Source organism: Kitasatospora sp. NPDC057936 (assembly GCF_042887525.1).
Taxonomy (GTDB): Bacteria; Actinomycetota; Actinomycetes; order Streptomycetales; family Streptomycetaceae; genus Kitasatospora.
On the sequence record NZ_JBHVPD010000007.1, the window covers coordinates 1 to 99,182 of the forward strand.

Sequence of the window (99,182 nt, forward strand, 5' to 3'; positions counted from 1 at the left end):
TAATTCTCATTGCTCCTACCTCGTTTTGTCGGTTTGGGGGGTGCGTTTTTTTTTAATTTACCTCCTGCACGGGTGGGCCCCCGGGGGGGGCGACCCACACGCCGGGGGGGGGGGCGGGCCCCACCCGCACCCGTTTCCGCCCGCACGCCCCCACCCCCACGAGGAACCCCCGCCATGCGCACCCGAACGCTCCTCGCCGCCCCCGCGCTCGCCGTGACCGCCCTCGGCCTCGCCGCCCTCCCCGCCTCCGCCCACGGCGACACCGTCCACCTGGAGATCCCCGGCCAGCAGAACGGCCACGTGACCACCGTCGCCACCTTCGAGAACGACCGCGACCCGGTCGTCGACGAGTTCGCCGGCACGCTCGCCGCGACCTCCGGCGACGGCCGCTCGGCCGGCCCCTGGGTGCTCGTCCCCGTCCCGGGCCGCCCCGGGACGTACACCACGCGCGAGACGCTGCCCGCCGGGCACTGGAAGGTCACCGTCGACTGCGCCTTCCCGTCGCTCGGGCACGGCGAGCGCGAACTCGACGTCGAAGCGGCCGCGATCACCGACCCGGCCCCGGCGATGACCGGCCCCGCCCCGGCCGGGCCGTCCCTCCCGCCGTCCGTCTCGCCGGTCGTCCCGCCGTCCGTCTCACCGGTCGTCAGCAGCGCCGGCCCCACGTCCGCCGCCGCCCCCGAGGCCGCCCACGCCGCCGCGCCGCCGGCCCACGAGACCACGTCGGACACGACCACCTGGGCCGCCATCGCCACCGCCACCGCGGCCGTCGTCCTCGTCGCCGTCGGCTACTGGCTCCGCGCCCGCGCCGCCCGCCGCTGACCCTTGCCGCCACGGTACGTGGTGGAACCGTCCGCTCCGCGCCGCCGTCCCTGGTCTCAGGACCGGCCGCCACCCGGCGGCCGGACGGACGAAAGCGAGCGCGGCCTATGAAGAAGGTCCTCATCACCGGCGGGGCGGGTTACATCGGCAGCACGGTCGCGTCCACGCTGCTCGACCGGGGAGTGACCCCGGTCGTGCTGGACGACCTGTCCAGGGGCCGGGCCGAATTCGTCGAGGACAGGATCTTCTACCAGGGCGACATCGCCGACTCCGAGCTCCTCGACCGGGTCTTCGCCGAACACCCCGACATCGACGCCACCCTGCACTGCGCGGCCCGGATCGTCGTCCCGGAATCGGTGGCCAAGCCGCTCTACTACTACCGCGAGAACGTCGCCAAGACCGTCGAACTCCTCGACTCCCTCCAGCGCCACCACTGCACCCGCGTCGTCTTCAGCAGCTCGGCCTCCATCTACGCGCCCACCCCGGACGGCCGCGTCGACGAGACCTGCGCCGTCGACGCCCAGAGCCCGTACGCGCGCACCAAGCAGATGATGGAACGCATCCTCCAGGACTGGACCCGCGGCGAGGACGCCGAGGACCAGCGCGTCATCACCCTGCGGTACTTCAACCCGATCGGCGCCGACCCGCAGCTGCGCACCGGTCTCCAGGACCTCCACCCCTCGCACGCCCTCGGCAAGCTGATCGAGGCCCACGGCGCCGGCACCCCGTTCACCGTCACCGGCACCGACTGGGCGACCCGCGACGGCTCCGGCATCCGCGACTACATCCACGTCCAGGACGTCGCCGACGCCCACGTGGCGGCCCTCCTGCGCTTCGACGAGGTGATCGCCCCGGGCGCCGCCGAGCGTTACCGCGTCGTCAACGTCGGCACCGGCGAGGGCACCACCGTCCGCGAACTGGTCGCCGCCTTCGAAACCGCCGTCGGCGCCCGCCTCGACGTCCGCGAGGCCGGCCCCCGCCCCGGCGACGTCATCGGCTGCTACGCCGCCATCGACACCGCCGAATCCCTCCTCGGCTGGACCCCGCGCCGCACCATCACCGAAGCCGTCACCGACGCCCTGGCCTGGCGCTCCAAGTGGACCACCCAGCTGAGCAGCACGACCCCCTGACGGCCACCCCCTGACGGCCGGGACCTGGCGGACCGGGTCCGGCCGCCCGGGCCCGCCGGGTCACTTCACCGCGTCCGCGGACTTCTGCCAGTTGTCGTGGAGGCGGTCGAGGTAGGACTGCGCCTGCGAGCCCGGTTTGGCGCCGCGGGCGAAGGCGAGCATGTTGGAGGAGCCGGTGTTGTAGCCGAGGGCGAGGAGTTCGTCGCGGGTGTAGGGGCCGGCGGGTTTGGCGGGGAGCTGGTCGGCGAGGTCGCGCAGGTGCCAGGACTCGGCCTGGACGGCCAGGTTGCGGTCGTCGGGGAGCTCTTCCCAGCGGCGGGAGGCGAAGTCGCGGCCCTTCTTGGTGTCGTCGAACGCGGCGCGGTGCATGTTGGCGATGCCGAAGGAGGCGTCGGGCTTGCTGCGCTGCCAGGCGCGTTCGAGGTCGGGGTCGTGCGGCTTGTAGGACTCGTTGTAGAGGATCGCCATCACGAGCTGCGGGTTCACGCCCGCCTGGGCCGCGTACTCGCGGACGGGCTTCGCGTAGTCGGCGGGGTCGTAGTCCCGCAAGGAGGACGGCGCGGGGGGCGAGGAAGGGGCGGACGAGGAGGACTCGGCGGACGAGGAGGAGGCCGGGGGGGCGGAGGGTGAGGCGGACGGTGCACCGGGGTGGTCGCCGCCGCGGATCATGCCCCAGCCGACGGCGACCACGAGGCCGACGGCGATCCAGCGTCCCCAGCGGGGTCCGCCCTGTTCTTCGCTCACCGTTGCCGGCCCCTCCCCGTCCGTCCGGAATTCCGTTCGATATCCGTACTGGTGGACGTGCGTCCGGCGGGTGCTACTCGCCCGGCTTCCGCTCGCCGTCGAGGTTGCGGAGGAAGTCCTTGGCCTTCTCGACACCGGTGTCGATGTGGCCGCTGTACTTGCCGTCCGTCCGGTCGTCGATGGCGTCGCCGACCTTGTCCAGACCCTGCCCGATCACGTCGCTGTGCTCGCGGGCGAGGTCGGTGGCCTTGTCCGCGAGGTTCTTCAGACTCTCAAACATGGTGACGCTCTGCTCCTCTGATGCGTTCCTGTTGATGTGCCGACGTGGCGGGGGGCATGATCGTTCGGATCATGACCATCCTAGCGACGGCCACCCGGTGGTCCGCCGGTGCGGAGCACGGCGGGTGACTTTGCTGAAATGGGTTTGTATGCTCCAGTCCCGCTTCTACAGCGCTGTAGAAGCGGGAACCGCTGCCTGGACGCTCCGCGTCCCGGCACGCAGAGCGGCGCGCTCGCGCCGCGGCAGCCGAAACGATCGAGGGAAGTGCGCATGGCCGGGCAGCGGGCGAGAACGCCGTACCAGGAGGCCGGGCCGCGCCCCGACGACGCCGCAGTCCCCGCGCAGCGGTCGCGTTCGGCGGGCGCGGGCGAGCCGGCCCCGGCGGCCGGCTCGCGGGGCCAGCGCGCGAACGCCGCCGCGCGGCGCAAGCAGCAGGCGCAGAAGCGCGGGAGCCTCGTGGCGGTCGTGCTGGCGATCGGCCTGCCGCTGGCCGGCGCCGTGGCGGACGAGCTGGGCGGCCCGGGCGTCGGCGTCTTCTTCGCCGTCGCCGCCGTCCTCGGCACCGGGCTCGCCGCGCTGCTGTGCAGCCCGGCGGGCCGCTGGTGGGTGGTGACCGGCGCGCCGCTCGTGGTGCTGGTCACGGCCTCCGCCACGGAGTACGTGTTCAACGGTGACCAGTACCAGAACACCAAGCAGCTCGGCACGGGCGCGCTGCGCTGGGTCGTCGGGGCGTTCCCGGTGATGGCGGCGGCGGTGGTGGCGGCGCTCGTGGTGATCGTGGCCAAGGCCGTCGTCGACCGGCGGCGGCCGGAGGGCCGGCAGCCGGAGGCCAGGGCCGGCGGCGGCGGGACATCCGACGGCAACCGGAGGAGTCGACGTGGCTGACCGCAGGACCCCGCGCGGGCGGGCCGCGCGCAGCGGGCCGGCGCCGCTGGCGGTCGCGGCCCGCACCATCGCCTGCGCCGTCTCGGTGGCCGTGCTCGGGGCGAGCGGCTTCACGTGGTACGAGTACCGCAGCCTCGACGACGGCATGACCAAGTCCGGCGCGCTCGGCGAGGCCAAGAAGAACGCCCCGCCGCACCTCGACAAGTCGGTGAACCTGCTGCTGATCGGCCTCGACAGCCGCAAGGACATGGACGGCAACGACCTGCCGAAGCAGTTCGTCGAGGACGAGCTGCACGCCGGGTCGAGCGAGATCGGCGGGTACAACACCAACGCGCTGATCGTCCTGCACATCCCGGCCAACGGCGGCAAGGTCACCGCGCTGTCCGTCCCGCGCGACGACTACGTGCAGACGGTCGGCGCGGACGGCAAGATGCACAAGATCAAGGAGGCGTACGGGATCGCCAAGGAGGCCGCCGAGGCGAAGCTCGCCAACAAGGGGCTCTCCAAGGCGGAGCTGGAGCGGCAGAGCCGCGAGGCGGGGCGCTCGGCCACCATCCAGACGGTGCAGAGCTTCCTGGACGTCCCGATCGACCACTTCGCCGAGGTCAACCTGATCGGCTTCTACGACATCGCCAAGGCGGTCGAGCCGATCCAGGTCTGCCTCAACCACCCGGTCGACGACCCGATCATCGCCCGCACCGCGAGCCACGAGGGCGGCGGCACCGGGCTCAAGCTGCCCGCCGGCATCAGCTCGCTGGACGCCGCCCAGGCGCTCTCCTTCGTCCGCCAGCGCCACCACCTCACCAACGGCGACCTCGACCGCACCCACCGCCAGCAGGCGTTCATCTCCTCGGTCGAGTACAAGCTCAAGCAGCAGGGCATCCTCAACGACTTCGGCCAGATGCAGAAGCTCTTCGGGGTGGTGAAGAAGGACGTCGTCATCGACAACGAGTGGAACATCCTCGACTTCGCCCAGCAGGCGCCCAACCTCACCGGCGGCAACGTCGAGTTCAACACCCTGCCGATCACCGGGTTCAAGACGGTCGGCGGCCAGGAGGTCAACACCGTCAACCCGGACCTGATCAAGAAGATCACCCGGCAGCTCTTCAGCCGCGACCCGGCGCCCGTCCAGGCCGCGCCCGATCCCGGGGACGCCGCCGCCGCGAGCGCCGCGCCCACGACGGCCGCGGCGACGCCCGCCAAGGACAAGGCGACCGTGGACGTGCTCGCGGTGACGGCCGCCGGGCCCGGCGCGGCGGCCAACGAGTCCAAGGCGCTCACCGAACTCGGCTACCCGGCGGGCAAGGTGGGCGACGCGGCGGTCAAGACGAAGACCACCACGGTCACCTACGGCACCGGCGCCAAGGCCGACGCCCAGACGATCGCGGCCCGCTACGGCGTCACCGCGACGGCGGCCTCGGGCGTGCCCGCGGGGCACGTCGTGGTCACGCTGGGCAGCGCCCGTGCCGCCACGCCGAGCGCCGCGCCGTCCGCCGCTCCCTCCGGTGATCAGGGCGACCCGGCGGCCGGCCTCCCGATGCAGGGACCGGCGGTCAAGGCGGGCGGGATCCCCTGCGTCGACTGAGGGCCGGCGGGTTATGAGTGCCCACGGGTTCCGAGGGCCGGCGGGTTCGCGGGGCGGTGGCCGGAGTCCGTGGCCGCCGTCCCGCGGCCTGCCCCGGAACGCCCGCCGGGTTCGATGGCAACCGATACCCTGAGTGACCGGAACGACCGAGGAGGAGAGGCGGCGGACGTGCCGAAGCGCACCACGCACGAGGAGTCGGCCTGCCCGGTCGCCCGTCCGCTCGACGTCGTCGGCGACGGCTGGACGCTGCTGATCGTCCGCGACGCCTTCGACGGGCTGCGGCGCTTCGGGCAGTTCCAGAAGAACCTCGGCCTCGCGAAGAACGTCCTGTCGGCGCGCCTCGCCAGCCTCGTCGCGAACGGCGTCTTCGAGCTCGCGCCCGCCGCCGACGGCGGCCCGTACCAGGAGTACCTGCTCACCGAGAAGGGCCGCGCGCTGTTCCCGGTGGTCACGGCGCTGCGGCAGTGGGGCGACCAGTGGTTCTTCGGGGCCGACGAGCCCCGCGCGCGCCTGGTCGAGCGGGCGTCCAGCGCGCCGGTCGCGCCGGTGGAGGTGCGGGCGGCGGACGGGCGGGTGCTCGGGCCGGACGACACCCGGGTGCTGCTGCCCTGACGCGTGCCGCTGCCACCGGCGGGCCGAACGGCCGGTGGCAGCGGGGGAGTCACGCGATCAGGGGGTCGGGGCCGAGGTCGTTGCGCAGGCCGGCAGCGTGGCCGGGGCGGTGGTCGCGCACGTCGCCGTCGGGGTGTGGACCGTCGGCGTGTGCGTGGGAGTCGTCGACGTCGTGGTGCCGGCGGATGTGGTGCCCGCGGACGTCGTCTTGAGGGACGCGGTCGCCGTGGGCGGGCACGTCGGCAGCGTGCCGGGTGTGCCGGCCGGCCGGCACGTGGCCGTCGACGTCGGCGTGCCGGGGGAGGTGGTGGTCGCCGTCGCCTTCGTTTCGGACGGGCTGCCCGAGGAGGACGACGGCCCGCCCGACGAGGTGGTCGAGCCGGAGGTCGTGGACCCGGAGGTCGTGGAGCCCGACGTGGTCGAGCCGGACGTCGTGGACCCGGACGTCGTGGACCCGGAGGTGGTCGAGCCGGAGGTCGTGGACCCGGACGTCGTGGACCCGGACGTCGTCGAACCCGAGGTCGTGGAGCCCGAGGTCGTCGAACCCGAGGTCGTCGAACCCGACGTCGTGGTCCCCGAGGCCGATGTCGAGGCCGTCCCCGACGGCGTGCCCGGCCGCCACGGCGTGGGCGGCGGGATCCACGGCACCAGCGGCTCCCTCGGCGGCCCCACGGGCCGGTCGATCACTTCGAGCCGTCCGGTCACACGGGAGAACCAGCCGCCCGTCTGGATGTTGACCAGGATGATCTCGGTCACCGGCTGCGGCGCCGGCACGACGATGATCAGCGTGGTCGGCTCGAAGCCCTGCCACGGCCTGCCGATGTACTTGGCGTTGGCCACCAGCACCGGCGCCTTCAGCGGGTTGCCGCACGAGCAGCGCACCCGGGGCACGCCCTGCGCGTCCACCAGGACGGCGGTGCCGGCCTGGAGCGCGGACTGGTACTCCGTCACCACGCCGCTCTTGTAGTTGTGGTTGGTCACCCGGGTGTCCACGCGCAGGTACGCCGAGGTGAGCGAGCGCAGGTAGGACGGGATCGTGCCCTGGTCGATGCCCGCGGCCGACGCCCAGGCCCGGCCGACGTCGCCGGTCGAGACCATCGCGATCAGCCGCTCGGTGTCGCAGCTCGGCTTGGACATCGTCCCGCCGTAGACCCCGCTCGACGTCCCCTGCACGCTGTGTAGGGCGGCCGGCGAGGCGCTGTGGCCGGGTTGCTGCGCGGGGGAGGTCACCGGGGCGGGGGCCGGGGCGCTCACCGGGGTGGTTTCCACCGATTGGGTGAACGGGTCGGGGCCCGAGTCGGCCGGCGCCTGCAGCGCGACCTCGTTGGCGGTCGGCACCATCTCGTTCTTGCTGCCGCCGCTCTGGTTGTTCACGACCAGCACGGTGGCCACCACGGCCGCCGCCAGCACCCCCGCGCCCACCGCGATGCCGCGTCCGGAGCGCCACCACGGACGGCGGGGCCCGCGCCCTGGGCCGCCGGTGGGCGGTCCGGACTGTCCCGGCGGCCCGGAGGGCGGTGGCGGGACGGAGGGCGGGCCGGCCGCGCCGCCGCCCGAGAGCGGGCCGGACGGGGGGCCGACGGGCGGGCCGGAGGGAGGGGGTTGGGAACTCATGGCGGCTCCGTTTCGTAGGCGGCCGGCGCAGAGGGCCGGCGGGGAACGCTTCTGCCGCTGGGTTCCATTTCTCCCCCCGTGCCCCGGATGTCGCAACAGCGGGCACGCGCACCGTCGCCGCGCGTGCCGACGCCGCTTCGGCCAGGCTGGAAGCCGTCCGGCAGACCCGGGACCGTCCGGCGCACCGGAAGTCGTCCGGCACACCCGGACCGTCCGGCAGGCCGGAAGCCGTCCGGCGCACCGGAACCCGTCCGGCACCCGCAGGAACAGCAGGAGGCGACATGCAGCAGGCCGCGACCGCCCCCGCCGGAGCGCCCGGCGCCGTGCGCGGGTGGCTGGACGCGCTCGCCGTCGTCGTGGCCGGGCTCGCCGCGATGGCGGCGGTGGCCGCGCTCGGCCTCTGGCTGGCCGGCGCGAGCGACCTCCCGGACGGCGGGTTCCCGTCGGTGCTCGCCGCCACGGTGGCGCTGGCCGTCGGCGGGTCCGTCCAACTGGACGGCGGGGCCGGTCAGTTCGCCGCCGTGGACGCCGGGATCAGCGCGATGCCGCTGTCCGTCGGGCTGGCCGGCGCGGTGGTGATGGCCGAGGTGTTCCTGCGTCAACTGCGCTTCCGCGCGGTGACCGGCGGCAACGAGTTGCTCGGCCGGATCGTGCGGACGGTGGTGCTCTGGCTGCTCGCCCTGGTCCTGCTCACCCTCGGCGCCTCGCACACCTTCACCGTCCCGCTCGGCGGCGGCATCGAGCAGGCCATCGGCAACGCGCTCGGCCTGACCCCCGAGGTGGGCTTCCACGCGGACGGGCCGACCACGGTCGGGATCGGGCTGGCGTGGCTGCTCGTGGTGCTCGCGGGCACGTTCGCGGTGTCCCGGCGGGCGCCGCTGCCGCGCGCGCTGCTGCCGTACCAACAGGCCGTGCGCCCGGCCGCGTTCGCGCTCTGGACGGTGCTGCTCGGGTACGTCGCGATCGGCGTGGTGGCGGGCGTGCTGACGGCGCTCGCGCACGGCAACGGGCGGCAGACGATGGCCGTCGTGCTGCTCGCCCTGCCGAACCTCGGGTGGCTGGCGTTCGGCGTCGGGCTCGGCGCCGAGTGGCACGGCCGGCTCTCCGGAGCCCTCGGCCTGCCGGTGCCCAAGCCGCTCGCCGACGTGCTGCGCGCACCGGAGGGCCACGAGGCGACGGTGAGCCTCGGCACCCTCGCCGACCAGGACGCGCGCAGCTGGTGGCTGCTGCCGATTGCCGCCGTCCTGCTGCTCGCGGCCGGCTTCCTCGCGGCCTACCGCTCGCCGAGGAGCGTCCCGCTGTGGCAGCACGCCGTCCGGCTGGCGCTGGCCACGGCCGTGGCGGTCGCCCTGATCGGGGCGTGGACCCGGGTGGACGCCGACTACGGGCTGTCCGTGCTCGGCGTCGGCGTGGGGGAGAGCGGGCTCGGCGGCCTCCTGGGCTCCGTCCTCGGTAGTGCGGGCGGCCCCCTGGCCGGGCTCGGCAACGGCAGCCTCACGCTCCACCCGTACTTGTGGACGGCCGTGCCCCTGGCAGCCGGCTGGGGACTGCTGGCCGGTGCTCTCGGCGCGCTGCTCGCGGCGCGCGTCGGACGCCGGGGCGAGGTGCCGGAAGAGGGCTGAAGCGTGTGACCGGTCGGGGCCTCAGAACGCCTCGGCCAGCAGGACCACCACCGGGGGCAGCGCCTGGGCGAGGGCACCGCGCCAGACCTTGGGTTCCGAGACGAACAGGATGACCCCGCCGGCGATCATGAAGGTGCTGACGTAGGTGATCATCGCCCGACCGGCGGTGTCGTGCCGGGTGTGCAGCAGGACCAGCCCCGCGACCAGGCCCAGCGCGAGGAACAGGTTGTAGAAGCCGACGTTGAAGCGCCACACCCGCACCTCCGGGGCGTCCGCCGTGCTGCCGGTGAGCAGGAAGCGCACGCGCGGGTGCCCGTACAGGAAGCTCTCCAGCGGCCACGCGATGATGTGGACGGCGGCGGCGAGCATGGCGAAGACCTGGCTGACGGCGTTCATGGGGCGTACCGCTCCTATCCGCCGCGCGGCGGCGGGTGGACGACCGGCGCGGCCCACGCGGGCGGCTCGGGCACGGAGGAGACCGCGGCGACCGCGGGGACCACCTGGGTCGGCGGTCCGCCGCCCGTCCAGGCGGCGGGCGCGGCGACGGAGGCCACCGCCGCGCGCAGCTCGGCGACGAACTGCAGGCAGGTCGCGTACCGGTCCTCGGGCGCCTTGGCGAGCGCCCGGGCGACCACGGCGTCGACGGCCTCGGGCAGGTCGGGGCGGTGCTCGCGCACGCGGGGCGGCGGGTCGTTGAGGTGCGCCCAGAGCAGCGCGAGGTCGCTCTCGCGGCGGAACGGCGGTGCGCCGGCCAGCATCTCGAACACCACGCAGCCGAGGCCGTACTGGTCGCAGCGCCCGTCCAGCGGGCGGCCGGAGATCTGCTCGGGCGCCGCGTAGTCGAGCGTCCCGACGATCTGGCCGACGCTGGTCAGCCCGCTGAGCGACAGGGACTTCTTGGTGAGCCCGAAGTCGGCGAGGTACAGGTGCTCGGGGTGCTCGCTGTCGGTGCCGGCGGCGACCAGCACGTTGCCGGGCTTGACGTCCCGGTGGACCAGGTCGTGGTCGTGCGCGGCGTCCAGGGCGGAGGCGATCTGCAGGGCCAGCCGGGCGGCCCGGTCGACCGGGAAGGGCCCGCTGCGGCCCATCAGGGCGCGCAGGTCGCCGCCGTCGACGTAGCGCATCGCGATGAACAGGATGCCCTCGTGCTCCCCGGCCTCGAAGATCGGCACGATGTGCGGGTGGTCGATCGCGGCGGCGGCCTCGGACTCGTGCATGAACCGCTGCCGGAACACCTCGTTGCGGGCCAGCTCGGGGGCCAGGAGCTTGACGGCGACGGTCCGGCCGAGCCGCAGGTCCTTCGCGCGGTAGACGACGGCCATGCCGCCGCGCCCGACCTCGCCCTCCAGGCGGTAGCCGGCGACCTCGCGCCCGACCATCCCGGCGGGCAGGCCGGCGGCGTCGGCGGGCCCCATCGGGCTCTCGGGGGGCGGGCCGGTGCCCGGTCCGGACGGGATCACGGTTCGGCCGCCCGGGTGCGGGCGTAGTCGTCGGGCTCCGCGGGGGCAGGGGAGGCGGGTTCTACGGGGGCGGGGGAGGCGGGCTCCGGCTCGACCCGGTCGGTGGCCGCGTACGTCTGGAGCTGGAGCCCGTCGCAGTAGCACCAGCGGTCGTGCACCGGGTCGAACACCCACAGCGCCTCGCCGTCGACGACCAGGCCGACGCGCAGGCCGCGCGTCTGCTCCCGGAAGGACTCCAGGTCCAGGGCGCCGGCCGCCAGCCGCTCCAGCAGCGCCCGGTGGCGGTCCAGGGCGGCCGCCGCGTCGGCGAGGGCCGGGCGCGGGTCGGCGGTGCGGGCGGGCGGACCGCCGGCGACCGGCGGGGCGTCCGGCAGGGTGATCAGCAGGCGGGCGTCGACCCAGGCGGTCCAGCCGTTGGAGCACAGCACGCGGGCCCAGTCGCCCTGCCGGGCGACGAGCCGCACGGGGAGCAGCTCGTCCAGCCGGGCCGACGGCCGGGCCGGGTCGGGGGCCGCCCAGGTGGCCATCCCGCCGGGCGGGGCGATGTGGGTGGGGCGGAACGCGAACTCGTCCATGCGCGGCACATTTCCTCCGCCGCGCGGGCCGGCGCCCGGGGGTCGGGCCCCGGGGCGGGGGCTGCGTGCGGCACTCGCACCACAGGTCGGTTCCCACTCTACCGGCGGCGGGCCGGGGCTTCCCGGCGCGGCGGCGCCGGCTACTTCCGCATGACGGCGGGCTCGTGGCGGCGCAGCAGGGCCAGGACGAGCAGGCCGTACGTCACCGAGAGCGCGGCCAGCGCGGCCATGCCGAGGAGCCAGCCGCGGCGCTCGTGGCGGAAGAGCGGGTCGGCGGTGAGGACGGTCGGGAAGGACAGGTTGCGCAGGTCGACGGTGCGGGCCATGGCGGACAGGCCCCAGCGGGACGGCACGAGCCAGGACGCCTGTTCCAGGCCGGGCACGCCGTGCAGCTTGAGCATCAGGCCGGTGAAGACGATCTGGACCACCGAGACGAGCACGAGCAGCGGCATGGTGGCCTCCTCCTGGGCCACCAGCGCCGAGACCAGCAGCCCGAGCATCATCGCGGAGAACGCGAGCACGGCCACCGCGACGATCAGTTCGGGCAGTTGCGGCATCACGACGCCGGTGGTCACCGCGGGCGGTGCGCCCGGCGGCAGCTTGGGCTCGATCTTCACCCCGGCGATGCCGACCACGGTCAGCAGCGCGGCCTGACCGACCGTGACCGCGCCGAGGACCACGACCTTCGAGACCACGTACGCCGACCGGGACAGTCCGACCACGCGTTCCCGCCGGTAGATCGCGCGCTCCTTGACCAGCTCGCGCACCGAGTTCGCGGACCCGGTCAGCAGGGCGCCGAGGCAGAGCGTGATCAGGCAGTTGATCGCGTTCTCCTGGGAGATCCGGGTGCCCGCGATCGCCCGGCACATGCCGCCGATGACGAAGGGCAGCACGACCATGATGGTGAGGAAGAGCCGGTCGGCGGCCAGCACTGCCGTGTAGCGGCGCACGAGGGTGCCGAGCTGGGCGAACCAGCCCTGGGGCTTCTCCCGGCCGATGGCGGGAGAACCCGGGGCGGCGGGTCCCCTGGGGACGGCCGCGGCGGCCTCGGCGGCGATGTACCGGTGGTACTGCGGCGAGGCGCGGAAGCGCTGCTGCCAGACGCCCCGGTCGTCGCTCTCGAACGCCTCGAACGCCTCCGGCCACTCGTCGAAGCCGAAGAACGCCAGCGCCTCCTGCGGCGGCCCGTAGTAGGCCGTCCGGCCGCCGGGGGCGAGCACCAGCAGGCGGTCGCACACGCTCAGGCTCAGCACGCTGTGCGTCACCACGACCACCGTGCGGCCGTCGTCGGCCAGGCCGCGCAGCATGTGCATCACCGAGCGTTCCATGCCCGGGTCCAGGCCGGAGGTCGGCTCGTCCAGGAAGAGCAGTGAGGGCTTGGTCAGCAGCTCCAGGGCCACGCTGACCCGCTTGCGCTGGCCGCCGGAGAGGCTCGCGATGACCTGGTCGGCCCGCTCGTCCAGGCCGAGCTCGTGGATCACCTCGGTGACCCGCGCCTCGCGCTCGTGCGGGTCGGTGTCGCCGGGGAAGCGCAGCTCGGCGGCGTAGGACAGGGCGCGGCGCACGGTGAGCTGGGTGTGCAGGATGTCGTCCTGCGGCACGAGGCCGATCCGGCGGCGCAGTTCGGCGTAGTCGCGGTAGAGGTCGCGCCCGTCGTACAGGACGGTGCCCTCGTCGGCGGGGCGCAGCCCGGTGAGGGCGTTGAGCAGCGTGGATTTGCCCGCGCCGCTCGGGCCGGCCACCGCGAGCAGCGCCTTCTCGGGGAGCGGGAAGCCGACGCGGTCGAGCAGCACCCGGTGGTCGGGGCCGACGCGGACGACGAGGTCCTGCACGTCGAGGGAGATCTCGCCGGTGTCGGTGTACTCGACGAGGTGGCCGTCGGACAGGCACAGCGCGGAGTGGCCGATGCCGATGATGTCGGCCGGGCCGACGGGCGCGCGCCGGACCGGGCCGCCGTTGAGGTAGGTGCCGTTGTGGCTGTCGAGGTCGACGATCTCGTGTCCGCCGCCGGGCAGTTCGCGCAGTTCGGCGTGGTGGCGGGAGACCACGAGGTCGTCCAGGACGAGGTCGTTGTCCGGCGAGCGGCCGATCCGCACGGCCCGGGCGGGCAGCGGAAGCACGGCGCTGGGGCTGCGGAAGGTGCCGGAGGACTGCGGGGCGACCAGGGACGGGCGTTCGCCGGGCGCGGGCCGGGGGAGGCCGGCGAAGGTCGCGGACGGGCCGTCGGCGGGGTTGCCGAAGCGCACCCGGGTGCCGGGGCCGACGTCCTCGGCGCTGATCCGGCGCCCGTCGTCGTAGGTGCCGTTGGTGCTGCCGACGTCCTCCAGCTCCCAGCGGTCGCCGATGGCGTGCAGGACGGCGTGGTGCCACGAGACGCGGGGGTCGTCCAGGACGATCTCGCTCGTCGGGTCGCGGCCGACGTGGTAGGACCGGCCCGGATCGATCAGCTGCGAGTCGGTGTCGGTGACCACCATCAGGGGCGGTGCCACGGGTGCGGCCAAGCGCTCTCCCATGGTCGGCATTGTATCGCCGGGGGTGTCCGGGGGCGCGTTTTCACCCGGTGATTGGACTGGACCACTGGATCCGCGCGCCACTATCGTTCGGCGTGCCCGCACGCCATCCGCCGACCACCCGGGGACGGAACGCATGAACGCCTGGCCGGAGTTGCGCCGCTCCCGGACCGTGCGAGCGGGCCGCGCGCCCGGCACCGTCCTGCGCTGCGGACTGATGGACACCATGCTGGCCGACCTCGCCGTCTCGGTCGTGCTCTTCTTCGACCGGCCGCTCGACGACGAGCGGCTCGCCGCCGGCCTCGCCCGCGCCCTCGACCGGGTCCCGGTCTTCGCCGGGCGGCTGCGCACCACCGCCGGCGGCGCCCTGGAGGCCGTCTGCGACGACGCCGGCGTGCCCTTCGACGTGCACGCCGTGGACGGCACGCTCGCCGAGGCGATGGGCCGCGTCACCGCCGCCGGCGCCGAACTGGTCGACCCGGTGGACGCCCCGGCCGCGCGCACCGGCGGCGGGCCGCTGTTCACCGTCCGCGTCACCCGTACCGCGGACGGCGGCACCGTGCTCGGCTGCTCCTGGCACCACGCCGTCGGGGACCTGCAGAGCTTCATGCTGCTGATGCGCGCATGGTCGGCGGCGGTCGAGGGCGAGCCGCTGCCGGAGGCCGAACTCGTCGCCGACCAGGACGCGCTGCTCGACGAGGTGCTCCCCGCCGAGGACTGCGGACGGCCCGGCTTCCGGCTGCCCGACCCGGTCGAGGCCGCGTTCCTGGCCCGCGAGGTGGCGGCCGGGCCGCGCGCCAACCGGACCGTCCAGATCTACTTCGGGGACGCCGAGATCGAGCGGATGCGCGCCGACTTCGGCGCGGCGGCCGGACGGCGACTTTCCGCCGGGGACGTCCTCTGCGCCCATGTCGTGTGCACCATACGGGAGTTGGACGGCGACGAAGCCGAGCGAATGCTCACCGTCCCGGTGAACGCCCGCCGCTGGCTCGGCCTCTCGCCCGCCCATGTCGGCAACCTGCTGAGCGACCTGCACCTCGCGCACTCCGCGAAGGACGGGCCCGCGGCGCTCGCCGCCGCCCTGCGCGCGGCCGTCGCCGACTTCCCGGCCGAGCACCTCAACCTGCGGGCCAACCTGCGCTTCCTGGCGGCCGTCGGCCGCGACCGGCTGGGCGACTGCGTCCCGGTCGGCTTCGACCCGGCGGCCCGCCGCTTCAGCTTCTCCAACTGGAGCCGCTTCGGCGCGTACGACGTCCGGTTCCAGGGCGAGCGGCCGGTGTACTTCAGCCCGGCCGCCAACTACCCGCTGCCGTGGGTCTGCTGGACGGTCGAGGGCTTCCGCGGCACCGGCCTCCTGGCCACCGTCGTGCTGCCCGCCCGGCTCGCCGCCCGCGTGCGCGGGGCGGAGGGCCGGGCGGCGCTGCACCGCTTCCGCGACCCGGCCGACGAACTGCCCCCGCCGGCCGCGGCCGTGCCTCGAGTGATCTGATGATCCGTCGGAAAGCTTCGTCAGAAAGCCTTCTCGATGGCCGTCCAGAGCTGCGTCCTGGCCCGCAGGGCGAGCCGGACGGTCTCGGCGCACGCCGCCCACTTCGCGTCGTCCTCGCCGCACAGGTCGATCAGCATCTGCATGGCCATCGGCGTGTGCTGCTCGCCGTCCACCTCGATGTGCCGCACGAGGTAGTCCTTGAAGACGGTGAGCGCGCCGTCCGGGTCGTCGATCCGTACCACCTGGGCGAACATGTCCGGGATCAGGTCCTCCCGGCCGAAGGCGAAGGCGGCGGCCCGGCAGTGCACGGGCGCGTTCTCGACGATCGACCACGTGGTGCCGGTGAAGTCGGCGGCGGCCTGCGGCACCCCGGCCGCCTTCAGTGCCTCCGGGACGGCCGTGCCGGCGCCCAGCAGCTCCAGGAAGGCCTCGACCGGGCCGGTGTCGGCGCCCGCCCGGCGCATCCCGTCGACGTACAGCTCGAAGTGGCTGGTGTAGCCCTCGCCGAGCTCGTCGCTCTCCTCGACCAGCACGATCTCGTTGATCAGCCGCCGGCTCGCGGTCGGACCGGCCGGCACCCACAGGACGTCGACGCAGGTCAGGTCGCGCTGGAGGCTCTTGAGCAGCGACATGAAGTCCCAGACGGCGAAGACGTGGCTCTCCAGGAACGTGCGGACCCGCCCGAGGCCGGTCAGCCCGCCGTAGACGGTGTGGCCGACCACCTCGCGGCGCAGCGGGTCGACGGCCTGCTGGAGGCCGGTGAGGCCGGGGTGCGAACGGTCCCAGTGGTAGCGGTTGGTGGACATGCGGAGTCCTTTCGGGGGAGAGGGAGGGGCTACTTGAGCACCGCGTACAGCGCGCGGCGCAGCTGGTCGCGGCTCGGCTGGAGGGCGCGGTCGAGGACGGGGGCGAACGGCAGGACGGCGCCGTCCGGGCGGGTGACCCGGCGCGGCGGGGCGGTGAGGCGCAGCTCCTCGGCGGCGGTGGCGAGCACCTCGGCGCCGAAGCCGCAGCTGCGGTTGGAGTCGTCGAACACGACCAGCCGGCCGGTGCGTTCGAGCGAGGCGGCGAGCGCGGGCCAGTCGAGCGGATGGAGCGTGCGCGGGTCGAGGACCTCGACGGAGATCTCCTCGGCGACCTCCTCGGCCACCGCGAGCGCGTCGTGGACGAGGTGGCCGACGGCGACGACGGTGACGTCGGTGCCGGAGCGGTGGATCCGGGCCCGGCCGAGCGGGACCGGCGCGAGCTCCCACGTCACCGTCTCCCGGCCGGGCAGGGCGGCGGCGGGTGCGAACAGGACGACCGGGTCCGGGTCGCGGATGGCCGAGCGCAGCAGCCCGTAGGCGTCGGTCGGGGTGGCGGGCACGACCGTCTTCACCCCGGCGTGCGCGAAGAGGCTGTACGGGTGGTCGGAGTGCTGGCCCGCCCAGCCGTCCCGGGAGCCGGAGCCGGGCACGACGCAGGTCAGCGGCACGCCCGCCTGGCCGCCGGTCATCAGGGAGAACTTGTGGGCCTGGTTGACGAGTTGCTCGAAGACCAGGAACAGCAGCGAGGGGATCTGGAACTCCAGTACGGGCCGCCGCCCTTCGAGCGCGGCGCCGATCGCCATCGCGGTGAACGCCTGCTCGGAGAGCGGGGTGTCGACGATCCGCTCCGGGCCGAAGCGCTCCAGCAGCCCGAGCGTGGGGCCGGCCAGGCCGGCGCCGATGTCCTCGCCGAACACGCAGACCGCAGGGTCCGCGGCGAGCTCGTCGGCGAGCGCCCGGTTGAGCGCCTTGGTGTACGACAGGCGGGTCATGCCACCGCTCCTGCTCTGGGGCGCAGCCCGTCGGCGTACAGGTGGTCGGCGGCGCCGGCCGGGTCGGGGTGTGCGGATGCCAGCGCGAAATCCTCGGCACTGGAAAGGAGTTGGGAGACTTCTGTGTCGATCGTGGCGACCGCGGCGGGGTCGAGCAGGGCGGCGGCCCGGGGCAGTGGGTCGCGGGTGCGCCAGGCGTCGACCTCCTCGGGGGTGCGGTAGCGCGGTTTCATCCGGCGTTCCATGGTGTGGTGGCCCTCGAAGCGGTAGGTGCGGCACTCCAGGAAGGCCGGGCCGCCGCCGCTGCGCGCCCGGTCGACGGCGCGGAGGGCGGCGGCGCGGACGGCCTCGGTGTCCATCCCGTCGACCTCCTCGGCGGGGATGCCGAAGGCGGCCGCCCGGCCGGTCGCGCTGCCCGCGACCGCCGCGGCGGCGGGCAGGGTGGTCGCGTAGCCGTTGTCCTCGCACACGAAGACCACCGGCAGCCGCCACATCGCCGCGAGGTTGAACGACTCCAGCACCACGCCCTGGTTGAGCGCGCCGTCGCCGAAGAACGCGACCGCGACCCGGCCGCCGCCGGCCTGCCGGGCCGCCCACGCGGCGCCGACGGCGATCGGCGCGCCCGCGCCGACGATGCCGTTGGCGCCGAGGATGCCGAGCGACAGGTCGGCGGCGTGCATCGAGCCGCCCCGGCCGCGGTTCAACCCGTCCACCCGGCCCGCGAGTTCGGCGAGCAGCCGGTGCGGCGCGGCGCCCCGGGCGAGCACGTGGCCGTGGCCGCGGTGGGTGCTGGTGAGCCGGTCGGTGGGGCCGAGCGCGGAGCAGACGCCGACCGCGACGGCCTCCTGTCCGATGTACGGGTGGATGCCGCCGGGGATCGCGCCGGCCTTCACGAGGGCGAGCGCGAGTTCCTCGAAGCCGCGGATCAGCCGCAGCATCCGGTACCGCTCGGCGGGAGTGCCGAGCGGCGCCGTCGCGGCGGCCGTGCCCGTCACAGCGCCCCTTGCCAGATCGCCGGGCAGAAGTCCGGGTCGGCGTAGTCGGGCCGGCCGTCGGCGGTGCGGCGGACCAGCACGTCGTGGTTGTAGACCACCGGGCCGCCGTCCGGCCGCTCGTGCCGGCGGTAGGCGTTGGCGCCGTCCTGGAGGTGCAGCGAGACGGCCCGGCGGGGGAAGGACGCCAGGTTGGGGCCGCTGCCGTGGTAGGTGCGGCAGTGGTGGAAGCTCATGTGGCCACGCGGGATCGGCATCGGGACCTTCCGCACCTGCTGCCCGTTGTGGGCGGCGTTCGCGGCGAGGATGGCCTCCAGCTCGGAGCCGTCGCGGTCGGCGAAGTGCCGGGTGGAGTCCTCGCCGGAGGCGAGCTCCTGCCAGCGGTGACTGCCGTCGATCATGGTGATCGTGCCGTTCTCGTCGCCGCAGTCGTGGAAGGGGATGAACGCGGTGAGCATCTCCTCCGAGGTGCAGGTCTGCCAGTAGTGCTTGTCGAAGTGCCACGGCACCCGGTTGGTGGGCTCCTCGGGCACCGGCGGCTTGTAGATCAGGGTGGCCTGGAAGATCCGGATCTCCTCGGCCCCGGCGAGCAGCGCGGCGACGGCGCCGACCAGCGGCTTGCGCAGGACCGCGCCGATCGCGTCGCTCTCGTAGTGGACGTAGTCGTTGTGCCGCTGGACCGGGCCGTCCGCCGGCGTCCAGGAGGCCAACCGGGCCGGACGGACGGGGAGTTCGCGGTCGCGGTGGCCCGCGTAGTAGAGCTCGGTGGCGGCCTGGAGGGAGTCCAGCTCGGCGTCGCTGAACAGCCTGTGGGACAGGTACCAGCCGTACGTCCGGTAGTGGTCGACGTCGTCGGGGGTGGGCAGCAGCGCTCGTTCGGCGTCGGTGAGGTGGAACTCTGCGGTGGTCACTGATGTGCCTTTCGAGGGTGGGCCGGGCGTGCCTTTCGAGGCCGGTCGGTCACCGGGCGGCGGCCGAGCTCTGCCGCTCGACGGCCTCGTACAGGGCCCTGATGTTGGCGGTGCCGAAGGTGCCGGCGCCCTGGCGCTCGATGAGCTCCAGGAAGTACGTCCGCCGGGGGTGGGTGGAGCGGGCGAAGATCTGGAAGAGCTGCCCGCCGTGGTCCTGGTCGACCAGGACGTGCAGTTCGCGCAGCGTCCCCACCGGGATGGCGGTCTCGCCGAACCGCTCGGCGAGGGCGTCGAAGTAGGCGTCAGGGGTGCTCAGGAACTCGACCCCGCGGGCCCGGATCGTGCGGACGGCGGTCGCGATGTCGGCGGTGCGGAAGGCGAGGTGCTGGACGCCGGCGCCCTCGTTGGCGGCGAGGAACTCGTCGATCTGGCCGGGGCGCCGGCCGGTGTCCGGCTCGATCAGCGTGAAGGTGACCTCGCCGGAGGCGCTCTGCACGACGCTGGAGTCCATGGCCTGCTCGCCCACCTCGATGTACTCGCCGAAGATCCGGTGGAGGCCGAGCGCCGCCTCGCAGAACCTTACGGCGTCCGCGAGTTGGCCGCCGGGGACGCAGATCGCGACGTGGTCGAGGGCGTCCAGCAGCCCGGGCGCGGCCGCTCCGGCGCCGGGCGGCACGAACCGCAGCGCGACGTCGCCGAAGCCGGCGACCAGTGCGCCGTCGCGGTCGAGCACCCGGGCGCCGTGCCGCTCGGCGCGCTCCACGGCCGCCTGCGGGTCCTCGCAGCCGAGCGCGAGCACGGCGACGCCGTCCCCGTGCCGGGCGACGAACTCGGCGACGGGATGGCCGGGCCGGGCGGCCGAGACGAGGTGCAGGCGGATGTCGCCCTGGTGGACGCGGACGGTGCGCAGGCCGTCGGGCGAGGTCTGCGGGGCGTCGGCGGCGAAGCCGTAGTCGGCGCGCAGCCCGGCGGCCGTCTTGTCGGCGTCCGCGCACGCGAACTCGACATGGGTGATGGTCTGGATGGACAACGGGATCTCCCCCTCGGGAGCGACGAAGAGCGGGTAACGGCCGGTGGCGTCGGGCTACTTGGCGCGCCTGGTGGACGCCGGGCCGAGGATCAGGCTGAGGTTGTGGCCCCCGAAGGCGAAGGCGTTGCTCAGCGCCGCGCGCACCGGCGCGGTCCGGGCCGCGCCCCGGACGTGGTCGAGGTCGCAGGCCGGGTCGGGGTCGGCCAGGTTGCGGGTCGGCGGCAGCGTTCCCCGTGCCACCGCGAGCGCGGTCACCGCGGCCTCCAACGCGCCTGCGGCGCCCAGGAGATGCCCGGTCGCTCCCTTGGTGGAGGAGACGGCCGGCGGCTGCGGCCCGAACACGGCGCGCAGTGCGGCGGTCTCGGCGGCGTCGCCGAGCCTGGTGCCGGTGCCGTGCGCGTTCACGTAGTCGATGTCGCCGGGCGCGAGGCCCGCGTTGGCCAGCGCGGCGCGCATCGCGTCGGCGGCGCCCGCGCCGTCGGGGCGGGGCGTGGTCGGGTGGTGGGCGTCGGTGGAGGCGCCCCAGCCGAGGACGTCCGCGTACCCGGCGGCGTCGCGCGCGTCGGCGTGCCCGGCGCGCTCCAGGACGAGGACGGCGCTGCCCTCGCCGAGCACGAAGCCGTTGCGGCGGGCGTCGAACGGCCGGCTCGCCTCCTCCGGATCGTCCCAACCCTGGGCCAGCGCGCGGGCGTTGGTGAAGGCGGCGGCGATCGTCGGGTGCAGCGAGGACTCCGTCCCGCCGCACACCACCACGTCCGCGTCCCCGGCCCGGATCAGCCGCAGGCCCTCGGCGACCGCCTGGGCACCCGCCGCGCAGGCCGTCACGACGGCCGAGCTGTAGCCGCGGATCCCGTGCTTGATGGCGATCCGGGCGGTCGCCATGTTGGAGAGCATTCCCGGCAGCAGGTACGGGCTGACGCCCGGCCGGCCGCGCTCCAGGCGGCGGTGCGACTGCTGCTCGAAGGTTTCGAGCCCGCCCCCGCCGGTGGCCAGCACGACGGCCGTCCGGTGCGGGTCCACGTCCCGCCCGACGACCAGGCCCGCGTCGGCGAGCGCGTCGTCCGCGGCGGCCAGGGCGAGCAGCACGAATCTGTCCACGCAGCGGGTCTCGGTGGGCGGCAGCACCTCGCGGCCGTCCACCGGGGGCGCGATCCCGGCGACCGGCAGCCAGCCGTGGGCCGGATGTCCCTCGGGCACGGCGCTCAGGCCCGAGCGGCCCGCCGCGAGGGCGTCGAAGACGTCGGCGGGCTTGCGGCCGAGCGGCGAGACGAGCCCGAGGCCGGTGACGACAACGCTCATGCCCGCACCTCCGCCAGGTGGCGCTCCCGCAGCAGGACCTTGCGGACCTTGCCGGTCGGGCCGAGCGGGAGGTCGTCGGCGCGGACCACGAGCACCCGGCGGACGGTCGCCGCGGCGGCCTCGTCCAGGGCGGCGACGACGTCCTTCGTCCGGTCGGCGGCAGGGTCGGCGCCGTCGGAGAGGAGGAGCAGCACGTCGGTGACGACGCGCTCGCCGTCCCGGACGGCGACGACCGTGCAGTCCGTCACGTCCGGGCACGCGGCCAGCACGCGTTCCTCCGACATCGCGGTGAACAGCCGGGAGCCGTCGCCGAGTTCGACGGAGTCGACGGCCCGGTCGACGTGGTAGTAGTAGCCCTCCTCGTCCCGGTACACGAGGTCGCCGGTGAGGAAGCGGCCGCGGATCCTGGTGCGGAAGGTGGTCGCCGAGTCGTTCCAGTAGCCGAGTGCCAGGGTCGGCGAGGCGGTGGCGAGTTCGCCGATCTCGCCGGGGCCGAGCGGTTCGCCGTCCGGGCCGACGACGGCGCAGTCGACGAAGGCGTGCGGGCGCCCGACGCAGCGCCCGTAGCGGTCGGTGCCGGGCCCGTGGGTGATGAAGAAGTGCGAGTGGCCCATCTCGGTGGAGCCGAGCCCGTCGACGAACAGCGAGCCGGGTTCGCGGGTGCGGCCGGCGCGGGTGACGGTCTCCCGGCTGCCGGTGGCGATCAGGCGGCGGATGTGCGTCTCGTGGGCGCAGTCGCCGGTGTTCCACCACAGGGCGACGGACGCGAGGTCGCGCGCCGCCAGGTCGTGGCGGGCGAGGTCGGCCCAGGTGGCGGCGAAGCCGACCACGCCGGACGGCTGCCAGCGCTCGATCGCGTCCAGCACACCAGTGCCGGACTGGCTTGAGAGCAGCGCGAGTCGGGTGTGCGAGCTGAGCGCGAGGTTGACCGCGATCAGGGTCGCCGCGTGCGGCGCGGGCAGCGCGCTGAGCATCCGGTCCTGCCCCTGCGGGCGCGGCAGCCGCAGCCGGTGGCGGATCGCCGCGTACAGGCTCGCGTGCGAGTGGACGACGGCCTTCGGCATCCCGGTCGTGCCCGAGGAGTGGGTGATCGCGACCGGGTCGTCGGACCAGTGCCGGTAGGGCTCCGGTGCGGCGTCCGGGTCGCCGGCGCCGAGGGTGGCGATCTCCGGGAGCAGCCGGGCGCCGGGCTCGTGGCCGGCCAGCGCGGCCAGGTGGGCCGGGTCGGCGAGGACGCCGGCGGCGCCGAGGCGGGCGGTGTAGCGGGCGGCCCGCTCGCCGTCCAGGTGCGGGTTGAGCAGGGCGGGGATCGCGCCGAGGCGGCCCAGAGCGAGGAAGGCGAGCACGTGGTCGGCGGCGTCGCTCGCGTAGACGACGACGGGGTCGCGCCGCCCGATGCCGAGGCCGTGCAGGGCGGCGGCGCGGGCGCGGACGGCGCGGTCGAGCTCGCGCAGACTGAGGGCGTGCCAGGCGGGGTGCTCGTCGACCTGCGTGTCGAAGGTGAGGAGCGGGTCGTCCAGGCCGAGGCCGAGCTCGAGGCGGCTGGTCAGTACGGAGCCGGCGCCGACGTCCGGGTCGTCGGCGAGGAGGCCGCGGACGCGGCTCGTCGTGGCAGGCGTGGTGCGTGCGGTCGTGCGGGGGGTGGTCACGGGGGCGGATCCCTCCCTCGGTGCCGGGGTTGGCCCCGGCGGTGGGCTTGGGGCTGGGCGCTCGGGCCGCGCGTGCGCGCGGCGACGGCGGCGGCTGTCCCGGGTGTCCTGACCCGGGTGTGTGTGCGGGTTCGGGCGGCGGTGCCCGGGTGTGTGGGCCCGGGCGACGGAGGCGGGGGCGCAGGTGTGCCCGGCGTGGCCGGCAACGGCGGCCGGCGGCAGGTCGGTTCAGCTCTCGACGAGGAGGGCGACGGCCCGGTCGCCGTCCTCCTCCTGTTCGGCGGCGAGGACGAGGACCCGGTCGGCGTCGCCGTCGGCGAGGAGCAGCGCGGCCAGGTCGAGCGCGTCCGCGGGGACGGTGCCGGGCGGGGCGGGCTCGGCCGGGCTGATCGCGACGACGGGGCCGGTCAGGCCCCAGCGGGCGGCGATGTGCCCGAGGACGGCGTTGGGGTTGGACTGGAAGAACAGCAGCGGGGCCGTCCGGCGGCCGGGTGCGGCGCCCTCGTCGATGGCCCGCGCGGTGGCGCGGTCGCCGCTCGCGCTGGCGAGCAGCAGCGCCGTGCGCCCGGGCGCGGGTGCGTCTCCGTGGTGGGCGCGCAGGCAGCGTTCGGCGGTGTGGGCGACGAGGGGGTTGAAGGTGGAGGCGGCGAAGCCGGGCAGGGGTGGCAAGGGGTCGTCCGCCCGGTCGGGGTCGGGCCAGTGGGCCTCGGCGAGGATGCGCAGGGGCGGCGGCAGGAGCATGGGCGGGGCGGTCCTGGTGTGGGCGGAGGGAACCGGGGGCGGTCGGCGGTGTGCGTCCGGGCGGTTCCGGGGTGGGCGGGAGCTTGTCGGGCGGGGCTGTACGACGGGCGCGTCGCGGGTGGATGGTTGGTGTGGTCCGCTCGTGCGCGGGTGGAGCCGGGGCGGGGTGCCTGGCGTTCCGGACCCGGCCGGGTGTTCGGAGGGGTCGGCCCGAAGCCTGCCTGCGCACCGACCGGTTGACGGTCGCCGCTCATGCGCGGGCCACGAGGAGGGCGGTGTTGGCGCCCCCGAAGGCGGAGTTGAGGCTGAGGGCGTAGCGCGGTGCGGCGGCGCGCGGTCCGTCCAGGACGAGGTCGAGGCCGACGTCCGGGTCCGGGCCGAGCCAGCCGGCGTTCACCGGGAGCCGTCCGCTGCGCAACGCGCTGATGGTGACGGCGAGTTCGAGCAGCGCGGAGGCCTCCAGGGCGTGGCCGTGGACGGACTTGCTGGAGCTGACCGGCAGGCGGGCGGTGTGCGCGCCGAACACGCGGTGCAGCGCCAGGGCTTCGGCCCGGTCGGCCAGCGTGGAGCCGGTGCCGTTGGCGTTGACGTAGCCGACATCGGCCGGCCCGGCGCCCGCGCGGGCGAGCGCGGCCCCGATGGCGCGGGCCACGCCGGCGCCGTCGGGCTCCGGGCGGCACACGTGGTGGGCGTCCCCGGTGCGGCCCCAGCCGGCCAGCCGGGCGAGCGCGGTGGCGCCGCGCCGCTCGGCGGCCGGGGCGGCCTCGACCAGGACGGCGGCAGCCGCGTCGCCCAGCAGCGTGCCGGTCCGGCCGGTGCTGAACGGGCGCAGCTCGCCGTCGCGGGCGAGGGCGCGGCCCGCGTCGAAGACCGCGAACACGCCCGGTTCGACGAGGTGCCCGGCGGCCACCAGCACCCGCTCGTGCCGCCCGGCGGCGACCAGCGAGGCCGCGTCGGCGACGGCGGTCGCCGCCGCCACGCAGGCACCCGTGTAGACGCGGGTGACGCCGTGGAGTCCCCAGGCGGCGCCGAGTCCGGCCGCGACGGCGTCGGCGGTCGCGCGGGTGCGCAGGTCGCCGTGCAGAGCGAGCAGGACGGGTGTCGCCGCGCCGTCGGCGGCGCCGAGCCCGGCCTGGCGGCAGGCCTGGCCGACGGCGTCCAGCACCGCGTCGGCGAGCGGCACCGGCGCGGGCAGCAGGGCGGCCCGGGTGGTGCGGCACGCGCTCACGTCGAAGCGGGTGACGGTACCGAAGGCGGCCTTGCCGTGGGCGGTGGCCTCGGTGAGTTCGCCGAGGCCGCGCCCGGCCGCGCTGAGCACGCCGACGCCGCTGACCACCGGACGGGCGGCGGCCGGGAGGACGGCGGTCATGGCTGCGCGGCTCCGGGGGAGGTGCTCGCCAGGAGGGCCTCGCGCAGCAGTCCGGTGGCGTCGTCGACGGTCCGCACGGCGGCGAAGCGCTCGTCGTCGAGGTCGACCTCGATGCCGTAGCGCTGCTCGAACTCGGCGATCAGCCAGGTGAGTTCCAGCGATCCGAGCTCGTCGGGCACGGTGTCGGCGGCGCGCTGCCCGAACGCCGCCAGCATGTCCACGACCTCGGCGCGGTCCGGCAGGCCGGCGCGCGTCACGCGGCGCTGCCGGCGGCCGCGCCGGCCGGGTCCTGGGCCCCGGCGGCCGCGATGCGCCGGACGACGTCGGCGGTGAATTCGTCGAGCGTCATCATCGCGGTGGTCTCCATCTCGTCGAGGTCGAACTTGACCCCGAACTCGTCCTCGACCTGGACCGACAGGTCGGCCAGCGCGAGCGATTCGAGGTCCAGCCCGGCCGGGCCGAGGTCGGTGTCGCCGGTGACCCCGGAGACGTCGTACTGCATCTGGGCGAGGGCGGAGAGGACGAAGTCGCGGACGCGGTCCTGCATGGAGGGCTCCTAGGAGAGGAAGGCGCGCTGGTCAGCGGGCGGTGGTGGCCGTGGTGGCGTCGCGCAGGGCGGTCGGGTCGCGCAGCAGCTTTCCGGTCGCGGTGCGCGGGAGTCGGGGGAGGAGGGCGAGCCGGCGGGGCCGCTTGTAGGCGGCCAGGCGGCGGTTGAGCCCGTCCTGGACGGCGGCCGGGTCGGCGCCGGCTTCGAGGGCGAGGTACGCCTCGATGGCGCCGTCCTCGAAGACCACGACGGCCTCGCGGACGGCGGGCAGCGCGGTGAGCGTCTGCTCGACCTCGGTGAGGTCCACCTTGAGGCCGCCGACGGACACTTGGGAGTCCAGCCGGCCGAGGACGGTGACCTCGCCGGTGTCCGGGTCGAGCAGGGCGGCGTCCCGGGTGTGCAGCCAGCCGTCCGACCAGTGAGTCGGGTCGTCCAGCCCTGGGTAGGGCGAGGTGCCCGCCGCGATCCGCAGCTCGCCTCCGACGAGCCGCAGCCGCATGCCGTGGACGGGCCGCTTGGCCGGGTGCAGCCCGCCCGAGAGGTCGGTGGCGATCACCCCGGTCTCGGTCATCCCGTACATCGTGCCGAGCGGGACGCCGTACCGGTCCGTGAACAGCGCGGCCAGGCCCGGACGGACCAGCTCGCCGGCCACCACCATCCGCCGCAGCCGGGGCAGCGGCGGCGGCGCGACCGCGCCGGCCAGCAGTTCGGCGTGGAACGGGACGCCGATGACGGTGACCGGCCGGTCGCCGCGGGCGGCGGCCGAGAGGATGCCCGCGGCCGTCATGCGCTCCGGCACGGTCAGCGCGGCGCGGGCGAACAGGGCGTTGAGCAGTCCGCCGACCAGGCCGAGCACGTGCACCACCGAGGAGAGCAGGACGACCCGCTCGCCCTCGCCGGGGAAATCCACCAGCCTGCGGTAGCAGTCGAGTTCGCGCAGCAGGTCGGCGGCGGTGCGGGCGATCACCTTGGCCGGGCCGGTGGACCCGGAGCTCAGCTGGACCAGCGCGTGCCCGGTCCGGGCCGGCCGTCCGTCCGGCAGCCGGACGGCCACCGGCTCCACGTCGGAGAACCCGCGCAGTGCCGCCGCGGACCGGTGGGCGGAGCCCACCAGCACCTGCGGGGCCAGTCGGGCCACCGCCGCGTCGACCTCGTGGTCGGTCAACCGGTGGTCGAGCAGCGCCACTTGGGCGCCGAGCCGCCATGCTGCCAGCAGCACGGCGACGAACGCCACCGAGGGCGGCAGCCGCAGGGCCGCCGTGCCGCCCGCGCCGAGACCGGCGGCGGCGAGCCGAGCGGTCTGCTCGTCGACGAGGGCGCGCAGGGCAGCCCGGTCGATCGGGCCGCCGAAGTGCAGGCACTCCTCGCCCCCGTCGCCGGCCAGCAGGAGCCGGTCGATCCAGTCGGGCGGGGCATCGGCGTGCGGCTGCGCGGGGAGCATCCGATCCGCGAGCGGAAGTGAAGAGCTTGAAAAGGCGGTCAACACCACTCCACATAGTGAGGGGATTTGACATGGACGCCGTGAACAACCAAAACGGTCAATTCCGTGGCCAGACCTTGGCACAGACGATTGGTCAAATCAAGGTCTATACCAATGTGGTTGTTGCTCCTACGCTGCCGAACCGGGAGCGGTCCGCGCGTGGCCGTCCGGGAATTGGAGCTGCCCGTGGGAGTGACCACGCTGGCCGGGATCGAGCGCGCCGCGCGCGCACATCTCCCCCGCGAGATCTGGGACTTCATCGAAGGCGGCAGCGGCGCGGAACGCACCCTGGCGGCGAACCGGGAGGCGTTCTCCCGCTACGCGTTCCGGCCGCGCACGCTCGTCGACGTCTCGGCCTGCTCGCCCGCGACCACCCTGCTCGGCAGCCCGCTCGCGCTCCCGGTCGGCATCGCCCCGATGGCCTACCACCGGCTGGTCGACCCCGAGGGCGAGACGGCCACCGCGCGGGCGGCCGGCGCGGCCGGAGCCCTGCTCGTCGCCGGCATGTTCGCGAGCCGCACCCTGGAGGACATCACGGCCGCGGCCACCGGCCCGGTCTGGCTCCAGCTGTACTGGCTGCGCGAGCGCGCGGCCCTCGCGGCCCTGGTCGAACGGGCCGAGGCGGCCGGAATCTCGGCCCTCGTGCTGACCGTGGACGCCCCCAGGATCGGCCGCCGCCTGCGCGACCTGCGCAACGGCTTCGCGATCCCGCCCGCCGTCCGCGCCGTCAACCTCGACCCGGCCCTGATGGCGGCCAGCCACCGTGCCGCGAGCGGGAGTTCGGGCATCGCCGACCACGCACGCGAGCAGTTCGACCCCTCGCTGACCTGGGCCGACCTCGGCTGGCTGCGCGAGCGCACCCGGCTGCCGCTGGTCCTCAAGGGCGTCCTCGCCGCCGAGGACGCCCGGCTCGCCGTCGAGCACGGCGTCGACGCCGTCGTGGTGTCCAACCACGGCGGACGGCAACTGGACGGTGCCGTGCCCGCGTTGGCCGCCCTCCCGGAGGTCGCCGACGCCGTGCCGGGCACGCTGCCCGTCCTCCTCGACGGTGGCGTCCGCACCGGCGCGGACATCGCCCTCGCCCTCGCCCTCGGTGCCGCTGCCGTGCTCATCGGCCGCCCGGCGTTCTGGGGCCTCGCGACCGGCGGCGAGGCGGGCGTGCGCCGCGTCCTCGACCTCCTGCACGACGAACTGGAGCACACCCTGGCCCTGCTGGGCCGCCCCCGGCTCGCCGACCTGGACCGCTCGGCCGTCACCCCGTGGCCGCCGCCGCACCGGTGAATGTTCAACGGTCAAGAATCCCGCCGGGGTTCATTACCGGGCGTCCGAATATCGACAATGCCGAATCGGAACCGGGCTCAACCCCGAGACCGTTCGACCCCGACTGGGAGAACTCCCTCATGACGAAGAACGCGGACCGCTTCCCCGGCTGGGACTGGGACGACCCCGAGGGCCTCACCGCCCGCCTCGACGACTTCAGCGCGGACGTCGCCACCTGCGCGAAGCTGGAGGCCGCACCCGGCGGCCTGCCCCGCGACCACGCCGGGTTCCGCGAACTCGGCCTGACCGGGATCGAGTTCGCCGCATTCCGGACCGCGCACCCGCACGGCCTCGGCACCGACCTCGCCACCCTGCGCAGTCCCGGCGCCGCCACCGAGCCCGGCACGCTCTACCGCGTCGACGGCGACCGCTGGTTCACCCAGCTGGACGTCTCCCGGCCGCTGCCCTTCGCCGACGCCAGCGTCGACTGGGTCTACGCCGAGCACCTGATCGAGCACGTCACCCTGCCCGTCGCGGCCGGCTGGCTGCGCGAGGCCCGCCGCGTCCTGCGCCCCGGCGGCGTCCTGCGGATCACCACCCCCGACCTCGCCCGCTACCTGGTCGGCTACGCCACCGGCGACGGCTTCCTCGCTAAGCACCGCCGCCGCCTGACCACCCTCGGCTTCGGCCCGCCGATGCCCGCGCGCCCCGCCTTCCTGGTCAACCAGATCTTCCGGCACTACGGCCACCAGTGGATCTACGACCTCGACGAGCTCCGGCACGTGCTCGGCCTGGCCGGCTTCGAGGACGGGCGGATCCGCCACTGCGCCTACCGCGAGGGCGCCCGCGCCGACGTCGCCGACCTCGACACCGCCTTCCGCACCGACGAGACCATCTACGTCGAGGCCGACCGCTGACCACGGGAGTGTCCCCCATGCCCCTCCACCCCCAAGCCGAAGCCCTGCGCGCCCGCCGCGCGAGCTCCGGCGCGCCGCCCCTCTACACCCTCACCCTCGCCGAGGCCCGCGCCGCCGACCTCGCGGACATCCGCGCGGCGGCGGGCACACCCGAACCGGTCGCCTCCGTCGAGGAGTTCACCGTCCCCGGCCCCGGCGGCGACCTCGCCCTCCGCCTCCACCGGCCGGCCGCCGTCGGCGAACCTCCCGTCCTGCTCTACCTGTTCGGCGGCGGCTGGACCCTCGGCTCGCTCGACACCGGCGACGCGATCTGCCGCCGCCTGACCAACGCCGTCGGCTGCGCCACCGTCTCCGTCGGCTACCGGCTCGCCCCCGAACACCCGTTCCCCGCCGCCCTCCACGACTGCCGCGCCGCCGTCCACTGGCTGGCCGCCCACGCCAAGAGCCTCGGCCTGGACCCCGCCCGCCTCGCCGTCGGCGGCGACAGCGCGGGCGGCAACCTCACCGCCGCGCTCACCCTCCTGCTGCGCGACGAGGGCGGCCCGGCCGTGCGCCACCAGCTGCTCGTCTACCCCAACACCGACCACGGCGCCGACACCCCCTCGTTGCGCGAGCACGACGACCCGCTGCTCTTCAACCGCCGCTCGGCCGCCTGGTACTGGGGCCACTACCTCGCCGACCCGGCCGACGGCGCCGACCCGTACGCCTCCCCGCTGCGCGCCCCGAGCCTGGCCGGCCTGCCGCCCGCGACCGTCATCACCGCCGAGTACGACCCGCTGCGCGACGAGGGCGAGCAGTACGCCGAGGCCCTGCGCGCCGCGGGCGTCCCGGTCGGCGCACGGCGGTACGAGGGCGTGCCGCACGGTTTCTTCGCCATGACGGGCGTCCTGGACGCCGCCGCCGAGGCCCAGCGGTACGCCGCCGAGCGCCTGCGCGAGGCCCTGCGATGACCCTCGACCTGGCGGACCTGCACGCCTCCCTCTCCGACCCGCTGCTCGACGCGATGACCTTCCTCAACGAGGTGACCACCCGCTACCCCGACGCCGTCTCCTTCGCCCCCGGCCGCCCCTACGAGGGCTTCTTCGAGCCCGAGGACGTCCCGGCCCACCTGGACGCCTACCTCGCGCACCTGGCCGCCCGCGGCCTGGACCGGGACGCCGTCCGCACCGCGCTGTTCCAGTACGGCCCCACCAAGGGCATCATCGCCGACCTGGTCGCCCGCACCCTCGCCAACGACGAGGGCCTCACCGTCGCCCCCGAGGCCCTGGTGCTGACCGTCGGCGCCCAGGAGGGCATGCTGCTCGCCCTGCGCGCGCTGTGCGCCACGCCGGACGACGTCCTGCTGGTCAGTTCGCCCTGCTACGTGGGCGTCACCGGTGCCGCCCGGCTGCTCGACCTCACCACCCGCCCCGTCCCCGAGGGGCCGGCCGGCGGGCCCGACCCGGAGGCCGTCCGCGCCGCCGCCCGGGCCGTCCGCGCCGAGGGCCGACGCCCGCGCGCGCTCTACGTCGTCCCCGACTTCGCCAACCCGTCCGGCACCAGCATGCCCGTCGACGCCCGCACCCGGCTGCTGGCCGTCGCGGCGGACGAGGACCTGCTCGTCATCGAGGACAACCCGTACGGCTTCTTCGTCCGCGCGTGCGGCGAACGGCCGACCCTCAAGGCGCTGGACCGCCACCGCCGGGTCGTCTACCTCGGCTCCTTCGCCAAGACCTGCTTCCCCGGCGCCCGCCTCGGCTACGTCGTCGCCGACCAGGAGGTGACCGGCCCGGGCGGCCGGCGCACCCTGCTGGCGGACGAGCTGGCCCGGCTCAAGAGCATGACGACGGTCAACACCCCCGCCCTCAGCCAGGCCGTCATCGGCGGCATGCTGCTGCGCCACGACTGCCGCCTGCGCGCCGCCAACGCCGCCGCCACGGCCCACTACGCGGCCGGGATGGACACGCTGCTGCGCGAGCTGGAACGGCACTTCCCGGCGTCCGCGCGCCGCCGCCTGGGGGTGTCCTGGAACCGGCCCGAGGGCGGCTTCTTCGCCGTCCTCACCGTGCCGTTCACGGCGGACGACGCGGCGATGGAGCGGTGCGCACGGGAGTACGGCGTGCTCTGGACGCCGATGGCGCCGTTCTACCCGGCGGGCGGCGGAGAGCGCCTGCTGCGGCTCTCCATCAGTTCGGTGACGCAGCGTCAGATCATCGACGGAGTGGCCAAGTTGGCCGCCTTCATCACGTCCTGCTGAGCGGAGCGACGAGAAGGGTCCGGCCTGTGCCGGCCGGGCCCTTCTCGTCGTCCCGTCCGTCAGCGCACGCGGGTCGAGAACAGCCGCGCCGACCAGTACACCGACAGGACGGTCATCACGACGACGACCAGCAGCCCCTGCCAGACCACGGCGTCGCCGGCGTGCCCCGAGAACAGCGCCCGCATGCCCTCCACGGCCCAGTAGAAGGGGTTCCAGCGAGCGGCGGAGCGCAGCCAGTCGGGCGCGAGGGTGAGCGGCAGCAGCACGCCCGACAGGAGCGCGATCGGCTGCGCGATGGTGTTCACGACCGGTGCCATCGCCGCGTCCGTCGGCACCATGAGCGCGATGCCGAAGGAGATCGCCGAGGTCATCAGCGCCAGCAGGCCGAGCAGCAGGTAGGCGAGCAGGAGGTTGAGCGGGCTCACCCGCAGCCCGAACGGCAGCGCGATCAGCGTGATGAGGACGGCCTGCACCAGCAGCGCCACCATCTCTCGCAGCGCGCGCCCGAGCAGCAGCGCCAGCCGGCTCACCGGCGTCACCCGGGAGCGCTCGATGATGCCGGCCTTGAGCTCGCCGAGCAGGCTGAAGCCGGTGAACAGGCCGCCGAAGATGCACAGCACCGCCAACAGGCCCGGCACGTAGACCTGGTAGGCGTCGGCGTAGCTGCTCGCGCCCTCGGGGGCGAGCACCTTCTTGAGCAGGGGCGCGAACAGCAGCAGGTAGAACAGGGGCTGGATGATTCCGACGGCGATCCAGACCGGGGTGCGGATCATCAGCAGCAATTGCCGCTGGAAGACCAGCCAGGTGTCACGGGCGAGCTTCACGCGAACTCCTTCCAGGTGGCGGCTCAGGCGGTCTGCTCCAGCGAGCGGCCGGTGCGGGCCAGGAACACGTCGTCCAGGCTGGGCCGTTGGAGCTGGACGGTGCCGGGTGTGACGCCGGCGCCGTCCAGTGCGCGCAGCAGTCGGGGGATCGCGGCCGCGCCGTCGTCGAGGTAGAGCCGCAGCCCGTCCTCCCCCCGCAACTCCAGTCGGTGCAGGTACGGTTGGGCCCGCAGCACCTCGGCGGCGCGTTCGGCGGTGCCCTCGGTGGTGTCGGCCAGGCCGACCAGCACGACGTCCCCGGAGATCTCGCGCTTGAGCGCCTCGGGGGTGCCCTCGGCCACGACCCGGCCGTGGTCGACGATCGCCACCCGGTCGCACAGCGCGTCGGCCTCGTCGAGGTAGTGGGTGGTGACGACGACGGTCATGCCTTCGGAGCGCAGCCGCTTGATCTCCGCCCACACGTGCGCCCGGCTGGCCGGGTCGAGGCCGACGGTGGGTTCGTCGAGGAAGAGCACGCGCGGTTCGTGGATCACTCCGAGTGCGATGTCCACCCGCCGGCGCTGGCCGCCGGAGTACGTCGCGCACGGGCGGTCGCCGAACTCGCCCAGGTCGAAGGCCTTGAGCGCGTCCTCGGCGGCCCGGACGGCACGCGCCTTGGGGGCGCCGTGCATCCGGGCCTGGAGGACGAGCTCCTCGCGCGCGCTGACGCCGTCGGTGGTGCCGCCGCCCTGGGCGACGTAGCCGATCCGGCGCCGCACTTCCGCCGGGTCGGCGAAGAGGTCGGCGCCGGCCACGGTCGCCCGGCCGCCGTCGGGGCGGATCAGGGTGGCGAGCATGCGCAGGGTGGTGGTCTTCCCGGCGCCGTTGGGGCCGAGGAAGCCGTGGATCTCGCCCGCGTCGACGGCGAGGTCGATACCGCGGACGGCGTCGACGGTGGTGTCCTCACCGCTCCTGCGGGAGGTCTTCTTGCGGTAGGACTTGCGCAGTCCCGTGGTCTCGATCAACCGGAACTCCCGTGCGGGGATGGGCGGCCGGCACACCGGTCCAGGTGCGGCCGGGCCGCTGTCGGGCGCCACCCTAGGGCGTCGGCCGGGCGGAGACAATGGCCTAGACCAATGGACGTGCGATCTTCCGGTCTGCTAAAGGGACCCGGCCGCGGGCCCGTTGACCAGTGCCTCCAGCCGGTCGGCCGCCGTACGGGCTCCGCCGCCCGCCAGCAGCCCGGCGCCGACCCGGGCGGCCGCCGCCCGGTACCGCTCGTCGTCGAGGACGCCGCGCACCGCCCGGGCGAGCCCCTCCGGCGAGACCCGCGCGAACGGCACGCGCACCCCCGCTCCCGCGGCCTCGACCTGCGCCGCGACGAACGGCTGGTCGTGCCGGATCGGCGCGGTGACCAGCGGAATCCCGTGCGCGAGCGCCTCGCCGACGGTGTTCATCCCGCCGTGGCAGAGCACCGCGTCCAGGGTGCCGCGCGCCATCATCTCCAGGATCGGCGCGCGGTCCACCGCGACGGCGTGCGGCGGGAGTTCGGGCAGGAACTCGTGCGGCGCCGCGAACACCGGCTGCACGTCCTCCCCGCACAGCTCCAGCGCCCGGACGGCCCGGGCGTGGAAGTCCGCACCGAGCTCGCCGGCCAGCGTGCCCATGGTGACCAGGACGCGCCGGCGCCCGGGCAGCAGCCGCTCCCACGGGAACGACGGGTCGGCCGGCCGCTCGCCGTGCACCGGCCCGACCAGCGCGTACCCCGGTGGGTGTGCGCCGGCGCCGGTGAGGGCCGGCCCGGTGGTCGCGAGCAGCAGTGCGGGGGAGAAGCGCGGGTCGGTGAACTCGTCCGCAGGAAGCCCGGCCCGCTCCCACAGACCCCGGAGGAGCCCGGTCATCCAGGCCTCGACCTGCGGCAACGCCCGGTACGGTCGGCCGAGTTCCATCGCGCCCGGTGCGAAGCTCGCCCAGGGCAGCCCGTGCCGGTGTGCGACGATCGCGCCCGCCGGGGTGTGCTGGTCGACCAGCACGACGTCCGGCCGGTGCTCGCGCACGATCGCGTCCAGCGGCTTCGCGGTGAACCGCGCGTAGGGCACGATGAAGCCCTCCCAGAGCGAGCGCAGCGCGGCGAGCCCGTGCCCGCCCTGCGCGCGGAACGCCCGGGTGCCGGTGCCGAGGACGTGTGCGCCGGGCCCGAGGAGTGGACGCAGGACGGTCTCGGTGCCGGTCCACAGGACGTCGTGGCCGCGCTGCGCGAGCTCGGCGGCGATGCCCGCGGCCGGGTGCACGTGCCCGGTCAACGGGGGCATGACGAGGAGGAACCGGCTCATGCTCCCGCCTCCCCGGAGATCAATCGCTGCACGTCTCCCACGGTGAGCGCCTCCAGCGCGGCGAGGTCCAACCGGGCGCGCAGCGCGGCGAGATCGGCCCTCGCTCCGAACCGTTCGCGCAAACCCGCGGCCAGCGCCGCGAGTTCGGTCTCGTCGAGCAGGAGGTCGCCGTCGAGTCGGGCGTCCGGCGTCACGCGGGACGCCCACCCGAGCGGTGCGGCGGCGGCCTCGACCAGCAGCGCGACGAGGTCGGGGCGGAGGGATGCGGCCCCCGCGTACGCGGGAAGTTCGGGATCGTTCACGGGAAGGCTCCACCTGCTCGACGGCACGGGGCGGGCGCGACCGGCGGCGGTGGCCGGTGCGGAGGAAAAGCGAAGGGAATGCGAGAAACGCGAGGAGAATGCGAAGAGAAGGAGCCCGCGATCACTTGTGCGACCGGTCCGGGCGTGGGAATACTAGCCCGCGTGACCGCACTGGAGGCAGTGGCCGTTCACCTCCCCCCGCACGCCGTGCCCATCGAGGCGGTGGGCGAGCGCATCGGCCTGACCCCACGTCAACTCAAACTCTTCCGCCGCTTCCACGGCCTGGACCAGCTGCGACTGGACCCGGACGGGACGCTGCCCGACCTGCTCGACGCCGCCGTCGACAACCTCACGGAGCTGCGCGGACGCGAACGGCGCGTCCGTTTCGTGATCCACGCCCGCAGCATGCCGGTGGCGGTGCCCTACCCGCTCAACCCCCTGCACGACCTGATCGCCCGGCGCGGCCTCGCCCACGCCAACGCCTTCACGGTGACCCACCACGCCTGCGCGGTGGGCCTGTTGGCGATCGACCTGGCCGGCCGCCTGCTGGCCGGCGACCCGGACCCGGAGGCGCTGGCCCTCGTCGTCGCGGGCGAGAAGACCTTCACCAGGGACGCCCAGGTGGTGCCCGAGACGGGCGTCTTCGCCGAGGGCGCCGCCGCCTGCCTGGTCCGCGCGACCGGCGAGCGGCACCGCGTGCTGTCCTTCGCGGTGCGCCAGCGCCCCGAGTTCGACGGCCGGCTGGCCGAGGACCCGGACCTCCTCGCCCGCTACCAGCGCGAGTACCCGGTCGTGCTGACCGAGGCGATCGAGGCCGCCCTGGACCAGGCAGGTCTGGACCTCTCGGACCTGGCCGCGGTGCTTCCGCACAACGTCAACCAGGCCTCCTGGCGGATGCTGGCGCGCCGGATCGGGCTCCCGGTGGAGAAGGTGGTGCTGGACAACGTGCCGTCCGTGGGGCACAGTTTCGCTGCGGACAGCCTGATCAACCTCCACACCGCCACGACGCGGGGGCTGCTCCGCCGCGGCGACCGCTACCTGATCGCCGCCGCCGGGATCGGAGCCACCTTCTCCGCGATGACGGTCCAGTGCTGACGATCCGTCAGACTCTCTCCCTTCCGGGTATCACCAGTCACTTCAGCCACTTCCCACGTACGACGGGACGGTTCACCCATGTCGGAACCCGTGGTCCAGACCACTGACCCCGAGCTGCGCGAGCGGATCCTGCACGGCATCGGCGAGCTCCTGCCGCGCGTCCTCAAGCGCGAGCTGCCGGAGATCCCCGAGAACGCCTGCCTCTTCGACGACCTCGGCCTCACCTCGGCCGGCACCATCGAGCTGATCCTCGAACTGGAGGAGTCGCTCGACATCCAGGTCGACGTCGAGCAGATCACCGAGGAGGACCTGCGCTCGGTCACCAGCCTCGCCGACTACGTCGCCGGGCACGTCATCCCCGAGGACTGACCGGGTGACCACGCGCGGCCTGCGGATCACCCGGGCCCGGGCCCGGCGCTTCGACGGCCGGTCGGAACTGTCGCTCGACCCGAACCTGCGCGTCTTCGTCACCGACCTCACCCGCCCGTACGGCCTGCCGGTGCGCGAGGACCTGTTGCGCGCGGGCGTCGGCCACTCCTACGAGGAGATGGCGGCGGGCCTGCTGCGCGAGGAGCTGGCCGACGACGAGCCCGTCGACCTGCTGATCCTGGCCTTCGACTCCCCGGACGTCCGTCCGGGCGCGCCGTCCTCGCTGGCGCTGAGCCGCTCCTGTCCGGGGTCGCCGCTCGCGTTCGCGGTCTGCGACCAGGGGCTCGGCGCCGCCTTCACCGCGCTGCGACTGGCCGCCGAGTACCACCGCACCGGATTCTGCCGCCGAGCGGTGGTGGTCGTCGCCGAGCAGACGGCGCTGCACTACGCGCCCGGCGCACCGGTCCGACTGCCCGAGCGGCACGGTGCGGTGGTGCTGGTGTGCGAGGAGGCTCCGGGGGAGTCGATGGACATCCGCCAAATGCCCTGCGCGGACGAGCCGGAGAAGGAGGTCCGCACACTCGCCGAGTCGCTGGAGCCGGGAACGGCGCTCGTGCGCGGCCCCGGCGTGGGCGGTCCGACTGCCCAGCCCTTCACCGGTGTGTGGGCGGAGCTCGCCGAGGGGCTGCCGCAGCGCACCCCCGTCCTCGTCGCGAGCTTCGACCGCCGACTGGGCGTGCTGAACACGCTCGCGCTCCCGTGACCGTCGACGTCTGGCTCATCCCGACCGACCAGCCGGCGTCAGTGGCAAAGGAGTTGTGGAACCTCCTCGACGAGAGCGAGCGCGCCCGGTGTGCCGGGGCGGACCCGGTGGTGCGCCGACGCTTCACCGTCGTGCACGGCGCCGTCCGCCAACTGGTCGGCGCCCGGCTCGGCGTGCGTCCGGCCGACGTCGTGTGGCGGCGCGGCCTGCACGGAAAGCCGCTGCCCGAGCGGTCCGGCGGGCTGGAGGTGAACTACTCCGCCTCCGACTCCCTTGCCGCGCTGGCCCTTTCGGACGGGCGGCCGCTCGGCGTCGACGTCGAGCGGATCCACGACCGGCGGGTGGCCGGGCGGGTGGCGGCGCGCTTCTTCCCGGCCGCCGAGGCGCGGGCCGTCCTGGAATCGCCCGAGCGCTTCACGGAGTTGTGGTGCCGCCGAGAGGCCTGTGCGAAGGCGTACGGTGGCCGGCTGGTGCAGTCCTTCGGCCTGCCCGTCGACGGTCCGTCGCCGCTGCTGCTCGCGGATGCGGGCGCGCTCGGGCCGGGGCCGGTGTGGCTGTCCGACGTCCCGGTCCCGGGGCCGTTCCGTGCCGCCCTCGCCGTTCTCGGCGAGTCACCTTGTCATGTCAACTGCGAAGTATGGCAAGGGAGTTGAGAGCGGAATCCGATGTGCAATGTGGTCTGGTCCAGTCGCGGATACCGCTGGTAGCGTCCGGGACACATTCCCGCCCCCGGTCCGATCCGGGCAGGCCGAGAGGCGCGTGCGACGTGACACGGACCAGCCGACGGATCACCGTCCGGTACGACGGCGCGAGCAGCGGCACGGGCCCGCTCACGCTCGGCCAGGACAACATGCTCCGCTGCATCCGCAACGACGCCCCCGCGGCGATCAACCGGGAGTCCGTCTGGCCGGTGCCGGACGGCGTCACCGTGCCACAAGCCCTTCGCGTCCTGCGTGAACTCGTCGAGCGGCATGAGTCGTTGCGCACGTCCTTCCCCCGGGGGTTGGGGGAAGACGGCTTCCCCGACCGCCAAGTGGTGCACGCGAAAGGCGAGTTCGACGTCACGGTCGTCGACGCCGACGACGTTCCGGCCGCCGGACTCGATCCGCTCGCCGAGGCGCTGGGACGCGCCGACGTGGCCCTGCCGTTCGACGTCGCCGCCGCTCCCCGGCTGCGCTTCATCCTGCTCGCCGACGGTGACCGCGTGCTGCGGCTGATCGCCGTCGTGTGCCACGCGGGTGCCGACGGAGCGGCCACCGCCGTGCTCATCGAGGACTGGCTCGACCTCGCGGCCGGCAAGGAGCTCCCGCCCGTCACCGCCCCCACCCCGCTGCAGGTGGCCGCCGTCGAGCGGAGCCCGCGGGGCCTGCGAAGAACCGACGCCGCCCTGCGGCACTGGGCGCGCCTGCTCGCCACCGGTCCGCTCACGCCCTTCGCGGACGCGCGGATCGCAGGCCCGCCGGACCGCGTCGGGGCCGTGCTGGTCCGGTCCGCCGCCGGGGCCCGCGACCTCGCCGCCGTCTGCCGCCGCACCGGCGCGGGCCCGTCCGTCGTCGTGCTCGCGGCCTTCGCGGCCCTGGCCGCCCAGTGGGCGGGCAGCCACGAGCTGATGATCTCGGCGCTCTCGTCGAACCGGCAGCGCGCTGCGATGGCCGACCACGTCGGCACCCTCGCGCAGGACGCGCTGCTGCTCCTCGACACCGGCGTCGCCGACTTCGACCGGCTGGTCGGCCGTGCCAAGTCGGCCGCGCTGCGGGCGTACTGGCACAGCACGCTCGACGCCGAGCAGGTCTGGCGGCTGGTCGAGGACACCGCGCACCTGCGCGGCGCCCGGTACCCCCGGCGGCTGGTGGTGAACGACGTGAGCCAGGCCGTCCCCGACGCCGTGCTCGACACGCGCCCGGCCCCGGCCGCCGACCCCGAGCTGGTCAGGCTGCCCGACCAGCCGATCGGCGTCCGGCTGATGTTCACGGTCCTGCGGCACGGGGGCGTGCTGGAGTTCGTGCTGTCCGCCTGTCCGCAGGTGCTCGACGCCGCCGAGACCGAGGCCTTCGCCCGCCGCCTGCTCGACCTCCTGGCCGCCGCCGCCCACGGCCCGGTCCCGCTGGCCGCCCGGCCGGCGACCCTGCGGGCGGGGGAGTGGCGGCAGGTCGACGGCTCGTGGATCGACCTGGCCGCCCTCCGTACGGTCCTCGCCGAGGTCCTCGGCGCCGCCGCTACCGTCGACCACGCCGACGGTCGGCTCGTCGCCCGCCTCACCACCGGCGACCCCGCGCTGACCCCGGCCGTCGCCCACCGGGCCGTGGTCGCGGTGCTGCCCTGCCGGGACACGGTGATGGCGCCGCACCACTACGTCGTCCACGGGCCCGGGGGCACGACCGAGGGCGACGGCCGCGACCCCGTGATCACCGCGCGCCTCGCCGGACTCGCCTGAGCGCCGGACCTGGCTGGACCCCGCACCCGCCTGAACCCCGCGCCCGCCCGGACGCCGCGCCCGCCCCGGCTCACCTGAACGGAGGAAGATCGAGCGCCCGTCGCGTCACCCCTGGGTGTCCTCCCACTCCCACGAGCACTCCGCCGTCGCCCCCGAGGTGAGCTCCCACGGGCTCGGCACCTCGTGCGGATCCCCGTCGCCGTCCTGCACGGGGAGCCGGTCGATCACCGCGACCAGCGCGGGCGGCAGCTGCGGCGCCAGCCCGCGGTGGCAGCGGGACAGGATGTCGCGCCGCACGTCGTCCGGCAGCAGCGGCCGGCTCACCCGCAACGGCCTTGGCCCGCGCGTGCGTTCGGCCGCGGCGAGCTGGTCCGACCAGGCGCGCCAGTAGTCCGCGTCGTCGGTCTCGCCGAGCATCAGGTGGTGCAGGTGCAGGCAGTACGCGGCGGTCCCGCTCCCGGACCCGGCGGCGAAGCGCCACCAGAACTCGGCGCCTTCCTCCCGCCCGGTCGCGTACAGCAGCGCGCCGAACACCTCGGCCCCCTCGGGCTGGATGCGGCGCGCGTTCACCAGCAGGTCGAGGCCGCGCGAGGCGTCCGGCGCGCCCAGCACCAGGGCCACCACGAGGCCCAGTTCGAAGGCGGCCTGCTCGTGCTCGGTCGGCAGGTGGGGCGGTCCTGCGGTGAGTCGGGCCTGACGCAGGGCGGCGATGCGTTGGGCGTGGGCGCGTTCGGGGCGGGGCACGTGGAACGGCGCGCGCCCCTGCCCGGCACTCCGCGCCCTGTCGGGCGGGGGAGTACCGGGGCCGTCGACCGGCGGGTGCGGCTCGACCCGGCGCGGCTGAGTCTCGGGCTGCGGCTGCCGCTCCGGCTCGGGTCGTGGCCGGAGCGTCACTGCGCGCCCTCGCTGTCCGGGAGTTCGCCCACCCCGAGCCGCCGCGCCAGCCGCTCCCGGGCGTGCCGCAGGTTGGAGTGCACGGTGGCCACCGGCCGGTCCAAGTAGGCCCCGATCACCTTGACGTGCAGGCCGAGCAGGTAGCGCAGGACGATCACGTCCCGCTGGCGGTCCGGCAGTTCGAGGATCGCCGCGTACAGCCGCACCTCGTCCGCCTCGCTGTGCAGCAGCCCGTTCGCGACCTGCTTGAACGCCCCGATCACGGCCGCGAACGTGACCGCCTCGACCGCCACCGGCTCCTCGCCCGCGACCCAGTCGGCGATGTGCCGGTTCGCCAGCCGCCAGGCGTACGCGGCCGGCTCCTCGAACCGCAGCACCTGGGACCAGCACCGGGCGAGGTCCTCCTTGACCGCTTCCACCACGAGCGTGACGTCGGCGCGGTTGCCTATCCGGGTGAGCGCGAGGGCGTGCCAGGCGGGTTCGTGGGTCTCGCAGAACGCCGAATAGGCCAGCCCCATCCGGACGTTGACGGACTCGCCCGGCACCGCGAGGGCCTCGCGGCCACCCCTGTCGATCGTCATCGAGCCTGCTTTCCGTGGCACCGGCCGGTCGCCGGGCCACCCGAGGGTCGGGCTGTGTGCGCCCATCCTCATTCCATCAGCCCTGTCACTCCAGGCTGCAAAGCGAATACAGATTGTCATCTCATGGGAATGAGTGCCTGGTTGCGTACAAGGCTGAGCGGGACGGGACCGCGGTTGACCTCCGGCCGGCCTGGGCAGCAATCGATCACGTTGCGCAGCAGACGCCGCACAGGGGAGAGCGATGAACCGGTACGACGGGGTGGACCTCCGGCTGAACGTCCCGCACTCGGCCCGGATGTACGACTACTACCTCGGCGGCTTCACCAACTTCGCCGCCGACCGCGAGGCCGCGGGCCAGGCGCTCGCGATCGCGCCCTGGCTGCGCGCCGCCGCCCGCGCCAACCGCGCCTTCGTCCACCGCTCGACCCGCGCCCTCGCGCTGGCCGGCATCGACCAGTTCCTCGACATCGGCACCGGCATCCCCACCTCGCCCAACCTGCACGAGACCGCCCAGGGGGTGAACCCGCGCGCCCGGGTCGTCTACGCGGACAACGACCCGATCGTGCTCTCCCACGCCCAGGCCCTGCTCGCCAGCACCCCCGAGGGCCGCACCGCCTACGTCGAGGCCGACGTCACCGACCCGGCCGGCCTGCTCGCCGCGCCCGGCCTGCGCGAGACCCTCGACCTCGCGCGCCCGGTCGCGCTCTCCCTCAACGCGCTGTTCCACTTCGTCCCGGACGCGCACGGCGCGCGCGAGGTGGTCGAGCACCTCAAGTCGGCGCTCGCCCCCGGCAGCGCGCTGGTGATGACGCACGTCAGCCCGGAGTTCGCCCCGGAGGAGGTCGCCCGGCTGATCCACATCTACGCGGCGGCCGGCACCGCCACCCAACCCCGCACCCGGGCCGAGTTCACCCGCTTCTTCGACGGCTGGACCCTGATCGCCCCGACGATCGTCCCCACCCCCCGCTGGCGCCCGGCCCCCGACGACCCGGCCGTCACCGACACCGAGGCCGCGTGCTACTCGGGCGTGGCCCTGAAACCGTGAGCCGGTCCGGGTGAGCCGGGCGGGTCCTCCGTCGATCACCCTTCTCGACCACGCCCCCGTCCCGTCATGCCCCGCCCCCGTGGACCGTGCGGCCCCGCCCCTCCTGTCACAGACTGGTGGTGGATCGATGCTGCCCCCGAGGCTGGGAGAAGCATGCTGCTCGGACTCTCGACGGCGCTGGTCGCGACCGTCTGCTTCGGCTTCGGGGCGGTGTTCCAGGCGCGCGGGGCCAGGTCGGCGCCGCGCGCGGACCGGGTGCGGGCGGGCCTGCTGGCGGCGCTCGTCCGCTCGTGGCAGTTCGTCCTCGGCACGCTGCTGGACATCCTCGGCTTCGTGCTGAGCATCGTGGCGCTGCGCAGCCTCCCCCTCTTCCTCGTGCAGGCGGTCACCAACGCGAGCCTCGCCGTCACCGCCCTCGCCGCCGTCTGGCTGCTCGGCGCGCGGCTGCGCCGTGGCGACCTGGCGGGGATCGTGGCGGTGGTCCTCGGCCTGACGCTGCTCGGCCTGGGCTCGGGCAAGGAGGGCCGCGAGTACGCGCCGTCCGCGTTCCACTGGGCGCTGCTCGGCACGACCGTCGTCATGGTGCTGCTCACCGTCGTCCTCGTGCGGCGCAACGGGACGGTCGCCGCGGCCGGCCTCGGCCTGCTCGCCGGCGTCGGGTTCGGCGTGACCAGCCTCGCCGTCCGCGTGCTCGACGCGCACCGGCTGACGTCCGTGCTCGCCGACCCCGCCGCGTACGCCCTCGTGCTGGGCGGGCTCGGCGGCTACCTCGCGTACGCCCTCGCGCTGCAGCGCGGCACGGTGACCGCCGCGACGGCCGCCGGGACGGTCGCCGAGACCTTCGGCCCGGCCCTGGTCGGGGTGGTGGCGCTCGGCGACGCCGCCCGGCCGGGCCTCGAATGGTGTGCGCTGGCGGGCTTCGCGGTGGCGGTGGGCGGCACGTTCGTGCTGTCCCGGTTCGGCGAGCTGGAGGGGGAGTCGGCCGAGGCGCTCGCCCCCGAGGCCGGCACGCGGGCGGAGCCGGCGGTGCCGCCCCGCTAGTCCCGCCCCGCCAGTGCCACGGCAGTGTGCCCCGCAAGGCCCTCCCGGTAGCCCGCGCGGCGCCGCCGTGCGAAGGTGGCTTGCCGGACAAAACGGACGGCGTCCACGCAGGACGGTAGAGCGGCAGGTGCGCGATGGCGGACGAAGCCCACCGAGGGTCCCGACACCCGGGGGCGCCCGAACGCCCCGTGGTGCTGATCACCGGCGCGTCCTCCGGCATCGGCCTGGCCACCGCGACCCGCCTGGCCGAGGCCGGCTGGCAGCTGTTGCTCTCCGGCACCGACCGCGCCCGGCTGGACGAGCTCGCCGCCGGCACCGGCGGCGTCGCCCTGCCCGAGGACCTGAGCAAGCCGGACGGCCCGGCCCGCCTCGCCGAGGCCGCGCTGGAGACGGCCGGCCGGGTGGACGTGCTGGTCGCGAGCGCGGGCCTGGGCTGGCGCGGCGCGTTCCAGGACACCCCGTCCGACACCCTCGACCGGATGATCGAGGTGAACTTCGCCGCCCCCCTGCGCCTGGTGCGCCTCCTCCTGCCGGGCATGCTGGAACGCCGGCACGGGCGGATCGTCCTGCTCGGCTCGATGGCCGGCCAGGTCGGCGTGCGCGACGAGTCCGGCTACTCGGCGACCAAAGGCGGCCTCGCGATGTTCGCCGAGAGCCTCTGGTACGAGCTGCGCGGCACCGGGGTCGGCGTGCGGCTGGTGCTGCCCGGTGCCGTCGAGACCCCGTTCTTCGACCGCCGCGGCACCCCGTACCAGCGCGACCGCCCGCGCCCGGTGTCGGCGGAGCGGGTCGCGGACACCGTCGTGGCGACGATCCGCACCGAGCGCGACCGCCTGTTCGTGCCGCACTGGCTGGGCGTCCCGGCCCGCATCCACGGCGCCGCGCCGGGCGTGTTCCGCCGCATGGCGTCCCGCTTCGGGTGACGGCCCGCCACCTCCTCGCGGCCGCGGCCGCCGTCGAGCTCCTCCACCTGGCCCCGGCCGCCGTCCGCCTCCCGGTGCTGCGCCGCACGGTGGCGCGCCGAACCGCCGGGTTCGGCACGGCCCCCGGCCACGTAGCCCTGACCTTCGACGACGGACCGGACCCGCGCAGCACCCCGTACGTCCTCGACGTGCTCGACGAACTCGGTGCCCGCGCCACGTTCTTCCTCCTCGGCGCGATGCTCGACCGCGCCCCCGCCCTCGGCCGCGAACTCGTCGCCCGCGGCCACGAGGTGGCCGTGCACGGCTGGCACCACCGGCAGCAGTGGTACCCGGCCCCGGCGCGCGACCTGCGTGAACTCCGGCGTGCCACCGAGGCGGTGACCGATCTGTGCGGTGCCCGCCCGCTCTGGTACCGGCCGCCGTACGGCGTGCTGACCGCAGGCCCCGCCCTGGCCGCCCGCCGCCTCGGCCTGCGCAGCGTCCTGTGGACGGCGTGGGGCCGCGACTGGACGGCCGAGGCCACCGGTGAGTCCGTCCACGCCACCGCCCGCCCCGGCCTCACCGGCGGCGCGACGCTCCTCCTCCACGACTCCGACTGCACCTCCGCCCCCGGCTCCTGGCGCGCCACCCTCGCCGCCCTCCCCCTCATCGCCGCCCACTGCCGCGCGCACGCCCTCACCCTCGGCCCCCTCCGCGACCACGCGGTGCCCCCGGACCGGCCGCCGTCCTGAGCGGCCGGTAAATCGCTCGGCCAGACGGCTGCGCGCTCGCTACCCTCGGCCCATGGCCCACGCGAAGACCTCGTACGTCTGCCTGCCCTGCCGGGCCACGTACAAGAAGCCCTACGGCGCGCTGGAGCGCATCTGCCCGCGCTGCGCCGCACCGATGTTCCACGCGGGCTCCGCCTTCGCCGCGCCCCGCCGCCGCGACACCGCGGCCTGGCGGACGCTGTCCGTGCTGCTGAACGCGGGGATCGGCTTCCACAAGAGCTGCTGCGGCGGCCCGGGTTACCGCCCGCGCACCCTGCCCGAGGTCAAGGCCCGCCTCGCCCATGCGCGCAGGACGGGCGAGCCGGCCCACAAGGCGCTGGTGCGTCGCGAACTCCCTTGACGCTGCGGCGCCTTACCCTAGCCCCGCCTTACCCCAGCCCACCTCACCCCAGCCCCGCCTTGTCCAGCGCCGCGCCGAACCCGGCGCGCCACGCGTCCGGCGTCGCGCCGACGGACGGCGCGGGCTCCGGGCGGGTCAGCGCGGCCAGGGCGTTGCGGACCACGTCGGCCGGGTGGGCGTTCGTCACGTCGGCGTGGCCGAGCTCCAGTTCGTGCTGCAGGTTGTCCCGTCCGTGCCCCTGGACGACGTCGAGCAGCAGCATCCGCCGCCCCAGCGCCCGGGCCTCGCTGCACGTGTCGCCGGAACTGGTGACGACGAGGTCGGCCGCGGCCATGAGCGCCGGGATCCGCTCGGTGTACCCGAAGGGGTGCAGGCGCGGTTCGCGGGCGGCGGCCCGCCGCAGCCGCCGTTCGAGCTCCGCGTTGCGCCCGGCCACCGCGAGCACGTGCGGCCCGGCGGCCGCGAGGGAGGCGGCGGTCCGGGCGAGCGGACCGAGTCCCCAGGCACCGGACATGAGGAGCACGCACCGGGCGTCCGGCGGCACACCCAGCTCCGCCCGTGCCGCGGCGCGCCCCGGCGGGCGGTAGAACGGCGCGCGCAGCGGGGCGGGCAGCACGGCGATCTCCGCGTCCGGGCGGTAGCGCCGCACCGCGCAGGCGGCGACCTCGGAGGTGACGAGGAAGAGGTCCGTCCCCTCCTGCACCCACAGCCGGTGCGGGGTGACGTCGGTGCAGAACACGAAGTGCCTGAAGTCCCGCCCCGGCAGCCGGTTGACGGCCGAGGTCGCGGTGGCGAACACCGACACCACCAGGTCCGGCCGCTGCCGGGCGGTCAGTTCCCGCAGCGCGGGCACCAGCCGGGAGCGGGCCGCCGCGTCGGCGAGCAGCGCGATGCGGGCGCCGGGCCGCAGCGCGGAGAAGTGGAAGGCGTCGTAGACCCCCGGCAGGTCGAGCAGCCGCCGGAACACCGCCTCCCCGGCAGCGCCGGAGCGCTCGCCGAGCAGCGCCATCGCGTCGACGGTGTCGGTGGTCCAGCCGCGCTCCCGGAGCGTGTCGGCGCAGGCCCGGGCCATCACGTCGTGGCCCTGGCCGAGGGAGCCGGAGATCAGCAGTGCGTGCGGCACGAGCGGCGCCTCAGGAGCCGAGGGAGGCCCGGTACCAGTCCGCGTACCGCCGCACGCCGTCGGCGAAGTTCGTCCGCGGCGACCAGCCGAGGAGCCGCTTGGCCTGCGCCGAGGAGATCCGCCGGCCGGCGTAGTCGGCGGTGCGGGCCTCGATGTGCTCGATCGACACCGGCCCGAGCAGCCCGTCGACGGTGTCGGCGATGTCGCGCACCGAGACGGCGGTCGAGCCCTCCAGGGCGAAGGTCTGGTCCTCGGCGGCGGGGGACAGGGCCCGGACGTGGCCGTCGGCCAGGTCCTCCACGTAGACGAAGTTGCGGCTCTGCCGGCCGTCGCCGGCGATGGTGATCGGCCGCCCGGCGAGGGCCGCCTGCACGAAGCGGGCGACGACCAGTTCGTCGCGCATCCGCGGCCCGTACGGGATGCCGTAGCGCAGGATGGTGAAGTGCAGGCCGTACAGCTCGCGGTAGCTGTGCACGAGCATCTCGGCGGCGAGCTTGGTGGCCACGTACAGGTGCCCGCTGCGCTCCAGATCGATCGGCACGTGCTCGTCCAGCTCCTGCTCGTCGCCGCCCAGCTGGTCCTCGGCGCCGAGTGCGGCGCCGTACACCCACACGGTGCTGGCGAGCACGGTGCGGCTGAGGCCGCTGCGCCGGGCGGCCTCCAGGACGGTCGCCGTGCCGTCGATGTTGACGCGGACGGCGCGCAGGGGGTCGGTGCGGATCTGGTCGACGTCGGCCATCGCGGCCAGGTGGTAGACGACCTCGCTCCCGGCCAGGGCGGCGGTGAGGCCGGGCAGGTCGAGGACGTCGATCCTGGCGTGCTCGGCCTCGGGGTTGAGGTACTTGTCGGCGGTGTCGATCGCGAGGACGTCGTGCCCGGCCGCGACCAGCCGGTCCACGACGTGCGAGCCGATGAATCCGCATCCCCCGGTGACGGCTATCCGCACGGTCTCTCTCCTTGTCGGGCGGTCTTTCGGCTGATCTGTCGAGCGGTCTGAGCGGTCTGTCGAGCGGTCTGTGAGGCGGTCGGTGAGGCGGTCGGTCGGGCGACGGATCGGTGCGGGTGGCCGGCCGGCCGCGGTCAGGCCAGCCGCCGCAGGACCGCCGAGACGGCCTCGACGACCTGCTCGATCTCGTCCTCGGTCATGTCGGAGTGCACCGGCAGGCAGACCTGCCGTGCGCAGACGTCCTCGGCGGCGGGCAGCGGGCCGCGCCGGTAGGGGGCGAGCACCGGCTGGAGGTGGAGCGGCAGGTCGTACACCTCGCCGGAGAGCCGCACGCCGTGCTCCTCGGCGGCGATCCGCTTGAAGTCGGCCCGGTCGACGCCGCGCGGCAGCAGCGCCACGTACTTGTAGTAGTTGCTGCGGCAGCCGACCGGTTCGGCGACCGGCTCCAGCCCGGCCAGTCCGGCCAGCGCCTCGTCGTAGCGGCGGGCGACGGCCCGGCGGGTCTCGATGAACTCCTTGAGCCGGCGCAGGTGGACGGCGCCGACGGCGGCGTTGAGCTCGCTCATCCGCCAGGAGTAGCCGGGCAGGACGTGGTGGTTGGTGCTGAACGAGCCCTTGCCCTGGTCGCGGTAGATGCGGGCCTCGTCGCGCAGTTCCGGCGACTCGGTGAGGATCATGCCGCCCTCGCCGCTCGTGGTGACCTTGGTCGGGTAGAACGAGAACGCCCCGGCGAGGCCGAACGACCCGGCGGAGCGTCCGTTGAGGCTGCTGCCGTGGGCGTGCGCGGCGTCCTCGATCAGCGGGACGCCGTGCCGGTTGCACAGCGCGCGCAGGTCGTCGACGGCCGGGGTGATCAGCCCGCCGATGTGGACGAGTACGACGGCTGCCGTATCCGGGGTGAGGGCCGCCGCGAGGGTCTCGGGGGACAGCGCGAGGGTGGCCGGGTCGACGTCGGCGATCACCGGGCGGCCGCCCGCGTGCAGCACGGCTCCGGCCGTGGCGTAGAAGGTGACGGCGGGCACGACCACGTCGCGGTCCCGCACGCCGACGGTGCGCAGGACGATCTCCAGCGCCGACGTGCCGCTGGACACCGCGACGGCGTGCGAGGCGCCGTGCTCGGCCGCGAAGGCCTGCTCGAAGCGCTCGGTCCAGGGGCCGAGCGTCATCGCACCGGTGGCGAGGATCTCCGCCACCGCCTCGGCGACGGCCGTGCGGTCGCTCTCGTCGAACACGATGCGGGCGGCGGGTACGCCCATGGGGCACCTCCGGCGGCGGGCTGGGGTCAGCACCGATCGGGTGGGGTCGGTCCGGGCGTCCGAAAACGGCCGGGCCAGGCACATCACGCTACTTCGGCCGCCCGCGACCGGCCCGTTGTCGCCCCCGCACGGGTGACGCCCCCGCACGGGTGACGCCCGCCGCTGGGGGCACGCCGGGTACGCCGTCGGAAGCACCCGGGACTGCTTCGAGGGGAGGGCGTGCGCTCCGCCGTCCGGGGAGGTGACCTACTGCGTACGCAGTACGGGAAGTGTCTGCGCAGGGATGACGACGGAGCAGGGGCCGGCGACGAAGGATTGGTCACGCTGCGGAAGGACCGCGCCGACCGGCGCCCGGCCCTCCGCGGCGTGTTCCGCACCAGGTCGAAGACCGCGATCCGAAGGAGGCCGCTCTCCCGTGGCCACGTTGCTCTACCGCCTGGGCCGATGGGCCTTCGTCCGGCGCCGGCTGGTGACCCTCCTGTGGGTCGCCCTGCTGGCCGTCGGCGGGGTCCTCGCGGCCAAGGCACCCGCCGCGCCAGACGACGGCTTCGCGATGCCCGGCACGGAGGCCCACAAGGCCTTCGACCTGATGAACGAGCGTTTCCCCGGCGGCCACGCCGACGGCGCCTCCGCCCGCATGGTGTTCGTCGCCCCCTCCGGGCAGAAGATCACCGCCGGGCCGAACCAGCAGGTCGTCGAGAAGACGGTCGACGAGCTCGCGCACGCCGAGGAGGTCACCGGCGCGGTCAGCCCGTTCAAGGCCGGCACGATCTCCAAGGACGGCACCACCGCGTACGCGACGGTGAACTACTCCGTCAAGGCGGGCAAGCTGTCCGCCGGCGCCACCAGCGCCCTGGAGCAGGCCGCCCAGCACGGCCGGGACGCCGGGCTCAAGGTCGAGATCGGCGGCACCGCCCTGGCGGCCAAGCCCGAGGCGGGCGGCAGCAGCGAGGCCATCGGCATGGCGCTGTCCGCGGTCGTCCTGACGATCACCTTCGGCTCGCTCGTCGCCGCCGGGCTGCCGCTGCTCACCGCCGTCGTCGGCGTCGGCCTCGGCATGGCGCTGATCACCGGGCTCGGCAGCGTACTCGGTCTGTCCAGCACCACCGGCACGCTCGCGATGATGCTCGGCCTCGCGGTCGGCATCGACTACGCCGTGTTCATCGTCTCCCGGTACCGCGCCGAGCTCGCCGAGGGCCGCACCCCGCAGGAGGCGGCCGGCCGGGCCGCCGGCACGGCCGGCTCCGCGGTGGTGTTCGCGGGCCTCACGGTGGTGATCGCCCTCGCCGGGCTCTCGGTGGTCGGCATCCCGCTCCTCGCCAAGATGGGCATGGCCGCGGCCGGCACGGTCGTCATCGCCGTCCTGGTCGCGCTCACGCTGGTGCCCGCCCTGCTGGGCTTCATCGGCAAGCGGGTGCTGCCGCGCAAGGTCCGCAAGAGGGCCGGGAACGCCGACGGGGCCGCCCCGGCCCCCGCGTCCGCGAAGGAGAACGGCGGCGCCCGCTGGGCCCGGTTCGTCCTGCGCCGGCCGGTCGCCGTGCTGCTCGGCGGCGTGATCGGCCTCGGCGTGCTGGCCGCGCCCGCGCTCGACCTGCGGCTCGGCCTGCCGGGCGACGAGGCCAAGCCGACCTCCACCACCCAGCGCCGCGCCTACGACCTGCTCTCCGAGGGCTTCGGTCCCGGGTTCAACGGCCCGCTGACCGTCCTGGTGGACGCCAAGGGCGCGCCCGACCCGAAGGCCGCCGCGAGCGAGGTCGCCAAGACGGTCTCCGCGCTGCCGGGGGTCATCACCGTCACCCCGCCGATGTTCAACAAGGCCGGCGACACCGCCCTGCTCAACGCGATCCCGGCCACCGGCCCGGCCGCCGCCGAGACCAAGGACATCGTCCACGCCATCCGCGGCCACGCGGCCGGCCTCAAGGCCGAGACCGGGGCGAGCGTCCTGGTCAGCGGCACCACGGCGATGAACATCGACGTGTCGCAGAAGCTCACCGACGCGCTCGTGCCCTACCTCGCGATCGTCGTCGGCCTGGCCGTGCTCCTGCTCCTGGTCGTCTTCCGCTCCGTCCTCGTCCCGCTCAAGGCCGCGCTCGGCTTCCTGCTCTCGGTGGCCGCCGCGCTCGGCGCCGTCGTCGCCGTCTTCCAGTGGGGCTGGCTCGCCGACCTGATCGGCGTCCAGCAGACCGGGCCGGTGATGAGCATGATGCCGATCTTCATGATCGGCGTGGTCTTCGGCCTCGCCATGGACTACGAGGTGTTCCTGGTCACCCGCATCCGCGAGGGCTACGTGCACGGCGAGCAGCCCGGCCAGGCCATCGTCACCGGCTTCCGGTACAACGCCCGGGTGGTCACTGCCGCCGCCTTCATCATGATCGCCGTCTTCGCGGGCTTCATCGGCATGAGCGAGCCGATGATCAAGATGATGGGCCTCGGCCTCGCCGCCGCCGTCGCGTTCGACGCCTTCGTGGTCCGCATGACGATCGTCCCGGCCGTCCTCGCCCTGCTCGGCCGCCGCGCCTGGTGGCTGCCGACGTGGCTGGACCGCCTCATACCGGATATCGACGTCGAGGGCAGCAAGCTGCACACCGCCGCCCCCGAGCCGGCCCCGGTCCGGGAGTCCGTCGGCGTCTAGCGCAGTCACCGATTCGAACGGCCGCCGGACCCAGGGTCACGGATTCCACGGCCACCGATTCGAACGCCCACCGATTACCGTTGCAGTCGGGGGCCGCCGCCGAGCGCACCGCCGCTCGCGCCGACGGCCCCCGACCCGCGACCCGGAGAGCACCCATGACCACCACCTGGCAGCGCCTGCGCCAGAACCACCCCCGACTGATGGACGTCGTCGGGGGCGCCGCTCTCGTCACCTCCACCGCCTTCGGGGCGACGCTCGACCAGAGCGGCCACTTCCACGGCCTCAACCCGCTCACCGGCGTCCTGTCGCTGGTCTCCGTCGTCGCCGTCTTCGCCCACCGCCGCCACCCGCTCGCGGTCGTCGCGGTCACGCTCGTCTGCTCCGTCCTGCTGACCCCGACCACCCCCAAGCTCACCCCCGCCCTCGCCACCCCGCTGCTCTGCGCGCTGTACTTCCTCGCCGTCCGCACGGACCGCACCACCGCGCTGCGCGCCTCCATCGTCACGGCCGTCGTGCTCACCGCGACCTCGCTGGCCGTCGACGCCGGCGGCCACTTCGGCGAGCGGCTCGGCGTCCTCGCCTGGGCCCTGCTGCCCGGGGCCCTCGGCGACTCCATCCGCAACCGCCGCGCCCACCTCGCCGCCATCGAGGAGCGCGCCGAACGCGCCGAGCGCACCCGCGAGGAGGAGGCCCGCCGCCGCGTCGCCGACGAGCGCATCCGGATCGCCCGCGACCTCCACGACGTCGTCGCCCACCACATCGCCCTCGCCAACGCCCAGGCCGGCATCGCCGTCCACCTCATGGACCGCCACCCCGCCCAGGCCCGCGAGGTCCTCAGCCACATCACCGACGCCACCGGCTCCGCCCTCCAGGAACTGCGCGCCACCGTGGGCCTGCTGCGCCGTGCCGAGGAGCCGGCCCCGCTCGAACCCACCCCCGGCCTCGACCGCCTCCCCGACCTGATCAACGCCTTCGAGCGGGCCGGCCTGCCGGTGCGGCTCAACGTCCGGGGCGAGGCCAGGCCGCTGTCGCCCGGCGTCGACCTCACCGCCTACCGGATCCTCCAGGAGTCCCTGACCAACGTGGCCAAGCACGCGAGCGGTGCCGGCGCCGAGGTCACCATCGGGTACACCGAGAGCCGGCTCGCCCTGACCGTCGCCAACGGCGGCCCGCCGCCGGTCGCCGCCCGCCGGACTGTGCTGCTGCCCAGCCAGGTCCCCGGCGAGGGCGGCTTCGGCCTCATCGGCATGCGCGAACGGGCCGGCGCCGTCGGCGGACGCCTCGCCGCCGACCCCCGCCCCGGCGGCGGGTTCCTCGTCACCGCCGAACTCCCGCTGCGCACCGGCGCCCGCGACCCGGGCCCGGAGGCCGCCCTCCCTGATGCCTCCCACCCGGAGACCGGCCGCTCCGACGCCGCCCGTCCCGTCGCCGGCTGGTGCGACGCCGTCCGACGGGACTCCGCCCGACCCGACAAGGACCGCCCATGACCATCCGCGTACTGCTCGCCGACGACCAGGCCCTGCTGCGCGGCGCCTTCCGCGTCCTCATCGACGCCGAGGACGACATGGAGGTCGTGGGCGAGGCCGCCGACGGCCGCGAGGCGGTGGAGCTCGCCCGCGCCACCAGGCCGGACATCGTCCTGATGGACATCCGCATGCCCGGTGCCGACGGCCTCGGTGCGACGGCGGCGATCTGCGGCGACGCGGAACTGGCCGGCACCCGGGTGCTCATCCTCACGACCTTCGAGATCGACGAGTACGTGGCCCAGGCGCTGCGCGCGGGCGCGGGCGGCTTCCTCGGCAAGGGCGCCGACCCGAAGGAGCTCCTCGCCGCCGTCCGCACCGTGGCCGCCGGCGACGCCCTGCTCTCGCCCGCCGCCACCCGGGCCGTCATCGACCAGTTCCTCGCCCAGCCCGACCCGGCCGCCGCCGTCACCGCCGAACGCCTCGCCGTCCTCACCGCCCGCGAACGCGAGGTGATGTCGATGGCCGCCACCGGCCTGACCAACGAGGAGATCGCCGAGCGCATGTACGTGAGCCCGTTCACGGTCCGCACCCACGTGCACCGCGCGATGGCCAAGCTCGACGCCCGCGACCGCGCCCAACTCGTCGCGATCGCCTACCAGTCCGGCCTCGTCCCGCCCGGCCGCCCGGCCTGAGTGCCACGGCCGTCGGGGTGTCACTGCCGTCGGGGCGTCGGGGCGGCAGGCCGCCCGGGGCGGGCTACTTCCGGGCCAGCCGGAAGACGGCCACCAGGACGGCGGCGGTGAGGGCCAGCAGGATTCCGGCCTCCACGAGTTGCACGGGGACGAGGTCGGCGGAGGGGTGGTACTTGATCCAGGAGGCGGTGGCCCCGTCACAGGCGTGGCTCCCGAACAGGCACGTGTCGCTGCCGACCCGGGTGCCGTCGGCCATGACGGCACCGCGGTCGATCAGCCACGCGTTGGTCGGCTGCGCCTCGTGCAGCGGTACCACCTTGTCCGTGATCGGGTAGAGGTACCGGCGGGCCCAGCTCATGGCGCCGAATGCGGTTCCGACCGTAGCCGCCGTGACGAACATCGCGGGCAGCGTCCGGCGCAGCAGCTGGCCGAGCAGCGCGCCCACCGCGAGCGCGAACAGGGACCAGGCCACTGGCGCCAGCCCGAGGGCGGGGTAGGTGAAGAACTGGAACGGCGGGTCGAAGGCGATCGGGCCGTGGACGACGTCCGTCCACCAGACCCAGCTCATCAGCGCGGCGACGACGCCGGTGGTGGCCAGCACGGCGAGGCCGGGCACGGCGAGTCGGACCGCGAGCCACCGCAGCGGGTGGACGGACTGCGAGCGGATGAGGCGGATCGTCCCGCGCTCGTGCTCCTGGGCGATCATCGGCGCGCCGACGAAGACGCCGACCAGCAGCGGGATCGCCGTGACGACGGGCTGGAGTACCTGCACGTACCAGAACGTCGGCCGGTTGATGGGGGCGAGCAGGGTCCAGCACTGGGTGCTGTTCCAGCTCGCGGGGCTGTAGCAGCCGGTCCTCCGGAGAATTCCGATGGTGTGCTGGCTGGCGATGTGGATCCAGAGCAGATCGGCGGCCGCCAGGACCAGCAGGGCGCCCATCGTCCGGAGGAGCGCGCGGTTCTGGCGGAGCACCACCCACGTCAGGCCGCGTATCCGCCCGGCGGCCGGCCGCGGGGCCGTGGACGTGGCGGCCCGGTCGGGCAGGACGTTCGTGCTCATGCACCCGCCTCGCTTCGCTCGGCAGGGGCATTCGCCCATGCGCACCTCTTGATGATTCGCTCACTTCGTTCGCTCATGCGCCCGCCTCGCTTCGCTCGGCAGGGGCATTCGCCCATGCGCACCTCTTGATGATTCGCTCACTTCGTTCGCTCATGCGGCGGCCTCGTCATTCAGGGTGGCGGACGGCTGTCCGGCGGCGGGGGAGCGGAGGTAGCCGAGCAGCAGGTCCTCCAGGCTCGGCCGCTCGCCCTCCCACGGTCCGTCCTGCGGCGCGTCGGTGCGCACGAGCGCGGTGGCCCGGCGTCCGCCGACGCGCCGTTCGACCAGGACGTCGGCGGGCGGGGCGGGCGCCTCGGCGGGGCCGGTGAGCAGCCGGTGCCCGTCGAGGATGTCGTCGAGGTCGCCGGCCAGCCGGATGCGGCCGTGCTGGACGAGCAGCAAGTGGTCGATGACGCCGTCGAGTTCGGGGAGGATGTGCGAGGAGAGCACGATGGTGGTGCCGCGGTCGGCGGCCTCGGCCATGAGCGTGCCCATGAGCTGGTGGCGGGCGAGCGGGTCGAGGTCGGCCATCGGCTCGTCGAGCAGCAGCAGGTCGGGCGTCTTGCCGAGGGCGAGCGCCAGCGAGACCCGGGTGCGCTGGCCGCCGGAGAGCGAGCCGATCCGCGCCCGCATCCTCAACTCGCCCTGTTCGACGATCCGGTGGGCCACCTCGTCGTCCCAGGCGGGATTGAGCTCGCGGCCCATCCGTAGCGTCTCGGCCACCGTGAAGCCCGGGTAGAGGGGCTTGTCCTGCGCCACGTACGAGACGCGGGCGCGCAGTTCGGCCGTCGCGCCGGGTTCGCCGAAGACCCGGAGCCCGCCTTCGGTCGGGGCGACCAGACGGGCGGCGAGGCCGAGAAGGGTGCTCTTGCCCGCGCCGTTGGGGCCCACCACCCCGCAGATCCGGCCGGCCGGGACGGTGAAGTCGCAGCCGCGAAGCGCCCATTCCCCCTTGTACTGCTTGCCGAGGCCGGTGGCCTCCAATGCCGCCGGTTCGGCTGCCGCCGCTTCGAGGGGCGTTTCGGCCGGCGGTATGTTCATCGGGTCGTTCACCCGGTCCCCCACAGGTAGTTCTCAGTTCGGCGGTGCCGGGGAGACCCCGGTGCCGAAGCGCTGCTCCAGAACGGATGCCATCAGCGCGGCCATGTCCTCGCGCTCCAGCCCGGCCTCCCGGGCCCGGTCCACCCAGCCGACCAGGTCGGCGCGCAGTGGCCCGTCGGCGGCCGCCTCCGGCCGGGCGAGCGAGCGCCGGACGAAGGTGCCGAGCCCCGGCCGGGGCTCGACCAGGCCCTCGCGTTCGAGTTCGCGGTAGGCCTTCAGCACGGTGTTGGGGTTGATCGCGGTCAGCTCGACCACCTCGCGGGCGGTCGGCAGCTTGTCCCCGGGCTGCAGGAGGCCCAGCCGCAGGGCCTGTTTGGTCTGCTGCACGATCTGCTGGTAGGTGGAGACGCCGCTGCGCCGCTCGATGCGGTACTCGATCACCCCGTTGCGGCCTTTCACTAGTTCAATAGTGGAATGGTGGCCCACTGCGGCGCGCGGGTCAAGCCGGACCCGGGGGTCCGGGAGAGCCTCCGGCCGGACGGCGGCTCGGTTCGATCGGCGCGGCTCCGGCCGGTCAGGGTCGCTTCAGCAGGAGCAGGCCGTTCTGGTCGATCAGTGGCCGGTACCCGCGCTCCCGGTACTCCGTCACCATGTGGAGCGTGGCGGCGATGGCGCACGGCGACTGGACGGTCGGGTCGTGCAGGTCGACGGCGACCCACTCCGGGCCCGGACCGTCCGGCGGCCGGCAGACCAGGGTGACGACCGCCCGGTCGGTGAGCTGTGCCGCCAGCCGGTTGGACGAGGCGACGGTGGCGTCGTCGGGTATCAGGCCGAGCATCGCCCGGGTCTCGGTGAGGCGCGGCGAGGTCCGCCAGGCCTCGGGCATCACGACCTCGTGCAGCGGGTAGAGCGGCAGCGTCACGGCCGTCACCAGGGCGCTGACGGCGAGCGCGCGCCGGATCCGGCGGCGGTCGGCCCGCCGGATGACGTCGATGAGGGCGCCGACCGCGATCGGCATCAGCACCGCGCTGTAGTGGTAACTGACGCCCCAGTAGTTGGGGTTGGCCGACAGCAGGCGCCAGGCCAGGGTGGGCACGCAGAGCAGGGCGAGCGGCGAGCGCAGGCCGAGGAAGCCGGTGGTGGCGGCGAGCAGGAACAGCAGCAGCCACTTGACCGGGGGCCAGACCAGCCGCGCGGCCATGGCTCCGGCCGAGGGGTGTCCGCCGCCGTCCACCTGCTGCCAGTAGTCGAAGCCGCCGGTGGGGTTGAACGACGGCAGGATGACGAGCACGGTGAGGGCGGTCGCGGCGAGGCCGGCCGCCGCGAGGGCCAGGCCGGGCGCCGGGCTGCGGCGGTCCTGCCTGGCCTGCCAGGCGATGAGCGCGCCGACCGCGGCGACGGTCAGGCCGAGGTCCTCCTTGACCAGCAGCAATGGTAGCGACCACAGCGCGGCCGCCAACGGTCGGCGCCGGCCGAGCGCGGTGACGGCGAAGGCGAGCAGCGGGACGGCGAAGGCGATCTCGTGGAAGTCGTCGGCCGCCGCCCGGACGATCCCCCAGGAGGCCCCGGTGACGCAGCCGATGGCGAGGGCCACCCGCGGTCCGGCCGCTTCGTGCGCCCAGCGGGTGAGCGGGACGACGGCCAGGGTCATGAGCAGCGCCTGGGCGACGATCAGCGTGACCGGGGTCGGGAAGGCCCGGTAGAGCGGGGCGAGGGTGGCGATCAGCGGGTGGAAGTGGTCGCCGAGCAGGTGGTAGCCGGGCCCCTTGAGCGGCACGACCGGCGCCCGGCCGTGTGCGTAGGCGCGGATGGCCTGTTCGAAGATGCCCAGGTCGTAGGCCTTGGTGAGGCCGCGGCGGTGCCGGTTGACGCCGACGCACGCGTAGAGGGCGGCGAAGCCGGCGGCCAGTCCCCAGGCGAGGGCGGCGGGGCGGCACAGGACGGCGAGCCGCCGCGTGAGGAGGCCGGGGAACGGCTGGGGGTCGGGGTGGATCGGGCGGGCTGGCGAGAGGACCGCGTGCATCGGGAAAGTACCCTTTCACTATTCGATTAGTGGAAGGGTGGTGGAAGGGGCGGGGGCTCGTCAATCCCGGTCCGGCGGCGCCGATCGGGCCCCCGGCCTGCGCGAAAACACCCTCCGAACGGATGTGCAGCGAGTAGTGTGCCGGTGACTCAGAATGAGGAGGGGCTCGTGGAAGCGAACGAAACGGCGGGCGAGGTGCGGGGTCTCCGGCCGTGGCCGGGGAGTGCGAGGCGCGGATCACGCGCGTTCGAGGAACGTCTGGCCGACCTGCTCCGACTGCTCGACATCGAGGTCGCGCCGGGGGCGGACTTCACGGACGCGGGGCGCTGGGAGGTCCACAAGGCGCTCGCCGGACGGGCCGAACTCCCCGAGGAGTACTTCGAGGCGCTGCTGAACGCCGCGGTCTACGACCCGAACCCGAGCTTCAACCGGCGGTTCGTCGAGCCCGCCCTGACGGGCTTCGGCCGGCGCCGGGTCCGGATGGCGCTGCTCGCCCGGCTGCGGACCGGCACGGACGAGGAGCGCGCGGGCGCGGCGCGGGCCTGGTACTGGACGGCGCTGTCGGCCGGCGACCGCTGGACCGACCCGGACGACGGCGCGAGCGTGCGCAACGCGTGGCACGAGGCCGCGCTGCGGGAGTTCGTCGCCAACGAGGACCAGGACGTCCGCCGCAGCATCCTCCCCGGGCTGCCGCTCGTCCCGCGCGCGTACCCGGCCGAGCTGCACCCGCTCGTGGAACGCGCGGTGGAGATCGCCAGAACGCACCCGGACGAGTACATCCGTGAGCGCGCCGAGACCCAAGTCGCCCTCTGACAAAGGGTGTTGGCCTTCGGCGTGATGCGGGCCGGGTCTCGGCCGCCGCTCAGGCCTCCGGCGGGAGCGGGAGTGGGAGCGGGAACGCGAGCCGGTAGGCGTACTCCTCCGGGCCGCGGCGGAAGACCAGCCGCACCCTGAGCTCCGCGGCCTCCGCTGCGACGGCGGGCTGCCCGGAGACCGTCCCCTCCGTGCGCAGCCCGTCGGCGCTCAGGCCATGGGCGCCGCCCGTGCCGGTGTAGCGGTGGCCGAGGTCGTCGTCGGCTTCCAGGCGGAGGGACAGCCGGGAGGCGACGGGGGAGGGGATGTGCAGGTCGCCGGGCATGGGCGGGGTCACCGAGTACGCGACGGCGAACGTGTCGTCCGCCCGTGCCAGGCCGTGGACGGCCAGCTGGTACCGCCCGTCGAGGATCGTGATCCGCGGGGTGTCCGTGGGGTCGACGACCGGGGCCGTCCGCTCGCCGAGCCCGTTCATGCGTCCACCCCGTTCCGCCGCGCTCACCTCACCACGGTGGCAAAGCGTTGCGCGGGCGGGCAAGGCGGGCGGCATCAGGGTGCCGTATGGATCGGGTCGGGGGAAAGCGGGACCGGCGCTCGGCGAGGGTGCGCGCGGAGCGGGCGCCGCGTGCGCCGGGCGTGATGCATCTGCGCTGCGCCGGGCGTTGTGCGTCTGCGCCGCGCCCGTGCGGGCCCGTGGCACCGTGCCGGTTCGCGCGCCGATCGCCGGGCGGGCGCGGTGATCGGCCGCATGCGCTCCACGCCGGGTTCGGCCTGGTGGCACGGCCTGTGCCAGCATGTGCCGCGTGACCGAACGACAGCCCGCCCCCGCCGAGGTCGAGATCCTGGCGCCCACCGGGATCCGCCTCGTCGAGACCGCCGCCCCCGACCTCACGCCGGAGGAGCGGACGGCGATGGACCGCGCCTGGGCCGAGGCGGTGCGGGCCAACCCGACGTTCTTCGACGGCCCGGTCGCCGTCTGCGCGGGACTGCGGTCGGACGGTCCACAGGACCTCGAACTCGGCTGGGCCCGCACCACCTACCGGCAGTTCGTCCTGCGCCGGGTGCCCGGTGCGACCGGCTGGCTGCCGGCCCTGTTCGTCGCCGTCGTCCAGCCGGCCGACGACGGCCGCGTGCTGGTCGGCCGGATGGCGGGGCCGACCGCCCACCCCGGTCGCTGGGGCCTGCCCGGTGGCAACGTCGAACCGCCGACCGGCGACGACCTCCTCGACGAACCGGCCCTCCAGCGCCACGCCGCCCGTGAACTCCTGGAGGAGACGGGCGGCGACACGGACCCCGGGGCCCTGCGGCGGTGGATCGTCGTCCACACCACCAACGGCAACGTCGGCGTCCTCTACCTGGCCCCGCCGCGCTCGGCCGTCGCGCTGCGCGAGGACTTCGAGGCGATGCTCGCCGACGAGCGCTCGCGCGGCGTCGAGCCGGAGTTCGATGGGATGGCCCTCATCGCCACGCCCGAGGAGGCCGCCGCACTGGCCGGCCCGCAGGTCGACTACCTCCAGCCGGTGCTCCGCCGGTACGCCGAGCACCACCGCGCCACGGCGGCCGGGCGACTCAGGCGGTAGGCGGGGCGGGCATCCGGTCGTCCGACAGGCCCAGGGTCTCCTGCATCCGGGCCTGGCGACGGCGGCCCCAGGTGATGGTGAAGAAGATCAGGCCGCCGAGGAACACCCACGGCATGACGCTGCTCACGGTGACCATGGCCTTGGTCGAGAGCACGTAGGTCAGCGCGATCCGCAGCGCCGACTCCACGACGAACGCGACGCCCCAGATGACCGTCAGCAGCCGCTGGCCCCGCCGGAAGCCCTCGTGCACCCACAGGCCGTTCCAGCGCTCGACGCCCTCGGCGGTGCCGCCGGCGGCGAACTTGCGGCCGAAGTAGAACATCGCCGGGCGCGGCGCGAACAGCGTGGCGAGGAAGCCGAGGCCGATCAGACCGGTCAGCGCGGAGTCCTTGATGAAGATCAGCTCGGTGGTGTTGTACGCGAGCGCGCTGAGCGCCCCGAGGACGAGCGTGACCAGGGTGAAGATCCCGAACTCGTCGAGCCTGCGGTGCAGCAGGAAGTACACGCCGAGGTCGGCGACCGGCCAGGCCGAGGAGATCAGCAGGGCGTTGACGTCCGACGTGCCGTGCCCGCTGAGCGCGTTGAACGTCAGCACCGGCGCGAGGATGTTGAACAGCAGCGTCGGCCCCCAGTCCAGCAGCACCCGGAGGGCGCGTCCGGGCCTGGGGGCGGGGCTTGAGGCGGGCTGGGACATGGGACTTCCTCCTACGGCCTTCGGGCGTGCCGCGCCAGGGTGCGGTTGGCGGCGGACGAGAGTCTGACGGCCCGTGGCGTGCTGTGGGAAGATCGCCGGCGGGCAGCATCCGGCCAGTGGCAGGATCGCGCCAGCGGGGGACATCGGGGGAGGTCAGAGGGTGTACGAGGGCTTGGGCCTCGGGCGGGACGCCGGGGCCGTGTACGGACTGATGCTGGGTGAGGGCGTGACGCACCACGCCGAGATCGCCGCGCGGCTGGGCCTGACGGCCGGGCAGGTCGGGGACGCACTGGGCCGGCTCGTCGCGGCGGGGCTGCTCAGGCCGTCCATCCGGACACGGCCGGAACCGATCGCATGGCCGTCGGCCGATCCGCCGGCCGACCCGCGGGCCGATCCGCCGGCCGCATCGTCCGCAGAGTCGCCCGCCCAGCCACCGAGCGAGCCACTCACCGCGCCGCCCGCCGTCTCGCCGCCCGCGGGCTCCGCGACCGGCCGCGCCGACCCGGCGGAGCCCGGCCCGCTGTGCCTCGCCGACCCCAGCGAGGGCCTGCGCGCGCTGCTGGCCCGCCAGGAGGCCCGACTCCTCGCCCAGCAGGCGGAGTTCGACCGCACCCGGACGACCGTCACCCGGCTCCTCACCGAGTACGCCATGGCCGAACCGGGCATCCGCCACCGCGACACCGAACGGCTGATCGGCCAGGACACCGTCGTCGCCCGGATCGAACAACTCGCCCGCGGGAACCGGTTCGAGACGATCTCGTTCCAGACCCGGACCAGCGGCGCCGTCGCGACCACCAACGCACTGGGGCTCACCCTCGACGGTCTCGCGCGCGGCATCCGGATGCGCTCGGTGTACCCGGACAGCGTGCGCCGGCACGAGCCGAGCCTGGCCTACGCCCGGGTCCTGACCGCGCACGGCGCCGAGATCCGCACCGTCCCGGTCACGCCGCTGCGCCGGATGCTGGTCTTCGACCGGACGGCGGCGATCGTCCCGGCGACGCTGGACCCGGACTGCCTGGACGCCGTCCTGATCACCGCCCCCGGTGTGGTCGCCGCGCTGCGGGCCCTGTTCGAGGCCGTCTGGGAGACGGCCGAGCCGCTGATCGCCCCCGGTGGCGCTGCCGGTGTCGCCGGGGGCGAGGCCGTGCCGGGCCCGCGCAGCGACGAACTCAGCCGTCACGAGCGCGGTCTGCTCGACCTCCTCAGCCAGGGCCTGACCGACGAGGCGGTGGCCAACCGGCTGGCCCTCTCCGTCCGCACCGTCCGCCGCAACACCGCCACCCTGATGGCCCGCCTCGGCGCGCGCAGCCGCTTCGAGGCCGGTCTCCGCGCCAAGGAACGAGGCTGGCTCTGAAGGTCCGTCATCAGCCCTTGACCGCCTGCTGGTCTGGACCAATGTGTGGAACGCGGGGACGGCCGCGGCCCCGGCGTGTGATCGTTTGCCGTATGTCGACCTTCCTCTCGTACACCTCCTACGACGGGTCCCGGATCAGCTGCCAACGTGCGGGCCGGGGCGAGCCGTTGGTCGTCCTGCCCGGCGGGCCCGGAATGGCCCCGGGGTACCTCGGCGACCTCGGAGGCCTCGGCCGGCGGCGCACCCTGGTGCTCGTGCACCCGCGCGCGACCGGGCACTCCGACGTACCGGCGGACCGGGACACCGTGTCCTTCGTCCACCAGGCGCGTGACGTCGAGGCCTTGCGCCGGTACCTCGGCCTGGAACGGATCGACCTGCTCGCCCACTCGGCGGGCTGCCTCACCGCGCAGGAGTACCTGGCCGCCCACCCCGACCGTGTCCGCCGGGCCGTGCTCGCCGCACCCGTCGGCCGGGCGGCGCGCGAGGCCGACGAGGCCGAACTGGCGGCCCTGCGGGCCTCGCGCTCCGGCGAGCCCTGGTACGCGGACGCCGCCGAGGCCGACCGCCTGCTCGCCGAGGGCGGTGCGGGCGCCGCCGGACCGGCGGCGCTGCAGCGCCGCATCCTGCCCTTCTTCTGGCACACCTGGACCGCGGACACCGCCGCCGAGTACCGCCCGGAGCACGCCTGTTCGCTGCCGTGGTACCGCGAGGCCTTCTACGCCGGCTCCGCCGCCCCGGAGGAGCTCCGCGACCGGCTGGCCCGCTTCACCGCCGCCGCGACGCCCGTCCTGGTCCTGGCCGGTGCGTTCGACGGCATGATCGGCACCAACCCGGCCCGCGCCGTGGCCGCCTGCCACCCCCGGGCCCGGCTGGAGGTGCTGGCCCGCTCCGGCCACCGGATGTGGGTGGAGGAGCCGGAGCGGTTCGTCGGCCTGGTCGAGGAGTTCCTCGGCGCCGCCGAGGCTCCCGTCGCCGGGGGACTCCTCAGCCCGTCGCCGCGGTGATGTCGCCGTTGGACGTGGTGAGGTCGAGCCGGTAGCGGCCACCGGGGTCGTCCCCGACCCCGACGCGTATGTTCCCGTGGCTCGTCGACGTGCTCACGTGGTAGGCGGCGGCCGGGACCGTCACCGTGATGGCGCCGTTGGACGTCCTGGCCGTGATGTCCTGCGCGGTGGCCGGGGTGAGCCGGATGTCGCCGTTGCTGGTGCGGGCCTGGATCCGCTCGCCCCGCAGGGTGGTGCCCACGATGCTGCCGCTGGAGGTGTGGACGTCGACCGGCCCGCCGACGTCGTCGAGCGTGATGCCGCCGGCGCTCGTGTGCACGGCGACCTCGCCGACCCGGGAGAGCCGGATCTCCCCGGCCGACGTCCGGCCGCTGATCGGCAGCCCGGCCGGGGCCTCGACCGTGTAGCCGACCGAGCAGTCGTCCCCGCAGCCGCCGAGCACCAGCGTGCCGTTCTCCACCCGCGTGGTGCCGTCGGGCTTGCCGTGCCCGTACTCGACGGACCGGTGGACCGACACCTGAGTGGCCCCCGGCCTGCCCTCCACGGTGACGTTCCCCGCGTCGGTGTCCAGTCGGACGGCGGTGATCCGGTCGGAGACCGTCGCGTCGTCCTGGAAGCTGCTCTTCGTCGGCGAGCAGCCGCCGAGAGCCGCGACGGCCAGTGCGGCCGCCCCGGCGACCACGACCGCCCCGACGTACCGGTGCTGCGACCCCATGCCCAACCTCCCTGTCGTCCGAAATTCCGTACACGAGGGACGGTAGTCGCGCCGCCAAGCCCGGGGCGATAGGGCCAGCCCCCCAATTCCCCTGGAGCAGGCACCACCATCGGACCGGTACCCAGGCCCCCGACAGCACGACCGGGCACCACCGGCCGGCGCAGCCTTCGGACCCCCGAAGTCCCCGAAGTCCCCGGCGCCCCCGGCGCTCCCGAAACCGCCGACGCCGCCGGTACGGGCTCCGCCGCCCGCCCGCGCCGGGGGAGCAGCAACGGGGTCGCGAGCAGGCACAGCCCGGCGAGGCCGAGCGCGGCCCGCGGACCGGTCACCCCGGCGAGCACGCCCCACAGCGCGGTGAGCACGGCCGTCGCGGCCTTGGCGCTCACCGACCACGCGGTGAGCACGCGGGCGGCCCGGTCCGGCGCGACCCGCTCCAGCCGGTGGGTGGAGTACACCGGGTTGAACACCCCGATGCAGAGGATCATCCCGAACTCCACGGCCATCACCAGCAGCATCCCGGGCCCGCCGAGACCGACGAGGACCAGCCCCGGCAGCCAGCACGCCCGCAGCGTCCCGGAGACGAGCAGGACCCGGCGCCGCCCGAACCGGGCGACCAGCGGCCCGGACAACCGGGAGCCGACCAGCCCGCCGAGGCACGGGACGGCGAAGGTGAGGCCGTACTGCCACGGCGCGAACCCGAGCGGCCCGAGCAGCAGGACGGTGAGCACCGGCTCGGTGGCCATGATCAGGGCGTTCACCAGCACGGTGTTGAGGAACAGCGGCCGCAGCCCCGGATCGGCGAGCACGAACCGCCAGCCCTGGAGCAGGTCCCCGGCCCGCAGGCGCGCGGAGCCGCCGCGCGGGGGCCGCGCCTCCCGGCCGCCGATGGCCCGGATGCCGAGGGCCGAGAGCAGGTAGCTGACCGCGTCCGCCGCGACGGTCGCGACCGGGCCGAGCAGCCCGACCGCCGCGCCCCCGAGCGGCGGCCCGAGGACGGTCGTCGTCCACATCGTTGACTCGAAGCGGGCGTTGGCGGCCAGCAGCCCCTCCGGCGGGACGATGCTCTTGAGGTACGCGCCGGAGGCCGCCCCGAAGGTGATGTCCGCCGCCGCGACGGCCACCGACACCGCCAGCAACTGGCCGAAACCGAGCCACCCGAGCGCGTGGGCGGCGGGGATGCTCAGGAGCGCCGCGCAGCGGAGCAGGTCCATCCCGATCATGACCGGCCGCTTGCGCCGGAACTCCACCCACGGCCCGAGCGGCACGGCCACGACCGCGCCGACCGCCGCACCCGCCGCCGCGAGCACGGCGACGGCCGACGCCCCGGCGTGCAGCAGGTGGACGGCGATGAACGGGAACGCCCCGAACGCCAGCCGGGTGCCCATCGCGCTCGTGCCGTACGCGGCCCAGAGCCAGCCGAACGCCCTCCCCGGCGACTGCCTCCCCGGCGGCTTCCCGCTCAAGGACCGCCCGCTCAAGGACTGCCCGCCCAAGGACTTCCTGCCCCACATCCCCCGCGCACCCCTCTCGGACCGGAATCACCGGCGGTACAACCGAATGGCGACCGGGAGCATCAAACCGGCCCGCCCCACCACGGATCAAACAACCGCAGGCCCGGCACCGCACAACCATCCGTTGTGCCCTTAGGCTTCGCGGCATGGACCTCAACGCCGTACGGACCTTCGTGGCCGCAGCCACGGCGGGCAGCTTCCAGGACGCCGCCGCCGAGCTGGCCGTCACCCAGCAGGCCGTCTCGAAGCGCGTCGCCGCGCTGGAGCAGGACCTCGGGGTGCGGCTGTTCCACCGGACCCCACGCGGCGCCGAACTCACCATCGACGGACAGGCGTTCCTGCCCCACGCCCGCGAGCTCCTGCGCGTCGCGGAGCGGGCCGCCGCCTCGGTGCGGCCGGGCAGCCGCGCGCTGCGCGTCGACGTGATCGCCTCCCGGATCGCCCCGTCGGGACTGCTGCGGGACTTCCACCGCGCCCACCCGGACGTCGAGCTCGACGTGGTGCACCTGCACACCGCCGACGACGCCGTCGCCGCGCTCCTGGCCGGGACGATCGACGCCTCCTTCCGCGCCGTCCTCGCTCCCGGCCGGGAGCTGCCCGAGGAGATCGCGACGGCGCACGTCCTCGACGAGCCCCACGACCTGCTCACCGGCCCGGGCCACGCCCTCGCGAACGCCCGCTCGGTGACGCTCACCGGGCTCGCCGGCCACCGCATCTGGATCCCCGGCAGCGCACCCGGCACCGAGTGGGGCGCCTACTACGACGACCTCTGCGCCGCGTTCGGGCTCACGATCGAGGGCACCGGCCCCAACTTCGGCTCCGACGCGCTGCTCGATGTCATCGCCGACACCCCGGGCCTGGCCACCCTGGCCGGCGCCCGCACCCGCCTGGTCTGGCCCGCCGGCCACGACCTGCGCCGCGTCCCGGTGCACGACCCGGTCCCGGTCTACCCGCACTCGCTGATCTGGCACCGCGACAACCCGCACCCCGCCCTGCGGGCGCTCCGCACCCACCTCGCCGCCATCCCGGACGCCCGCCCCGAGGGCCCCACCTGGGCCCCGGACTGGGCCCGGCGGTAGGTGGTCCCGCGCTCAGGACCGGCGGTCGTGAGCGCGGGACCGGTCGCCCGTGCTCCCCGTGTTGCTCCCGCCGCCGACTCCATGCCCGTGCTGTCACCCGCTCGGGTGAGCGAATCGCTCGTCGGGCGTAGCCGGGGCTTCCGGCGGAGGATGGGAGTCCCAGGTCGTCGACGGGAAGGCGGACGGGTCATGGTGATCGGCATGGCGGACATCCGGGAGTGGCGCGGCCAGGCGGTCGTGGACGAGAAGGGCGGCCGGATCGGCTCGCTGGAGTCCGTGTACGTGGAGACGTCCACCGACGAGCCCTTCTTCGCGACCGTGACGGTCGGCGTGATGTCCGGGCGCCGGCTGGTCTTCGTCCCGCTGGACGGGGCCGTGGTCGGACCGGGCTACGTCAAGGTCGCGTTCCCGAAGAGCGTCGTCAAGCAGGCGCCCGCGATCGGCACGGACGACGTCCTGCCCGCCGTCGACGAGCCCGCCGTCTTCGCGCACTACGAACTCCCGTACGCGACCGGTGCCGGCGGCGAGCGGCGCCTGGCGAGGCGCTGAGGGCGGTGGCCGGCCGGGGCCCCGGCCCGGATACCCCACCGGGTACACTGGCCAGTCGACAGCCGACGTGAAAGGTGGCCCGGACATGCAGGTGGACGAGGAGGCGGTCGGCGCGGTCCTGAACCGGCTGCGTCGCGCGCAGGGCCAGCTGGCCGGTGTGATCGCGATGATCGAGGCGGGCCGCGACTGCAAGGACGTCGTGACCCAGCTCGCCGCGGTGTCCCGGGCCCTCGACCGGGCCGGGTTCAAGATCGTCGCCAGCGGTATGCGCCAGTGCATGGCGGCGGCCGACGAGGACGGTGCGCCGATGACCGAGGCGGAGCTGGAGAAGCTGTTCCTGGCCCTGGCCTGAGCCCCGGCCCGAACCCCGGCCCGTCCCCCGGCCTGAACCGTGACCTGACCCCTGGCCCGAGCCCCGGCCCGACCCCTGGCTCGGACGTACGGATGTGTGCGCACTTCGGGGTGCGCGCACATCCGTACGATCTTCTGACGATCACGTTGTCACACGCCCCGACTCCCACCGCGTTACCAAGGTATGGATCAATCATCGAATCCGGACACCCCGGCCGAGCCACACCGGCCGGACTTCCCGGACTTCGTCGCCTCCCGCGCCCGGCACCTCCACCGGACCGCCTTCCTCCTCACCGGCGGTGACGTCCACCTCGCCGAGGACCTCGTGCAGGAGGCGCTCGGCCGGATCTTCGTCAAGTGGCGGAAGATCTCCCGGCTGGACAACCCCAGCGGCTACGCGCAGACCGTCCTGGTCAACACGTTCCTGTCGTACCGCCGCAAGCGCAGCGCCTCCGAGCGCGTCACCGACGAGTTCCCCGAGGTCGGCGTGCAGGACCCGGACCCGGCACTGCGGCTGACGCTGCTGCGCGCCCTCGCCGAACTCCCGGCGTCGGACCGCGCCGTGCTGGTGCTGCGTTTCTGGGAGGACCGCAGCGTCGAGGAGACGGCCGCCGCGCTTCGGCTGAGCGGCACCGTCGTCCGCGCGCGCTGCCGCCGGGCCCTCGCCCGCCTGCGCGGGGTCCTGGGCGACGACATCGACGCCGTCCTCGGCGGATCCACGGACACGGCCGGCACCGGTACGGCGAGAAGTGCGAACGGAACCGGCGGACCCAACCCCTCCTCCGAGAAGGCGGTGCTGCGCCATGCCCACTGACGACATGTTCGAGGACGGTTTCGCCCGCGCCCTGCGCGGTGCCGCCGAGCTGGCCCCCGAGCCGGTGCAGCACACCCTGGCCGCCGTCGCCGAGCAGCGCGGCCGCCGTTGGCGCCGCCGTCGGCGCGCGGTCGCCGCGAGCGCCCTCGCGGTGCTGGTGCTGGCCGGGGTGGGCGGTTTCGCGGCGGTCGACCGGGGGGCGTCCCGCGGCGCGGTCGGGCCCGCCGACCCGGCGCCGGAGCAGCCGATGTCGGCGCACGAACTGGTCTCGCTGGTCGGCGGCCTGCTGCCGAAGGGCACCGTCACGCCGCTCGGAGGCGGCGATCCGACGACGATGCTCCACGGGCACCAGACCGCGGTCACCCTGCTGTTCGACGACGGGGCGGGGGCGAGCATCATCGAGGCCTTCGTGGACCGGACGAACCTGCGGCCCGAAGCGGGAGCGGTCTGCATGGACCCGTTCCAGACGCCGCAGGACTCCTGCCGGCGCACCGTCCGGCCCGACGGAGCCGCGATCGCGATCGACAAGCTGCGCACGACCACCACCCCGGGCGGACGGGAGTGGCGGGCCACCCTGGCGCGCCCGGACGGCAACCGGATCCAGGTCATCGAGTACAACGGGCAGCCCGCCACGGCGAACCGCCCGGACCCGCCGCTGAACGACGCCCAACTGACCGCCCTGGTGTGCTCGATGGAGTGGCTCCGGGTGTTCGCCGCGCTCAGCCCGGTCAAGGACGCGCCGGCACCGGGCGCCGCCCCGGCGCCGACCCCGTCCGCGAGCGCCCCGTCGAACGCGGAGCTGCTCGCGAAGGTGGTCCCGCTGCTGCCCGCCGGCGCGAAGGTCGAGGGCCAGGACCCGGAACACGGCGTGCTGACCGTCACCGTCGACGGCCGCACGAGCATGCTGATGGTCGGCGGGGACGCACCGTCCAAGCGGGGCCAGGACGACCTCAGGTCGATGGACGACAACCTGCCGACCCCGCTGGAGGTCCGGGAGAAGCAGCCCGACGGGACGCTTGTCGTCACGAACCGCTTCGGCAACGGCAAGACCGCGACGAACCCGATCCTGCACTGGACGGCCGCGGTGCACACGCCGGACGGCGGCCAGGTGCGGATCTCGGAGTGGAACGGCGAGAACGCCTACACCTACCGGCCCGGCGACCCCGCGCTCGACCTGGACCACCTGAAGGCGATCGTGACCGCCCCCACCCTGCGGCCCTGACGCCACAACGACGGCCCGGCAGGGGAGTCGATCCCCTGCCGGGCCGCCGCCGTCTCCGGGCTCAGTGCCCGCCGACGGGGTCCGTCGGCCTCGCGTCGTCCGTCGGCCTCGCGTCGTCCGCGGGGGGCACGACCTCCTCGACCGGCCCGATCCCGAACGCGAACTCCGAGGCGTCCGCCGCGGCCGCGTACGGACTCACCATCGCCCGCCGCTCCTCCTGCATCGCCGTCAGCCGCCGCACCACGAGGATCGCCAGCACGGCCGCCGCGGCGCGGACCGTCCCGGCGGCGGAGTCGACCACGAGCAGGGCCTGCGGGTCGACCGTGCCGAAGGAGTGGCCGGCCAGATCGTCGGCGATGCGGGAGAGGAGCAGCGAGACGAGCCACGCCGTCCACCAGGCCGAGACCAGCCCGTGCCCGACCGGCCGGCGCCGGCCGTCCCGGTCCACCGGCGCACTCGCGTCCCAGCTGTCGGCCATGAGCTGCTGCGGGAACCAGAACTGGACGATCGGCGTGATCCAGGCGCCGATCGTCCAACCCGTGCCGCGCCGGTGGCCGAGCGGCAGGAAGAGGCCGGCGTTCCGCCGCACGCGGTAGAACCAGATGATGAACGCGGTCGCGCCCAGGGCGAGGAGCAGGAAGGCGACCCCGTCCAGCCCCTTGGCCAGGCTCTCCAGCGTGTCGAAGTCGCCGAGCGAGACGTCCGAACCCGGGTCCTGCGCAAGGGAGTAGAAGACCAGGGCGGTGACGTCGGCGCCGACGGCGAGGACGGCCAGCAGGATGTTGAAGGCCAGTGCCACGTAGGCGAGGATCGCCGGTACGACGGGCGAGCGGTACGCCCTCGGCCACGTCGGGTCGGCCTCGGCACAGCTCAAGCAGCGCCGGTTCGGGATCGCCGCAGGGCGAGCCCCGCACACCGCACACATCATCAGAATCGGTCCACTCCTGGGGGCCGCCGGGCGCGTACGTCGCGCTCCGGTCGGTCGGGCCGTCGCCCCGAGCGGGGCGGGCGCGCCGAGCCTAGTGGGGCGGCCGGGGCCTCCGCCAGTGGAATACCGCCGGGATCGCCGCAGGTCAGGGGCTGTATCGGGGAAATCCGGGCAGATCCTCCGAAGGTCGCTCGAACACCCGCAAGTCCCGGAGTTCCCGAACCTCCCGATGGTGCGTCACGCGTCGTTCACGTTCCGGTCGCTGGCCTTCGGGTGAATGAGGGCGCCCACAGTTGTACAGCCAACTGTGGCTCCCCCCTCAGCCTCCGTGACCAGCCGCGCGCGGAACCGGCCCCGCCGATCCCGGTGATCCCGACGATCCCCGGCGACTCCGGGCGGGCCCGGCTTCCCCGGCGGCGGACAGGACAACCGTGGCCGCAGGCAGCGCCCTGACCCTCACCGCACCCGTCAACCCGACCGAAGGCGACCGGCTCACCTTCCACTGGACCACCGACGCCCCCGACGCCAAGAACTGGGTCGGCATCTACGACGGCAGCCGCAAGCCCGGCACCGGATCCTCCCTGCTGTGGAAGTACACCCCGGGCGGCTCCGGCGACCTCCAGCTCGACACCTCGGCGCTCACCGGCGGCCCATACACCGCCTACCTGCTGGCCAAGGACGGCTACGGCGTCCTCGCCCAGACCGAGCCGTTCAGCTTCCGCCCCAGGCCCGCCGTCGTGCGCCCGCACGCCGCCGTGGACTCGCTGACCACCGCCCCCGTCGCCCCCGGCGCCGCGGTGTCCGTCAAGCTCGGCGGCCTGTGGTCGCGCCCGGCCGGCAACCCGGCGGGCACCGCGACCTTCCGCAAGGCCGGCGGCGCGGCCTGGGCCTCGGTCAGTGCGGACGGCACCCTCACCGGCACCGCCCCCAAGGCCGGCCAGAACCCGGAGATCGTCGTCGTCGGCGTCAAGGACAGCGCGGGCGCGACCGACACGATCACCGTGCTGGTCCCGGTCGCCGACCCGGCCGGGCCGCTGCGCCTGAAGACCGCGAGCTGGAACCTGCACGACGCCGGCAGCGGCTACACCGACGCGCTGGAGAAGCAGGTGCGCGTGGTGCTCGCCCAGGGCCTCGACGTCGTGGCGCTCCAGGAGACGGCCGGTGCCCAGGCGCAGACCCTCGCCACCGCGCTCGGCTGGTACGCCTACCAGAGCTCCGGCAGCGTCGGCATCCTCAGCCGCCACCCGCTGGCCGACGTCACCCCGGTGACCGCCGACCTGCCCGCCGCCGCGGCGACCGTGCGGCTGCCCGGCGGACGGACCGTCCGCTTCTGGGCCGCGCACCTCGACGAGAGCGACTACGGCCCGTACGGCGTCCAGGACGGCCGCACCGCCGCGCAGGCCGAGGCCGCCGAGAACGCCTCCGTCCGGCTCAAGCAGGCCAAGGCGCTGGCCGTGGCCGTCCGGGCCGACGTCGCCAAGCACACTCCGGTGGTGCTCGCCGGCGCGCTCTCCTCGCCCTCCCACCTGGACTGGACGGCCGCCACCGCCGCCGCGCACGGCAACGTCGGAGCCGTCAACTGGCCCGTCGGCAAGGAGTTCCAGGCCGCCGGGCTGACCGACACCCTGCGCGAGGAGAGCCCGGACCCGGTCAAGGTCCCGGCCGCCACTTGGTCGCCCACCCGCAAGCAACGCAGTGCCAAGCCCGAGCCGCAGGACCGCATCGACTACGTGCAGTACGCGGGCGCGCTCAAGCTCGTCGAGGCGCACACCCTCGTGGCGGACTGGCCGCAGCCCGAGCCGAACACCGCGGCCAACGAGTGGCCCTCCGACACCGCCGCCGCCGTCGCCACCTTCCAGCTCTGAGAGGCCGGTCCGCCATGTCCGAACTTTCCCGTCGCACCTTCGTCGGCGCCACCGCGGCGGCCGGCGCCGTCGCGCTCACCGGCCTCGCGACGACCCCCGCCGACGCCGCCCCCGCGGCCGGGGCCGACGCGCCCACCGGCACCGTCAAGGACGTCCGGCACGTCGTCGTCCTCATGCAGGAGAACCGCAGCTTCGACCACTACTTCGGAACGCTCAACGGCGTCCGCGGCTACGGCGACAAGCAGGCGCTCCAGTTCCCGGACGGCACCGACGTGTTCCGCCAGCCCGACGCCCGCCGCAGCGACGGCGGGGCGATGCTGCCGTACCGGATGGACACCTCCAAGTACAACGCGCAGAACGCCGGCGGCCTCGCCCACGACTGGGCCACCGGCCACCAGGCGATCAACAACGGCGCGATGAACAAGTGGATCGCCGCCAAGGGCGAGCGCACCATGGGCTACTTCACCCGGGACGACATCCCCTACCAGTACGCCCTCGCCGACGCGTTCACCCTCTGCGACGCCTACTTCACCTCCCTCGCCGGGCCGACCGACCCCAACCGCCTCTACCTGTGGACCGGCACCGCCGGCCCCGGCCGCGACGGCACCACCGGCCCCTGGATCGACAACACGCCGGTCACCGACAACCCCGTCGCCGACTGGACCACCTACGCCGAGCGCCTGGAGAAGGCGGGCGTCAGCTGGCGCGTCTACCACAACCCCAGCAAGGACGACCGCACCGGCGACTACGACGACAACGCGCTCTCCTACTTCAAGCAGTTCCACGACTTCCCCGCGGACGACCCGCGGTACGTGAACGCGATGACGAAGTTCGACCCGACGGACTTCGACCGCCACTGCAAGGACGGCACCCTCCCGACGATCTCCTGGCTCGTCGCGCCCTACCTCTTCTCCGAGCACCCGGCGGCCGGCCCGGCCTACGGCGCGCACTGGGTCGACATGGCGCTCCAGTCGCTGATGTCCAACCCGGAGGTGTGGCAGCACACCGTCTTCCTCGTCATGTACGACGAGAACGACGGCTACTTCGACCACATGGTCCCGCCCACCCCCGAGGCCGGCACGCCCGAGGAGTTCACCCAGGGCCGGGCGATCGGCCTCGGCAACCGCGTGCCGCTGTGGGTCGCCTCCCCGTGGTCGCGCGGCGGCTGGGTCAACTCCCAGGTATTCGACCACACTTCGGTGCTGCGCTTCATGGAGGTCGTCACCGGGGTCGCCGAGCCGAACATCTCGGCCTGGCGCCGGGCCGTCTGCGGCGACCTCACGAGCTGCTTCGACTTCGCCGCACCGGACTTCTCGATCCCGAAGCTGCCCGACACCAACGCCCTGATGGCCAGGGCCGACGCGGGCGCCAAGCTGCCCGGCGTCGCCCTGCCGGCCGTCGGCGCCCAGTCGATGCCCGTCCCGGAGCGCGGCGACCGCCCGCACCGCCCGCTGCCCTACCAGCCGTGGGCCGACGCGGAGGTGGACCGCAGGAGCGGCAAGGTCACCTGCACGATGAGCAACGACGGTTCGGTGGCCTTCCCGTACACCGTCTACCCGAACATCGTCCTCCCGTTCGCCGGCACGCCGTTCACCGTCGCCCCCGGCGCCACCGCCACCTACGTGTGGGACGCCGCGGCGACCAACGGCCGCTACGACTTCACGGTGCACGGCCCGGACGGCTTCGTCCGCCGCTTCGCCGGCACCGTCGTCCGCGACGGGCAGGGCGGCCAGAACGACATCGGCGTGCCGATCGTCACCGCCGACCTGCGCGGCGACGTCAAGCTCACGCTCCAGGTGGCCAACGACGGGCTGACCGACGTCGCCTTCACGGCCGCGCCCAACGACTTCGCGGGCACCGCGCAGACGGTGTGGGTCAAGCCCGGCAAGCAGGCCAACATCGCCTGGCCGCTGGACAAGCAGGGCCGCTACGACGTCGTCGTCACCGCCCACACCGGCCAGCGCTTCGTCCGCCGCTTCGCGGGCTGGGTGCACTGACCCGACCCGACCTGACCCGACCTGACCTGACCCGACCTGACCTGACCCGACCTGACCCGACCTGACCTGACCTGACCCGACCCGACCCGAGCCACGGCCGGGGGCGCCGAACCGGTGACCCCCGGCCGTGGCTCGGCCGGACCGTCGGCCCCCGCCGCTAGCGTCGGGTCCATGCAGAAGATCACCACCTTCCTCTGGTTCGACCAGCAGGCCGAAGAGGCCGCCGCCTTCTACACATCGCTCTTCCGCGACTCCCGCATCACCAACGTCACCCACTACCTCGACGGCGGCCCGGCGCCCGCCGGTTCGGTCATGACCGTCGAGTTCGAACTCGACGGCCGGCCGTACGCGGCCCTCAACGGCGGGCCCCAGTTCTCCTTCACCGAGGCCGTCTCGCTCCAGGTGGAGTGCGACGACCAGCAGGAGGTCGACGAGCTCTGGGCCAAGCTCACCGCCGACGGAGGCCAGGCGGGCCCCTGCGGCTGGCTCAAGGACCGCTACGGCTTCTCCTGGCAGATCACCCCGCGCGTCCTGCTGGACCTGATCGCCGACCCCGACCGCGCCAAGGCCGGCCGGGTGATGGCGGCGATGATGTCCATGGGGAAGATCGACATCCGGTCGCTGCTCGCCGCGGCCGAGGGCTGAGGCGCCATGACCCCCGCCGCCGTCCGCACCACCGTCTACCTGCACGCCACCCCCGAGCGGGTCTGGCACGCCCTCACCAGCGCCGACGAGTCCGCCGTCTACTGGGGCCACCGCAACGTCTCCACCTGGCTCCCCGGCGCCCCCTGGGAACACCGGCGCACGGACGACTCCGGCACCGCCGACGTCACCGGCACCGTGGAAGCCTCCACCCGCCCCCACCACCTCGTCACCACCTGGTACTCCCCGGGCACCCCGGACCCGGCCGGCCCGTCCCGGGTCACCTTCGGGATCGAGGGCTGGCAGGACCTCACCCGCCTCACCGTGACCCACGAGAACCTCGCCGACGAGACCGGGGCGGAGCAGGCCGCCGCCGGCTGGTCGGCCGTCCTCGCCAACCTGAAGACCTACCTCGAAACCGGCCACCCGCTGCCGCAGCAACCGTGGCTCATGCCTTAGCGACTATCGCCCGGTGCTCGTGGCCGGGCGGGGGCGCTCGCCGCGGAGCCACCTGCGCAGGCCGGCGAAGCGGGAGAAGCGGGCCCGGTTGGCCACGGAGGCGCGGTCCAGTTCCTCCATCAGGCGGCGGCCGCGGTGCTCCAGGTCCATCTCGTCGAGGATGCGGTCCACCTCGGCCAGGAGCGCGCCGTGCAGCTGCCAGGCCTCGGGGTGCTCCCGGACCTGGCGCAGGAGGAGCTGGGCGACGTTCTCCCGGCAGGTCCAGGCGGCCGCGAGTTCGGCGGCCAGGCGTTGCTCGGCCTCCTCGGCGTTGCGGCTCACCTGGGTCGTGACGAGGACGGCGAAGCTGACCATCGCACCGCCGATGTGGGCCAGCAGTTCCTCCAGGGCCACGGCGACGTCCGGTTCGAACAGGCGCTCGCCGGGCTCGCGGCGCTTGGCCAGGTCGGTCAGGGAGCGGGCCAGGACGCGGATGACCACCACGCAGATCTCCAGCGTGTCCAGACCGGTGCGCAGCACCAGGCGGGAGAGGAGTCCCTCGCTGATCCGGGGGTTGAAGCGGAGGCTGTCCTCGGCCTGGCGCAGGGCCGCGTCGACCTCGGCGATCGCCTGGTCCAGGCGGCGGGCCTCGTGGAGGCGTTCGGCGGCGACGGCGACCGGGGTGGGGCGGCCCAGCTCCTCGGCGATGTCCAGGAGCAGCTGCCGGGCGCGCCGGGCGAGGTCCTCGATCGAGGCGCCGGCGGTGTCGACCCAGACGGGCGGGGCGAACAGCAGGTTGAACAGGAGGCCGACGGCGGCGCCGATCAGCGTCTCCAGGACCCGGTCCCAGGCCTGGGAGGCGAGCTTGGTGACGCCGAGGATCAGCATCGCGCTGATCGCGACCTCCTGGACGAACTCCTCGACCCGCACGAAGCGGCCGATCGTCAGCGAGGCCAGGATGATCAGCCCGAGGCTCCACCAGGAGAGCCCCACCACGGCGCTGAACCCGATCGCGATGAGCACGCCGACGACCACCGAGTTGACCCGGCGGATGCTGGTCTTGAGCGTCGAGTAGACGGTGACCTGCACCACCAGGAGCGCGGTGAGCGGCGCCGTGAGCGGGGCCGGCTCGCTGCTCAGCCGCGTCGCCACCGCGTAGGACAGGGTGGCCGCCACGGTCGCCCGGACGGTCTGGACGACGAACGGTTCTCGGGCGCCACGGCGGACGGCGGCCGTGAGGGACTCCGGGAGGATGGCCATGAGGCCCTTCTTTCCCCGCAGCCGGTGTTCACACCGCCGATCGCGCCGGAGGGCACCCGGTTGCCCGCTGCAGGATCGGGAAACTGCCGCGTCAGGGGTTGCGGCGGTCCAGGCGCAGCTTCCAGGGGGCGAGGGCGGACTCGACCTGGACGCCGATGCTCATCTTGGACGCGCCCTCGACGCGTTCCTCGAAGCGGATCGGGACCTCGCGGATCGTCATGCCGCGCTTGACGACGCGGTAGTTCATCTCGACCTGGAACGAGTAGCCGTTGCTCTGGACGGTCGGCAGGTCGATGGCCCGCAGCGTGTCCGCCCGCCAGGCCTTGAAGCCGGCGGTGGCGTCGCGGACGCCGAGGCCGAGGATGGTGTTGACGTAGAAGTTGGCCCACGCGGAGAGGGCCTTGCGGTGCCACGGCCACTCCGAGGCGGTCGAGCCGCCGGGCACGTAGCGGGAGCCGAGCACCACGGCGGTGTCGCCGGTGAGGAGGGTCCGGACCATCTCGGGTATCGCCGTGGCCGGGTGCGACAGGTCGGCGTCCATCTGCACGACGACGTCGGCGCCCTCGTCGAGGGCGCGGGCCATGCCCGCGAGGTAGGCGCGGCCGAGGCCGTCCTTCTCGGTGCGGTGCAGGACGCCGATCCGGCCGTCCGCGCCGGCCGCCAGCTTGTCGGCCAGCTCGCCGGTGCCGTCCGGGGAGTTGTCGTCGACCACCAGCAGGTGCAGGTTCGGCACCGGCAGCTGTGCCAGCAGGCCCGCCAGGACCGGAAGGTTCTCCCGCTCGTTGTACGTGGGGACGACGACAACGACCTTGGGGGAGGCCTCGACCATGCTCTGTTCCCTACCCGCGCTCTCCGGCCGGACCCCGTGCCCCGCCTCACGGGCGTCCGTGATCTGCTGATCGGACCGTGCGAGTGTAGCCGTGCCGGGGGACGGCCCGGCCCCGGGGCCCCGGCCGGCGGGCGGGTGCGGCGGCGTCGGAGGTCGGTTCGACTGCGATGGACCGCCGGGGCTACTTCCCGCCGTAGACGGCGGCGAGGTTGTCGCTCGCGGGGTGGGTGCGGCCGGCCGGGCCGGCGGCGAAGGCGCGCAGGACGTTCTCGGTGACCTTGCGTACCAGGTCGCCGGCCTTGGCGTCGATGCCGTGGTCGGCGCCGGTGCCCCCGGGGCCGCGCGCGTCGAGCGTCTCCACCCAGCGCATCGTCCCGGTGGCGAACACCCCGGCGCCGCTCGGGACGGTGTGGTAGGCGGTGTCGGCGTGCGAGCGGCGGCCCTCGCAGACGACGGGGGAGTGGGCGATGACCTCGATCGGGCGCGGGACGGGGAAGGCGGTGTCCACCTTGTCGTACTCGACGCCGACCAGGTGCGGGAAGGACGCGCCCGCGGCGACGCCGGTGCCCGCGAACGCCCAGTGGTCGGGCGCGCCGACGACGTAGGGCGCGTCCACGGGGTAGCCGTCGTAGATGACGCCGAGCATCGAGCTCTCCGGGTCGGCGCCCGGGCCGGTGCGGAAGTCGGTGGTGGCCGGGGCTCCCGCCTGGTACCCGGGGTCGCTCGCCCAGGCGTCCTTGTAGCAGACCACCGTGCGGTCCGGCCCGAGGTCGGTGGGCTCGAACCGGACCCGGCGGAAGCAGCAGTTCGCCCCCAGGAAGGCCACGTTGGTGCCGGCGTCGCGGGCCGCGACGACGTTGGCGCGCTGCTCGGGGGACCAGTACTCGTCGTGACCGAGCGACAGGACGGCGGTGGCGCCGCGCAGCAGCGCGGGCTCGCGGGCGACGTCGATCCCGGTCGTGTACGCGAGCGGGATGCCGAGCTGCTCGGCGAAGGAGACCAGCGGCGCCTCGTAGACCAGGAACAGTCCGGCGCCGTGGTCGTAGTCGTACGGGCGGTCGAAGACGACCTTCAGCGAGCGGGTGGCGAGGCCGCCGGTCGGGCCGTTGTAGAGGCTGTACCCGCCCCACTCGTTGTAGGCCTGCCACGTCGCCGGGGCGCTCACCACGACCGTCCTCCCGGCGGTGACGGCCGAGCGGACGGTGAGCGGGACGTAGCGCTGGCCGGAGCCGTCCTCGGCGTCCAGGCGCAGCAGGTACGCGCCCTCGGGCCAGCCGGCCGTGTCGACGGCGAGGGTGCGCTGCCAGCCGGTGAGGACGGTGCGGGTCGTGCCGTCCACGTGCGGCGCGGGCTGCTTGGCGCCCGGCACGTGTTCGCGGCGCCACACCAGGCGGGCGCGGGCGCCGCCGTACCAGCCGATCCGGTAGGCGGAGACGGTGAACGCGGGGGCCGGTGTGGAGACGTGCAGGCCGACGGGCTCGCCGGGCAGGACGCTGACGCGGTCGGCGAAGCCCTCGATGGCGCCGGCCGGGCCGGGGTTGGTGATCTCCCAGTCGGCGTTGCCGGGCAGTGACTGCTCGGGCTGGTGGTCGTCCTTGAGGCCGGCCCGCTGCGGGGTCGCGCCGGTGGGGTCGGGGGAGGGCGCGGGGCTCGCGGGTTCGTCGGAGTGGTGGGTGCCGCAGGAGGTGAGGGCCGCGGCCATCAGGCCCAGACCGAGGACCCCTCGTCGGCTCGGTTCCGCCCGCTGGTCCGCCACGTCGGCCTCCCGGTTGCCCGTCTCGGTGTTCTCTACCCGCTCGCCCGTGCGTCAAGGCGCGCGCACATCCTCACTCTTTCCGGTCATGGTCTCCCACCCGCCGCGCCGGGCGTACGACGGGTTCGCGCGCCCTCGCCGCACGTCCCGCGCCCGTGCGCCACCGGAGAGGGCCGTCCGGGGGCTCCCCGGCGCGTCCGGTCGCGCGGTTCCCCTGCGGCGCCGATCCGGTCCCTTAGCCTGACCGGGCCGTCCGCCCGGCGGCCAGGGGGTCAGGAGCCGTGGCGGCCCGGCCGCGTCATCGACACATCGACACGAGTCATGGACAGGGGTGTACGTGGTTTCGTCGGGTACGGCCGACCCGGGGGTGGCCCCTCCGACACGCGGCACGAGGTTCCGGGCCTGGATGCTGGAAGGCCTGGCGGACATGGCCAAGCAGCATCCCGGGCCGCACGCGCAGGCCCCGCACGAGAAGGGCGCGGCCTGGTGGCGCGTCATGTGCCTGACCGGCCTCGACTACTTCTCCACCCTCGGCTACCAGCCCGGCATCGCGGCCCTCGCCGCCGGCCTGCTCTCGCCGGTCGCGACGGTCGTGCTGGTGCTCGTCACCCTCTGCGGCGCGCTGCCGGTCTACCGCCGGGTGGCCGTCGAGAGCCCGCACGGCGAGGGCTCGATCGCCATGCTGGAACGGCTGCTGTCGTTCTGGCAGGGCAAGCTCTTCGTGCTGACACTGCTCGGCTTCGCCGCCACCGACTTCATGATCACCATCACGCTGTCGGCCGCCGACGCCACCGCGCACCTGATCGAGAACCCCCACCTGCACAGCGCCCTGTCCGGCAAGCAGGTGCTGCTCACGTTGATCCTGGTGGCCCTGCTCGGCGCGGTGTTCCTCAAGGGCTTCAGCGAGGCGATCGGCCTGGCCGTCGTGCTCGTCGCCGTCTACCTCGCGCTCAACGTCGTGGTCGTCGTCAACGGCATCTGGCACCTGTTCAAGACCCCGCACGTGTTCGGCGACTGGACCGACGGGCTGACCGCCGAGCACGGCAACGCCTTCGCGATGATCGGCGTGGCGCTCATCGTCTTCCCCAAACTCGCCCTCGGCCTCTCCGGGTTCGAGACCGGCGTCGCCGTGATGCCCCACATCGAGGGCGACCCGGACGACACCGAGGAGAAGCCGACCGGGCGGATCCGCGGCGCCCGCAAGCTGCTCACCACCGCGGCCGTGATCATGAGCGTCTTCCTCATCACCACGAGCCTCATCACGACCCTGCTCATCCCGAAGGACGCCTTCAAGACCGGCGGCCCGGCCAACGGGCGGGCGCTCGCCTACCTCGCCCACGAGAACCTGGGCAGCGCCTTCGGCAGCGTCTACGACCTGTCGACCATCGCCATCCTCTGGTTCGCCGGCGCCTCCGCGATGGCCGGGCTGCTGAACCTCATGCCGCGCTACCTGCCCCGCTACGGCATGGCCCCGCACTGGGCGCGCGCCGTGCGGCCGACGGTCATCGTGCTCACCCTGATCGCCTTCCTCGTGACCTGGATCTTCGACGCCAACGTCGACGCGCAGGGCGGCGCCTACGCGACCGGCGTGCTGGTGCTGATCAGCTCCGCCGCCGTCGCCGTCACCATCGCCGCCCGCAAGGCCAGGGAGAAGCGCTGGACCGTCATCTTCGCGGTGATCGCCGCGGTCTTCCTCTACACCACGGTCGTCAACGTCGTCGAACGGTCCGACGGCGTGAAGATCGGCGCCTGCTTCATCGCCGGGATCATGCTGGTCTCCTTCCTCTCCCGGCTCAAGCGCGCCTTCGAACTGCGCGTCACCGACGTCGTCCTGGACGAGACGGCCGAGCGCTTCGTGCGCGACTACACCCACCGGCCGCTGCGGCTGATCGCCAACGAGCCGAACAGCCGCGACCTCGCCGAGTACCGGGACAAGATCCGCCAGATCCGCGCCGACAACGACATCCCGGCCGAGGACGACCTCGTCTTCGTCGAGGTCACCGTGCTCGACCCGTCCGACTTCGAGGCCGAACTGACCGTCCACGGCGAGGTGCTGCACGAGCGCTACCGGGTGCTCGCGCTGGAGAGCTCCAGCGTGCCGAACGCGCTGGCGGCGCTGCTGCTCCGGGTCAGGGACCTGACCGGGCAGCAGCCGCACATCTACTTCGAGTGGACGGAGGGCAACCCCTTCGCCCAGTTCCTGCGGTTCTTCCTGCTCGGGCAGGGCGAGATCGCGCCGGTCACCCGCGAGGTGCTGCGCGAGGCCGAGCCCGACCGCAGCCGCCGCCCGGCCGTGCATGTCGGCTGACGGGCCGCTCGGCCGGGAGCCGGATGAAGCCCCTAACGGTTCGGCCGGGACTTGGACCAGGCCGGTGCGACGAAGGCCACCAGCGCCACCGCGAAAGCCAGTTGGAGGATGTGCCGGATCCAGTCGATGCCCGACGTGTGGCGCACGCCGACCCAGCCGGAGACCGCGTTGCCGAGCCAGGCGCCGGCGGCACCGAGCAGCATCGTCAGCCACCACGGGATCGACTGCGGCCCGCGCAGGATGAGCTTGGCCAGCACGCCCAGGACGAAGCCGATGAGCAGAATCCACAGGAGCTGGAACATCGCAGTCCACCTTTCGGGCGGGGCCGCCCCGTCGGGGTCCGTCCCATGATCGCCCGATTCGGCCGGACGGGCACCTCGGCGGGCCGCGCCGCTGGTCAGCGGGCCGCCGAGGTGAGCGCGGCGCCCGTGCCGGGGTCGAAGACGTGCATCCGGGCGGTGTCCACCCACAGCTCCAGCGGGCGGCCCTCGGCGGCCCGCGTGGCGGTGCCGATCCGGGCCACCACCTCGGGGCCGGCGTCGGCGCCCGAACCGGCACCGTTCCGCGCGGTGAAGTGCACGAACACGTCAGAACCGACCGACTCCAGCACCTCGACGCCCACCGTCACCGTCCGCCCGCCGCGCCGCTGCTCCAGCAGCGCCGCGTCCTCGAAGTGCTCGGGGCGGATGCCCACGACCACTCGGCGCGGCGCGTCGGCCTCCTCCAGCCGCCGCCGCAGCCGGTCGTCGAGGGGCAGCTCGCCCAGCGCGGTGCGCAGCGCACCCTCCTCCAGGGTCGCGTCCAGGACGTTCATGGCGGGCGAGCCGATGAAGCCGGCGACGAACAGGTTCACCGGGCGGTCGTAGAGCTCCTGCGGTGGGCCGACCTGCTGGACGACGCCGCCGCGCATCACCACGACGCGGTCGCCCAGCGTCATCGCCTCGACCTGGTCGTGGGTGACGTAGACCGTCGTGGTGCCGAGGCGGCGCTGGAGGCGGGAGATCTGGGTGCGCATCTGCACCCGCAGCTGGGCGTCCAGGTTGGACAGCGGCTCGTCCATCAGGAAGGCCTTCGGCGCGCGGACGATCGCCCGGCCCATCGCGACCCGCTGGCGCTGTCCGCCGGACAGCTGTGCCGGGCGGCGCTCCAGGTGCTCGGTGAGGTCGAGGACGCGGGCGGCCTCCTCGACCTTGCGGGCGATCTCCGCCTTGTCCGCCCTGGCCAGCCGCAGGGCGAATCCCATGTTCTGACGCACCGTCATGTGCGGGTAGAGGGCGTAGCTCTGGAACACCATGGCGATGTCCCGGTCCTTCGGCGCGAGGTCGTTGACGACCCGGCCGCCGATCCGCAGGGTGCCCGCGGTGATGTCCTCCAGGCCCGCGATCATGTTGAGGGTGGTGGACTTGCCGCACCCGGACGGGCCGACCAGGATCACGAACTCCCCGTCCGCGATGGTCAGATCGACGCCCCGCACGGCGACCGCGCCGTCCGGGTAGTGCTTGGTGAGTCCGTCCAGGACGAGCTCGGCCATCCGTCACCCCTTCACTGCGCCGGCGGTCAGGCCGGCCACGATGCGCCGCTGGAACAGCAGCACGAAGACCACGATCGGGACGGTGATCACCATGGCCGCCGCGGCGATCGACCCGGTCGGCTGCTGGAACTGCGAGCTGCCGGTGAAGAACGCGATCGCCGCCGGGACGGTCCGCGCGGCGCGGGTGGAGGTGAGCGAGATCGCGAACAGGAAGTCGTTCCAGCAGAAGATGAAGACGAGGATCGCCGTGGTGAACACCCCGGGCGCCGCCAGCGGGGCGATGACCAGCCGGAACGCCTGCCACGGCGTGGCGCCGTCGACCCGGGCCGCCTTCTCCAGGTCCCACGGGATCTCCCGGAAGAACGCGGAGAGGGTGTAGATCGCCAGCGGCAGCGAGAAGGTCGTGTACGGGATGATCAGACCGGGCCAGGTGTCGAACAGGCCCAGCACGCGCTCGATGTCGAAGAGCGGGGACACCAGCGAGATCGGCGGGAACATCGCGATCAGCAGCGACATGCCGATCAGCAGCCGCTTGCCGGGGAAGCGCAGCCGGGCGACGGCGTAGGCGGCCATGGTGCCGAGCACGACGGCGACGGTGGTCGCGATGACGGCGATGCCGACCGAGTTGAGCAGCGCGCGGGTGAACTCGGAGGTGCGGAAGATGCCGCGGTAGTTCTCCAGCGTCCAGCGGCGGGGCACGAAGTCACCGTCGGTGAGGGTGCTCGGATCCTTGATGGAGAGCGCGGCGATCCACCAGACCGGGAACAGCGCGTAGAGCACGACGACGGCGTTGACGATCGTCCACGCGGACCGGCGGCGGGTGTCGGCGTTCACCGGCGGTCCTCCCCGGCGCCCGGCGCCGCCGCGCCGAACACCGTGACGAAGACGAGGGCGATGGCCGCCACGCACAGGAAGACGAGGACCGAGATCGCCGAGCCGATGCCGAGGTTGAGGGCGGTGAACAGGTTGTCGTACCCGAGGATCGAGACCGAGCCGGTGTTGTCGGAGCCGCCGGTCAGCACGTAGATGTCGTCGAAGACGCGGAACGCGTCGAGCGTGCGGAACAGCAGCGCCACGAGGATCGCCGGCTTCATCAGCGGCAGGACGACGAGGCGCAGGCGCTGTGCCGGGCCCGCGCCGTCCACCTGGGCGGCGCGCAGCGTCTCCTCGGGCACCAGGGCGAGGCCCGCGAGCAGCAGGAGCGCCATGAACGGCGTCGTCTTCCACACCTCCGCGAGGATGATCAGACCGATCGCCTGCCAGTGGTCGGTGAGCGGCGCGCTGCCCGCCGGCAGCAGGGCGGCCAGGTAGCCGGTGCCCGGCGTCCAGGCGTACTGCCACGAGTACGCGGCGACGACCGTCACGATGCCGTACGGCACCAGGACGGCGGTGCGGACGGTGCCCCGCCACAGGACCGTCCGGTGCATCACCAGGGCGAGCGCGAGGCCGAGCGCGAGCTCGACCGTCACCGAGACGACGGTGATCACGACCGTCACCCACAGCGCCTGCCACCAGTACGGACTCGACAGCACGGCGGCGTAGTTGTCGAGCCAGACGAAGCGGGCGTGCTGCGGGAAGCGCAGGTCGTAGCGCTGGAGCGAGAGGTAGACGGCGTAGCCGACCGGGTAGGCCGTGACCGCCGCCATCACGAGGACGGCCGGGGCGCACAGCAGCCAGCCGAGGCGGCGCTCCTCGCGGGAGCCGGCGGACGCCTTGGCCGCGGCGGGCGTCGGTGCGGCGGGCGGCGGTGCGGTCACGGGATCAGCCCCTTCGAGCCGAGTGCGTCCTTGATCTGGCCGGACAGGTCGGCGACGGTGCGTTCCGGGTCCACGGCGGACGGCGGCGACAGCGCGTGGGCGATCGCGATCGAGACGTTCTGGTAGGCGGGCGTCCGCGGGCGCAGCGAGGCGTTGTCGAGGGCGGTGAGGACGTCGGCGGCGAAGGGGTAGCTGTCGGTCAGCTCCCGCGCGGTGTACAGGCTCCGGAGGGAGGGCGGCAGGCCACCCTTGAGCGCGTTGACGAGCTGGTTGTCGCGGTTGCGCAGGCAGAGCGTCGCCTCGTGGGCGAGGTCCGGGTGGTGGCCGTAGGCGCCGACGGCGAGGTCGATGCCGCCGATCGTGACGGCGGCCGGGCGGTCCGGGGTGACGGCGGGGTAGGGCGCCCAGCGGAAGTGGGGGAACAGGTCGGGGCGGTCGGCCTTCATCGCCGGGTAGACGAACGGGTAGTTGACCTCGAAGGCCGCCGTGCCGGACTCCAGGGCGAGCCGGTCCTGGTCCTCCATCTGGTTGGCGAGCGACGGGTCGGCGGCGGGGGAGCGGGCGAGGTCGCGGATGACGCCGGCCGCGGTGACGGCGGGCGGCCCGAGCGCCGGCGCGCTCGCGTCGGGGGTGAGCACCGAGCCGCCGGCGCTGCTCACGAGGGTGTTGAACCAGACGGTCAGGCCCTCGTACTGGGCGCCCTGCACCTCGACGTAGTGCGGCTTGCCCTGCTTGGCGAGGGCGTCCGCCTGCGCGAGCAGCTCGGTCCACGTTCGGGGCGGGGTGGGGGTCAGGTCGTCGCGGTACCAGAGGAGCTGGGTGTTGGAGTTGTACGGCGCGGCGTAGAGGCGGTCCTTCCAGGTGGCCGTCTCCAGTGCGGCGGGGAGGGTGTCGGCGGTGACCTCGTCCTTCTGCGCACCCGTCCACTCGCGGATCCAGCCCGCCTCCGCGAACTCCGGGGCCCACGTGACGTCCAGCCCCATGATGTCCACGCCCGCGTCGTGCGCGGCGAGCCGGCGGACGAGCTGCTGGCGCTGGCCGTCGGCGGTGCGCGGGAGCTTGTCGTACCGGATCGTGTAGCGCCCGCCGGAGGCCCGGCTGCAGGCGTCGGCGGCCTGTTGGAGGGCGCCGGAGTCGTCGGGGAAGTTGTACCAGTCGAGCGTCGCCGGGCCGGTGGTGGCGCTTCCGGTGCCGCCGCAGGCGGTCAGCAGGAACGCGAGCAGCACCAACTGCGGCCGTGGGCAACGGCGTTTCGGCATGTCACTCCCGGAACTCCCGGACGACCCCGGGCTCGACGGCGCGCGTCCCGCCACGCTAGGGCAACGGACGTGCACGGACGAGGACTTCGCGGCCGTGGCGCCGACCGGCGGTTGCGCGGCGGCAGTGCGCGCGCCCCGCTGAGTACGATGTGCCCCCAACGGGTCGAGCGTTCACGGGGGCCGGCATGACGGAGTTCGCGACTTTCGGGTGTGAGGCGTGCTGCGCCGAGGACGCGCTGGTGGCGCGGGAGCACCACTACAGCTACAGCGGGGTCCGGATCGAGAAGATGATCCAGGACGACTCGCACTTCATCGTCTCCGTCAAGCGCTGCGAGCTCTGCTCGCAGGCCTTCGTGAGTGTCTTCACCGAGTACGTCGACTGGGCTGCCTCCAACGACGCCCAGTACCGGACCGTGCTCCCCATCACGGACGCCGAGGCCGCCGACCTGATGGAGGGCCGCCTGACCCCGCACCAGGCCGGCGCCCTGGGCCGCGGCCGCCGCTACCTGCAGAGCGACTGGCCGAGCGACGCCGACGAACCGTCCGTCTACTGGAGTGGCGGGACCTTCGAGGTGCGGGAGGGCTACTGACGGGTTCAGTCCTCCAGGGCCGCCTCGGCCGCCGCGCGGACGTCGGGGTGGGGGTCGGCGGCCAGAGTGGTGAGGAGTTCGCGCGTGCCGGGGGTGGACCAGTTGTAGGCGGCCCATGCGACTGCTTCGCGGACGTCGGGGTGGGGGTCGGCGGCCAGAGTGGTGAGGAGTTCGCGCGTGCCGGGGGTGGACCAGTTGTAGGCGGCCCATGCGACTGCTTCGCGGACGTCGGGGTGGGGGTCGGCGGCCAGGGCGGTGACGAGCCCGCGCGCGCCGGGCGTGGACCAGGCGTTGAGGGCCTGGACGAGGGCTTGGCGGACTTCGGGGGCGGGGTGGTCGGCCAGGTGGGCCACGCGCTCGACGGGGCCCCGGCGGCGCAGGGAGAACCAGTGGAGGGTGTCGCGGAGCCGGGCGGGGTCTCCCGGGGTGCCGGCGGCGTCGATGCGGGCGAGGAGGACGCGTGCGGGTGGGGGCGGGCCGTCCAGGGGGTGCGGATTGCGTTCGCGCAGGCGGCGGCTGCCGTACCCGCCGAGGACCCGGCACCCGTAGCACGTGCAGGGGCGGGTGCCGTGGGCGTCCGGGACGTAGCGCCAGCCGGTGACCTGCGGGGCGGTGCGGATCCGGTGGATCTCGCGGGAGGCCACGGCGCGGGAGAGGAAGACCTCCCAGCCGCGCGGGTCCGGCAGCGCGCGGATCCGGTGCACGGCCTCGGCGGCCGTCATCGGGAGCTGGGCGTCCTTGGCGCGGTCCCGGTAGTGGCCGGCCAGGACCGGTTCGTCGTCGGGCAGGCGGACGTGCACCGCGACGAGCCCGCCCGGCCTGCCGAACCGGGCCAGCTCGCGCAGCCACTGGTGGGTCAGGGTGTACGAGGGCAGGACGGGGAAGCAGTACACGCCGCGCGCGCCGCCCTGGCCGCGGCTGTCGGCCCGGATGCCTGCGCGGCGGACCCGCGGTGCGTCCGCGGTCGAGGTCAGGTGCACGAACATCGCCATGGGGCGGCATCGTAGCGACCGCTCCCCGGCCGCTTCGAATGGATTTACGGCCGGGCGGCGCGTTGCTCGATCAGGGCCGCCAGGCCGTCCAGGATCCGGGCGAGGCCGAAGTCCAGGGCGTTGTCCCGGCCGCCCGGTTCGGCCATCGCGGCGGCGAGGGCGGGGTAGTCGTCGGCATGCTGCTGGACCAGCCCGCCCAGGATGGTCAGGAGTCGGGCCTCGGGGGAGCCCTCCGCCCCGGCGGCGCGCGCCTGCTGGACGATGCCGCGGACGTGTCCGGCGAGCAGGACGGCGGCGTCCATGCGCTCGGCGCCGGTCAGACCGTGGCCGTCCAGGGCGGACACGACCCGCTCCAGCCAGGCGAGTTCTTTCGGGCCCATCACGCGGGGTCCGACGGTGGCGTCGAGCAGCCACGGGTGGGCGACGAACGACCGTGTCAACTCCCGCGCCCAGGTGGCGAGGTGGTCCCGCCAGTGACCGTCCGCCGGTCCGGCCGGCGGCTCGGCCACAGCGAACTCGACCATCAGTGCGACGAGTTCGGCCTTGCCGGGGACGTACCGGTAGAGCGCCATCTTCGTGTAGTCGAGCAGTCCGGCGACGCGCTGCATCGAGACGGCGCCGAGGCCTTCCGTGTCCGCGACCTCGATGCCCGCCGCGGCGATCCGCTCCAGGCTGAGGGCCGGCTTCGGCCCGCGCGTGGGCTTGGCCGGCGGGCCCCAGAGGAGCCGGACGGTCTCGTTCGCCGGCTCGTCCACGTCTGCCGCCACGTCCGCTCCTCGGGCTCTTGCGTCCGGAATCAACTGTGTCTACCGTACACAGCAATGTAACTGTGTCTGATGGACGCAGTTGTGGACTCGTTCCGGACGGAGTGGTTTCCCGTGAGCACCAAGGTCCTGATCTCGGGCGCGAGCATCGCCGGCCCTGCCCTCGCCCACTGGCTCGGCCGGTACGGCTTCGACGTCACCGTCGTCGAGCTGGCCCCCGCGCTGCGCGGCGGCGGGCAGGACGTCGACTTCCGTGGCGCGACCCACCTGACCGTGCTGGAACGGATGGGCGTGCTCGACGAGCTGCGCGCGCTCGGCACCGGTGGCAGTCCGATCACCTTCGTCGGCCCGGACGGGCGCAGGCTCCTCCACCTGCCCGCCGAGTTCGCTGGCGGCGACGTGGAGGTCCCGCGCGGTGAGCTGGCCCAACTGCTGCACCGGCGCAGCTCCGACCGCGCCGAGTACGTCTTCGGGGACTCGATCACCGCGCTGGAGGAGACGCCGAACGGAGTCCGGGTGGCCTTCCGGCGCGGCGCGGAGCGCGAGTTCGACCTGGTGATCGGGGCCGATGGGCTGCACTCCACCGTCCGGCGCCTCGCTTTCGGCCCCGAGGATCGGTACGTCCGCCACCTCGGCTACTACGCGGCCACCTGGCAGTTGCCCAACGACACCGGCCTGGCGCCCGGTTCGGTCGGGCTGAACGTGCCCGGCCGGCTCGCCGCGGTCGGTGCCGACCACCGCGACCCGACCCGGGCCGGCGCCTTCTTCCTCTTCGCGTCCCCCGAGCTCGTCCACGACCGCCACGACCCGGGGCAGCAGAAGGAATTCGTCCGGTCCGCGTTCGACGGCCTGGGCTGGGAGGTGCCCCGGCTCCTGGAGAGCCTACGGGCCGCGCCCGAGCTGTACTTCGACTCGATCAGCCGGGCCGACGTCCCCGCGTGGTCGACCGGGCGGATCGGCCTGCTCGGCGACGCGGCCTGCGGCGCCACCATCGGCGGGATGGGCACCGGCACCGCCGTCGTGGCCGCGTACGTCCTCGCGGGCGAGCTGGCCCGGGCGCGCGGCGACCACTGCACCGCCTTCGCCCGCTACGAGCGCCTGCTGCGCGGCTATGCCCAGGGGTGCCAGAAGGGCGGGGACCGCACCGGCCCGTTCCTGGCGCCGCGCACCGCCGCCGGCCTGCGAGTGCGCAACGCGCTGCTGAACCGGCGGTGGGTGCTGGACCGGATGCTGGCGCTGGGAAAGCAGGTGAGCAGTGTCGAGCTGCCGGACTACGAGGCCGAGTCGGCGGTCGGGCGCTGAGGTCGGCCGGCGGAAGGGCGGTCAGCGGAGGGGCGGTCAGCGCAGTGGTGTGATGCGGGCGCCGTTGTCCAGGACGGCTTCGACCTGGGCGGTCGTGGGGGCCGGGCGTTCGAGGGCGAGGGTGTGGTCCGGGGCGGGGCGGTCGGCGGACCAGTCGGGGCCCTTGACGGTGAGCCGGGTGACGCGGCGGCTGCCGGCGGCGAGGAGGAACTCGGTGCCCTGCGGGGAGCGCCACCACGTGGAGCCGACGGTGTCCTGCTCGAAGCGGCTGCACGCCCGGCCCTGGCCGCCGCCGGTGCGCTGGGGGCCGCGGGCGGAGGGCAGCAGGACGGTGGTGGCGGCGCTGCCGTCGCCGTTCCAGCGGTCGGCGCGCAGGCACGTCCAGGCCGCGGTGCCCGCGTTCTGCGGCAGGGGCTGGACGGCGAACGCCCAGAGTTCGAGCTGTTTGACACCGGGTGTGGCGTCCGGGACGGCACACCCGCCGTGCGCCCAGGCGACGAGCGCGTCCGGCCCGGTGGCCTCGCGCGGTGCGCGCGCAGGGCCGGGGCCGCCGGTGGGGGTGGGGGTGCCCTGGGCGGGCGGCGGGGTGTAGGTGAGGTGGGCGGGCACGAGGCCGCCGACGTCGGCGAGGAGGAAGGTGTGCTTCTCGGCGACCACGGGGGAGGAGTGCAGCTGGAGCACGGTGGCACCCTGGCAATCGGAGAGGGCGCCGGTCGGCGCCGCCGCGGTGATGCCGTCCGGGTGGTCCAACGCGCGTGCGGGGGCGTCGGGTTGGTCGATCCGTCGGGTCTCGGCGGCGTCCACCCAGGGGGCCAGGAGGTAGCGGGCGGTGGTGCCCTGGCGGCGCAGCACGACGGCGCCCGCCGTCGTCACGTCGGAGTCGTCGGCGCGGGCGAGGTCCAGGCCGCCGCCGGGGCCGTCGGTGTAGCGGGCGAGGTGCGGGCCGTCGTACAGGACGACGACGGCGGTGCCGTCCACCGTGCCGGCGAACAGCAGGCTCGGCGTGGTGGCGGGCGGGGTGGCGTCGGCGCCGGGCTCGACGCGGGTCCGGGCGCCGGGGTGGGTCCAGGCGGCGAGGGCGCGGCCGAGCAGGGCGTCGTCGTCGCGGCGGTCGCCGCGCGCGGGCCAGGCGGTGAAGTCGAGCCGGGCGGTGTGCTGCCACTGGTCGGCCGGGACGTGGCCGAGCTTGGCCGGGTCGACGACCGAGCCGGCCGGGGCGACGACCAGCGGGCGGCTCGGCGGGGTGACGCCGGAGCCGCCGCCGAGGACGGCCGCGGTGGTGGTGAGGCCGAGGACGGCCACGGCGAGTGCGGCGGTGCGGGCGCGGCGACGGCGCAGCAGGTCGGTGGCCTGGACGCGGACGGCGCACGGGTCGAAGGCGGGCGGTTCCGTGTCCGCGCGCAGGCAGGCAACGGCCTCGATCGCGTCCTCCGGGCGCTCGACTCCCGCACGGCGCAGGACCTCCGCCACGCGCTCCGGCGTGAGCTCCTCGACCGCGCGCAGGGCGAACGCCACCCGCGCCGGCGCGGCGAGCCCGGCGAGCGCCCGGTCCAGCTCCGCGTCCGCCTCGTCGCCGTGCGGGGTGAACAGCCGCAGTCCCCACGCGCGGGGTGCCAGCAGCCGGTGGGCGGGGTGCGGGCGCAGGGCGGCGAGCAGGACGCGGTGGCGGAGCTCGCCGTAGACGGGGCCGTCGTCGACGCCGTCCGCCGGACCGGAGCGGCGGGTCCAGCGGGACGGCAGCGCGCGCTGGACGGCGGCGTGTGCGGCGAGCACCCGGCTGTGCCGGTCGCGGTCGGCGGGCAGGGCGAGGTAGGCGAGCCGGGCCAGCCGCCGGTAGTGGCGCACCAGGGCGGCCTCGGCCTGGGCCACCGGGTGCCGGGACGGCTGCGCGGCGGTGTCTGTCGGTCCTGCCAACGGGCCCTCCCCGGAGCATGATCGTGTCGTGGTGGACGGTCCAACGAGTCGATCATGTGATGGTTGCGCCGTTCGGGCCGGCGGATCGCCGTTCGGGCAGGCGGACCGGTGCGCGGGGCCCGGGACGAGGGCCCGGCCCTCCGCTGTCGGCACCGCGTTCGGACCGGGGGCCGTAGGTCCCACCCGTTCGGCCCCTTGGCCCCTGGCGATCGCCGCCGTCGGGGGCCATGCTGCGGGTACCGGCCGGAAGGAACCGTCCGGAGGAACCCGTTGGACGAGGTGAACCTGCGTTGCGGCATGCCACCGTCGAATCAGTGATGACCAGCCCGGTGGTCCGGGTCGCGCCCGAGACCGGCTTCCGGGAGATCGTCGCGCTGCTGACCGACTACGACATCACCGGCGTGCCGGTGGTCGACGCCGACGGCCGGCCGCTGGGCGTCGTTTCCGAGGCGGACCTGCTGCGCACCCTCGCCGCCCAGGAGGACACGGGCAGCCTGTTGCCGGCCCCGGAGTCGGCGCAGGCGGGGCCCGGCGGCACCGTCACGGCGGCGGACCTGATGACGACGCAGCCGGTCTGCACCACGCCCGGCACCAGCGTCGTCGCGGCGGCCCGGCTGATGAGCCGGCACGGGCTGAAGCGCCTGCCGGTGCTGGACGAGGACGGCCGCGTGATCGGCATGGTGAGCCGCGGGGACCTCCTGCGGGTGTTCCTGCGCGAGGACCGGGTGATCCGGCGCGAGATCGTCGAGGAGGTGCTCGGGCGGATCGACGGCGTCAGCCCGGCCGAGATCGGCGTGGAGGTGGACCAGGGCCGGGTGGTGCTCAGCGGCACCGTGCCGGAGCCGCACCTCGTGCCGATCGTGCTGAACCTGTGCCGCTCGGTGGACGGCGTGGTGTCGGTGACCGACCGGCTCGACTCCGGGGGCGCGACAGCCGTCGTCGGTTGATGGTTCGCCGTCAACTCCGGGTGGGAAAGCTGGAGTTGACGGTGCCCGTGGGAAGGGCCCGGATAGCCCGGTTCACCTCCGCATACTGCGGAGCGTATCGGGTAACTCACTCTGTGTGCCCGGCGGGCAGGACTGCCGGGTCGGCGGAGCACCGGGGAGGCGGCCGTGGCAGTCGTGTTCGACGCGGACTTCACTTCGACCAGGCAGTGGATCGCCGGGCGCAGCAGCGCGTATCCCCGGATGGGGCCGACGAACCGGAGCGACCACAAACTCGACTACCTCAGCCGCTCGTACTGCCCCGGGGGCGTTTTCACGGCTGCCCGCCGGCACGCGGGCGGGCTGTGGACGTGCAGCCTGCTGACCACCGAGGGCAGTCCCGAGGGCTTCCAGGTCCGCACCGGGGACGAGCTGTTGGCGCTCGTCACGCTGCCCGTCGACGTCGGCGCGTGGCCGGCGATCTGGACCTGGCGGGACGGCGGCAACGAGGTGGACGTCTTCGAGTACCACCCGGACCACCCTGACCTCCTGGAGGTCTCCAACCACGTCCGCGGCGGGTTCCGGTACTGGCACGGCGAGGGCAGCGGCATCGGCCCGGGCGCGACCTTCGGGATGCGCGTGGTGTTCGGCGCGCACTCGGTGGACTGGTACGTCGGGGACGAGCTCGTGTACGCCGACCTGCACGGGGTCGGGGCGGGCTGGCACGCGTACCTGATCGTCAACCTGTCGGTGGCGGACGGGGTGTACCACGACCGGCCGGCGGTCGGCGGGCCGGACCGGCTCAGCTGGGTGTGCCACAGCCTGACCGTGGAGAGATGAGCCCCGGAGCCGTCGGGGTGTTCGGGGCGTTCAGCTCGGTCGGTGTTCGGGCGGGAACGTGGCGATGATCGGACCGCGCGGGCCGGAGCGCTGGAACCAGACGACCCGGCGATGCCGGCCGATGTGCGCGGGGTGCGTCACGTAGAGGTCGTCGCGCGGGGCGGTCTCGTTGCCCGGCGCGAGGGCCGCGTCCACGGCGTCGGCGGCGATCGTGTCCAGCAGCGCGCGGGCGGTGGCCTCGGCGGCGGCCGGGGCGATGGCGAGCTCGGTGAGCTCGGCCCACAGCGCGGCGGAGACGTACGAGATCGGCGAGTGGCCGAGCGCGGGGTGCGGGCGGCCGTCCGGGTGGCGGCGGAGCACCCCTGCGGCGACGAGCTGCTCGGCGGAGCGCTCGCCGGCCGGTGTGTGGTGGTCCATGGGCCGAACGCTACCCCGGCCCGGAGCGCCGGTGGCGCCGGAACGTTTTCTCACGCTTTCCTCAGCGCACTTCGGGGGTCCGCGGGCGCACGATGGTGGTACTGGCGACAGTCACCTCGACAGGCCCGCCGTGGCCGGAGGAGGAGGTCCCGATGAGGCACTGGCACGGGTACGTGCACCACGGGCTGGGCGGCTGGGGCATCGGCCTGATGGTGCTCGTGATGCTGCTGGTCCTGGTGCTGCTGGTGCTCGCCGCCGTCGCCCTGTCCCGGTACGTCTCGCGCTCGCACCGGCCGCTGCCGCAGGGTGCGGCCGCCGCCGGAGCGCCTCGCGCGGGGATGACGGGGCCGACCCCGGAGCAGCTGCTCGCGGAGCGGTTCGCCCGCGGGGAGATCGACGCGGACGAGTACCGGCTCAGACTGGACACGTTGCGGTCCGCGAACGGGCCGGGTCCGGGGCCGGGCGGGTGAGGCGGGGGTACGGGCCGGGGCCCGCCGCATCGGGGGTGTGCGGCGGGCCCCGGAGGTCCGTGGCGGCGGTTCGCCGCGGCTGCCCGCTGCCGTGATCGGGTGATCGGGCGGGGCGGCGGCCGGACGGCTACTCGACGACGAGCTCGACCGGGATGTTGCCGCGGGTGGCGCGGGAGTACGGGCACACCTCGTGCGCCTGCTTGACCAGCAGCTCGCCGTTCTCGCCCGCGAGCGACTCGGGCAGCTCGACGCGCAGCACGACGGAGAGGCCGAAGCCGGCGCCGTCCTTGCCGATGGAGACCTCGGCGGTCACCGAGACCTCGCTGGTGTCGACCCGGGCCTGCCGGCCGACCAGGCCCAGCGCGCTGGCGAAGCAGGCCGCGTAGCCGGCCGCGAACAGCTGCTCCGGGTTGGTGCCCTGTCCGCTGCCGCCGAGTGCGGGCGGCATCGCCAGGGCGAGGTCCAGCTGTCCGTCGGAACTGACGGCGCGGCCCTCACGGCCGTTCGCGGTGGCGGCTGCGGTGTAGAGCGCGTCCATGATGCGTTCCCTTCTGCTGTTCCTGCTGGTCTGCTTCTTCCGGCTTCGCTCCCGCAGCGGTGCTCCGCTGCGGCGTCCTGCCGATGACAAGTAGAGCACGCAATTCAATTGCGCACAACTAAATCGCGTGAACCCGATCGGTACCATGGGTGCATGACCACGCCTCCCGGACACCCCGCCGCGTCGGACGAGCGCCTGCTCCGCCTCGACCAGCAGATCTGCTTCTCGCTGAACGCGGCCTCCCGCGCCTTCGGCGGCGTCTACCGGGTGCTGCTCAAGGACCTCGGGCTCACCTACCCGCAGTACCTCGTCATGCTCGTCCTGTGGGAGGACGGCGAACTGCCGGTCAAGCGGATCGGCGAGCGCCTGCGGCTGGACTCCGGCACGCTGTCGCCGCTGCTCAAGCGGCTGGAGGCGGCCGGCCTGGTGCGCCGCGAGCGCAGCCCGGAGGACGAGCGGTCGGTGACCGTCGCGCTCACCCCGGAGGGTGTCGCGCTGCGCGAGCGCGCCGGGCAGGTGCCGCGCCGGCTGCTCACCGCGACCGGGATGCCCGTCGAGGACCTCGCCGCGCTGCGCGTCCTGCTGGACCAGGTGACCGCGGCGCTGGACTCGGCGGCCGTCGAACCGGTCGAGTAGGCGCGGCCCGGCCCGGCGCGGTCGGCCGAGTGGGCTGGCGCGCCGCGGGTCAAGTCGGCGAAACCCTTGAGTGTGATCTGCGTCACTGTCTCGTCGGGCCGGTAGGCCGGACGGGCCGGAACCGGCAGGTCAGCGCGGGTGTCCGGAAGTGAACGGAAGCGGTCGATTATTGCCCACCGCTTCGGGTCAACAACCCGCTGCTCCGGGACGGTTACACCACGAGCCCCCCGCGGGGCCGTCGGCGTGCCAACCGGTGGGCCGGCCGACCGACTCACCGAAAAGGGGAAGCGCGTGCCGACCACCCCCGGGCCGGGCGAGGAGCACGACGTGCGGACGGACCCGCTCGACGGCCTTCCGGCCGACTTCGAGGCCTTCTTCACCCGCGAGAACCCCGGCTACCTCCGGTACGCGCAGCAGCGGCTGCGCCACCGCGAGGACGCGCAGGACGCCGTCCAGAACGCCGGTGCCGTGCTCTACCAGAACTGGCGCAGGGCCCTGGCCAGCGCCGATCCGCGGGCCTTCGCGTTCAAGGTCCTCAAGGACGCGATCGTGGACGTCCTGCGCGAGCGCCACCGCGCCGAGCGCAAGCGGCTCCGGGTGATCGCCCAGCGGCGCCCCGACACCAGCCAGGACGAGCTGGAGGAACTCGCCGAACTCGACGCCCTGGACTGGGCGATGGACGAACTCGCGCGCAGCGCCCCGGTCCAGGCCGACGTCGTCCGGCTGCGGCAGGCGGGCCTCTCCTACCCGGACATCGGCCGCGCGCTCGGCATCGCGCACACCACCGCCCGCACCTACTACAGCCTCGGGCGGCGGCACCTGGAGTACCTGCTGGAGCACGCCAGTGGCGGCGAGTCGGGCGAGGGGCGGGCGGCGGAATGAACCTCGGCGACCTGCTGCGGGCGGACTCCGCCGGGCTGGAGAGGGAGTTCCGCGACCACGACCCGGCGGACTTCACCCGGCGCCTCGCCGACCGGCTCGCGGCCGACGGCCCGGAGGGCGGGCGCCCGGCCGCCGAGCGGCCGGGCACGGGCCGGGACCGCACCGTCCGCCCGGCCGCCGGCCGCCGCACCGGCGCGGCCCGCCGGGACGGCGCGGGGCGCGCGGAACTCCGGCGCGACCTGCGGCACTTGTGCTGGGGCGTGGCGGGCACGGTCGAGCCGTGCGAACTCGCGCTGGACCTGGAGCTCGCCGAGAAGGCCGCCTTCCGGACCCTCGGCTGCCTGCTCTACGGCATGGACCGCACCGCCGACGCCGTGTTCTGGTGGCGGATCGCCGCGCAGTACGGCGACCAACTCGCGGTCCACTGCCTGGCGGTGCACTACGCGGCCGAGGGCGAGGACGGCGACGCGGCCCGCTGGGCCGTCCAGGCGCAGGACCTCAGCGCCCCGGGCCGGCTGCCCGCCCTCGCCCCCGACGTGCGGCCGGACGGGGCCGCGGAGCTGGTGCGGCTGCTGGCGGAACGTTTCGACGGCGAGATCGTGCTGACGCTCCGGGAGATACCGGCCGCGGTGAGCCCACGGGCGGACGACGGCCGGCTGGGCGTGCGGGCGGTGCGGGGGAGGGGGCCGGCGCGGATCCGCTGACGACGACGGCCCCCACCCGCCCGCACGTGACGTGGGGGCGGGCGGGGGCCGATGGCCGTGGGCAGCCGGTGGCTAGCCCTTCTTGGAGATGAAGTCGAACAGGCCGGCCGCCACGTCGTCCAGGTACGGACCGGCCTGGTACTTCAGCGCGTCGTTGCCGACCGACACGTTGCTGACCAGGGCCGGCTTGCCGTCCTTGGTCGACAGCCAGCCGCCGCCGCTCGAACCGCCGGTCATCGAGCAGCCGATCGCCAGCATCGGCGGGCGCGACGGGTCGAAGGACATCCGGGACGGCTTGCCGCCTGGGCAGTGGTTCAGCTCCAGCCCGTCGAACGGGGGAGCGGCCGGGTAGCCGTAGTTGGTGATGTTGAGCTGGTCGCGCGGGGCGTTGAACCAGACCGGCACCGCGCCGCCGACCGTCTCCTCCAGCGACTTGCCCGTGTCGTTCTCCGGCTTCACCCGCAGGATCGCGAAGTCGTACTGGGCGGCCGGGCCGACCTCGCCGCCCTCGGCCTCCCAGACCGGGGAGGTCACGTGGTTGACGGCGCCCCACTCGCCGTACGGCGCGTACTGCGAGACGTCGGTCGGACGCTTGCCGCCGCTGACGGCGCCGCCCGCGTTGAAGTCCGGGATGAAGACGATGTTCTCGTTGAACGTCGAGCCCTTGCCCTGGTGGGCGCAGTGCCCGGCGGTCCACACCAGGTTGCTCTTGCCCGGGTGCGCCGGGTCGGCGACCACGGTGCCCGAACACACGTAGTGCTGGCCGAGCTTGCCCGGGTCGAGGGTCGCGGCGCCGGGCTTGTCGAAGAAGATCTTCCCGAACACGGCCAGGTTCTTGGCGTACGGGTGGGCGTCCGCCTGGGCCTCGACGCTCTGCGGCGGGGCGTCGTTGCCGCCGTCGGCGGGCGGCTGGGTGCTCGCGCCGGTGGGCTGCGCGGTCGGCTGCGGGGCCTGGGTGGGCTGGCCGGTGGGCGTGGTCGCCGGCGGCTTCAGCTGGTCGACCGGCTTGGCGGCGAGGAGCTTCTCGACGGTCCAGTAGCCCTTGGCGACGGCCGGGGCCGCGTAGTCCTTGGCCCACTTCTCCCAGTCAGCGGTCTTCCACTTCTTGAGGTCGTCGAGGTTGGCCGGCAGCCCGAGCCCGGGCGCCTTGCCGCTCGCGGCGGCGGTGGCCGTGGCGCTCGTGGCGGCCGCGGTCGCGGCCGTGGTGGCCGCCGCGTCACTGGAGCTGTTGTCCGGCCCGCAGGCGGAGGTGGCGAGGAGCGTCAGCGTCAGCGTGGACGCCGCGAGGGCGGCGCGCGCGGTGCGCTGGGTACGACGTATCGATGACATGGACGTTCGTGTCCCCCGTGGATGTCGGCCCGGCGTCGTAACGGCAGCGCCGGGTATTGCGCAGAGGAGTATGTCATCAACCGTCAGACCCGCGCACATTCGGTCGAAGTGGTGGATACGGGCCACCTCGCGGCTCTTGGGGGAGCGGCGTCGTTCGGGAACGGCGGGTCTGCTCGGCTCGCGCGGGGGCTGCGGGCTCGCGCGGGGGCTGCCCGGCTCGCGCGGGGTCTGCTCGGCTCGCGCGGGTTCAGGCGAGGCCGGTGAGGGCGTCGCCGAGGTAGGTGGTGCCGAGGACGGCCAGGACCGTCGTCGTGATCGCGGTGTGGTGGGCGGACATCCAGGCCTTCCACTCGCCCAGGGTGCGCGCGGAGCCGTCGCGGCCCAGGAGGTGCACCGCGAGCGGCAGCAGCGTGCACAGCGAGGCGATGAGCACCATCAACGTGCCGGCCACCGCCTTGCCCGCGCCGCTCGTCGGGCTCGCGGCGACGGAGGCGGCGCCGCCGACGGCCAGGACGACGTCCTTCGGGCTCGCGGCGGCGAGGGCCGCCCCGAGACGGGCCGATCGACCCGCGGTGAAGCGGCGCACCGAGCGCATCCAGCCCGGCGGCGCGTTGACGTGGCCCTCGCGCGGCCGGTCCCGCCACTGCCCGAGCGCCAGCAGCACGAGCAGCGTGCCCAGCGCGAGCTTGAGCCAGGACGACCAGGTGGGCTCGCCGCCGGGGGCCGGCCTGCTGCCGGCCGTCACGACGGCCGTCACGACGACCGCCACGATCGCACCCAGGGCGGCCGCCCGGCCCACCGTCAGGGCGAGCGCGTTGGCGCGACCGCGCCGAGCGGCCAGCATGAGGATCGCCGCGATCAGCGGACGCGGGCCGATCGCGATGCCCGCGGCCGACGCCAGCATCGCACCGACTGCCTCACCCATCCCCGCTCCCGCTCTGGACGACGGGGTCCTCCTCCGTCCATGGTCCGCCCCGGGCCGCCGTGGGCACAACGTCGGCGCGACGTCGGCACGACACCGCCACGACGCCGGCACGCGTCTTGCGCGGGTACGCGCGGGCGGCTTCGGACACGGCCGAGGGCCGTGGCACACGCGGTGC

The 99,182-nt window shown here is 74.4% G+C and carries 97 protein-coding genes and 1 pseudogene; 46 read left to right on the forward strand and 52 right to left on the reverse strand.

The window, feature by feature from the left end; all coding sequences use genetic code 11:
- The first annotated feature begins 174 nt into the window (after positions 1–174).
- Entirely contained in the window at positions 175–822 is a 648-nt protein-coding gene (locus tag ACFVU9_RS05705; protein WP_387590257.1) for a hypothetical protein, read from the forward strand.
- 107 nt (positions 823–929) lie between these two features.
- Entirely contained in the window at positions 930–1,952 is a 1,023-nt protein-coding gene (galE, locus tag ACFVU9_RS05710) for a UDP-glucose 4-epimerase GalE (RefSeq protein WP_387590260.1), read from the forward strand.
- Positions 1,953–2,012: 60 nt separating this feature from the next.
- Here the strand turns inward: galE and ACFVU9_RS05715 are convergent, their stop codons facing one another.
- Both ACFVU9_RS05715 and ACFVU9_RS05720 read right to left on the reverse strand, forming a co-directional pair.
- On the reverse strand, positions 2,013–2,621 hold the full coding sequence (locus ACFVU9_RS05715) for a lytic transglycosylase domain-containing protein (protein ID WP_387590614.1): 609 nt from the start codon (positions 2,619–2,621) through the stop codon (positions 2,013–2,015).
- A 148-nt stretch (positions 2,622–2,769) separates the two neighbouring features.
- Positions 2,770–2,976: an antitoxin gene (locus ACFVU9_RS05720; RefSeq protein WP_380495625.1), complete on the reverse strand. Its 207-nt coding sequence runs from the start codon at positions 2,974–2,976 to the stop codon at positions 2,770–2,772.
- 270 nt (positions 2,977–3,246) lie between these two features.
- On the opposite strand from ACFVU9_RS05720, the gene ACFVU9_RS05725 reads away from it, so the two are divergent.
- The 3 genes from ACFVU9_RS05725 to ACFVU9_RS05735 all read left to right on the forward strand — a co-directional run bounded on the left by ACFVU9_RS05725 (position 3,247) and on the right by ACFVU9_RS05735 (position 6,058).
- The gene (locus tag ACFVU9_RS05725) at positions 3,247–3,861 is read left to right on the forward strand and encodes a DUF6542 domain-containing protein (protein ID WP_387590263.1); all 615 of its coding nucleotides are present in this window, start codon (positions 3,247–3,249) and stop codon (positions 3,859–3,861) included.
- Positions 3,854–5,446, forward strand: a complete 1,593-nt coding sequence (locus ACFVU9_RS05730; protein WP_387590266.1) for an LCP family protein — start codon at positions 3,854–3,856, stop codon at positions 5,444–5,446. Before ACFVU9_RS05725 ends, ACFVU9_RS05730 begins: the two co-directional genes overlap by 8 nt.
- Positions 5,447–5,614: 168 nt before the next feature.
- Positions 5,615–6,058, forward strand: a complete 444-nt coding sequence (locus ACFVU9_RS05735; protein WP_387590269.1) for a winged helix-turn-helix transcriptional regulator — start codon at positions 5,615–5,617, stop codon at positions 6,056–6,058.
- Between the two features lie 57 nt (positions 6,059–6,115).
- Here ACFVU9_RS05735 and ACFVU9_RS05740 read toward each other — a convergent pair whose 3' ends face one another.
- On the reverse strand, positions 6,116–7,672 hold the full coding sequence (locus ACFVU9_RS05740; RefSeq protein WP_387590272.1) for a DUF6777 domain-containing protein: 1,557 nt from the start codon (positions 7,670–7,672) through the stop codon (positions 6,116–6,118).
- A gap of 281 nt (positions 7,673–7,953) precedes the next feature.
- Here ACFVU9_RS05740 and ACFVU9_RS05745 point away from each other — a divergent pair, with 281 nt between their 5' ends.
- Entirely contained in the window at positions 7,954–9,294 is a 1,341-nt protein-coding gene (locus ACFVU9_RS05745; protein ID WP_387590275.1) for a streptophobe family protein, read from the forward strand.
- Positions 9,295–9,315: 21 nt separating this feature from the next.
- Here ACFVU9_RS05745 and ACFVU9_RS05750 read toward each other — a convergent pair whose 3' ends face one another.
- From ACFVU9_RS05750 to ACFVU9_RS05765, 4 genes are all read right to left on the reverse strand, one after another.
- Positions 9,316–9,690 (reverse strand): DUF1304 domain-containing protein, encoded by a 375-nt coding sequence (locus ACFVU9_RS05750; RefSeq protein WP_387590278.1) that lies wholly within the window; start codon positions 9,688–9,690, stop codon positions 9,316–9,318.
- Positions 9,691–9,704: 14 nt separating this feature from the next.
- Complete coding sequence (locus tag ACFVU9_RS05755) at positions 9,705–10,709, reverse strand: serine/threonine-protein kinase (protein WP_387590281.1); 1,005 nt, start codon at positions 10,707–10,709, stop codon at positions 9,705–9,707.
- Positions 10,710–10,750: 41 nt separating this feature from the next.
- Positions 10,751–11,329: a hypothetical protein gene (locus ACFVU9_RS05760; RefSeq protein WP_387590283.1), complete on the reverse strand. Its 579-nt coding sequence runs from the start codon at positions 11,327–11,329 to the stop codon at positions 10,751–10,753.
- A gap of 140 nt (positions 11,330–11,469) precedes the next feature.
- Positions 11,470–13,842, reverse strand: a complete 2,373-nt coding sequence (locus ACFVU9_RS05765; RefSeq protein WP_387590286.1) for an FHA domain-containing protein — start codon at positions 13,840–13,842, stop codon at positions 11,470–11,472.
- Positions 13,843–13,975: 133 nt separating this feature from the next.
- On the opposite strand from ACFVU9_RS05765, the gene ACFVU9_RS05770 reads away from it, so the two are divergent.
- On the forward strand, positions 13,976–15,328 hold the full coding sequence (locus tag ACFVU9_RS05770; protein ID WP_387590289.1) for an acyltransferase: 1,353 nt from the start codon (positions 13,976–13,978) through the stop codon (positions 15,326–15,328).
- Positions 15,329–15,348: 20 nt separating this feature from the next.
- On the opposite strand, the gene ACFVU9_RS05775 is transcribed toward ACFVU9_RS05770, so the two are convergent.
- From ACFVU9_RS05775 to ACFVU9_RS05830, 12 genes are all read right to left on the reverse strand, one after another.
- A complete protein-coding gene (locus ACFVU9_RS05775) occupies positions 15,349–16,134 on the reverse strand; it encodes a DUF3050 domain-containing protein (RefSeq protein WP_387590292.1) in 786 nt (261 codons plus the stop codon).
- A 29-nt stretch (positions 16,135–16,163) separates the two neighbouring features.
- Positions 16,164–17,126, reverse strand: coding sequence for an alpha-ketoacid dehydrogenase subunit beta (locus ACFVU9_RS05780; protein ID WP_387590295.1), 963 nt, complete (start codon positions 17,124–17,126; stop codon positions 16,164–16,166).
- A complete protein-coding gene (locus ACFVU9_RS05785) occupies positions 17,123–18,121 on the reverse strand; it encodes a thiamine pyrophosphate-dependent dehydrogenase E1 component subunit alpha (protein ID WP_387590298.1) in 999 nt (332 codons plus the stop codon). The genes ACFVU9_RS05780 and ACFVU9_RS05785 overlap by 4 nt, the downstream gene beginning before the upstream one ends.
- A complete protein-coding gene (locus ACFVU9_RS05790) occupies positions 18,118–19,029 on the reverse strand; it encodes a phytanoyl-CoA dioxygenase family protein (RefSeq protein WP_380439880.1) in 912 nt (303 codons plus the stop codon). Before ACFVU9_RS05790 ends, ACFVU9_RS05785 begins: the two co-directional genes overlap by 4 nt.
- A 49-nt stretch (positions 19,030–19,078) precedes the next feature.
- Positions 19,079–20,059 (reverse strand): 4-hydroxyphenylpyruvate dioxygenase, encoded by a 981-nt coding sequence (hppD, locus tag ACFVU9_RS05795; RefSeq protein WP_387590302.1) that lies wholly within the window; start codon positions 20,057–20,059, stop codon positions 19,079–19,081.
- 54 nt (positions 20,060–20,113) lie between these two features.
- Positions 20,114–21,358 (reverse strand): beta-ketoacyl-[acyl-carrier-protein] synthase family protein, encoded by a 1,245-nt coding sequence (locus ACFVU9_RS05800; protein ID WP_387590305.1) that lies wholly within the window; start codon positions 21,356–21,358, stop codon positions 20,114–20,116.
- Positions 21,355–23,007 carry a class I adenylate-forming enzyme family protein gene (locus ACFVU9_RS05805; RefSeq protein ID WP_387590308.1) on the reverse strand — a complete coding sequence of 551 codons (1,653 nt, stop codon included), beginning with the start codon at positions 23,005–23,007 and terminating at the stop codon, positions 21,355–21,357. Before ACFVU9_RS05805 ends, ACFVU9_RS05800 begins: the two co-directional genes overlap by 4 nt.
- Positions 23,008–23,235: 228 nt before the next feature.
- A complete protein-coding gene (locus ACFVU9_RS05810; RefSeq protein ID WP_380439872.1) occupies positions 23,236–23,748 on the reverse strand; it encodes a hypothetical protein in 513 nt (170 codons plus the stop codon).
- A 250-nt stretch (positions 23,749–23,998) separates the two neighbouring features.
- Positions 23,999–25,117 (reverse strand): beta-ketoacyl synthase N-terminal-like domain-containing protein, encoded by a 1,119-nt coding sequence (locus tag ACFVU9_RS05815; protein ID WP_387590311.1) that lies wholly within the window; start codon positions 25,115–25,117, stop codon positions 23,999–24,001.
- The gene (locus ACFVU9_RS05820; RefSeq protein ID WP_380495589.1) at positions 25,114–25,374 is read right to left on the reverse strand and encodes an acyl carrier protein; all 261 of its coding nucleotides are present in this window, start codon (positions 25,372–25,374) and stop codon (positions 25,114–25,116) included. The genes ACFVU9_RS05815 and ACFVU9_RS05820 overlap by 4 nt, the downstream gene beginning before the upstream one ends.
- Complete coding sequence (locus ACFVU9_RS05825; RefSeq protein ID WP_387590314.1) at positions 25,371–25,664, reverse strand: phosphopantetheine-binding protein; 294 nt, start codon at positions 25,662–25,664, stop codon at positions 25,371–25,373. Before ACFVU9_RS05825 ends, ACFVU9_RS05820 begins: the two co-directional genes overlap by 4 nt.
- 31 nt (positions 25,665–25,695) lie before the next feature.
- Entirely contained in the window at positions 25,696–27,105 is a 1,410-nt protein-coding gene (locus tag ACFVU9_RS05830; RefSeq protein ID WP_387590317.1) for a class I adenylate-forming enzyme family protein, read from the reverse strand.
- Positions 27,106–27,330: 225 nt separating this feature from the next.
- On the opposite strand from ACFVU9_RS05830, the gene ACFVU9_RS05835 reads away from it, so the two are divergent.
- From ACFVU9_RS05835 to ACFVU9_RS05850, 4 genes are all read left to right on the forward strand, one after another.
- The gene (locus tag ACFVU9_RS05835; RefSeq protein ID WP_387590319.1) at positions 27,331–28,425 is read left to right on the forward strand and encodes an alpha-hydroxy acid oxidase; all 1,095 of its coding nucleotides are present in this window, start codon (positions 27,331–27,333) and stop codon (positions 28,423–28,425) included.
- A gap of 119 nt (positions 28,426–28,544) precedes the next feature.
- Positions 28,545–29,321 carry a class I SAM-dependent methyltransferase gene (locus ACFVU9_RS05840; protein ID WP_387590322.1) on the forward strand — a complete coding sequence of 259 codons (777 nt, stop codon included), beginning with the start codon at positions 28,545–28,547 and terminating at the stop codon, positions 29,319–29,321.
- A gap of 17 nt (positions 29,322–29,338) precedes the next feature.
- A complete protein-coding gene (locus tag ACFVU9_RS05845) occupies positions 29,339–30,271 on the forward strand; it encodes an alpha/beta hydrolase (protein WP_387590325.1) in 933 nt (310 codons plus the stop codon).
- The gene (locus ACFVU9_RS05850) at positions 30,268–31,557 is read left to right on the forward strand and encodes a PLP-dependent aminotransferase family protein (protein ID WP_387590328.1); all 1,290 of its coding nucleotides are present in this window, start codon (positions 30,268–30,270) and stop codon (positions 31,555–31,557) included. Before ACFVU9_RS05845 ends, ACFVU9_RS05850 begins: the two co-directional genes overlap by 4 nt.
- Before the next feature lie 59 nt (positions 31,558–31,616).
- On the opposite strand, the gene ACFVU9_RS05855 is transcribed toward ACFVU9_RS05850, so the two are convergent.
- From ACFVU9_RS05855 to ACFVU9_RS05870, 4 genes are all read right to left on the reverse strand, one after another.
- On the reverse strand, positions 31,617–32,381 hold the full coding sequence (locus ACFVU9_RS05855; protein WP_387590331.1) for an ABC transporter permease: 765 nt from the start codon (positions 32,379–32,381) through the stop codon (positions 31,617–31,619).
- A 23-nt stretch (positions 32,382–32,404) separates the two neighbouring features.
- A complete protein-coding gene (locus tag ACFVU9_RS05860; protein WP_387590334.1) occupies positions 32,405–33,385 on the reverse strand; it encodes an ATP-binding cassette domain-containing protein in 981 nt (326 codons plus the stop codon).
- Between the two features lie 135 nt (positions 33,386–33,520).
- Entirely contained in the window at positions 33,521–34,693 is a 1,173-nt protein-coding gene (locus tag ACFVU9_RS05865; protein ID WP_387590337.1) for a glycosyltransferase, read from the reverse strand.
- Entirely contained in the window at positions 34,690–34,995 is a 306-nt protein-coding gene (locus ACFVU9_RS05870; protein ID WP_387590339.1) for a hypothetical protein, read from the reverse strand. Before ACFVU9_RS05870 ends, ACFVU9_RS05865 begins: the two co-directional genes overlap by 4 nt.
- A gap of 162 nt (positions 34,996–35,157) precedes the next feature.
- Between ACFVU9_RS05870 and ACFVU9_RS05875 the strand changes: the two genes are divergently transcribed.
- The 5 genes from ACFVU9_RS05875 (at position 35,158) to ACFVU9_RS05895 (ending at position 39,656) form a co-directional block, all read left to right on the forward strand.
- The gene (locus ACFVU9_RS05875; protein WP_387590342.1) at positions 35,158–36,090 is read left to right on the forward strand and encodes a 3-oxoacyl-[acyl-carrier-protein] synthase III C-terminal domain-containing protein; all 933 of its coding nucleotides are present in this window, start codon (positions 35,158–35,160) and stop codon (positions 36,088–36,090) included.
- A 78-nt stretch (positions 36,091–36,168) separates the two neighbouring features.
- Positions 36,169–36,459: a phosphopantetheine-binding protein gene (locus ACFVU9_RS05880; protein ID WP_380495572.1), complete on the forward strand. Its 291-nt coding sequence runs from the start codon at positions 36,169–36,171 to the stop codon at positions 36,457–36,459.
- 4 nt (positions 36,460–36,463) lie between these two features.
- On the forward strand, positions 36,464–37,222 hold the full coding sequence (locus ACFVU9_RS05885) for a hypothetical protein (RefSeq protein ID WP_387590346.1): 759 nt from the start codon (positions 36,464–36,466) through the stop codon (positions 37,220–37,222).
- A complete protein-coding gene (locus ACFVU9_RS05890; protein ID WP_387590349.1) occupies positions 37,219–37,875 on the forward strand; it encodes a 4'-phosphopantetheinyl transferase family protein in 657 nt (218 codons plus the stop codon). The genes ACFVU9_RS05885 and ACFVU9_RS05890 overlap by 4 nt, the downstream gene beginning before the upstream one ends.
- Positions 37,876–37,988: 113 nt before the next feature.
- Entirely contained in the window at positions 37,989–39,656 is a 1,668-nt protein-coding gene (locus ACFVU9_RS05895) for a condensation domain-containing protein (protein ID WP_387590352.1), read from the forward strand.
- 105 nt (positions 39,657–39,761) lie between these two features.
- Here ACFVU9_RS05895 and ACFVU9_RS05900 read toward each other — a convergent pair whose 3' ends face one another.
- On the reverse strand, positions 39,762–40,400 hold the full coding sequence (locus ACFVU9_RS05900) for a hypothetical protein (protein WP_387590355.1): 639 nt from the start codon (positions 40,398–40,400) through the stop codon (positions 39,762–39,764).
- A gap of 146 nt (positions 40,401–40,546) precedes the next feature.
- Positions 40,547–41,131 carry an RNA polymerase sigma factor gene (locus ACFVU9_RS05905; protein WP_380439835.1) on the reverse strand — a complete coding sequence of 195 codons (585 nt, stop codon included), beginning with the start codon at positions 41,129–41,131 and terminating at the stop codon, positions 40,547–40,549.
- A gap of 241 nt (positions 41,132–41,372) precedes the next feature.
- Between ACFVU9_RS05905 and ACFVU9_RS05910 the strand changes: the two genes are divergently transcribed.
- The 5 genes from ACFVU9_RS05910 to ACFVU9_RS05930 all read left to right on the forward strand — a co-directional run bounded on the left by ACFVU9_RS05910 (position 41,373) and on the right by ACFVU9_RS05930 (position 45,250).
- Positions 41,373–42,176, forward strand: a complete 804-nt coding sequence (locus ACFVU9_RS05910) for an SAM-dependent methyltransferase (RefSeq protein ID WP_380495562.1) — start codon at positions 41,373–41,375, stop codon at positions 42,174–42,176.
- A gap of 153 nt (positions 42,177–42,329) precedes the next feature.
- The gene (locus ACFVU9_RS05915; protein ID WP_387590359.1) at positions 42,330–43,217 is read left to right on the forward strand and encodes a hypothetical protein; all 888 of its coding nucleotides are present in this window, start codon (positions 42,330–42,332) and stop codon (positions 43,215–43,217) included.
- 188 nt (positions 43,218–43,405) lie between these two features.
- Positions 43,406–44,140 carry an SDR family NAD(P)-dependent oxidoreductase gene (locus ACFVU9_RS05920; RefSeq protein ID WP_387590362.1) on the forward strand — a complete coding sequence of 245 codons (735 nt, stop codon included), beginning with the start codon at positions 43,406–43,408 and terminating at the stop codon, positions 44,138–44,140.
- On the forward strand, positions 44,137–44,871 hold the full coding sequence (locus ACFVU9_RS05925) for a polysaccharide deacetylase family protein (protein WP_387590365.1): 735 nt from the start codon (positions 44,137–44,139) through the stop codon (positions 44,869–44,871). The genes ACFVU9_RS05920 and ACFVU9_RS05925 overlap by 4 nt, the downstream gene beginning before the upstream one ends.
- Before the next feature lie 52 nt (positions 44,872–44,923).
- On the forward strand, positions 44,924–45,250 hold the full coding sequence (locus tag ACFVU9_RS05930) for a deoxyxylulose-5-phosphate synthase (RefSeq protein WP_380439825.1): 327 nt from the start codon (positions 44,924–44,926) through the stop codon (positions 45,248–45,250).
- Positions 45,251–45,293: 43 nt separating this feature from the next.
- Here ACFVU9_RS05930 and ACFVU9_RS05935 read toward each other — a convergent pair whose 3' ends face one another.
- The 3 genes from ACFVU9_RS05935 to ACFVU9_RS05945 all read right to left on the reverse strand — a co-directional run bounded on the left by ACFVU9_RS05935 (position 45,294) and on the right by ACFVU9_RS05945 (position 48,575).
- On the reverse strand, positions 45,294–46,373 hold the full coding sequence (locus ACFVU9_RS05935) for a hypothetical protein (RefSeq protein WP_387590368.1): 1,080 nt from the start codon (positions 46,371–46,373) through the stop codon (positions 45,294–45,296).
- 10 nt (positions 46,374–46,383) lie between these two features.
- Positions 46,384–47,319: an NAD-dependent epimerase/dehydratase family protein gene (locus ACFVU9_RS05940; RefSeq protein WP_387590370.1), complete on the reverse strand. Its 936-nt coding sequence runs from the start codon at positions 47,317–47,319 to the stop codon at positions 46,384–46,386.
- Between the two features lie 134 nt (positions 47,320–47,453).
- On the reverse strand, positions 47,454–48,575 hold the full coding sequence (locus ACFVU9_RS05945) for a DegT/DnrJ/EryC1/StrS family aminotransferase (RefSeq protein WP_387590373.1): 1,122 nt from the start codon (positions 48,573–48,575) through the stop codon (positions 47,454–47,456).
- Between the two features lie 415 nt (positions 48,576–48,990).
- Here ACFVU9_RS05945 and ACFVU9_RS05950 point away from each other — a divergent pair, with 415 nt between their 5' ends.
- The 3 genes from ACFVU9_RS05950 (at position 48,991) to ACFVU9_RS05960 (ending at position 53,365) form a co-directional block, all read left to right on the forward strand.
- A complete protein-coding gene (locus tag ACFVU9_RS05950; protein WP_387590376.1) occupies positions 48,991–51,207 on the forward strand; it encodes an MMPL family transporter in 2,217 nt (738 codons plus the stop codon).
- A 155-nt stretch (positions 51,208–51,362) separates the two neighbouring features.
- Positions 51,363–52,694: a sensor histidine kinase gene (locus tag ACFVU9_RS05955; protein WP_387590378.1), complete on the forward strand. Its 1,332-nt coding sequence runs from the start codon at positions 51,363–51,365 to the stop codon at positions 52,692–52,694.
- Complete coding sequence (locus ACFVU9_RS05960) at positions 52,691–53,365, forward strand: response regulator (RefSeq protein ID WP_387590381.1); 675 nt, start codon at positions 52,691–52,693, stop codon at positions 53,363–53,365. Before ACFVU9_RS05955 ends, ACFVU9_RS05960 begins: the two co-directional genes overlap by 4 nt.
- A gap of 64 nt (positions 53,366–53,429) precedes the next feature.
- Here the strand turns inward: ACFVU9_RS05960 and ACFVU9_RS05965 are convergent, their stop codons facing one another.
- From ACFVU9_RS05965 to ACFVU9_RS05980, 4 genes are all read right to left on the reverse strand, one after another.
- Positions 53,430–54,425 (reverse strand): hypothetical protein, encoded by a 996-nt coding sequence (locus ACFVU9_RS05965; protein WP_387590384.1) that lies wholly within the window; start codon positions 54,423–54,425, stop codon positions 53,430–53,432.
- Positions 54,426–54,575: 150 nt separating this feature from the next.
- Entirely contained in the window at positions 54,576–55,505 is a 930-nt protein-coding gene (locus tag ACFVU9_RS05970) for an ABC transporter ATP-binding protein (protein ID WP_387590387.1), read from the reverse strand.
- 33 nt (positions 55,506–55,538) lie between these two features.
- Positions 55,539–55,946, reverse strand: coding sequence for a GntR family transcriptional regulator (locus tag ACFVU9_RS05975; RefSeq protein WP_380439913.1), 408 nt, complete (start codon positions 55,944–55,946; stop codon positions 55,539–55,541).
- 133 nt (positions 55,947–56,079) lie between these two features.
- Positions 56,080–57,528, reverse strand: coding sequence for a DUF2079 domain-containing protein (locus ACFVU9_RS05980; RefSeq protein ID WP_387590390.1), 1,449 nt, complete (start codon positions 57,526–57,528; stop codon positions 56,080–56,082).
- A gap of 168 nt (positions 57,529–57,696) precedes the next feature.
- On the opposite strand from ACFVU9_RS05980, the gene ACFVU9_RS05985 reads away from it, so the two are divergent.
- The gene (locus tag ACFVU9_RS05985; RefSeq protein ID WP_380439805.1) at positions 57,697–58,341 is read left to right on the forward strand and encodes a hypothetical protein; all 645 of its coding nucleotides are present in this window, start codon (positions 57,697–57,699) and stop codon (positions 58,339–58,341) included.
- Between the two features lie 49 nt (positions 58,342–58,390).
- Here the strand turns inward: ACFVU9_RS05985 and ACFVU9_RS05990 are convergent, their stop codons facing one another.
- A complete protein-coding gene (locus tag ACFVU9_RS05990; protein WP_387590393.1) occupies positions 58,391–58,816 on the reverse strand; it encodes a hypothetical protein in 426 nt (141 codons plus the stop codon).
- A gap of 328 nt (positions 58,817–59,144) precedes the next feature.
- On the opposite strand from ACFVU9_RS05990, the gene ACFVU9_RS05995 reads away from it, so the two are divergent.
- Entirely contained in the window at positions 59,145–59,921 is a 777-nt protein-coding gene (locus ACFVU9_RS05995) for an NUDIX hydrolase (protein ID WP_387590396.1), read from the forward strand.
- Here ACFVU9_RS05995 and ACFVU9_RS06000 read toward each other — a convergent pair.
- Positions 59,911–60,615, reverse strand: a complete 705-nt coding sequence (locus ACFVU9_RS06000) for a VC0807 family protein (RefSeq protein WP_380510661.1) — start codon at positions 60,613–60,615, stop codon at positions 59,911–59,913. The two genes, ACFVU9_RS05995 and ACFVU9_RS06000, sit on opposite strands and share 11 nt — an antisense overlap.
- A 160-nt stretch (positions 60,616–60,775) precedes the next feature.
- On the opposite strand from ACFVU9_RS06000, the gene ACFVU9_RS06005 reads away from it, so the two are divergent.
- Both ACFVU9_RS06005 and ACFVU9_RS06010 read left to right on the forward strand, forming a co-directional pair.
- Entirely contained in the window at positions 60,776–61,969 is a 1,194-nt protein-coding gene (locus ACFVU9_RS06005; RefSeq protein WP_387590399.1) for a LuxR C-terminal-related transcriptional regulator, read from the forward strand.
- Positions 61,970–62,061: 92 nt separating this feature from the next.
- Positions 62,062–62,973: an alpha/beta fold hydrolase gene (locus ACFVU9_RS06010; RefSeq protein ID WP_387590401.1), complete on the forward strand. Its 912-nt coding sequence runs from the start codon at positions 62,062–62,064 to the stop codon at positions 62,971–62,973.
- On the opposite strand, the gene ACFVU9_RS06015 is transcribed toward ACFVU9_RS06010, so the two are convergent.
- Together ACFVU9_RS06015 and ACFVU9_RS06020 are read right to left on the reverse strand one after the other, a co-directional pair.
- Positions 62,954–63,688: a DUF4097 domain-containing protein gene (locus tag ACFVU9_RS06015; protein ID WP_380439793.1), complete on the reverse strand. Its 735-nt coding sequence runs from the start codon at positions 63,686–63,688 to the stop codon at positions 62,954–62,956. The genes ACFVU9_RS06010 and ACFVU9_RS06015 overlap by 20 nt on opposite strands.
- A gap of 209 nt (positions 63,689–63,897) precedes the next feature.
- A pseudogene (locus tag ACFVU9_RS06020) lies at positions 63,898–65,073 on the reverse strand (MFS transporter); the annotation flags it as partial.
- Between the two features lie 272 nt (positions 65,074–65,345).
- On the opposite strand from ACFVU9_RS06020, the gene ACFVU9_RS06025 reads away from it, so the two are divergent.
- From ACFVU9_RS06025 to ACFVU9_RS06045, 5 genes are all read left to right on the forward strand, one after another.
- The gene (locus ACFVU9_RS06025; RefSeq protein WP_387590404.1) at positions 65,346–66,278 is read left to right on the forward strand and encodes a LysR family transcriptional regulator; all 933 of its coding nucleotides are present in this window, start codon (positions 65,346–65,348) and stop codon (positions 66,276–66,278) included.
- 201 nt (positions 66,279–66,479) lie between these two features.
- The gene (locus ACFVU9_RS06030; protein WP_380439788.1) at positions 66,480–66,827 is read left to right on the forward strand and encodes a PRC-barrel domain-containing protein; all 348 of its coding nucleotides are present in this window, start codon (positions 66,480–66,482) and stop codon (positions 66,825–66,827) included.
- An 85-nt stretch (positions 66,828–66,912) separates the two neighbouring features.
- Entirely contained in the window at positions 66,913–67,179 is a 267-nt protein-coding gene (locus ACFVU9_RS06035) for a metal-sensitive transcriptional regulator (RefSeq protein WP_329931520.1), read from the forward strand.
- Between the two features lie 183 nt (positions 67,180–67,362).
- On the forward strand, positions 67,363–67,992 hold the full coding sequence (locus ACFVU9_RS06040; RefSeq protein WP_387590408.1) for a SigE family RNA polymerase sigma factor: 630 nt from the start codon (positions 67,363–67,365) through the stop codon (positions 67,990–67,992).
- Positions 67,982–69,214: a hypothetical protein gene (locus ACFVU9_RS06045; protein WP_387590410.1), complete on the forward strand. Its 1,233-nt coding sequence runs from the start codon at positions 67,982–67,984 to the stop codon at positions 69,212–69,214. The genes ACFVU9_RS06040 and ACFVU9_RS06045 overlap by 11 nt, the downstream gene beginning before the upstream one ends.
- A 61-nt stretch (positions 69,215–69,275) precedes the next feature.
- Here the strand turns inward: ACFVU9_RS06045 and ACFVU9_RS06050 are convergent, their stop codons facing one another.
- Complete coding sequence (locus tag ACFVU9_RS06050) at positions 69,276–70,088, reverse strand: DUF4328 domain-containing protein (protein WP_387590413.1); 813 nt, start codon at positions 70,086–70,088, stop codon at positions 69,276–69,278.
- 485 nt (positions 70,089–70,573) lie between these two features.
- Between ACFVU9_RS06050 and ACFVU9_RS06055 the strand changes: the two genes are divergently transcribed.
- From ACFVU9_RS06055 to ACFVU9_RS06070, 4 genes are all read left to right on the forward strand, one after another.
- The gene (locus ACFVU9_RS06055; RefSeq protein ID WP_387590416.1) at positions 70,574–72,007 is read left to right on the forward strand and encodes an endonuclease/exonuclease/phosphatase family protein; all 1,434 of its coding nucleotides are present in this window, start codon (positions 70,574–70,576) and stop codon (positions 72,005–72,007) included.
- 14 nt (positions 72,008–72,021) lie between these two features.
- Positions 72,022–74,004 carry a phosphocholine-specific phospholipase C gene (locus tag ACFVU9_RS06060; RefSeq protein ID WP_387590419.1) on the forward strand — a complete coding sequence of 661 codons (1,983 nt, stop codon included), beginning with the start codon at positions 72,022–72,024 and terminating at the stop codon, positions 74,002–74,004.
- Between the two features lie 171 nt (positions 74,005–74,175).
- Positions 74,176–74,649 carry a VOC family protein gene (locus tag ACFVU9_RS06065; RefSeq protein WP_387590422.1) on the forward strand — a complete coding sequence of 158 codons (474 nt, stop codon included), beginning with the start codon at positions 74,176–74,178 and terminating at the stop codon, positions 74,647–74,649.
- 6 nt (positions 74,650–74,655) lie between these two features.
- Positions 74,656–75,105 (forward strand): SRPBCC domain-containing protein, encoded by a 450-nt coding sequence (locus ACFVU9_RS06070; protein WP_387590425.1) that lies wholly within the window; start codon positions 74,656–74,658, stop codon positions 75,103–75,105.
- Between the two features lie 3 nt (positions 75,106–75,108).
- On the opposite strand, the gene ACFVU9_RS06075 is transcribed toward ACFVU9_RS06070, so the two are convergent.
- From ACFVU9_RS06075 to ACFVU9_RS06085, 3 genes are all read right to left on the reverse strand, one after another.
- Positions 75,109–76,344: an aromatic acid exporter family protein gene (locus tag ACFVU9_RS06075; protein ID WP_380439772.1), complete on the reverse strand. Its 1,236-nt coding sequence runs from the start codon at positions 76,342–76,344 to the stop codon at positions 75,109–75,111.
- 91 nt (positions 76,345–76,435) lie between these two features.
- Positions 76,436–77,173, reverse strand: a complete 738-nt coding sequence (locus tag ACFVU9_RS06080; protein WP_387590429.1) for a polyprenol monophosphomannose synthase — start codon at positions 77,171–77,173, stop codon at positions 76,436–76,438.
- Positions 77,174–77,354: 181 nt separating this feature from the next.
- The gene (locus tag ACFVU9_RS06085; protein ID WP_387590617.1) at positions 77,355–78,875 is read right to left on the reverse strand and encodes a N,N-dimethylformamidase beta subunit family domain-containing protein; all 1,521 of its coding nucleotides are present in this window, start codon (positions 78,873–78,875) and stop codon (positions 77,355–77,357) included.
- A 457-nt stretch (positions 78,876–79,332) separates the two neighbouring features.
- Between ACFVU9_RS06085 and ACFVU9_RS06090 the strand changes: the two genes are divergently transcribed.
- Entirely contained in the window at positions 79,333–81,234 is a 1,902-nt protein-coding gene (locus ACFVU9_RS06090; protein WP_387590432.1) for an amino acid transporter, read from the forward strand.
- A gap of 32 nt (positions 81,235–81,266) precedes the next feature.
- On the opposite strand, the gene ACFVU9_RS06095 is transcribed toward ACFVU9_RS06090, so the two are convergent.
- The 5 genes from ACFVU9_RS06095 to ACFVU9_RS06115 form a co-directional block, all read right to left on the reverse strand.
- Complete coding sequence (locus ACFVU9_RS06095) at positions 81,267–81,536, reverse strand: GlsB/YeaQ/YmgE family stress response membrane protein (protein WP_380439766.1); 270 nt, start codon at positions 81,534–81,536, stop codon at positions 81,267–81,269.
- 95 nt (positions 81,537–81,631) lie between these two features.
- Positions 81,632–82,765, reverse strand: a complete 1,134-nt coding sequence (locus ACFVU9_RS06100) for an ABC transporter ATP-binding protein (RefSeq protein ID WP_387590435.1) — start codon at positions 82,763–82,765, stop codon at positions 81,632–81,634.
- Between the two features lie 3 nt (positions 82,766–82,768).
- The gene (locus ACFVU9_RS06105) at positions 82,769–83,563 is read right to left on the reverse strand and encodes a carbohydrate ABC transporter permease (protein ID WP_387590620.1); all 795 of its coding nucleotides are present in this window, start codon (positions 83,561–83,563) and stop codon (positions 82,769–82,771) included.
- Between the two features lie 32 nt (positions 83,564–83,595).
- On the reverse strand, positions 83,596–84,522 hold the full coding sequence (locus ACFVU9_RS06110) for a carbohydrate ABC transporter permease (protein WP_387590438.1): 927 nt from the start codon (positions 84,520–84,522) through the stop codon (positions 83,596–83,598).
- Positions 84,519–85,781, reverse strand: coding sequence for an ABC transporter substrate-binding protein (locus ACFVU9_RS06115; protein WP_387590441.1), 1,263 nt, complete (start codon positions 85,779–85,781; stop codon positions 84,519–84,521). Before ACFVU9_RS06115 ends, ACFVU9_RS06110 begins: the two co-directional genes overlap by 4 nt.
- 185 nt (positions 85,782–85,966) lie before the next feature.
- Here ACFVU9_RS06115 and ACFVU9_RS06120 point away from each other — a divergent pair, with 185 nt between their 5' ends.
- On the forward strand, positions 85,967–86,371 hold the full coding sequence (locus ACFVU9_RS06120; protein WP_387590444.1) for a hypothetical protein: 405 nt from the start codon (positions 85,967–85,969) through the stop codon (positions 86,369–86,371).
- Between the two features lie 5 nt (positions 86,372–86,376).
- On the opposite strand, the gene ACFVU9_RS06125 is transcribed toward ACFVU9_RS06120, so the two are convergent.
- The gene (locus ACFVU9_RS06125) at positions 86,377–87,363 is read right to left on the reverse strand and encodes a HEAT repeat domain-containing protein (protein ID WP_387590447.1); all 987 of its coding nucleotides are present in this window, start codon (positions 87,361–87,363) and stop codon (positions 86,377–86,379) included.
- Positions 87,364–87,407: 44 nt separating this feature from the next.
- A complete protein-coding gene (locus ACFVU9_RS06130; protein WP_387590450.1) occupies positions 87,408–88,130 on the reverse strand; it encodes a TetR/AcrR family transcriptional regulator C-terminal domain-containing protein in 723 nt (240 codons plus the stop codon).
- Positions 88,131–88,241: 111 nt separating this feature from the next.
- Here ACFVU9_RS06130 and ACFVU9_RS06135 point away from each other — a divergent pair, with 111 nt between their 5' ends.
- The gene (locus ACFVU9_RS06135) at positions 88,242–89,429 is read left to right on the forward strand and encodes an FAD-dependent monooxygenase (protein ID WP_387590453.1); all 1,188 of its coding nucleotides are present in this window, start codon (positions 88,242–88,244) and stop codon (positions 89,427–89,429) included.
- Positions 89,430–89,465: 36 nt separating this feature from the next.
- Here the strand turns inward: ACFVU9_RS06135 and ACFVU9_RS06140 are convergent, their stop codons facing one another.
- Positions 89,466–91,343, reverse strand: coding sequence for a hypothetical protein (locus ACFVU9_RS06140; RefSeq protein ID WP_387590456.1), 1,878 nt, complete (start codon positions 91,341–91,343; stop codon positions 89,466–89,468).
- Positions 91,344–91,660: 317 nt separating this feature from the next.
- Between ACFVU9_RS06140 and ACFVU9_RS06145 the strand changes: the two genes are divergently transcribed.
- Both ACFVU9_RS06145 and ACFVU9_RS06150 read left to right on the forward strand, forming a co-directional pair.
- The gene (locus ACFVU9_RS06145; RefSeq protein WP_380439746.1) at positions 91,661–92,290 is read left to right on the forward strand and encodes a CBS domain-containing protein; all 630 of its coding nucleotides are present in this window, start codon (positions 91,661–91,663) and stop codon (positions 92,288–92,290) included.
- Positions 92,291–92,455: 165 nt separating this feature from the next.
- Positions 92,456–93,106 (forward strand): beta-glucanase, encoded by a 651-nt coding sequence (locus ACFVU9_RS06150; RefSeq protein WP_387590459.1) that lies wholly within the window; start codon positions 92,456–92,458, stop codon positions 93,104–93,106.
- Positions 93,107–93,136: 30 nt separating this feature from the next.
- Here the strand turns inward: ACFVU9_RS06150 and ACFVU9_RS06155 are convergent, their stop codons facing one another.
- Positions 93,137–93,523 carry a hypothetical protein gene (locus ACFVU9_RS06155; protein WP_387590462.1) on the reverse strand — a complete coding sequence of 129 codons (387 nt, stop codon included), beginning with the start codon at positions 93,521–93,523 and terminating at the stop codon, positions 93,137–93,139.
- Between the two features lie 152 nt (positions 93,524–93,675).
- Between ACFVU9_RS06155 and ACFVU9_RS06160 the strand changes: the two genes are divergently transcribed.
- On the forward strand, positions 93,676–93,993 hold the full coding sequence (locus tag ACFVU9_RS06160) for a hypothetical protein (protein WP_380495483.1): 318 nt from the start codon (positions 93,676–93,678) through the stop codon (positions 93,991–93,993).
- Positions 93,994–94,120: 127 nt separating this feature from the next.
- On the opposite strand, the gene ACFVU9_RS06165 is transcribed toward ACFVU9_RS06160, so the two are convergent.
- Positions 94,121–94,531: an organic hydroperoxide resistance protein gene (locus tag ACFVU9_RS06165; RefSeq protein ID WP_359958273.1), complete on the reverse strand. Its 411-nt coding sequence runs from the start codon at positions 94,529–94,531 to the stop codon at positions 94,121–94,123.
- A 153-nt stretch (positions 94,532–94,684) separates the two neighbouring features.
- Between ACFVU9_RS06165 and ACFVU9_RS06170 the strand changes: the two genes are divergently transcribed.
- The 3 genes from ACFVU9_RS06170 to ACFVU9_RS06180 all read left to right on the forward strand — a co-directional run bounded on the left by ACFVU9_RS06170 (position 94,685) and on the right by ACFVU9_RS06180 (position 96,753).
- Positions 94,685–95,167 (forward strand): MarR family winged helix-turn-helix transcriptional regulator, encoded by a 483-nt coding sequence (locus tag ACFVU9_RS06170; RefSeq protein WP_380439739.1) that lies wholly within the window; start codon positions 94,685–94,687, stop codon positions 95,165–95,167.
- A 291-nt stretch (positions 95,168–95,458) separates the two neighbouring features.
- Positions 95,459–96,049, forward strand: coding sequence for an RNA polymerase sigma factor (locus ACFVU9_RS06175; RefSeq protein ID WP_380439737.1), 591 nt, complete (start codon positions 95,459–95,461; stop codon positions 96,047–96,049).
- On the forward strand, positions 96,046–96,753 hold the full coding sequence (locus tag ACFVU9_RS06180; RefSeq protein ID WP_380495479.1) for a hypothetical protein: 708 nt from the start codon (positions 96,046–96,048) through the stop codon (positions 96,751–96,753). Before ACFVU9_RS06175 ends, ACFVU9_RS06180 begins: the two co-directional genes overlap by 4 nt.
- Positions 96,754–96,825: 72 nt before the next feature.
- Here the strand turns inward: ACFVU9_RS06180 and ACFVU9_RS06185 are convergent, their stop codons facing one another.
- Together ACFVU9_RS06185 and ACFVU9_RS06190 are read right to left on the reverse strand one after the other, a co-directional pair.
- A complete protein-coding gene (locus ACFVU9_RS06185) occupies positions 96,826–98,082 on the reverse strand; it encodes a hypothetical protein (RefSeq protein ID WP_387590468.1) in 1,257 nt (418 codons plus the stop codon).
- 247 nt (positions 98,083–98,329) lie between these two features.
- Positions 98,330–99,007, reverse strand: coding sequence for a GAP family protein (locus ACFVU9_RS06190; protein ID WP_387590471.1), 678 nt, complete (start codon positions 99,005–99,007; stop codon positions 98,330–98,332).
- Positions 99,008–99,182 lie beyond the last annotated feature (175 nt).

What these genes read in the sequence shown, in the direction of transcription:
- ACFVU9_RS05705 (WP_387590257.1), top strand. Translation starts at nt 175, where the DNA reads ATGCGCACCCGAACGCTCCTCGCCGCCCCCGCGCTCGCCGTGACCGCC.
- galE (WP_387590260.1), top strand. Translation starts at nt 930, where the DNA reads ATGAAGAAGGTCCTCATCACCGGCGGGGCGGGTTACATCGGCAGCACG.
- ACFVU9_RS05715 (WP_387590614.1), bottom strand. Translation starts at nt 2,621, where the DNA reads ATGATCCGCGGCGGCGACCACCCCGGTGCACCGTCCGCCTCACCCTCC.
- ACFVU9_RS05720 (WP_380495625.1), bottom strand. Translation starts at nt 2,976, where the DNA reads ATGTTTGAGAGTCTGAAGAACCTCGCGGACAAGGCCACCGACCTCGCC.
- ACFVU9_RS05725 (WP_387590263.1), top strand. Translation starts at nt 3,247, where the DNA reads ATGGCCGGGCAGCGGGCGAGAACGCCGTACCAGGAGGCCGGGCCGCGC.
- ACFVU9_RS05740 (WP_387590272.1), bottom strand. Translation starts at nt 7,672, where the DNA reads ATGAGTTCCCAACCCCCTCCCTCCGGCCCGCCCGTCGGCCCCCCGTCC.
- ACFVU9_RS05745 (WP_387590275.1), top strand. Translation starts at nt 7,954, where the DNA reads ATGCAGCAGGCCGCGACCGCCCCCGCCGGAGCGCCCGGCGCCGTGCGC.
- ACFVU9_RS05750 (WP_387590278.1), bottom strand. Translation starts at nt 9,690, where the DNA reads ATGAACGCCGTCAGCCAGGTCTTCGCCATGCTCGCCGCCGCCGTCCAC.
- ACFVU9_RS05755 (WP_387590281.1), bottom strand. Translation starts at nt 10,709, where the DNA reads ATGGGGCCCGCCGACGCCGCCGGCCTGCCCGCCGGGATGGTCGGGCGC.
- ACFVU9_RS05760 (WP_387590283.1), bottom strand. Translation starts at nt 11,329, where the DNA reads ATGGACGAGTTCGCGTTCCGCCCCACCCACATCGCCCCGCCCGGCGGG.
- ACFVU9_RS05765 (WP_387590286.1), bottom strand. Translation starts at nt 13,842, where the DNA reads ATGGGAGAGCGCTTGGCCGCACCCGTGGCACCGCCCCTGATGGTGGTC.
- ACFVU9_RS05770 (WP_387590289.1), top strand. Translation starts at nt 13,976, where the DNA reads ATGAACGCCTGGCCGGAGTTGCGCCGCTCCCGGACCGTGCGAGCGGGC.
- ACFVU9_RS05775 (WP_387590292.1), bottom strand. Translation starts at nt 16,134, where the DNA reads ATGTCCACCAACCGCTACCACTGGGACCGTTCGCACCCCGGCCTCACC.
- ACFVU9_RS05780 (WP_387590295.1), bottom strand. Translation starts at nt 17,126, where the DNA reads ATGACCCGCCTGTCGTACACCAAGGCGCTCAACCGGGCGCTCGCCGAC.
- ACFVU9_RS05800 (WP_387590305.1), bottom strand. Translation starts at nt 21,358, where the DNA reads ATGAGCGTTGTCGTCACCGGCCTCGGGCTCGTCTCGCCGCTCGGCCGC.
- ACFVU9_RS05810 (WP_380439872.1), bottom strand. Translation starts at nt 23,748, where the DNA reads ATGCTCCTGCCGCCGCCCCTGCGCATCCTCGCCGAGGCCCACTGGCCC.
- ACFVU9_RS05815 (WP_387590311.1), bottom strand. Translation starts at nt 25,117, where the DNA reads ATGACCGCCGTCCTCCCGGCCGCCGCCCGTCCGGTGGTCAGCGGCGTC.
- ACFVU9_RS05825 (WP_387590314.1), bottom strand. Translation starts at nt 25,664, where the DNA reads ATGCAGGACCGCGTCCGCGACTTCGTCCTCTCCGCCCTCGCCCAGATG.
- ACFVU9_RS05830 (WP_387590317.1), bottom strand. Translation starts at nt 27,105, where the DNA reads ATGCTCCCCGCGCAGCCGCACGCCGATGCCCCGCCCGACTGGATCGAC.
- ACFVU9_RS05840 (WP_387590322.1), top strand. Translation starts at nt 28,545, where the DNA reads ATGACGAAGAACGCGGACCGCTTCCCCGGCTGGGACTGGGACGACCCC.
- ACFVU9_RS05845 (WP_387590325.1), top strand. Translation starts at nt 29,339, where the DNA reads ATGCCCCTCCACCCCCAAGCCGAAGCCCTGCGCGCCCGCCGCGCGAGC.
- ACFVU9_RS05850 (WP_387590328.1), top strand. Translation starts at nt 30,268, where the DNA reads ATGACCCTCGACCTGGCGGACCTGCACGCCTCCCTCTCCGACCCGCTG.
- ACFVU9_RS05865 (WP_387590337.1), bottom strand. Translation starts at nt 34,693, where the DNA reads ATGAGCCGGTTCCTCCTCGTCATGCCCCCGTTGACCGGGCACGTGCAC.
- ACFVU9_RS05880 (WP_380495572.1), top strand. Translation starts at nt 36,169, where the DNA reads ATGTCGGAACCCGTGGTCCAGACCACTGACCCCGAGCTGCGCGAGCGG.
- ACFVU9_RS05905 (WP_380439835.1), bottom strand. Translation starts at nt 41,131, where the DNA reads ATGACGATCGACAGGGGTGGCCGCGAGGCCCTCGCGGTGCCGGGCGAG.
- ACFVU9_RS05910 (WP_380495562.1), top strand. Translation starts at nt 41,373, where the DNA reads ATGAACCGGTACGACGGGGTGGACCTCCGGCTGAACGTCCCGCACTCG.
- ACFVU9_RS05915 (WP_387590359.1), top strand. Translation starts at nt 42,330, where the DNA reads ATGCTGCTCGGACTCTCGACGGCGCTGGTCGCGACCGTCTGCTTCGGC.
- ACFVU9_RS05930 (WP_380439825.1), top strand. Translation starts at nt 44,924, where the DNA reads ATGGCCCACGCGAAGACCTCGTACGTCTGCCTGCCCTGCCGGGCCACG.
- ACFVU9_RS05945 (WP_387590373.1), bottom strand. Translation starts at nt 48,575, where the DNA reads ATGGGCGTACCCGCCGCCCGCATCGTGTTCGACGAGAGCGACCGCACG.
- ACFVU9_RS05955 (WP_387590378.1), top strand. Translation starts at nt 51,363, where the DNA reads ATGACCACCACCTGGCAGCGCCTGCGCCAGAACCACCCCCGACTGATG.
- ACFVU9_RS05960 (WP_387590381.1), top strand. Translation starts at nt 52,691, where the DNA reads ATGACCATCCGCGTACTGCTCGCCGACGACCAGGCCCTGCTGCGCGGC.
- ACFVU9_RS05965 (WP_387590384.1), bottom strand. Translation starts at nt 54,425, where the DNA reads ATGAGCACGAACGTCCTGCCCGACCGGGCCGCCACGTCCACGGCCCCG.
- ACFVU9_RS05970 (WP_387590387.1), bottom strand. Translation starts at nt 55,505, where the DNA reads ATGAACATACCGCCGGCCGAAACGCCCCTCGAAGCGGCGGCAGCCGAA.
- ACFVU9_RS05980 (WP_387590390.1), bottom strand. Translation starts at nt 57,528, where the DNA reads ATGCACGCGGTCCTCTCGCCAGCCCGCCCGATCCACCCCGACCCCCAG.
- ACFVU9_RS05990 (WP_387590393.1), bottom strand. Translation starts at nt 58,816, where the DNA reads ATGAACGGGCTCGGCGAGCGGACGGCCCCGGTCGTCGACCCCACGGAC.
- ACFVU9_RS06000 (WP_380510661.1), bottom strand. Translation starts at nt 60,615, where the DNA reads ATGTCCCAGCCCGCCTCAAGCCCCGCCCCCAGGCCCGGACGCGCCCTC.
- ACFVU9_RS06010 (WP_387590401.1), top strand. Translation starts at nt 62,062, where the DNA reads ATGTCGACCTTCCTCTCGTACACCTCCTACGACGGGTCCCGGATCAGC.
- ACFVU9_RS06015 (WP_380439793.1), bottom strand. Translation starts at nt 63,688, where the DNA reads ATGGGGTCGCAGCACCGGTACGTCGGGGCGGTCGTGGTCGCCGGGGCG.
- ACFVU9_RS06025 (WP_387590404.1), top strand. Translation starts at nt 65,346, where the DNA reads ATGGACCTCAACGCCGTACGGACCTTCGTGGCCGCAGCCACGGCGGGC.
- ACFVU9_RS06030 (WP_380439788.1), top strand. Translation starts at nt 66,480, where the DNA reads ATGGCGGACATCCGGGAGTGGCGCGGCCAGGCGGTCGTGGACGAGAAG.
- ACFVU9_RS06035 (WP_329931520.1), top strand. Translation starts at nt 66,913, where the DNA reads ATGCAGGTGGACGAGGAGGCGGTCGGCGCGGTCCTGAACCGGCTGCGT.
- ACFVU9_RS06040 (WP_387590408.1), top strand. Translation starts at nt 67,363, where the DNA reads ATGGATCAATCATCGAATCCGGACACCCCGGCCGAGCCACACCGGCCG.
- ACFVU9_RS06045 (WP_387590410.1), top strand. Translation starts at nt 67,982, where the DNA reads ATGCCCACTGACGACATGTTCGAGGACGGTTTCGCCCGCGCCCTGCGC.
- ACFVU9_RS06060 (WP_387590419.1), top strand. Translation starts at nt 72,022, where the DNA reads ATGTCCGAACTTTCCCGTCGCACCTTCGTCGGCGCCACCGCGGCGGCC.
- ACFVU9_RS06065 (WP_387590422.1), top strand. Translation starts at nt 74,176, where the DNA reads ATGCAGAAGATCACCACCTTCCTCTGGTTCGACCAGCAGGCCGAAGAG.
- ACFVU9_RS06070 (WP_387590425.1), top strand. Translation starts at nt 74,656, where the DNA reads ATGACCCCCGCCGCCGTCCGCACCACCGTCTACCTGCACGCCACCCCC.
- ACFVU9_RS06075 (WP_380439772.1), bottom strand. Translation starts at nt 76,344, where the DNA reads ATGGCCATCCTCCCGGAGTCCCTCACGGCCGCCGTCCGCCGTGGCGCC.
- ACFVU9_RS06080 (WP_387590429.1), bottom strand. Translation starts at nt 77,173, where the DNA reads ATGGTCGAGGCCTCCCCCAAGGTCGTTGTCGTCGTCCCCACGTACAAC.
- ACFVU9_RS06085 (WP_387590617.1), bottom strand. Translation starts at nt 78,875, where the DNA reads ATGGCCGCGGCCCTCACCTCCTGCGGCACCCACCACTCCGACGAACCC.
- ACFVU9_RS06090 (WP_387590432.1), top strand. Translation starts at nt 79,333, where the DNA reads ATGCTGGAAGGCCTGGCGGACATGGCCAAGCAGCATCCCGGGCCGCAC.
- ACFVU9_RS06095 (WP_380439766.1), bottom strand. Translation starts at nt 81,536, where the DNA reads ATGTTCCAGCTCCTGTGGATTCTGCTCATCGGCTTCGTCCTGGGCGTG.
- ACFVU9_RS06100 (WP_387590435.1), bottom strand. Translation starts at nt 82,765, where the DNA reads ATGGCCGAGCTCGTCCTGGACGGACTCACCAAGCACTACCCGGACGGC.
- ACFVU9_RS06115 (WP_387590441.1), bottom strand. Translation starts at nt 85,781, where the DNA reads ATGCCGAAACGCCGTTGCCCACGGCCGCAGTTGGTGCTGCTCGCGTTC.
- ACFVU9_RS06120 (WP_387590444.1), top strand. Translation starts at nt 85,967, where the DNA reads ATGACGGAGTTCGCGACTTTCGGGTGTGAGGCGTGCTGCGCCGAGGAC.
- ACFVU9_RS06125 (WP_387590447.1), bottom strand. Translation starts at nt 87,363, where the DNA reads ATGGCGATGTTCGTGCACCTGACCTCGACCGCGGACGCACCGCGGGTC.
- ACFVU9_RS06145 (WP_380439746.1), top strand. Translation starts at nt 91,661, where the DNA reads ATGACCAGCCCGGTGGTCCGGGTCGCGCCCGAGACCGGCTTCCGGGAG.
- ACFVU9_RS06155 (WP_387590462.1), bottom strand. Translation starts at nt 93,523, where the DNA reads ATGGACCACCACACACCGGCCGGCGAGCGCTCCGCCGAGCAGCTCGTC.
- ACFVU9_RS06160 (WP_380495483.1), top strand. Translation starts at nt 93,676, where the DNA reads ATGAGGCACTGGCACGGGTACGTGCACCACGGGCTGGGCGGCTGGGGC.
- ACFVU9_RS06165 (WP_359958273.1), bottom strand. Translation starts at nt 94,531, where the DNA reads ATGGACGCGCTCTACACCGCAGCCGCCACCGCGAACGGCCGTGAGGGC.
- ACFVU9_RS06170 (WP_380439739.1), top strand. Translation starts at nt 94,685, where the DNA reads ATGACCACGCCTCCCGGACACCCCGCCGCGTCGGACGAGCGCCTGCTC.
- ACFVU9_RS06180 (WP_380495479.1), top strand. Translation starts at nt 96,046, where the DNA reads ATGAACCTCGGCGACCTGCTGCGGGCGGACTCCGCCGGGCTGGAGAGG.
- ACFVU9_RS06185 (WP_387590468.1), bottom strand. Translation starts at nt 98,082, where the DNA reads ATGTCATCGATACGTCGTACCCAGCGCACCGCGCGCGCCGCCCTCGCG.
- ACFVU9_RS06190 (WP_387590471.1), bottom strand. Translation starts at nt 99,007, where the DNA reads ATGGGTGAGGCAGTCGGTGCGATGCTGGCGTCGGCCGCGGGCATCGCG.